Genomic DNA, 115,343 nt, shown 5'->3' on the forward strand with positions numbered 1-115,343 from the left:
ATTCTTCTTTTAGTGATAAGGGTACAACCCTTAATCAAACTTTTGGGAGAAAACTCCGAAGTACAATAGGAACGCTTGCCCCATATTATTTCGTTATAACAAAACATGAATTGTCAAATTAAACTACTTTAATTAGCTATTATTTTAATTTTTATTTACCCGATAAGTGATTTTCCTATTGGAAATTACATTTCTAACCAAAACTGTTAAAATCGCTGCAGTAGATATTTCTGATGATGGACATGATAACGAAGTATTGGATGCTATAACGCGATACTGAAATCCGGAATAATTTATGTCATTTTCATTTATAGTCAAAGTCCCTGTATCTGTTCCTGAATAGACCACTCCATTGTTAATATTAGAAAAACTCAATCCATTATCAGAGCTTACCTGCCATTGAAAAGTATCTGCATTATCCGCACTGACAGTGAAAACACCGGTATCGCCTGCAAAAATTGTAATATCGGAGGGCTGTGTATTAAAAGCAACGACACCTATAACATTCAGTAATCCTGGGTTAGAAATAATAGGTGGACAAGAGTTTGCAGATGTGGATGCCAGCAGCCTATATAATTGACCGTCCATACTTGTATCTGTGGAATTTAGTGTTAAATTAGATGAAGTAGCTCCTGAGTAAATACCGCCATCCATTATATTCAAGTATGTACTACCGTTATCCGTGCTTAGTTGCCATTGAAAAGTATCAGCATTGGAGGAACTCGCACTAAAGCTCGCCAGATCTCCATCACATACTGCCTCATCATTTGGCTGTGTCGTTATTGAAACCAGGCCATCAGAATTTATAGTTATAGTAGTTGCATCTGCAGGATCAGGAGTACAACCAGGCAATGGGGCAATATTCAATGAATAATCTCCTGGAGTGTCTATGTCCACACTTTTCAGATATACCCCCGATTTAGAGGTAGTACCATCCGGAAATGTCACCCCCGGACTTAAGGAGGTCCAATAGTACTCCGCAATGACCGAATCAAAATTGGCCTCTAAGGTCAATGTCTCATTAGACACACAACCACTAAAGTTTCCAGGATCCACAATACTAGTATCCAACTGACCGCTTGAGGAACCGCCCAAAAAATCGTAAGGTCCGGCAAAATCGGATAATGAAGAAGTAAAAGATGCGGAAGATCTTGTTTTAACCAATACAGAGCTAAATGGGGAATCGCACGCTGCACCTGGTCCAAATAAGGTTCTGGGATCAAACCCAATTCCTGTAAAATTGATTCCAATTTCCGCGAAAGCCTCTTGCTCATATTGTGTTGCAGGGGAAAGCCCTGTTGCATATGTACCCCATGGGGGGGCAGTGCTAGCAACTGTATTTACCCTACTAAAGGTATTGCCTGCAAAATTGATACTGGCATATCCATAGACAGATCCATTGGAAGCACCATCAAATGCCGTATAGTTAAAACCTCTATTTAATAGATAGTTCGTCCTTGAGACCCAAACACGTACCTCAATAGCAGATACACCACTTCCCGAAAAGGCAAACCCTACTACCACGTCACCTATTTGGGTTGTATTTCCCAGGGCATCAAACTGCCATGCTGTGTGTCCTTCGTTGACTCCCACATTTGTGAAATTGCCACCTGAAACCAATAAACGTCGGACATATAATTCAAAATCAATGAAACGGGCACCATTAGCTTTTAAAGTAGAAACTCCTAAATTAACCCATAAATCGTCTCCGGTATTGGTACCGTTCCTCCTCATATGTACGTAGGAATCCACAATATCTACATTTGATGTCAAGGAGGATTCTGAGATATTCCATTGTGTGGCAGGATTTTGAGCATTTTTAGAACCGCCACCAAAGGTTGTTTTGTCTTTATTGGAATTCCCTTCACTAATATAGTCATGCCCAAAACGTGCCGCATACCAAATATACCCATTGGGGGATGAAAAATTATTTATACTCATCCTTGTATCGAAGGGAGTATTAGATGATGAATTGATTATATTTTGGAAAATTGATAACTGACTTTGATCAATAACCCCCATTCCTGAAGCCCCTGTAAACCAATCATCAGTGTTTGCGTTTGTAGTCCCTGACATTAGATCAGCCTCCAAACCAAAATTCGCACCAACTCCTGGATTCTGTTGTGAGTTTCCAATAAAGGCCATTAAAATAAAAACACAAAGTATGATTATCCTAACCTTAAAAGCGATATAAAAGTTTCTATTGAGCATTATATTCCAAAAACCCAAATTTAAACGGAACAAACCAAGTAGACCTATAATTGTTGTGAAACACCAAAAAACTGTAGTTTACGCTAACTTTCGAAAGATTTATGTATAAAACCAACAAGTATTTTGATATTAAAATTTTGAAAAATAAAACTATTTTCAATATAAGTAACCCGCCTATTCCTTATTGACCCTATAAGTAATTCTTCGATTTGTAATTACAGTCCTCACCTTAACTGTCAACAATGCAGAAGATGAAAATGTAGGAGGGCAACTGGATCCTGATTTTGAAGCTATTATACGATATCTATAGCCATTTTTATCTGCACCCGCCGTCTTGACCGTTAAGGCAGTGGACTGAGTACCTGCATACTCTGTGCCGTTTGAAATGTTGTTGAAGACTGTTCCCCCATCCGTACTCACCTGCCATTGATAGGTATCTGCATTGGTTGCAGTTACCGTAAAAATGGCATTACCTCCGGTAAAAATAACTTGATCTGGTCCTATAGCAGCCGTTGAAGGGGTGTCTTGGGTAACTGTTATTGCCGTCCTTGCTCCACTGCGGCAATTGGTCGACGTATTCCTTGCCTCGGCATAAAAAGTACCAGGGCCACTGGGAGTATAAGTTGTATTGCCCAACAATAACAATGTTCCTCCACTAGGTGCATTGTACCAGTCCACTGTCTCGCCAAACCCTACCGATGCCGATACACTCGGTACGGCATCACCGGTACAATAAGACTCATTACCCCCACTTGTAGGTGCACTTACCACAGGACAGGCACAATTAGGTGCAGTCACTGGTAATTCATTTGTACAGCCATTGGCATCGGTTACCGTTACCACAATGTTGGTTCCGGATGGAACATCTGTGATGGTCCAAGTATTTCCCGAGGTATTCGTCACAGTACCAGCCGTACTGGTTACCGTTCCCGTACTAACTGTTACGCCCAATCTGTAAGTAGTAGGCGAAAATAGTCTAAAAACACAAGTAGGAGAAGTGCTTACAGAAATTGTAGGCCTTGGAAGAATAGTTAGTTCTACAGCGGTTCTAAAAAGACTTCTTCTATTGGAATCCGAATTATCTACGCTCTCTCCATAATATGTAACGTTACCCACCGTATTTAGGGTTGGGGAAACCGGAGAACCACCACTGCTAGCAGTATACCATACCACATGGGCCCCGGAGGGCGGGGTTGCAGAAGCGGTTAGGGTTTGTATAGGGTTTTGTTCGCATTCAGTAATGTCCCCATTACTGGTGGGAGGAGGAAGTGCTGATTCTACCTCATCAAAAGAGAACTCATAACTTCCATTTCCCTTACAGGAAGAAAACTCTCTAGTGCCCAGGAAAATTCTTTGGGAATTATTACAACTCTTATCTGTATCTATCTCTCCTCCATTATTGTAGATTATAGCGTCCGACGGTAAGTGTAAATCTGCATTACCCGCCCATGTAAGAATTCCATCACTTTGAACCGCGACCAACATTATATTAACAGTCAGTACCCCATTGTTTGGTAACGAAAGGGTGTCATCACCACCAGATTGATCACCAATTATTAATTTATCTATGGTATAGGAAGTAATATTCACATTCAAGGATACGGTATTACCGCTACCAATGGTTACCGTACCTACGTTACTGTTCTGTCCCGGATATGAGGTGGCATTGACCCAAGCAATACCATTATAAATCTGCCAGGTACTGGAACTGCCCCAGTTGCCAGAAGCCTTTGACCTATAATCTCCAGTAACCTGAGCCACAACAGGGATACTTAATAATAAAAATAACAATAGTAAAACCGATTGTTTTAAATTCTGGGTCAAAAACATGGGTTTAAATGTGAAATAATATTTGCTATTAACAACATCCTAATCTTATATAATTATTATGGCCAAACTAAAATTTTAGTTCTGCCGCAATCGATGAACCTAATGTCAAAGGGTGAAAATATTCAATAATTGAAGAATAGAGAACATTATGTTGTGAAGTACCATTAAACTGTGGTAAATATGTAGTTAAGGTAGAAATACTGGGTGAGGTTACCTAGATATTATTGGCAAAATGATGATACAACCTACCAAGAGTAATGCACTATAAAACCAAAATTGTGGGTTCCTTAATTATCGCAAACAAAAAAGCAGCTGTAAAAACAGCTGCTCTAAATATTTTCTACAGGAGTAAATCTATTCCAATATCAAGAATTCCGATCTACGGTTTAATTGATGTTCGGCCTTCGAACATTTTACTCCGTTTACACAGCGGTTTACCAATCGGGTTTCCCCAAAACCTTCGCCCTGCAATCTATCACTTGCAATTCCTTTTGAAACCATATAAGCTACCGTAGATTCCGCTCTTTTTTGTGATAACCACAAGTTATAGGCATCAACCCCTTGACTGTCGGTATGGGACGTAACCTTAAGTTTTAAACTTGGATACTTTTCCATGGCAGCAATTACCTTTTGAATTTCAATTTCAGCGTCTGGCCTAACATTATACCTGTCAAAATCGAAATAAATGGTACTTAGCTGTAATAATTTGGCTAAATCGTCCCCATAACCCGCTGTTACGGTATCCCTTTCCAAATAAAAATCAACTATCAAAGGCTTACTATCGGATATATTAAGATACTCTTCGGAAGGCACATATCCTTGCATAGTAGCCCTAACAAAATTACCTTTATTACAATCTATAGTAATACTGTAATTGCCATTAGAATCCGTTATTGCCGATGCCAATTCCTCATTATTTTCATCAATAACCTTCACCGTTGCCCCTACTAAGACCTCATTGGAAATTTTATCCCTTACGGTACCTGTAATTGGTTTAATACAATCGAATTCCAATTTTTTCGTCTCTACAAAACTATATATATCGTCCTCACCCACACCATTCTCCCGGTTCGAAGCAAAATAGCCGTTTCTGGTTTCTTCATTTATAATGAAGGTAAAATCATCCAACTCACTGTTTACAGGTTTTCCTACATTTAAAACGGTCCCTATATACTGACTGTTGGAAATTTTCGTAGCAAATATATCCAAGCCACCTAATCCGGGATGACCGTCGGAAGAAAAATAAAGTACATTTTCACTGGTAACGTAAGGAAAGGTTTCCCTTGCTTCCGTATTGATAATATTACCCAAATTTACTGGAGTCCCATAAGTACCATCACTATTAATGGCTACTTTAAAAATATCCGACTCTCCATAGGAACCCGGCATATCTGAGGCAAAATATAGTATTTTTTCGTCCGGGCTAAGTGTAGGGTGTGCAATGGAATAGGATTCGCTATTAAAGGGAAGTTCCTCAATATGGGTCCATACTCCTTTTTCTTTGACCGCCTTAAAGATTTTTAGGCGTACCACTCCCTTTTCATCTTTTACGGTTTTACCATCAAATAGATTATTCCTCGTAAAATAGAGGGTGTTGCCATCCTTACTAAAGACCGATGTAGATTCGTGATATCTGGTATTTATATCGTCCCCAAATTTCACCACCTTGTTTACAGAAACACTGTCGGCATTTATCTTGTACAGGTCCAAGAAATCTTTGGAATTCCAAGTATGTCTATATCGAGCCAAATTACCGGTATCCCTATCGGAAGAAAATATTAGTCCTTCCCCATAAAAGGAAGGGGCAAAATCTGAATATCTGGAATTGAAAGCAAATTTACCAATGTCATATCTCCCGGAATTTTTTTCTATTTCCGCCAAATAGTCCCTTTCGGCCATATAAAGATTGGCCCTAACATCTGCTGAAGTTATTTGGGAAAACTCCGCCATTACATCCTTGGACAGATCATATTCTCCCAAAGACCTCAAAGTCTGTGCATATCTAAAATAGTATTCAGGTCCAATTCCTTCCTTGTATTCACTTAGGAGTCTTTTGTAGATTTCTGATGCCTCTTTGTATTCAGCATTAAAATAATAAGAATTTCCCAGCTTCATTAACAGATCGGCAGACGTATATCCCTTGTCCAATACGCGTTTATAGATATCAATGGCCGGACTAAAGGAATAGTCGCTATATTTTTCATCTGCCTTATTTATCAGTCTATCCTGGGCAATAAGAGCATTACCAAGGACAGAAAATAATACTGTCAGCAAAAAAATTCTTTTTATCATTTTATTTTTTTTAAAAGAAACGCGGAGAAACCATTCTTCGGAACGATTTAACCAGTTCAAATCTTAAAAACACTTCAAAGGACCCGTCATTAAATTGTGTTCCTCCCAACTCTGTAGTTTCCCGGTCATATGCCAGACCAATCATAAACTGATCGCTAAGTTGGAAGCCCAGAAGACCGCTTAATGCCGCATCCCATCTATAAGCAGCACCAAAGCTAAACTTGTCATTGAACAAGAAACTGGCGGACAAATCTATTTGTAAGGGCGCCCCGCCCACTACTTTGGTCAAAACTGCAGGTTTAAACTTAAAATTATTATTAAGATCAAAGACATAACCAGTAATTAAATAAAAATTCATTCTCTCCTTGGAAAGGAACTGTACTGAATTGGCATCACGTTGGGAATTGTCAAAATATTCTGTTTCTACCATATTTGGAGCAGAGAGTCCTGCATAAAACTTATCCGTATGATAGTACACCCCTACTCCAAAATTTGGGGAAAACTTATTGTCGATGTTCTCACCTTGTATATTTTCAGAATCAAAATTGTTCAGTCCATTAAAATCCAGACTCAACATATTCCCCCCTACTTTTAATCCAAAGGATAATTTGGCATCCAAAGCAACATCAACGGTATAGGACAAAACGGCATCGAACTGGGTTTCCTGAACCACACCATCCCCAATATTGTCATTGATAATGGAAATACCGTACCCCAATCTACTATTCCTTATTGGTGAATGCAGGTTTAAGGTCTGTGTTTTAGGAGCGCCTTCCAATCCTACCCACTGGGAACGGTAGAGCGCCGCTACACTTAATTGCCCCCTAGACCCCGCATATGCCGGGTTTACACTCATAGTATTGTACATATACTGGGTATACTGTGCATCTTGCTGGGCATATAGTCCTGCAAAAAGGGAAAACAACATTAAAACGGTAACGAGGAGACTCTTTTTATATATCATCTACTATAAAATATTTTATTTACTCACATAAATATAACCACTATCTGTAATATTCTGCTGTTTATTTTCATATTGAAAAATATAATAATAAACTCCTGCGGGCAAATAATTGTTTCCAGTCACAGTAGATCTAGCCTTGGACCTACCGTCAAAAACATTATTCTGATTATTATACCCTTTTCCTTCATAGACAGAAACACCCCATCTATTGAAGATTTTCAAGGTATTGTTATTGGCGTTTCTAACCCCTCTAATAAATAGGAAGTCGTTTTTACCATCCGAATTAGGGGTCACGAGTTGATTTACTTCAATTTTTTCATCCTCATCCCCATCTTCTATAATCACTGTTACCGTAGAAGTATCGCAATTTTCAGCATTGGCAGCCTCACAGATCATATAGTCTATAGTGTAGGTACCATCGGCAGTTCCGGGGGCCACGCTAACACTGCCATCCTCGTTAATCTTTAGCACATCCGTTGGCGTAGAAGTAAGCACCACGTCTGTAGAAGCTACAGGATCTCCATTAAGGGTATCGTTATCAAGCACGTTACTGCCAGTGATTAAGCCTGTATTATTTGTATCTGTTGCATAGGCATCGTCTACCGCAACGATCACGTTGTCCATATCAGGACCTACCTGAACGGTTACCGTACCCGTATCACAATTTTCCGTATTGGCCGCTTCACAGATGGTATATTCTATAATGTAGGTGCCATCGGCAGTACCGGGGGCCACACTAACACTGCCATCCTCGTTTATGGTAAGTTCGTCCGTAGGCGTGGAAGTAAGCACTACGTCAGTGGCGGCTACCACTTCCCCGTTTATGGTGTCGTTGCCCAGCACGTTGCTGTCTGGTATCACGCCACTTACATCGGTATCCACGCTATAACTGTCGTCCACCGCATCGATTACATTGTCCATATCAGGACCTACCTGAACAGTGACAGTACCCGTATCGCAATTGTCCGTATTGGCCGCTTCACAAATGGTATATTCAATAGTGTAGGTGCCATCGGCAGTACCGGGGGCCACACTAACACTGCCATCCTCATTTATGGTAAGTTCGTCCGTTGGCGTAGAAGTAAGCACTACGTCCGTAGCGGCTACCACTTCCCCGTTTATGGTGTCGTTGCCCAACACGTTGCTATCTGGTATCACGCCACTTACATCGGTATCCACGCTATAGCTGTCATCCACCGCATCGATTACATTGTCCATATCGGGACCTACCTGAACAGTGACAGTACCCGTATCGCAATTTTCCGTATTGGCCGCTTCACAGATGGTATATTCAATAGTGTAGGTGCCATCGGCAGTACCGGGGGCCACACTAACACTGCCATCCTCGTTTATGGTAAGTTCGTCCGTTGGCGTAGAGGTAAGCACTACGTCCACAGCGGCTACCACCTCGCCGTTTATGGTGTCGTTGCCCAGCACGTTGCTGTCTGGTATCACACCACTTACATCGCTATCCACGCTATAACTGTCGTCCACCGCATCGATTACATTGTCCATATCTGGACCTACCTGAACCGTGACAGTGCCTGTATCGCAATTGTCCGTATTGGCCGCTTCACAGATGGTATATTCAATAGTGTAGGTGCCATCGGCAGTACCGGGGGCCACACTAACACTGCCATCCTCGTTGATGGTTAGTTCGTCCGTTGGCGTGGAAGTAATCACTACGTCCACAGCGGCTACCACCTCGCCGTTGATGGTGTCGTTGCCCAGCACGTTGCTGTCTGGTATAACTCCGCTTACACCGGTATCCACGCTATAACTGTCGTCCACTGCATCTATCACATTGTCCATATCAGGACCTACCTGAACCGTGACAGTGCCTGTATCGCAATTGTCCGTATTGGCCACTTCACAGATGGTATATTCAATAGTGTAGGTGCCATCGGCTGAACCGGGGGCCACGCTAACACTGCCATCCTCGTTTATGGTAAGTTCGTCCGTTGGCGTAGAAGTAAGCACTACGTCCACAGCGGCTACCACCTCGCCGTTTATGGTGTCGTTGCCCAGCACGTTGCTATCGGGTAAAACTCCGCTTACACCGGTATCCACGCTATAACTGTCGTCCACTGCATCTATTACATTGTCCATATCAGGACCTACCTGAATAGTTACCGTAGCTGTATCGCAATTGTCCGTATTGGCCAATTCACAGATGGTATATTCAATAGTGTAGGTACCATCGGCAGTACCAGGGGCCACACTAACACTGCCATCCTCGTTTATGGTTAGTTCGTCCGTTGGCGTAGAAGTAAGCACCACGTCCGCAGCGGCTACCACTTCCCCGTTTATGGTGTCGTTGCCCAGCACGTTGCTGTCTGGTATCACGCCACTTACATCGGTATCCACGCTATAACTGTCGTCTACCGCATCGATTACATTGTCCATATCAGGACCTACCTGAATGGTTACCGTGGCCGATGCACAAACACTTGGATCAGGAATAACGTTACATACCTGATAAATTATAGTAACAGTGGAGTTGGATTCGGATTCGACAGGAGTGTAAGTCAAAAAGCCTGTTTCTTCATCAAAAGTAACAGTTCCTAAGGCACTGCCACCTATCATTGATAAAGCTGTAATACCCAAATTGTCAGCGTGATTATTAGGCAAGTAATCATCATTCTCCAAAATATTGATCGCCACTTCTGTCATGGCAGGGGTTGACCCGGAGTCATCCCTCGCAGTTGCAACAAGTGGATCCGGATCAGTTCCATTTGGATTTCCGTCATTGTCACAATCAAGAACCTCCCAATCAACTGAAGGGGTCAACGTAACACTTTCTGGGTTATAATCACAGGGATCCAGAGGATCGGTCCCGTCTTCTTTCTCATCTTCATTGGTCACCCCGTCCCCGTCACAGTCAGTATCGTTCCATGTGTTGGAAGGAGCTACGGTCTGGTGGGCCAAAACAAAATCGCAGGGATCCAAGGGATCTGTACCATCTTCCTTCTCATCCTCATTGGTCACCCCATCCCCATCGCAGTCAGTATCGTTCCAAGTGTTGGAAGGAGCCACGGTCTGGTGGGCCAAAACAAAATCGCAGGAATCCAACGGATCTGTACCGTCTTCCTTCTCATCCTCATTGGTCACCCCATCCCCGTCACAATCAACTGTTAAATAATCGCCGCTCTGGGGCAAGGTAATACTCTCCACCTTATAATCACAAGGATCGGTAGGATCGGTCTCATCATTTACTTCTTGCCAATTGGTAACGCCATCTCCATCACAATCTCCATTTTTCCAAGAATAGGAGGGCAATATTGAAATGCTGGTATAAAGAAGATCACAGGAATCTAAAGGATCCGTACCGTCCGTTTTCTCATCCTCGTTGGTTACGCCATCACCGTCACAATCGGCATTTTTCCATTCTGTTGATGGAGTACAGTTTTGATGTGCCAGGACAAAATCGCAGGGATCCAAAGGATCTGTTCCGTCCTCCTTTTCCTTTTCATTGGTAACACCATCCCCGTCACAGTCTGCATTCTTCCATTCCGTGGACGGGCTACAGTTTTGATGTGCCAGGACAAAATCGCAGGGATCCAAGGGATCTGTACCGTCTTCTATCTCTTTTCCATTGGTTACGCCGTCGCCATCACAATCTGAAGGCAAATAACTACTGCACTGGGCTACAGTCACATGGTCTGGATCGTAATCACAGGGATCCAAAGGATCCGTACCATCTGACTTCTCATCCACATTGGTTACGCCATCACCGTCACAGTCCGCATTCTTCCATTCAGTGGACGGGCTACAGTTTTGATGTGCCAGGACAAAATCGCAGGTATCCAAGGGATCTGTACCATCCTCTTTTTCCTTTTCATTGGTTACGCCATCACCGTCACAGTCTGCATTCTTCCATTCCGTGGACGGGCTACAGTTTTGGTGTCCCAAAACAAAATCACATGGATCCAAAGGATCTGTTCCATCTATCTTCTCCTTGTTGTTGGTCACCCCATCACCATCACAATCCGCATTTTTCCAAGCAGTTGAAGGCGTACAATTCTGGTGCGCTAAAATAAAATCGCAGGAATTATTTGGATCCGTACCGTCCGCATTTTCTTTATCATTGGTCACACCATCCCCATCGGAATCCATTGATATAGCCGAAGATGAATCTAATATTGTTAAGGGTATAGCACTAATTTGAGTAACAGAGTTTGAAGAATATACTCCTGAATAATCTATATCAGTTCTAGATAAATCAAGACTCCGTATAGAAAAAAGATCCCAAAATTCATTCGAAGAATTCTGCTTTATATTTGATTTGTCGTTAACATTTACTTCATGTAATATTTTTTCCCCATGATTATACACATAGGTATTCCCATAGGAGGATGCACTTCCAAAAACAAAAATAACAGCGATAAGTGAAAAATAATGAGCTAAAATGCTCCTATATTTCACAAAAGTAATATTCTCCATAAATGATAGTTTTATATCAACTGATCACCATGGCACAATAGGTAAAAAATAAATGTAAGAAGTTGGGGCCAACTCCAATATTACATGCAAGATATATCTAAAAAATCAATAGTCATAAGGTTTTCAAGCCATAAATCATATAAAATCTGCCAATAACCGTATTACTCGACAAAGTGTTAAATAATCACAAAAACGACCTTGGACAAATTCAGTAAATCGCGTAAAAATCGTTAGTAAATTAGTATTTTATTGTAGGTTTTTTCGTTGTAATAAAGTAAGCAAAAGATGTATTTTATTGCAATATCAAACGAATATTTTATAATTAATGACTAAAATTATCCTGCTTTAAAACCGGAAAAAAAGTTTACTTAAATTTTGGATCCTCCCAAAAAATCTAAATAACAATTTACCAACCACAAAAAGTATAAGACACCGAAGGCAAACCTAAACAAACCTCAAAAGAAAAATCCCAATAAGTCGACCAGAACCTAAGAAATAATATAATACCCCAATCAAATCTGAAATATCCACCAATTAATATTTCTTTACAGTATTTACCGGCATATGCTGGTTGAAAAAAATTAATTTGACTTATTTTTGCCGAAATCAAATAATCAATGAGTTTTAGGGAACAAATTGAAAGAAGAAGGACTTTCGGTATCATATCACATCCCGATGCGGGAAAAACAACACTAACAGAAAAACTACTGCTTTTCGGGGGTGCCATTCAGGAAGCGGGAGCCGTGAAAAACAATAAGATAAAGAAAACTGCTACCAGTGACTTTATGGAGATTGAAAAACAAAGGGGTATTTCTGTAGCCACCTCTGTTCTTGCCTTTCTATACAAAGACAAAAAAATAAATATACTGGATACCCCTGGTCACAAGGATTTTGCGGAAGATACCTTTAGAACCCTTACTGCTGTGGATAGCGTAATTGTTGTTATTGATGTTGCAAAAGGTGTAGAGGAGCAAACTGAAAAATTGGTAGAAGTTTGTAGAATGCGCAACATCCCGATGATCGTATTCATCAACAAATTGGATCGGGAAGGGAAGGATGCCTTCGATTTATTGGATGAAGTTGAACAGAAATTGGGCCTTTCCGTAACTCCTTTAAGTTTCCCCATTGGCATGGGATATGATTTTAAAGGAATCTACAATATTTACGAAAAAAACATTAATCTTTTTAGCGGGGACAGTAAAAAGAATATTGAAGACACCATTGCTTTCGACGATATAAATAACCCTCAACTTGAAAAAATCATCGGAACCAAAGCATCTGCGGAACTTAGGGACAATTTAGAATTGGTGAACGGGGTATACCCCCCGTTTGACAAGGAAAGTTACCTAAAGGGGACACAGCAACCCGTATTTTTTGGTTCAGCCCTGAACAATTTTGGGGTAAGGGAACTGTTGGACTGCTTTATAGATATTGCTCCCTCGCCGAGGGCCAAAATGGCCGAAGAGCGCTTGGTACAAGCGAATGAAAAAGAATTAACCGGTTTTGTATTTAAGATACATGCCAATATGGACCCCAAGCATAGGGATCGTCTTGCATTCATAAAAATAGTTTCCGGTACTTTTGAAAGAAACAAACCCTATTTGCACGTACGACAAAACAAAAATTTAAAATTCTCCAGTCCCAATGCATTTTTCGCCGAGAAAAAAGAAATTGTGGATATTTCCTATCCAGGGGATATTGTGGGACTGCATGATACCGGAAATTTCAAAATTGGAGACACTTTAACAGAGGGTGAAATACTACATTACAAAGGTATACCAAGTTTTTCACCGGAACATTTTAGATATATCAACAATGCCGATCCCATGAAGGCCAAACAGCTTAATAAGGGAATTGATCAATTGATGGATGAAGGGGTTGCCCAGTTATTTACCCTGGAAATGAATAACAGAAAAGTTATAGGTACGGTGGGCGCGCTACAGTTTGAAGTAATACAATACCGTTTGGAGCATGAATATGGTGCAAAATGTACTTATGAAAATTTCCCTGTTTACAAAGCCTGTTGGGTAGATCCAAAAGACAAGAACAGCGAGGAGTTCAAGGAATTTAAGCGCGTAAAGCAGAAGTTTTTGGCCAAGGACAAGAGAAAACAACTAGTCTTTCTTGCTGATTCCCAATTTTCATTGCAAATGACACAGCAAAAATATCCCAATGTAAAACTTCATTTTACTTCCGAATTCGACTAAATGAAAACTCCATACCCATAAAACTAAAAAACCTTCTGTATTCACAGAAGGTTTTTTAGTTATTAAGCCTCACCCGTTGGACCAAAATTTAATGGAATTGGCGGCTGCTCATAATCCTTTATGGTACCATGGGCCTTTTCAAAGCGATTAACATTATCGCCTAGCGCCTTTAAGAATTTCTTGGCATGCTGTGGGGTAAGTACAATTCTACTTTTAACCTTTGCCTTGGGAGCCCCGGGCATCATACTAATGAAATCCACTACAAACTCTGAAACCGAATGATTGATAATAGCTAAATTGGAATATATTCCCTCAGCTGTTTTCTCATCCAATTCTATATTGATCTGTTTTTGGTTTTGATCTTTATCACTCATTATAAAAAATGATTATCTATTACTATTTAACTAAACGGCAATGTACAAAGAACAATTTAATTGCCGATTGTCCAAAAAAAAACCTCGGTGCATAACACCGAGGTTCCAATTATTTAGAATTTCAATTCCTCTTTTCGGGCCATGATTTCATCGTATTCCTCCTTGGAGCCTACAATGATATTTTCATAATCCCTCATTCCCGTACCTGCTGGTATTTTATGACCAACAATTACGTTTTCTTTCAATCCTTCCAGAGTATCTACCTTACCGCTTACCGCAGCCTCGTTAAGTACTTTGGTCGTCTCTTGGAAAGAAGCGGCCGAGATAAATGATTTCGTCTGCAAGGAAGCACGTGTAATTCCTTGTAGGATAGGTGTAGCAGTTGCTGCCACAGCATCCCTTGCCGTAACCAAATTCTTATCATTACGTTTAAGAATCGAGTTTTCATCCCTTAATTCACGAGCACTTACAATCTGACCTGGTTTTAGGTTTTCGGAATCACCAGCATCCTCTACCACTTTCTGTCCAAAAATCTCATCGTTCTCCTGGATGAAATCATCCTTGTGAACCAATTGATTTTCTAAGAAAATAGTGTCTCCCGGATCCTCAATACGAACCTTACGCATCATTTGACGAACTACTACCTCAAAGTGCTTATCATTGATCTTCACCCCTTGTAAACGATATACTTCCTGAACTTCGTTCACCAAGTATTGTTGTACAGCTGAAGGTCCTTTGATTGCCAAGATATCCTCAGGAGTGATCGACCCATCGGACAATGGCATTCCGGCACGTACGTAATCATTTTCTTGAACAAGAATTTGATTCGACAATTTCACCAAGTATTTCTTAACCTCACCCAATTTGGATTCGATGATAATCTCACGGTTACCTCTCTTTATCTTACCAAAGGAAACAACACCATCAATCTCGGAAACAACAGCAGGGTTAGATGGGTTACGAGCTTCGAACAATTCGGTAACTCTTGGAAGACCACCCGTAATATCCCCAGCCTTAGCTGATTTACGTGGTATCTTGACCAAAATTTTACCTTCATTGATCTTATCTCCATCGTCAACCATAATGTGCGATCCAACCGGAAGGTTGTAAGAACGCAACACTTCATCCTTATTGTTCTTGATCAATAGGGTAGGTATCAATTTCTTGTTCCTAGATTCCGAAATTACTTTTTCTTGGAATCCTGTTTGCTCATCAATCTCTACTTGGTAAGTTATACCCTGTTCTATATTCTCATATGCGATCTGCCCAGGGAATTCCGAAACAATAACTCCGTTGTATGGATCCCAAGAACAAATAACCTGACCTTTCTCGATTTTTTCACCATTCTTAATGAACAAGTTAGAACCGTAAGGAATGTTATTGGTACTTAACGTTATTCCAGATTTAGCATCTACAACCTTAATCTCAGATGTCCTGGAAATTACAATATCAGATTTTTTACCTTCTCCGTCTTGACTGGAAACTGTCCTTAAATCTTCAATTTCTGCAATTCCACCAAATCTGGCTTCCAATTTATTTTCCTCGGAAATGTTACCTGCAATACCTCCCACGTGGAAAGTACGCAACGTTAACTGTGTTCCTGGTTCACCGATAGACTGTGCTGCTACTACACCTACAGCCTCACCTCGTTGTACCATTTTATTGGTAGACAGGTTACGTCCATAACATTTACCACAGATCCCTTTCTGGGCCTCACATGTCAAGGCAGAACGAACCTCTACTTTTTCAACTGGGGATGCCTCAATCTTCTTAACATCGGATTCCATTATTTCCTGACCTGCCCTTAAAAGCAATTCTTCAGAAATAGGATCATAAACATCGTGTAATGAAACCCTTCCAAGGATACGTTCCCCTAAAGTTTCAACAATCTCTTCATTTTTCTTAAGAGCCTCAACTTGAACCCCTCTTAGTGTTTCACAATCCTCAATATTGATAATTACATCTTGTGAAACATCCACCAAACGACGTGTTAGATAACCCGCATCCGCCGTTTTCAACGCCGTATCCGCAAGACCCTTACGTGCACCGTGGGTAGATATAAAGTATTCAAGAATGGATAGACCCTCTTTAAAGTTGGACAAAATGGGGTTTTCAATAATTTCCCCACCTCCAGCAGTAGATTTCTTTGGTTTCGCCATTAATCCACGCATACCGGTCAACTGGCGAATCTGCTCCTTGGAGCCCCTTGCACCAGAATCCAACATCATATACACAGAGTTAAATCCTTGCTGATCTTCACGAATACGTTTCATAGCCAATTCTGTCAACATTGCATTGGTCGATGTCCATACGTCAATTACCTGATTGTAACGTTCGTTATTGGTAATAAGACCCATGTTATAGTTGGCCATAATACCATCTACCTGTGTATTGGCATCCGCAATCATTTCATGCTTCTCTGGCGGAATAATAATATCTCCCAAACTAAAGGACAATCCACCTTTAAAAGCGAATTCATAACCCATAGTTTTTATTTTATCCAAGAACTCCGCGGTTGTAGGAACATCGGTAACACTTAAGATATTACCAATAATATCCCTAAGCGACTTTTTGTTCAATACCTCGTTAATGTATCCTGCCTGTTCTGGTACTACCATGTTAAACAATACCCTACCAACTGTAGTTGGAATGATCTGATTAACCAGTTCACCAGCCTCATTAAAATCTTTGGCACGTACCTTAATACCCGCGTTAAGATCTAATTTCCCTTCATTAAAGGCAATAACCACCTCTTCATAGGAATAGAAAGTCAACCCTTCTCCTTTTACTGCTACTTCTGGAGTAGACTTTCTTTCTTTGGTCATATAATACAGACCCAAGACCATATCCTGTGATGGTACGGTAATAGGTGAACCGTTTGCAGGGTTCAAAATATTATGTGATGCCAACATTAAAAGTTGTGCCTCCAAAATAGCCTCAGGTCCCAAAGGCAAGTGAACTGCCATTTGATCCCCATCAAAATCCGCGTTGAATGCAGTACATACCAATGGATGCAAACGTATAGCCTTACCTTCAATAAGCTTTGGCTGGAATGCTTGAATACCCAATCTGTGCAATGTAGGAGCACGGTTCAATAATACAGGATGTCCTTTTAAAACATTTTCAAGAATATCCCAAACTACAGGCTCTTTCTTATCTATGATCTTCTTGGCAGATTTCACCGTTTTTACAATACCTCTTTCAATCAATTTACGGATTACAAAAGGCTTGTATAGTTCAGCCGCCATATCTTTTGGCAAACCACATTCAAACAACTGCATTTCAGGTCCAACGACGATTACCGAACGGGCGGAATAATCCACACGTTTACCCAAAAGGTTTTGACGGAATCGACCTTGCTTACCTTTCAATGAATCTGAAAGTGACTTCAACGGTCTATTTGATTCGGTTTTAACTGCAGATGCCTTACGTGTGTTATCAAATAAAGAATCCACTGCCTCCTGAAGCATACGTTTCTCATTTCTAAGAATTACCTCTGGAGCCTTAATTTCGACCAATCTCTTAAGACGGTTGTTTCTTATAATAACCCTTCTGTAAAGATCGTTCAAATCCGAAGTAGCAAAACGACCACCATCCAATGGCACTAAAGGACGTAATTCCGGTGGAATAACTGGAATTACCTTCATGATCATCCAATCAGGCCTGTTCTCCCTATTTTCTTGTGATTCCCTCAAGGCCTCAACTACTTGAAGTCTTTTTAGGGCCTCTGTCTTACGTTGTTTGGAAGTTTCGGTATTGGCCTTATGCCTTAATTCATAAGACAATTGGCTCAAGTCTATTCTTGCCAAAAGATCAATAAGACATTCCGCACCCATTTTAGCGATAAACTTGTTTGGGTCAGTATCTTCCAAATATTGATTCTCTTGTGGAATGGACTCCAATATATTCAAATACTCCTCTTCGCTCAAGAAATCCATTTTTTGGATTTCCTCACCGTCGGGTCCCTTGGCAATACCTGGCTGAATTACTACATAACGCTCGTAGTAAATAATCATATCCAATTTCTTGGAAGGCAAACCTAATAGGTAACCAATCTTATTGGGCAAGGAACGGAAATACCAGATATGGGCAACAGGAACAACCAAATTAATGTGTCCTACCCTATCTCTACGTACCTTTTTCTCTGTTACCTCTACCCCACAACGATCACAAACAATACCGCGGTAACGAATTCTTTTATATTTTCCACAGGCACATTCATAATCCTTTACAGGACCAAAAATACGCTCACAGAATAGACCGTCCCGCTCAGGCTTGTGCGTTCTATAGTTAATAGTTTCAGGTTTCAAAACCTCACCTCTTGACTCTGCCAAAATAGCTTCTGGAGATGCCAAACCGATTGAAATTTTATCGAACCTTTTAATGGTATTATTATCTTTTAGTCTAGCCATAACTATATTCTGATACTAATTTAATTCTTGTTTTTAGGAATAGTGTTCAAAACCAATCCTTGTTATTCTTCCAATCTAATATCCAAACCTAATCCCTTAAGTTCGTGCATTAATACATTGAAAGATTCTGGCAAACCAGGTTCTGGCATGGTCTCTCCTTTTACGATCGCCTCGTATGTCTTGGCCCTACCTATTACATCATCCGATTTAACGGTCAATATTTCACGAAGTGTAGCAGAGGCACCATATGCTTCCAGCGCCCAAACTTCCATCTCTCCAAAACGCTGTCCACCAAATTGTGCTTTACCACCCAATGGCTGCTGCGTAATAAGTGAGTATGGTCCAATTGAACGAGCATGCATCTTATCGTCTACCATATGTCCTAGTTTCAACATATAGATAACTCCAACAGTCGCAGGCTGATCAAAACGCTGACCTGTACCACCATCATGAAGATAGGTATGTCCAAATCTAGGAATTCCAGCTTCATCGGTATAGGCATTGATTTCATCCAAGGTAGCACCATCAAAAATTGGGGTCGCATATTTCTTCCCTAATTTTAATCCGGCCCATCCTAAAACAGTTTCATAAATCTGTCCAATGTTCATACGCGAAGGTACCCCTAGCGGATTCAATACGATATCCACAGGTGTTCCATCCTCTAGGAACGGCATGTCCTCATGACGTACGATTCTGGAAACAATACCTTTGTTTCCGTGACGACCCGCCATTTTATCACCAACCTTAAGTTTACGTTTTTTAGCAATATAAACTTTGGCCAATTTCATAATACCGGCAGGCAATTCATCTCCTACAGAAATAGTGAACTTGTCCCTTCTAAGGTTACCCTGAAGGTCGTTCAACTTTATCTTATAGTTATGCAAAAGATCCGTTACCATGGTATTGCTTTCCTTATCCGTAGTCCAACTTCCACCAACCAAATGGGCAAAATCGTCAACGGCGTTCAACATTTTCATGGTATACTTCTTCCCTTTTGGCAACACTTCTTCCCCAAGGTCGTTCAATACCCCTTGAGAAGTTTTGCCGTTGACCAATGTAAATAGCTTTTCGACCAATACATCTTTCAACTGTTGGAATTTTACTTCGTATTCCAACTCCAATTTGGAAAGCTCTTCCTTGTCCTCGGAACGCTTACGCTTATCCTTTACAGATCTTGAGAACAATTTCTTATCTATAACAACCCCTCTAAGAGATGGGGATGCCTTTAAGGAAGCATCTTTTACGTCACCAGCTTTGTCACCAAAAATAGCGCGTAACAATTTTTCTTCCGGAGTAGGATCGGACTCACCTTTTGGAGTAATCTTACCTATCAAAATATCTCCAGGCTTAACTTCCGCTCCAATACGGATCATACCGTATTCATCCAAATCCTTTGTAGCTTCTTCAGAAACGTTAGGAATATCATTGGTCAACTCTTCAGCTCCCAATTTGGTATCCCTTACCTCCAAAGCGTACTCATCAACGTGGATAGACGTAAAGATATCCTCACGTACTACTTTTTCAGAAATTACGATCGCATCCTCAAAGTTATAACCTTTCCATGGCATAAAGGCCACGACCAAGTTTCTACCCAAGGCCAATTCGCCACTTTCTGTTGCATAACCTTCACAAAGTACCTGTCCTTTTTTAACCTTGTAACCTTTTTTAACAATTGGCTTAAGGTTAATACTTGTTCCTTGGTTTGTTTTTCTAAACTTCACCAATTCATAAGTTTTGGAATCCTCTTCGAAACTTACCAATCTTTGCTCTTCGGTACGGTCGTACTTAATAGTGATTTTTTGGGAATCAACATATTCTATAACGCCATCTCCTTCTGCATTGATCAACACCCTTGAATCAGACGCTACTTGACGCTCCAAACCTGTACCTACGATAGGTGACTCCGGCTTCAATAATGGAACTGCCTGACGCATCATGTTAGATCCCATCAAGGCCCTGTTGGCATCATCATGTTCCAAAAATGGAATCAAAGATGCCGAAATAGACGCTATTTGGTTAGGCGCAACATCAGTATACTGGATTTCGGCAGGATCCACTACGGGGAAATCCCCTTCTTCCCTTGCAATTACCTTCTCTGCAGTTATAGTACCTTTTTCATCCATAGGAATGTTTGCCTGGGCAATTTTCATTCCTTCTTCCTCTTCTGCACTTAGATAAGTAAAGTCATTAATGTTTACTGTACCATTATCCACCTTGCGATATGGTGTTTCCAAGAAGCCCATTGGGTTAACCTTGGCAAATACCGAAAGTGAAGATATCAATCCAATGTTCGGTCCTTCAGGAGTTTCAATAGGACAAAGTCTACCGTAGTGCGTATAGTGAACGTCACGTACTTCAAACCCTGCTCTTTCTCTGGAAAGTCCACCTGGCCCTAATGCCGATAATCTTCTTTTGTGCGTAATCTCGGCCAATGGATTGGTTTGATCCATAAACTGTGATAACTGGTTGGTACCAAAGAAAGAGTTGATTACCGAGGACAAGGTCTTGGCATTGATCAAATCTATAGGGGTAAACACCTCATTATCACGTACGTTCATACGCTCACGAATTGTTCTGGCCATACGTGCCAGACCAACACCAAATTGCTGGGACAATTGTTCACCTACAGTCCTTACCCTACGGTTGGAAAGGTGATCAATATCATCGATCTCAGCTTTGGAGTTGATCAACTCGATCAAATATTTTATAATGGTAATGATATCTTCCTTGGTCAAGACCTGCTTGTCCATTCCAATATCCAATCCCAATTTTTTGTTCATTCTATAACGTCCAACCTCTCCAAGGTTATAACGTTGATCGGAAAAGAACAATTTATCTATAATACCACGTGCTGTTTCCTCATCGGGTGGCTCAGCATTACGCAATTGACGATAGATATGTTCAACAGCCTCTTTTTCAGAGTTCGTTGGATCCTTTTGAAGGGTGTTATGGATAATGGCATAATCGCTTTGTGCATTATTCTCTTTGTGCAAAAGAATAGTCTTCACATCAGCTTCCAAAATCTCATTTATGTGATCTTTTTCCAAAATAGTATCACGGTCCAGGATAATCTCATTTCTTTCAATAGATACTACTTCGCCAGTATCCTCATCCACAAAATCCTCATGCCATGTATTCAATACTCTGGCCGCCAATTTACGGCCCAATACTTTTTTCAAGCCGGCATTGGAAACCTTAACCTCTTCAGAAAGGTCGAATATCTCCAAAATATCCTTATCCCTTTCAAAACCAATAGCTCTGAACAGGGTAGTAACCGGTAATTTTTTCTTTCTATCAATATAGGCGTACATAACACCATTGATATCTGTTGCAAATTCTATCCAGGAACCTTTAAAAGGAATAACCCTGGCAGAATATAATTTAGTTCCGTTAGCATGGAAGGATTGGCCAAAGAAAACCCCAGGAGAACGGTGTAATTGGGAAACAACAACACGTTCCGCTCCATTGATAACAAAGGTACCACTAGGCGTCATGTAAGGAATAGTTCCTAAGTACACATCTTGTACAATGGTCTCGAAATCCTCATGCTCGGGATCCGTACAATATAATTTTAATCTTGCTTTTAATGGAACACTATAAGTAAGTCCACGCTCTATACATTCTTGAATGGAATATCTCGGTGGATCAATGAAATAATCTAAAAATTCTAATACGAACTGGTTCCTTGTGTCTGTAATTGGAAAGTTTTCCATGAAGGTGTTGTACAACCCTTCATTGCCCCTTTCGTCAGATTTAGTTTCAAGTTGGAAAAAATCCTGAAATGATTTAATCTGAATGTCCAAGAAATCCGGATAATTCGGCGTGTTCTTAGCGGATGCGAAACTTATTCTTTCAGTCTGATTTGTGAACATCTATGGACAAAATTTTGATCGTGAATACTATAATTGGGTAGTGTATGCCACTATACACGGTATGTATAAAAAGGCTTAGGTCTAGCCACAAAAAGCGGAAAGACCTAAACCAAAATATTAATGGTTGTTGTTACTATTATTTAAGCTCAACTTCCGCTCCTGCTTCTTCCAAAGATTTTTTAATTCCTTCAGCCTCGTCTTTAGAAACACCTTCCTTAACGGCTTTTGGTGCGCTATCAACGATGTCCTTAGCATCTTTCAATCCTAAACCAGTTAATTCCTTAACCAATTTAACTACTGCTAATTTAGAAGCACCAGCTGCTTTCAATATAACGTCGAATTCAGTTTGAGCTTCAGCAGCCTCACCACCTTCAGCAGCACCGCCACCAGCAGCAACAGCAACTGCAGCAGCTGCAGGCTCTATACCGTACTCTTCTTTTAATATATTAGCCAACTCATTTACTTCTTTTACTGTAAGGTTAACCAATTGTTCTGCGAAATCTTTTAAATCTGCCATTTTTCTATCGTTTAATAAAATTTTAAAATATAATTGTTTTTAGTGCGTACGTATTATCTTTCTGATAATGTCTTAAGGATTCCAGCAAGTTTACCACCGCCAGATTTAAGTCCAGAAATAACATTTTTAGCTGGGGATTGTAACAATCCAATAATTTCTCCAACCATTTCTTCTTTAGACTTAATGCTTTCTAAAGCATCCAATTGATCATCACCAACATAAATTGCTTCAGCAATATATGCTCCCTTCAACAAAGGCTTGTTAGACTTTTTTCTAAAAGTCTTGATCAGCTTTGCAGGTGCATTTCCGGTATCCGAAAACATTAAAGAGGTATTCCCCTTCAACACTGATGGAAGTTCACCGAAATCCTTATCCGAAGCCTCCATTGCTTTTGCAAGCAAGGTATTCTTAACTACAGCAAGTTTTATATCAGCCTTGTAACAAGCCCTTCTTAAAGCTGAAGTACTTTCAGCATTTAATCCGGAAATATCGGCTAAATATATAGTGGAGCTATCCCCTAACTGCGCAGTTAAATCTTGTATAACATTTAATTTCTCTTCTCTTGTCATAATAAAAATTTTTAACTACCAGTTAAACTGCTTTTGGATCCAATGCAACACTAGGACTCATGGTACTGGACATATATATAGTTTTTACATATACTCCCTTGGCTGCAGTTGGCTTTAATTTTACCAATGTATCCAACAGTTCGTTGGCATTATCCGCAATTTTATCAGCTGAGAAAGAAACTTTCCCAATTGCAGCATGCACAATTCCTGTTTTATCCACTTTAAAATCGATCTTACCGGCTTTTACCTCAGCTACTGCTTTGGCAACATCCATTGTAACCGTACCTGTTTTTGGGTTCGGCATAAGACCTCTTGGTCCCAAGACCCTACCTAAAGGACCTAACTTACCCATAACACTTGGCATTGTGATAATTACATCAACATCGGTCCAACCGTTTTTAATTTTATCCAAATATTCGTCCAATCCTACGAAATCAGCTCCAGCTTCTTTAGCCTCAGCTTCTTTGTCCGGTGTTACCAAAGCCAAAACCTTAACATCTTTACCGGTACCGTGTGGAAGTGTAACTACACCACGAACCATTTGATTGGCTTTTCTTGGGTCAACGCCCAAACGTACCGCCAATTCAACAGATGCATCGAATTTTGTATTGGTTATTTCTTTTACTAAAGCAGATGCCTCTTCAACAGAATAGAGTTTATTCTTATCTATTTTGCTGTGGGCTTCCTTTTGCTTCTTTGTTAATTTTGCCATTCTAAATTGCTTTTAAGATTTTAAAAAGGTCTGTTGCCTGCAACTTTTAAACCCATAGATCTTGCTGTACCTGCAACCATACTCATTGCCGATTCTACCGTAAAGGCATTAAGATCTACCATTTTGTCTTCAGCGATCAACTTGATCTGGTCCCAAGATACACTTGCAACCTTGTTTCTGTTAGGCTCGCCAGATCCTTTTTTAATCTTAGCCGCTTCCATTAATTGAACTGCCGCCGGCGGTGTCTTTACAACGAAGTCGAACGACTTGTCTTTATAAACCGTGATCGCAACTGGCAATACTTTGCCTGGCTTATCCTGCGTACGAGCATTGAATTGCTTGCAGAACTCCATAATGTTGACCCCGGCAGCACCTAAAGCGGGTCCAACCGGTGGCGACGGATTCGCTGCACCTCCCCTAACTTGTAGTTTAACTACTTTACTTACTTCTTTTGCCATTGTTTAAAATTAAATTTAAAGAGTGCTAATTTGGAAGCAACACTTCTTTTATCTATGTAACAGTTCTTATTAAACTTTTTCTACTTGCATATAACTGAGTTCCAATGGTGTTTTTCTTCCAAAAATTTTCACCATTACCTCCAGCTTGCGCTTTTCTTCGTTAATTTTTTCCACGGTTCCGTTAAAACCATTGAAAGGACCATCAATAACCTTTACCGTCTCACCAAACACAAATGGTATGGCAACACTATCGGTCTTAACTGCCAATTCATCTACTTTCCCAAGCATTCTATTCACTTCGGATTTCCTCAAGGGAACAGGATCCCCACCTTTGGTTTCACCCAAAAATCCAATCACATTGGTAATAGAACGGATAATATGGATCATTTCACCTCCAAGGTTGGCTTTGATCATAATATATCCAGGAAAATAAACACGTTCCTTATTAATCTTTTTACCGTTCCTTATTTGCACCACTTTTTCAGTAGGAACAAGAACTTCTTCCAAATAGTCCTCAAAACCAAGCCTAGCAACTTCCGTTTCTATATAGCCTTTAATTTTGTTTTCCTGACCACTTACAGCTCTTACAACATACCATTTCTTATCCAATACTTCTGACATACAGTGCTTCTTAATTGATTATGTTATTGAAATACAGTTGTATCAATTTACTAAACAAACTATCAACACCCCAAGTCGCAAGCGCAAAAATTATAGAAAACACCGCCACGATTACCATCAAGTTGGAAGACTCCGCCCTAGTAGGTAAAGTAACGTTATTCCTAAGTTCGTCTATAGATTCTTTTATATATGTAATCATGCTGCGAAATATTTATTTTCTTAACTATAAAACAAGGTCTTAAAAAAATACTGACGACATCATCCCAATCAGAAAAGAACCCATTCTATTTTGCACGGGCGGAGAGGCTCGAACTCCCGACACCTGGTTTTGGAGACCAGTGCTCTACCAACTGAGCTACACCCGTTTATATTTACATTGAAAGGTATCCCGCTTTAGCAAGACACCCTCAATGTAAACTATACTATACTAAAATATTAGTCTAATATCTTGGTAACCTGACCTGCACCAACTGTTCTACCACCTTCACGGATAGCAAAACGCAAACCTTCGCTAAGTGCAATTGGAGACAATAAGTCAACAATAATAGTAAGGTTATCTCCAGGCATAACCATCTCAACTCCACTTGGAAGATTGATAGTACCGGTAACATCTGTAGTTCTTACATAGAACTGAGGACGGTAGTTATTATGGAATGGAGTGTGACGTCCACCTTCTTCTTTTTTAAGGATATAAACCTCAGCTTCAAATTTAGCGTGTGGCTTAACAGAACCTGGCTTACAGATTACCATTCCTCTTTTTATTTGAGATTTTTCAATACCTCTCAAAAGGATACCAACGTTATCTCCAGCTTCACCTCTATCCAATATCTTACGGAACATTTCAACCCCAGTAATAGTAGAGTTCAATTTCTCAGCACCCATACCGATGATCTCAACAGGATCTCCTGTATTTGCAACTCCAGTCTCGATACGACCAGTAGCAACAGTACCACGACCTGTAATAGTAAATACATCTTCAACAGGCATCAAGAAAGGCTTATCAACATCCCTTGTTGGCAATTCGATCCAGCTATCAACAGCTTCCATCAATTCCATTACAGTATCAACCCATTTTTGCTCACCGTTAAGTGCACCTAAAGCCGATCCAGAAATAACAGGTCCATTGTCACCATCATACTCGTAGAAAGAAAGCAATTCCCTTACTTCCATTTCAACCAATTCCAAAAGCTCCTCATCATCAACCATGTCCACTTTATTCAAGAAAACAACGATTCTTGGAATACCAACCTGACGACCTAATAGGATGTGCTCGCGAGTTTGTGGCATAGGACCATCAGTAGCAGCAACAACCAATATAGCACCATCCATTTGGGCAGCACCAGTAACCATGTTCTTTACGTAATCCGCGTGACCTGGACAATCTACGTGAGCATAGTGACGGTTCGCGGTAGAATATTCTACGTGTGAAGTATTAATAGTAATACCTCTTTCCTTTTCTTCAGGAGCGTTATCGATAGAATCGAAACTTCTCATTTCAGAAAGTCCTGCGTTTGCCAATACTGTAGTAATCGCAGCAGTCAATGTAGTTTTACCGTGATCCACGTGTCCAATAGTACCTATATTTAAATGCGGTTTGGAACGATCAAATGTTGCCTTTGCCATGTTTGTTAATTTTAATTCTTAGTTTATATTAGTGTACAAATAATGCCTTAATTGAGCCAATGATGAGATTTGAACTCATGACCTCTTCCTTACCAAGGAAACGCTCTACCCCTGAGCTACACCGGCATCTTTAATTTTAACCATTGGGCCAGGCCCAATTTAAAACTATAACCCTATACCCAAAGTTTAAGAGCGTTGACGAAGTTTACCCTCGGCGTCGCTCAGGACAGGATAATTAAATCTAGTCCATTTAATTTTAATTGCGCAAAGCCCCATCAAAGGAGCTTTTGCTTTTAAAATCTAGAGCGGGAGACCGGGTTCGAACCGGCGACATTCAGCTTGGAAGGCTGACGCTCTACCAACTGAGCTACTCCCGCTTTTATAATTTTTAGGCAAACCTAAAAATTAATTTCATCATTTCAAAAAAAACTTTCTGTATTTTCATACAAAGACCTTTAAAGGCCTTTTGTGGGGAGAGCAGGATTCGAACCTGCGAAGACGTAGTCAGCAGATTTACAGTCTGCCCTCGTTGGCCGCTTGAGTATCTCCCCAAACCATATTTTAAAGAACCTAAGAAAATATTAATTTTCTTTTTTTTGAGCCGATAGAGGGACTCCCCTCGACTACGCTCGGGATAAACTTCTCGTCCCGGACGCTTTTCAACCCTCTTTCAAAATTTCAAACAAAAATAATACTATTTCTGTTTTTTTTGAGCCGATAGAGGGACTCGAACCCACGACCTGCTGATTACAAATCAGCTGCTCTAGCCAGCTGAGCTACATCGGCTTTTGTTACTTTTTTCTTCAAAAAAAAGTCCGCTATTTCTAACGGACTGCAAATGTAGATATTTATTTATTTAATCAAAACATTTTTTGATAATTTTTTTACGCATTTAATCTTATTTTTTCTTTTCGCTTAACCAACTTCCTTTCCAAGGAACTACACGCTGTGTCCACAGCCTCTTCAAAGGACTTGCATTGCTTTTTCACTACAAACTTATCTTTAGGAACCAACACCTTGATTTCCACAATTTTATTCTCCTTAGCACTTGTATTTTCAACCTTAAGATATACATCAGAACTAATTACCTTGTCATAAAACAATTCCATTTTATTCAATCTTGCCTGAATAAAATCAATAAGCTTTCCGTCTGCAGTGAAATTCACCGATTGTGCATTTACTTTCATAAATTGAAGTTTTAAAAGAATTAAACAATAAAATCTAAGACAGTACTATTTCTTACTTCTAGGATGAGCGGAGAAATGTACCTTCTTTAATTCCGCAATACTATTATGGGTATAAACCTGGGTCGATGCCAAACTGGAATGCCCCAATAATTCCTTTACAGAATTTAAATCCGCACCCTTATTTAGCAAATGTGTGGCAAAAGTATGTCTTAAAATATGCGGACTCTTTTTTACCTTGGCCGACACCAAACTAAAATACTTATTTATAATTCTATAAACAAGCGTTTCGTACATTTTATTGCCTTTGTCCGTGAGAAAAATATATGCTTCATCCTGGATTACACTTAATGTACTACGTTCCAGATTATATTCCAAAAACAATACCTTGGTGGCCCCCAAAAGAGGAATGATCCGTTCCTTATTGCGCTTCCCCAATACCTTTATAGTCATAGCCTGATAATCTACATCCTTGACCTTTAGGCCAATCAGTTCGGCACGTCTTATGCCGGTAGTATAAAGCAATTCGATAATTAACTTGTTGCGCTTACCTTCAAAATTATTCTCGAAAGGAATTTGGGAAAGAACATCTTCCATCTCCGTTTCGGAAAATGGTATCTCTATCTTCTTCGAAGTTTTGAGTGCTTTATGTTTTGATAAGGGGTTAATGGTCAAAATTCCAACTCCTAACAGAAATTTATAATAAGCCTTTAGGGATGCGATTTTTCTGTTTACAGACCTGTTGGAAACTCCAGATTCCACAAGTGATACTATCCAGCTCCTAATCAAGTTATAGGACACCTGGGCAATATCCTCAAGATTAAACTGCTGCCTACAAAAATTTTCAAATTCAACTATGTCGTTATGATATGCTTTTGTGGTATGCGGAGAATAGTTCTTCTCCAATGACAAATACGAGATAAATGATTCTATGGACATATCCCAAAGTTACAAAAGATAACCCCCGATAAGAATAGGGCACAAAAAAAAAGTCCCACAATAAGTGGAACTTTTTAAACTATTATAAATTCAAGTGGATCTAGATTTCCTCCTTATCCCTTAGACCTTGAATATATTGAGCTTTCTGAATCTTCGCTCTGTTCTCTACAGATGGCTTAGTAAACTGCTGACGTTTTCTCAACTGTCGCATTGTACCTGTCTTGTCGAACTTACGCTTGAAACGCTTTAAAGCTCTATCGATGTTTTCTCCTTCTTTTATTGGTATTATTAACATGGGCAATAACCTCCTCTCTTTTGTGATTAAGGCTGCAAATATATACCTTAAAAATGAATTACAAATATTTATTTTAAAATTTTTCTGGCAATCACCACTTTCTGTATCTCGGTAGTCCCTTCCCCAATAGTACACAACTTGGAATCCCTATAGAATTTTTCCACAGGAAAATCCTTGGTAAATCCATATCCACCGTGTATTTGGACCGCCTCATTAGCCACTTTTACACATACTTCCGAGGCATACATTTTGGCCATAGCCCCCAATTTGGTAACATTGCGCCCTTCATTTTTAAGGAAAGCCGCTTTGTGCAAAAGCAATTCCGATGCTTCAATTTCAGTGGCCATGTCGGCAAGTTTAAAGGAAATACCTTGAAATTGGCTAATCGGCTTTCCAAACTGCACCCTCTCCTTAGAATATTTCAAGGCAGCTTCATAAGCGCCTTTGGATATTCCCAAGGACAAAGCTCCAATGGATATTCTTCCCCCGTCCAAAATCTTCATGGACTGCACAAATCCTTCCCCTACTCCACCTAATCTATTAGAGTCCGGAATTTTACAATTATCAAATACCAATTCGGCCGTTTCGCTGGCCCGCATTCCCAATTTGTTTTCTTTCTTTCCACTGCTAAAACCTGGCGTCCCCTTTTCCACTACAAAGGCGGTCATGCCATGACTATCCCCTTTCTCCCCCGTTCTTACCACCACCACAGCAATGTCCCCACTCTTACCATGGGTAATAAAATTCTTGGCACCATTCAATATCCAGGAATCACCTTCCTTGACAGCAGTAGTACTCATCCCTGCGGCATCGGAACCCGTATTGTGTTCTGTAAGGCCCCAGGCACCGATCCATTCTGCCGTAGCCAATTTTGGTATCCATTTCTTCTTTTGAACCTCGTTCCCAAAACTAAGGATATGATTGGTGCACAATGAGTTGTGCGCTGCTACCGACAAACCGATGGAAGGATCCACTTTGGAAATCTCTTCAATTATAGCCACATATTCATGATAACCCAAGCCGGAACCACCCAGTTCAACGGGAACCAAAACCCCCATAAAACCCATTTCCCCTGCTTTCTTAAAAACCTCAATAGGAAAGGTTTGGGCCTCATCCCATTCCATGACGTAGGGCCTAATATATTGTTCAGCAAACTCCTTGGCAGAGGCAGCCACCAATTGTTGAGTTTCAGAGTAATCAAAACTCATTGTTGAGGGGGTATCGATAACCATTATTAGCAATTTTTTTATAATTGCAAATATAACTTAATTATATCTAATTTTTCTGAAGGGAAATCTTCGATTTCTATTAATTCATCAAATGAAGCTATACCACCGTTCGCTTCCCTGAAAGCTACAATACGCGCTGCCACGTCATATTTTATATAAACCAGTTTTGATAAATCCCTTGAAGATGCTTGGTTAATGTTGATTTTGGATATAGCCGGACTTTCCAAAACCCTATAGTCTTTTAGAACTCTTGCAACCACTTCGGGCTCCAGACCATATACGTGGCTTAATTGCTCCTCCACCAAAAAACCTCCCAAATGGTCCCTAAATTTCACAATGCGCTGGGACAGCTTTTCCCCAATTCCGTTCACGGACCTTAATTCTTCTGCGGTAGCACTATTAAGATCCTTGACCTTACCAGGTTTAATAGCATTGTCAACTGACACTATTTCCGATCTCATTGAAGAGCGGGACCCAGCGCCACCTAACGTCTCCTTACTTCCCTTTTGAGTCCATTCGGGAAACTTAAAATAGGGCCGCAAACTTTCCAATAGGGAATCGGATATCAATGTTACTTTTTGAAATTCCTTGGCGGAATTAACGAACTGCTCCTTAGCTCTAAAAACATGTAGCCTATCTATTTCCTCTGTAGACATCCCCAAAATATAACCCTTGTAATCTGTTATAAAATTGGGATTAAATGGAAAGACCGAGATCGAATCCCTCTTTTGGTTACGACTTCTCAATTCATCAATTTTGGTTTGGTATTCCTCGTCGACCGTTAGGGAATTGGCCTTTTCAGATAGAGGATAGGATTTAACAACAAAATATACTGCCTGGAAAATAACTATGAGAAGCAACAAAAAGAAAATCCCGCTTCGCTCCTGTTTATTGAACTTAAAGTGGGATTTAAACGATTTTCTGTTCACGACTCAAACTTTATGTCTTAAAAGCACTTTTAATTATCACAGAATATGATCCAAAGACCATTACTACTTATTGCAAAAAAGGCATAGCTACAAAAGCGGCTACATTCAAAATATTGCCCTAACCCAAATCTAGGATGGCCATAAGCTAAATATAATAAAATAAGCCCGTATTACTTAACTGTATTTAAAAGAAAATCCCACCAAATTCCAGCGTATGGAATCCAAGGTGGGATTAATGTTTATTCTCCTAAATCTTTAGTTATGCCTTTCCCTTTTTTTTGTAAAGTAAATTGGCCTTAAGTTTTACCAAATAGTCATCAAGATCTCTTTTCACCTCACCGGACATCAGGTAAAGTCCAATAATATTCGGGAAGGACATGGCCAGGATCATCATATCCGAAAAATCCAATACTGCTCCCAAACTCACAGATGCACCTACCACTACAAAAACTAGGAATAACATCTTATATACAAATTCTACTTTTTTACTTTTCCCAAAAAGATAGGTCCAAGCCCGCATACCGTAATAGGACCAGGAAATCATGGTTGAAAATGCAAACAAGAACACTGCCAAGGCCAAAACATATGGAAACCATGAAAGCACACTTCCAAAGGCATCAGATGTTAATTGGGCACCTGCCATCCCCTCAACTTCGTGCATTCCTGTAAATATTAAAACCAAAGCGGTCAAAGTACATACCACGACGGTATCTATAAATGGCTCCATAAGGGCTACAAAACCTTCTGACGGTGGATGATTTGTCTTCGCCGTACTATGCGCAATTGCAGCAGAACCAACTCCGGCTTCATTGGAGAATGCGGCCCGCTGAAAACCAACGATCAAAACCCCTATAACACCGCCTTTAAGTGCACTTGGACTAAAAGCCCCATCCACTATGGCCGCAAATGCAGGGCCTATATTTTCTATGTTGATGATGATTACCGTTAAGGCGGCCAGAATATAAATAGAAGCCATAATAGGTACTACCCTCCCGGTTACATTGGCTATACTATTAATTCCACCAATTATTACCACCCCGACAAGTATTGCCGTAATTATTCCAAACCAAAATCCATTGCCCTGTAAGGCCGGGAATTGACCGGAAAGCTGTTCAAAAGATTGATTGGCCTGAAACATATTTCCGCCTCCAAAAGAAGCCCCCACTGCCAATACCGCAAAAAGACCGGCAAGCGCCTTTCCCAGACCTTTTAAATTCCTTTTCTCCAGTCCATAGCGCAGATAGTTCATTGGACCTCCAAAAACACGGCCATCAGGAAGTATATTACGGTATTTAACCCCTAATGTACACTCCACAAATTTGGAAGACATTCCCAACAGACCACAAACAATCATCCAGAATGTTGCACCGGCACCTCCCAAGGAAACGGCCACCCCTACCCCTGCAATATTCCCTAGTCCCACCGTACCGGAAACGGCTGTTGCCAAGGCTTGAAAATGGGTTACTTGTCCCGGGGCATCCGGATCGTCATATTTACCTTTGGCCAAATCTATTGAATGTCTAAATCCCCTAAAATTGATAAAGCCCATTCTCAACGTAAAGAAAATAGCTCCGATTACCAACCAAATTACTATAAATGGTATTGCCTTTTGTTGTGGATCTCCATTGGGATGGGTTATAATAACAGGCTCATCATATTTAACCTCTGCCAAAAAATGGGCTCCTTGCTCAATTACGTGCTCCGAGTTCTCGGAATTGTATATAACCCCTCCTTCCTTGGCCAAATATTTTAATTGGCCGTTGACAGGCGACGTTATTGTTTCGGTGGTTCCATTACTTTTAGAAATAATCGCAATATCATCCCCTTTTTTCACCATTTGTCCTTCAGGCTTCAACCACTCCTTTAGAATAAACTTATCCTGGGTTTCAGGGGACCAACCTGGAATTCCAATGCGTTTCACATCCGCATACACTACTGGATCATAAATCCCAATGGCAGCGAAAGGATCCCAAAAAAGAACGGATCCCAAAGCACTTACGGCGGGTGTCATAACTCCATTAAAAAATTCGGTAATTGCCTCGCTAGGTACTTTGTACTCCTTGGTAATCTTCAACCCTTTTGCATCGGTAATAGTAACTGTATAGGGAAGGCCTTCTACAAGTTTAGTTGCTTGATTGGCGGTCAATGGGGTATTTTGATTACTCCATTTATATTGATAGGGTGGAGTACCACCTTCAACCTCCAACTTTACAACACCATCATTGATATTGTTCGAAGGATTGTAAATAGACTCCTTTACAATAAGTTCTTGGGAAAATAAAACAAACGAAAACAGTAAAAAAATGGAAGATATATATTTCTTCATATGTAGCTTGAAAAGTTTAATTTTGTTGGTTTAGCTTCTAATATTCCGGCAATATCCTAAAAATAATGCTTGGAATCAAATATAATTTTTTATCCACTCAATCAATGTGGAACATCTCATTTAATTTTTTTATTTGTTCCGGCCTGCCCAATACTATTACTTTCCCCTGCGGCTGTAATTTTAGATCGGCCTCTGGGTTAATTATATAATTGCCATTCGGTTCAATATACCCAATTATAGTGCAGCCTGTCTTCCTTCTCAAATCCAGATCGCGCAAAGAATGGTTGTCTATCTTGGTCATAAAGCTTTCTATGGTAACCTCTTCCAAATTGGTAGTATTCTCCCCTTCTGTTGAAAGTTTGTCCATAAAGGTAATAAGGTCGGGTATAACTACTAAGGACGCCATGTGATCCCCTCCTATCTTATCGGGCATAATCACCTTGTCCGCCCCTGCTAGTTTTAATTTTTTTTGGGACGTTATTTGGGAAGCCCTACTTATTATGAACAGGTTATTGTTCAATTGTCTGGCCGAGAGCACCACAAATAGGTTGGCAGCATCATCGGGCATTGCCGTAATTAGGTATTGCGCCCTATCTATTCCGGCTTCTATGAGGGTATCATCTTCATTGGCATCACCTTCAACGAACAAGATCTCTTCTTCAAACTTTTCTATGACTTCCCTATCTTTTTCAATGACCACAAAAGGCCGGTTATAAGCCTTAAGTCTTTCCGCTGCCTGATTTCCATTTCGGCCAAAACCGCAAATAATGACATGGCTGCTTAAACTACTGATTTTGTTTTTCACCTTTTTTTTCTTTAGAAGTTGAAGCGCATTACGACTCAGGATATATTCTGTTATTACCGAAATTGCGAACGCAAATATAAATACACTTGTAACAATTAAAACAACTGTAAATATTTTTGCCTCGGCATCCAACGGACGTACCTCAGAAAAACCAACGGTGGTTACCGTTATAATGGTCATATAAAAGGCATCTATCCAAGTATAGTCAGATAAGAACCTATATCCAAATACCCCGAACAACAAGACCATGACCAATAAAGCCAGAGCCAAATACATTCGGGAGCGAAAAAGTCTTATCATACTTAAAGATCAAAAACAGAGGTTCTTTTGGTATAGAGCAAGTCCTTAATCCTTAACCAAAAAGCCATAAACAAATAAAGGGCAAAACCAAAGCCCAAGGTAACGAAAGTAAGATATATAAAGGATGTACGAACTACTCTTGTACGTATGCCCAACCGCTCAGCTATCCGCCTACAAACCTCAAATCCTCTTTTCTGAAAGTAATAAAGTACCGTATAGAAAATGTTCATGCCTTAAAATTAGGGTTTTCTATTCAATAATTGATGGCCCACAGCACATTGCAAACATTTATTTTTTGTACAATATTCATTGTACAACTGTATTACTGCCTGACTTTCTTTGGCTGAGGGAAATAGTAAATTAAGCGACTTAAACTTAGAAATAACCGTATTGCTTTCTGGTGCTATAGCGGAAATGATATTTATTATCTCCTCTGGCACATCCCTTCCCATATGTTTTGCATAACTTAATTTTATGGGAAGAACTGTATTGACAATCAATAAATCTACAAACTTCCTGGTAAGTATCTTGACATGATTCTTGGAGACTTTTCCAAAAGTATAATGATTGTTCCAATATTCACTGGCAGAAACTGTAAAAACCAAATAAAGTTCCTCTACACTTTTGGCATTGACAACCTTACTGAAGAGGTTTTGGTGCAATACATACAAATTGGCCAATTGGGAAAGTCTGATTGTTGGGAAATTAGATGGGCGCAGTTTAAAAAACTCCGGTTTTTGATGTGGTGTTTCCAAGAAATGGAACTTGGCCTTTAGAAAGGCAAATTCCTTTTTTAAGCTATTATAGTAATGATCGCCGGTATCATCATTATCCAAGAATCCTGCAAAGCCGTAGAACAAACTTTCCATTTGAAGTTTACTGCCCTGTATTTTACGTACCACTGGGTAAGGCAGTCGATTAGCAATTTCATAAAAGGACTCGCCATTTATTTTAAGTCCAAAATTTTTGAAAAGCAATACAAAAAACACGCGCTCCCAATCGTTGTTGGAAGCTTTTAACAGTTGGGCCACCAAATCTGTTTTCCTCTCCAAACGCTCAAAATAGAGTACCTCCAACCAATTCTGTAAAACAAAATCAGAAGTGCCACCAATCTCATTTCCACAATTTATAAATGAGCGCTCTTTGCGGTAGAACAATTTTTGGTACTCCTGTAAAAGACTGAAGGAAATATACTCTCTGAGCACTAAAGTGGGAATAACCGTATTATCGCTCCTGAAGACGTCACAATCGTCCTCCCAAACCACATGAAGGATTACATTTTGGTAATTGGGATCTATTTCGTGATTGTGGGCGTACCAATCGGAAGATTTTATATGCATCTCCACCGTACCGGCCCACAATTGTTCATCTATTTGAATCTTGGCATTAAAAAAGTCGGGACCGGACAAAAGATTATGGGATCCTACATCCAATATTTGAATGACTTCATTTTTGGAGCCTTTTAAATTCCCCAATTGAAGTTTTTTATACTTCCAAATAAAATGCAAAAGATCTTCCCGCATAATCCAAAGTAAGGAAAAAACCAATACTCCACAAGGTTAAATGAAAGCAAGATACTTTATGCCAAGAAGCCCTTTAGACCTTAATTTTGACAAGGCCGGCCCTCAAGTATGTTATTCCGCTATTTCACCTTCCCAGTTCATAAACCCGCCTACTAAATTGTAAGCATTTTCAAAGCCCAACTTGTTCATGATGGCACATGCCTGACCACTGCGTTGCCCAGACCTACAATAGACATAGTAGTTTTTAGTTTTGTCCAACTTTTCCAGTTCGGCAACGAACTCTTGCCCTAAATAAATATCTATATTGGTCGCGTTTGGGATATACCCTTCCTCAACCTCTTCTGGAGTCCTAACATCCAACAAGAAGGCGTTCTCGTCGTTTTCAAATTGTTCACTCCACTCCTCTTGTGATAAATCTGCCATTTGTGTTATTCTTTAATCCCCAAAAATAATGTTTTTAAAAAAAATCATCCAACATTTAAAGCACAAATATAAAAGGGAGCCATTTGCCAAAATAAAGCAAACCAATTTTGCCTATTTGAACATGCATCATACTATTTAACAAATTTTTATCACCAACAATGTTGGAGAACTTAATTTAATCCATACATTTGTATATACAATTGTTGTAATGACATGAATGTAGAAAAAATTATTAAAACCGATAAACAAATCCCTATTACAAGTAGGACCATTATTCATTTAAGCCTTGTTGAAAGCAAGATAAATGAGATGATGACTGCGGCGCTAAAACCCCATGGAGTTTCATTGCAGCAGTTTAACGTACTAAGGATACTAAGAGGCCAAAAAGGCAAACCCGCCAATCTTTCTACCTTAAATGAAAGAATGGTGACCAAGATGAGCAATACCACTAGATTGGTAGACAAGTTGATCCTTAAGGGATATGTAGAACGCATGGTATGCCCAAGTAACCGTAGGAAAGTTGAAATAAACATAACCCCTACAGGTGAAAGTGCATTGTCCCTAATGGATTTGGCAATGAAAGAGTCCGAGGAAAAATTGTTGGAGAATTTTTCCCCAGACGATTTATCGTCCTTAAATAAATTACTGGATAAATTTTAAACGCAATTAAAACAAGTACAAATAATTATTAAATTCAAAACATGAATTCTTATATAGAAAATTTAAATTGGCGCTATGCCACCAAAAAGTTCGACGCTTCCAAAAAAGTGTCCAAAAAAGATTTAGAAAATTTATTGGAAGCTACGGCCTTGAGCGCATCCTCCTACGGATTGCAACCTTATGAAATACTGGTTGTGGAAGATGCTGCCCTGAGAAATAAATTACAGCCCGCAGCTTGGGGACAATCCCAAATAACAGAAGCCTCCCACTTAATAGTACTGGCCAACCAGTCCACTTTTGGTGAAGAATTGGTAGATGATTACTTAAACAATGTAAGTGAAACACGGGGTATTCCGTCCAATGATCTTCAAGGGTACTCAGATTTTATGAAGTCAAAATTAATGCCGTTATCGGAATCGGCCAAGGCCACTTGGACAGCTAGACAGACTTATATTGCATTGGGGAATTTACTGTCAGCAGCTGCCGATCTAAAAATAGATACCTGCCCTATGGAGGGTTTTGATAGTGCCCAATTTAACGAAATGCTCGGACTATCTAAAAGAGGGCTTAACGCAGCAGTCCTTGTAGCTGTAGGTTATAGATCCATAGAGGATAAAACACAGCATTATAAAAAAGTGCGAAAAGCGAAAGAAAATTTAATTACACATTTATAAACAGAAACTTTAACAAACATTATCTTAAAATTAAAATTATGAAAAAAAGCGCATTGAGTTTAGTATTGGCCGTATTTACAGGTTTAACCGCCATGGCATCCACTCCAGTGGACAACGAAGTAAAAGAAGTAAAAATATCAGAAAGTACGGTTACTTGGAAAGGATACAAAGTTACAGGGTCCCATCATGGAACAATTGCCCTAAAGGAAGGCTCCTTAATTTTTGACGGAGATAAACTAACTGGAGGAGAATTTGTTGTAGATATGCCTACCTTGGTTTCAAACGACTTGCAAGGGGAATACAAAGGAAAATTGGAAAATCACTTGAAATCCGATGATTTTTTCGGAGTTGAGGCACATCCTACCTCCAAATTGGTCTTTACCTCTGTAAAAGCCACAGGCAAAAATTCCTATGAAGTTACTGGAGACCTTACCGTAAAAGGAAAAACCAACCCAGTAACTTTTGACATCTCTATCTATGGAAACAAGGCTACGGCCACTATGAAGGTAGACCGGTCTTTATATGACGTAAAATACAACTCAGGTAGTTTCTTTGCGAATTTAGGGGATAAAACCATATATGACGAGTTTGATCTTGTAGTAGATTTGGTATTCTAAACCATCACAAATATTAATGTTTAAAACCTCACAATTGTGGGGTTTTTTATTTTTTACGTAACACAGGTTTGTATATATAAAATTCCTTCTTATATTTGGCCTGCAATGAAAAACATGGTATCAAATACTTGGTGGTGGAGCAACTTACGAAAAACATCGTGAGCAAAGCATCATTGTAGTATAACTATATAAAAGGCTTGTCATCACGACAAGCCTTTTTTTCGTTTATCATAGAAATCAAAGAACCAATTGGCAGAGAGTAGCAATTAAAAGAATTATCATGAAATACCAGTTAGTATCACATCACAAAAAAATACTTGCAGACACCATCACCCCTGTGAGTGTTTATTTAAAAATTAGAGATCGTTTCCCCAATAGTATTCTGCTGGAAAGTAGTGACTACCATGCCAATGATAATAGTTTTTCCTATATATGCTGCAACCCCATCGCTTCCATAAAAGTAGAAAACGAGACGGTCACCAAGCAGTACCCGGACGGGTCCATTGAGAAAACTAGTATCGGCCCACAAACGGACATCCCTGGTATTTTACATGATTTTAGCCAAAGATTTGAATCCCAGAACAACAACTTTAAATTTATAAACAATGGTTTGTTCGGATATATGGCCTATGATGCAGTGAGGTATTTTGAAGACATAGACATTTCCAAAAAGGAAAACAGCATATCCATTCCGGACATCTACTATGCCGTTTATCAAAATATAGTGGCCATAAACCATTTTAAAAACGAGGCCTATATTTTTGCGCACTGCTTTGAATCCGAGAATAATATTGGGGAAATAGAACAAATTCTCAGCGCCAAAAACTTTGCCTCCTATAATTTCTCCAAAGAGGGAAATCCAATATCCAATCTAAAGGACGAGGACTATAAAGAGCATGTAGAATTGGCGAAAAAACATTGTAATAGAGGCGATGTTTTCCAATTGGTATTATCCAGAAGGTTCTCCCAAGAATTTAAGGGCGATGAATTTAACGTATATAGGGCCCTAAGATCTATAAACCCATCCCCGTATTTGTTCTATTTTGATTATGGGGATTTCAAAATTTTTGGAAGTTCTCCCGAAGCCCAATTAATAGTAAAGGATGGCAAAGCGGAAATTCACCCCATTGCAGGAACCTTTAAAAGAACGGGGAATGATGAACAGGATGCTGAATTGGCCAAAAAATTAAAAATAGATGACAAGGAGAACAGCGAACACGTTATGTTGGTGGACCTTGCAAGAAACGACTTGAGTCGCAACGGTACCATGGTAAGAGTGGAAAATTACAGGGAGGTACAATTCTTTTCACATGTAATACATTTGGTCTCCAAGGTAACCGGACTAAAGAAAAAAGACATCCCTACTATGAAAGTTGTCGCCGACACCTTTCCTGCAGGCACCTTAAGTGGCGCTCCAAAACACATGGCCATGCAACTTATTGAGAAATACGAAAAAACCAGTAGGGGCTATTACGGCGGGGCCATAGGGTTTATGGATTTCAACGGAAACTTTAACCATGCCATTATGATCAGAACCTTTTTAAGTAAAAATCATCAATTGCATTACCAGGCGGGAGCCGGTTTGGTGGCCGCTTCAAATCCTGATAACGAACTTCAGGAAACTTACAATAAATTGGGAGCCCTTACCAAAGCCCTGGAAATCGCAGAAACTATATAATAACACCAATTAATTTGCCTCGTCCTTTACTTATCGCGGCAGATGGACAGATCAATATAAATGTTCAAAAGAGAACATCAATAGTATGAAAGAGAATACAGATAAAAAAACAAACACCAAATCCTTGGGCAAAGAAGAAGGAAAGTCCATATTGGTAATTGACAATTACGATAGTTTTACCTACAACCTTGTCCATTATTTGGAGGATCTGGATTGCACCGTAACCGTCAAAAGAAATGATCAAATAAGTTTGGAAGAAATAGAGGCTTATGACAAGATTGTTCTTTCTCCAGGTCCAGGAATCCCTGAAGAAGCAGGTCTTCTCAAAGAAATTATAGCCATGTACGCACCTTCAAAAAGTATTTTTGGAGTATGTCTGGGGCAACAGGCCATTGCGGAGGTATTTGGAGGATCATTGGTCAATATAGACCAGGTCTACCACGGAATAGCTACCAAAATAAATATTGTAAAAGATGATATTCTTTTTGAGGGCTTACCTCAAGAAATTGAGGTGGGTCGTTATCACTCTTGGGTAGTAGACCCAGTACTTCCAGAAGTATTGGAAGCTACCTCCTTTGATGAGAATGGACAGGTCATGTCACTGCGCCACAAAGTCTTTGATGTAAGTGCAGTACAGTTTCATCCCGAATCGGTCTTGACTCCTCATGGCAAGAAAATTTTGGAGAACTGGGTGACCTCCCCTAACCGCTAATAAGGTGGGGAACTAATAAAATGCTGATAGACAAAGAATAATTATAACCAAAAAAACCCTTGTATTGTAAGAGGGTTTGAGAGAGAGAGACTTATGAAAGATATTTTAAACAAACTGATCAATCACGATGTACTTCCAAAAGAGGATGCAAAACAGGTTTTGGTCAATATTGCCAAAGGAGATTACAACACAAGTCAGATTGCCGCCTTTTTAACAGTATATATGATGCGCAGCGTTACTATAGAAGAATTGGAAGGTTTTAGGGATGCCCTGTTGGAGCTTTGTTTGGCGGTAGACCTATCACAATACAACCCCATAGATCTATGTGGTACAGGTGGTGACGGCAAGGACACCTTCAACATCTCTACTTTGGCCAGTTTTGTTACAGCAGGGGCAGATGTTAAGGTAACAAAACACGGCAACTATGGCGTATCCTCAAAATGTGGCAGCAGTAATGTTATGGAATTCTTGGGCATTAAATTCAGTAATGAGGTTGGATTTCTTGAAAAATGTATAGACGAAGCAGGTATTTGTGTGCTACATGCCCCGTTATTTCACCCAGCCATGAAAAATGTGGCTCCTATTCGTAGGGAATTGGGCGTAAAAACTTTTTTTAATATGTTGGGCCCAATGGTGAACCCAGCCTTCCCCAAGAACCAAATGGTAGGAGTTTTTAATTTGGAACTGGCAAGAATGTACGGTTATCTGTACCAGAAGACCGATAAGAACTTTACCGTATTGCATGCCTTGGATGGTTACGATGAAATTTCCTTGACAGGAAATACCAAAACCATTACCAACAAATCCGAGGGGATGTTAAAGCCATCGGATTTTGGTGTTGAAGCCATCTCCGCATCGGAAATAGTGGGTGGAGATAGTATTGAAGAATCCGCACAGGTTTTTCTAAATGTTTTACAAGGGAAAGGTACTACGCCACAAAATAATGTGGTTTGTGCCAATGCGGGTATTGCCATTGCAACAGTTAAAGGGATTAGTCCAAGGGAAGGCTTTGAAGAAGCCAAGGAATCCCTTCTTAGCGGAAGAGGGCTTGCAGCATTAAAAAAATTACAGGCCTTAAGTCAATTATAATCGGCTATACCCAAGCCAACTTTATAGTATCATGAATATACTGGATAAAATAGTTTTGGATAAACGAAAGGAAGTGGATTTAAAAAAATCCATTATCCCGGTTTCCCAGTTGGAAGCTTCCGTATTGTTTCACAGACCCACCGTTTCCTTGGCCAATGCCCTTAGAAGTAGTAATAGTGGAATAATTGCGGAACACAAACGAAGGTCTCCTTCCAAGTCGGTCATAAATCAAAACAATAGTGTCGCCGATGTAGCTGTAGGTTATGAAAAAGCCGGTGCCTGTGGCATGTCGGTCCTAACGGATGGGAAATATTTTGGCGGATCTTTGGACGACCTTTTGTTGGCCAGGGCATCCGTGCAAATGCCTCTGCTTCGCAAGGAATTTATCATTGACGAATACCAATTATTGGAGGCTAAGGCCTATGGGGCAGATGTAATATTATTAATTGCAGCCATATTGACCCGGGCTGAAATTAAGGCTTTATCCGAATTTGCAAAACAATTGTACTTGGATGTACTATTGGAGGTCCATGACGAGGAAGAATTACAGAAATCCATTATGCCCAGTTTGGACATGTTGGGGGTAAACAATAGAAATTTAAAGACTTTTGAAGTAAGCCTAGATACCAGTAAGACTTTATCCAAATTAATTCCGGATGATTTTGTGAAGGTTTCCGAGAGTGGCATAAGTTCTATAGAGGCAATACAAGAGTTAAAACCTTACGGCTATCAAGGCTTCCTTATTGGGGAGAATTTTATGAAAACCGATAATCCCGGACTAAGCGCCCTTCAATTTATTAAATCGATTAAATAAAACAATAGCCATGAAACTGAAAGTGTGTGGAATGAAATTGAATACCTTGGAGGTGGCCACCCTTGATCCAGATTATCTTGGTTTTATATTCTGGGAACCCTCCAAAAGGTATTTTGATGGTAATATTCCCAAATTGCCCGCCTCCATTAAAAAAGTAGGTGTTTTTGTGGACGCTCCCCTTGAAGAAATTAGGAAAAAAGTAAAGGAATACAGTTTACAGGCAGTCCAATTACATGGAAAGGAAAGTCCGGAATTCTGTAGCGACCTAAAAAAATCAACTAGTGATCGTTCAAAAGCTTTAGAGGAAAATAGTCTAGAGATAATCAAAGTCTTCTCCATTAAAGATGATTTTGATTTTAGCAATTTGGCTCCCTATGAAAATGTTTGTGACTTTTTTCTTTTTGACACCAAGGGCAAATTACCTGGAGGCAACGGATTTACCTTCAGTTGGGAAGTGCTAAAAAATTATCCCTCCTCTAAACCCTATTTTCTGAGTGGTGGCATTGGATTGGACGAGATTGAAAAAATAATGGAATTTCAACAAAGACCGGAATCGAAATATTGCCACGCCATTGATGTCAATAGTAAATTTGAATTGGAACCAGGATTAAAGAATATTGATAAATTAAAAGAATTTAAAAAAGTAGTGAGAATTGAGTAGTGATAAACCAATACTCAATACTTTATACTCTGTACTAAATACTAGATTACATAACCATGAATTACAACGTAGACGAAAAGGGATATTACGGAGAATTTGGAGGAGCTTTTATTCCCGAAATGCTTTATCCCAATGTTGAAAACCTTAGACAGCAGTACCTAAAAATAATGGCAGAACCATCCTTTAAAAAGGAATTTGATCAATTATTGAAGGATTATGTTGGTAGACCTTCACCCCTATATTTTGCAAAACGTTTGTCGGAGAAGTACAACACCAAGGTATATTTAAAGCGTGAAGATCTGAATCATACCGGTGCGCATAAGGTAAACAATACCATTGGACAGATCCTTATGGCCAAACGTTTGGGCAAGACCAGGATCATTGCCGAAACGGGTGCCGGTCAACATGGGGTAGCCACTGCCACGGTATGTGCCCTTATGGGAATGGAGTGCATTGTGTACATGGGAGAAATAGATATTGCCAGACAGGCTCCAAATGTTGCCCGTATGAAAATGCTAGGAGCAGAAGTAAGGCCTGCACTGTCCGGAAGTAGAACCTTAAAGGATGCTACCAATGAAGCTATAAGGGATTGGATCAATAATCCTGTGGATACCCATTATATTATTGGCTCTGCCATTGGGCCCCACCCTTACCCTGATATGGTGACCCGATTTCAGTCTATTATTTCCGAAGAAATAAAATGGCAATTAAAAGAAAAAGAAGGTAGGGAAAATCCAGATTACGTTGTAGCCTGTATAGGTGGTGGCAGTAATGCTGCCGGTACCTTCTATCATTTTCTGCACGAAGAGGAAGTAGGCATCATAGCCGTGGAAGCAGCAGGCCTGGGCGTGGATAGCGGAGAAAGTGCCGCAACCTCCGTGCTGGGAAAAATGGGAATAATACATGGCTGCAAAACCTTATTGATGCAAACTACCGATGGACAGATCACGGAACCCTACTCCATTTCTGCGGGACTTGATTATCCAGGGGTTGGCCCAATGCACGCGCATTTATACCAAACGGGCAGGGCAGAATTCATTGCCGTTACGGACGATGAGGCTATGCAGGCGGGAATGGTATTATCCAAATTGGAAGGGATTATTCCGGCCATTGAGTCCTCCCATGCATTTGCAATTCTGGAAACCAGGAAATTCCGACCAGAGGATGTGGTGGTCTTTAATCTCTCAGGACGTGGCGATAAGGATTTGGACACCTACATAAAATATTTTAAGCTGTAAGCTATATATACATTAGCACCCTGGTGGGAATGCAAATAATAAAATTAGAATGAACAGAATACATCAAAAATTACAGGAAGACAAAAAAATATTGTCCATTTATTTTACCGCGGGCTACCCAACTTTAAACGACACGGTAAAAATTATTCAAGATCTTGAAAAAAATGGTGTGGATATGATCGAGATTGGGTTGCCTTTCAGTGATCCATTGGCAGACGGGCCTACCATACAGGCCAGTTCTACCCAAGCCTTGAAGAATGGAATGACCACATCGCTGTTATTTCAGCAGTTGAAAGATATCCGTAAATCGGTTTCCATACCCTTGATACTAATGGGATATTTCAATCCCGTTCTACAATTTGGGGTAGAGGAATTTTGTAAGAAATGTCAGGAAACAGGGATAGACGGACTTATTTTGCCCGATCTGCCATTGGACGTATACCAAGAAGACTATGAAGCCATATTTAAAAAATATGGACTTGTAAATGTTTTCTTGATAACCCCACAAACCAGTGATGCCCGTATCCTTCAAATTGATAAGGCCTCTGACGGATTTATCTATATGGTAAGTTCCGCAAGCGTTACCGGCTCCCAAGATGGTTTCGGAAATAATCAAGAAAGCTACTTTGAGAGAATCGCGGATATGAAATTAAAGAACCCACAGGTGGTTGGCTTTGGGATAAGCAATTCCGAAACCTTTCTGCAAGCTACCAAACAGGCGAAAGGAGCTATTATTGGATCGGCATTTATTAAATTTCTGACACAAAACGGTGTTGGCAAAATTGGGGACTTCGTAAAGGGAATTAGAAAATAAACAAGAGCAATGGAGATTATCAATAATTGGAAAATAGTACTACTATTATGTCTTACCCTTGGTCTGGCACCTTATTTTCCGGAACCCCATATTCTGGGTAAGGTAAAATGGATATTGGGCGGTGCTACGGGAATGAAACCCATGGACTGGTTCGATGTTCTTCTCCACGGATTTCCGTTTGTTCTTCTTATAAGGTTACTGCTCATAAAAGTTCTTAAAAAGTAAGTACTACAGCATTTACGCTGCGTTTTTGGATTCCTGCCTAGGCAGGAATGACATGTAAAAACTAAAAGTACCAACGTTGAAAGAAATTGCAGAGCTTTTGCGCCCATTACTTTAATACTCCTCACGCATTGCTAATTCAGCACCAAAAAACAATGGATTCCTGCCTACGCAGGAATGACAGACTATTTAAACTAAAAATGAATGGGAACAAATCATCCACTAAAGTCTCACAACCAATTAAACGGGAAATTTATTCGGCGAACTTAATTAGATTCCTGCCTGCGCAGGAATGACATTCTAATAAAACTAATTGCTCCTTTAAAACAATTCCACGGATTGAAAAGGGCAAACTTCCTTAATTTATTTTTTTTCAAAGGATAATAAAACCGCTATAAACCATCCAATCATTTTCACGTTGTCATTCCTGCGTAGACAGGAATCCACCGAACTGAAATAGTGTATATTGAAATATGCATTATCTTAATTGGATAATTTGAAAAGTTACCTCCTATTATGAATACAAGGAAAGTCGATCAGGCTTTACCATTACACCTCTTTTAATCTTAGACCTATTACTAAAACAAAGATTTGCTTAATTGGATGATTCTGGCACTTATTGTCATTCCTGCGTAGGCAGGATTCCAATAGACTTGTATACCCTTTTTCCAATTCTTTATTGTTTACTAAAAACGACCTATGAATCGAAATTGGAAACTTCCCTCGATTTCAGCTATACTCCAATAACTACATGATCAGATATTAGAATGCCTTTATTAACACGTTGTCATTCCTGCGCAGGCAGGAATCCATTTTAGCCGTTATTCGGCGTGAACTCAAAAAAGATTTTTTGTGTTTAACAATATTTTCCATGTATTTAGTACCCTGTTATGGTAATGATTGTTCAGTATGTCAATCCTGCGTAGGCATTATCACAATCTACTTTTTGTCTTATTCAAACAATAGTAAATCAACTTAAAATAAAATAATTGCGGTATTATTGTCATTCCTGCGTAGGCAGGAATCCACCGAACTGAAATCGTGTATATTGAAATATGCATTATCTTAATTGGATAACTTGAAAAGTAGGCATTAAAATTACCAGTCGAAATCCTATCATAGGGGGTACAATATGCACAAAACAATTCATCAATATTACGTCTATATTCTAACCAACAAAAAGAATGGCACCCTATATATCGGAATGACCTACGATTTACAGCGAAGAATTTATGAGCATAAGAACAAATTAATTGACGGTTTCACCAAAAAGTACAATTTGGTTAGACTGGTTTATTTTGAAAATCATCAATTTGTTGAAGACGCCATAAGAAGGGAGAAAAATCTTAAAAAGTGGAAACGCGACTGGAAAATCAACCTAATTTCAAAAGATAATCCCCAATGGCAAGACCTTGCATCCAATTGGTACGATCAATAATGGATTCCTGCCTACGCAGGAATGACAGACTATTTAAACTAAAAATGAATGGGAACAAATCATCCACTAAAGTCTCACAACCAATTAAACGGGAAATTTATTCGGCGAACTTAATTAGATTCCTGCCTGCGCAGGAATGACATGCCGACTGAACGCAACAGCAAAAGGGTATAAATTCTCAGAAAAAGGTAATTAAACACTGAAAATATAGGATTGACCCATATACCTAATGACCACTGCCTGCACAGAAATTACACATGGCAAAGACGGGTCTAAAGCTGTTATTTTTTACTTTTTTGCCCCGCGAAATAATTAACTGCCGATAGGATGAATATCCAAATTTAACATCTACCTTTAGTATAGCAAACCATTGATTATCCGCTCCTTGAATACCTTAAAAAAGTAGTTGCCCCCTGAATAAGATGAATATCTAAATTGTCATTAATATAAATGTCATGAAAACAATTCGCTTACTTCTTGCATTACTACTTGTCAGTTCCGTTTTGGTGGGACAGACTAAAGAATTTTCCAAGGATTATTTTTTACAGAAGAGTAAAAAACAAAAAACTGCCGCTTGGATTTTACTAGGTGGAGGAACGGCAATGGCTGCTGGAGGATTCGCTATATTTGATCCCAGCTGGGATAGTGGATCCGATAGTACCACGGACATAGCAGGCGTTATCGGCACGGTCGGATTTTTTACCAGTTTAGCCAGTATTCCCTATTTCATAAGTGCCGGCAAAAATAAGAAGACAGCCATGTCCATTACATTTGACTATAAGCCTATTTATTTATCCGGAGACAACTTGGTTTCAACAAAAGCGCATCCAACGCTTACCTTAAGAATTAAACTTTGAGCCTTAACATTCCCTAACAAAGGTTTAATAAGGCATTAACGGTATTTCAGGGATAGTTTTATTAAGTTGGGTATGAACCTTAAAACTTAATAAGAATGGGAATTATAAATGATAAGAGAAAGTTTAAAAGAAAAGTAGAACAATCAAATCCCACCAATCCTACCGGGAATACCAATGTCGACACAAATGAATTCGACATTGAAAAAGACACTATAAAGGATCAACAGAACAAGCATTAATATATAGCTGAGTAGTTCCATGAACTAAAACATGTTGGAATACTCTTAGAAAAATTCTTTATACTGTAAAACCCTGAAATCGATTGTGTTGAATTCAGGGTTTTCGTCTTTCATCCTTTTGTACTTCTCCAAGCTTCCAACGGCCCTGTTGGCCGCTCCGGAAGGTGCGGTCAGGGACACTGTTTTAATAATTCTCTCCTTTTTGATCCTTGACTTTACTATAGTTTTGGACGAAGTTTCCAAATTGGCACACGGAAGAACGAATTGATGTACACGGGGTACCTCATTGGAAACCGGTTCCAGGCTTATTCCATGTTCCTTGAGATATTTTCTGAAAAAATACTCTGGACCATTTTTACTATTTCCCCCTGTAAACAGCAAGGTATCCACTTTGGGGTATCGTTTAATATAACCCAACATATCCCTCAATAAAATGTTTTCCATCCCCAAGTCCGAAGCATCGATCTTGGAACGTTCTGCACTTTGTACTATATCGCAAATCCCTACTTTTCGCTCTTTAAGAAAATCCATGCGCTGCCTAATGGCTTTTTCTGTAGTTTCAAAATCTAAATTGAGCTCAAAAATTCGATCTAAAATGGGCCACAATTGGCCATCCCGACTGCCGTAACAAAAATTTACATCCCCCTCCTTTAAATCACCAAAGGTAAATCTGGGAGGTGGCAGGGTCCCAACGATGAGCTTGGTGGCATCCTGAAATAAAAAGGGTTCGTAGGGATGTGTATGCAAGAACATATTGTAAGTATTCATGAATATAAATGGCTTTGCGCCTACAAAGGTAAACAGACAAAACAAAAAGTTGCAGGGATAGGCCCAACAATCGGCAAATTCCCTGCAACTACAATATTAATTAAGCTTTGCTATTTATTTTAATACCACGACCAAATCCTCGGAATTCACTAGGGAACCTCCATTAAGTTGTACCCTATCAACAATACCCTCTTCCGTGGCAGTAACCGTTGTTTCCATTTTCATGGCTTCTATAACAAATAAGGGCTGGTTCTTTTTCACTTCCTGGTTTTTCTTCACCAAAACACTGGACAACAACCCCTGCAATGGGGCACCTATCTGCTTAGGATCGGAAGTATCCGCCTTAACATTTTCAACCTTGTCCACTTTAACGGATTTATCCTTTATGATTACATTTCGCAATTGTCCGTTTACCTTAAAGTATATGCTAACGTTACCAGCTTCATCCGGCTCGCCCTTGAGCATAAGGGAAACAAGTATGTTTTTACCCCTGTCCAACTCCACAATAATCTCTTCCCCAATTTCCATCCCATAAAAGAAATTCTTGGTCGGGATATTAACCACATTGCCGTATTTTACATGATGATTATAGGCGTCCGTGAAAACTTTTGGGTATAATTTATAGGAAAGGAAATCGGTTATAAGTAGCTCACGCCCCATTCCTGAACTGAATTTTCTTTTGAAGGCATTAAATTCCTTATCAAAATCTATAGGTTCCAAATGTGCATTGGGTCTATCCGTAAACGGTTTTTCATCCTTCAGAACAATTTTCTGAAGCTTAGCAGGGAAACCTCCAACGGGTTGTCCCAATTCCCCCTTAAAGAACCCGATTACAGATTGGGGAAATGAAATACTGTCCCCTCTTTCCAGAACATCCTCCGCCGTAAGTCCGTTACTGATCATATATTGTGCCATGTCCCCTACTACTTTGGAACTAGGGGTTACTTTTACAATATCGCCAAACAGTTTATTTACTTCACTATACATCTTGGTAACCTCGGGAAATTTATCCTCCAATCCCAAAGCTATGGCCTGCCCTTTAAGGTTGGAATACTGTCCGCCAGGTATTTCATGACTGTATACCTCTCCAGTACCCGACTTTAATCCAGACTCAAAGGTATAATAGTAGCTACGGACCGTTTCCCAATAATTGGAATATTCGGCCAATTTTTCAGTATTCAAATTATTCTGGCGTTCGTTAAAACGCAACATCTCTACCACCGAATTAAAGTTGGGCTGGGAAGTAAGCCCGGACAATCCGCCCAAGGCAACATCCACCACATCCACCCCGGCCTCTATAGCCTTTAGGTACATTGCCGATTGGGTAGAGGAGGTATCGTGGGTATGTAGATGTATAGGGATATTAATTTCCGATTTTAAGGCGGAAATCAACTCATAAGCGGCATAAGGCTTTAACAATCCTGCCATATCCTTAACTCCCAAAATATGTGCCCCCGCATTTTCAATATCCTTGGCCAATTGCACATAATATTTAAGGTCGTACTTTGTTTTGGAAGGATCCAAAATATCCCCTGTATAACAAATGGAGCCTTCGGCCAGACCCCCGGTTTTGGTACGTACATACTCAATACATGGGGCAAGGGATTTCATCCAGTTGAGCGAATCAAATATTCGAAAAACATCTACTCCGGACTTATATGATTCCTCTACAAACCGCTCTATCAAATTATCGGGGTAAGCAGTATAACCCACACCATTGGAGCCCCTTATCAACATCTGTAACAATACATTGGGCATGGCCTTACGCAATAGTTCCAAACGCTCCCAAGGATTTTCCTGTAAAAATCTAAGGCAGACATCAAATGTGGCACCTCCCCAGACTTCCATACTAAAAATTTCCGGGTGGTTCTTGGCATAACCCTCGGCCACTTTCAACATATCCACTGTTCGCATACGCGTGGCCAACAAACTTTGATGGGCATCGCGCATGGTAGTATCCGTAAAATGAACCTTTTTTTCATTCTTAAGCCACTGTGCAAATTGTTCCGGTCCCAATTCCGTTAGTAGGTCCTTTGTACCCTTTGGGTAACCTTCGAACTTAGCGAAAGAAGGTACTTTTGGTTTGGAAAAAACATGATCCTTATCCAACTTCTTCACATCAGGATTCCCGTTAACAATAATTTCTCCCAGAAACTCGACCAATTTATTGGCACGGTTCCTTGGTTCCACAAACTTGAAGAGTTCCGGTTCGTTCTTAATAAAATTTACGGTGACCTTGCCTTCCCTAAAGGTAGGATGCTTTAGAATGTTGTCCAGGAAGGCCATGTTGGTCTTGACACCACGGATACGAAATTCTGCCAGCGCCCTCCGCATTTTTCTACAGGATCCGTCCAAAGTTCTACTGATAGCAGATACCTTGACCAGCATGGAATCGAAAAATGGCGATATGGCCACCCCCTGATAAATACTACCGGCATCCAGCCTAATCCCCAAACCGGAGGCACTTCTGTAAGTGGTAACTACACCATAATCAGGTTTGAAATCGTTGCCCGGATCCTCGGTGGTTATCCTACATTGCAGCGCATAGCCCGTAACTATCACAGAAGCTTGATCTTGGATCTTAATTTGTTTATCAGATAGTTTATACCCTCCAGCTATAAAGAGTTGTGCCTTGACCAGGTCGATATTGGTGATCATTTCGGTCACCGTATGCTCTACCTGGATCCTTGGGTTTACTTCAATAAAATAAATACTACCATCATCATCTACCAAAAATTCTACCGTTCCTATATTATTATAGTCTACGGCCCTACAAATATCTATGGCGTACTTATATAGGTTATCCTTAGTTTCCTGAGGCAGGCCAATGGAAGGAGCAAACTCTATAACCTTCTGGTAACGGCGTTGTACAGAACAATCACGTTCATACAAGTGTACTATATTGCCATGGGTATCTGCTACGATCTGAATTTCTATATGCTTGGGGTTTTCCACAAATTTTTCCAGGAAAACCGTATCATCACCAAAAGCATTAAGGGATTCCCTTTTTGCTTCCGGAAAACCTTTTTTAAGTTCATCCTCGGTACGGATCACCCTCATTCCACGTCCGCCACCACCTGAAGCAGCTTTTAACATTAAGGGATAACCTATCTCTTTAGCTTCGGTTAGAGCGATATCTATATCGGTCAAATCCTTATCACTACTTCTTATGATTGGTATATTATTGGCAACAGCAACATCCTTGGCAGTTATCTTATCCCCCAAAGCCTTTAGGACCGATACCTTTGGGCCAACGAAAATAATACCGTTGTCATCACATTTTTGGGCGAATTTGGCATTCTCGGACAGGAAACCATATCCGGGGTGTATGGCATCCACATTATTGTCCTTAGCAACCTTGATAAGGGCGTCCATATCCAAATAGGGCTTTAAGGGCTCATTGTCCTCCCCTATCTGATAACTTTCATCGGCCTTATAACGATGTAGGGAATAACGGTCTTCGTAAGTATATACCCCTACCGTCTTAATTCCTATTTCTACACATGCCCTAAATATACGTATGGCAATCTCGCCCCTATTTGCTACTAATACCTTTTTTATTTTCAACCTATTACGTTTTTAGAATTACTCAATATTTAACATAATTTCACAATTCTACAAACTTAGCATATTAGGGTTAGGTCGCCAATATGTTAAAAGTAAATCTTTTAGGAAATTTGTTACAAATCCAAATTATGGGTCCATTGTGTTTCTATTTGAAACTTGCCAATAAGATATTAATATTTTAACTTTAAAAAAGATAAAAACTAGACAAAATGGGAAAAGGTGATAAAAAATCTAAAAGAGGAAAAATTATTAACGGTACCTACGGAACAAGGCGTAAACGAAAAATTAAAAAAAGACCTACTATAGAAGAAAAAATAAGTCCGGGCAAGAAAAAATAAGGGTGATTTTTATAGAAACTTAGTCCACAACAAAATTCAAGACAACAACCCCCTCTTCGGAGATACTTAGGCCATAGGTATAAAATCCATTTTCCAATGGTGTTTCACCTACAAAATCTATAGGCTGAAAAACGTAATTCTCTTCACCTACCGTTATATTAATATAGGCATAGGAATAAGCTGTTTCATATTCCAGATATCCGGAATATTCTTCAGGTCCAATATTTTCATGGATCATTTCGTCACTACCCACCTGCACGGTATCGAATGTAACACTGCTTTCATTTTTAATCCTGATGTTCACTCCATCCAGATTGTCATCCCTATCCGAACAACCAATAAACACAGTAGCAATCAAAAATAATAAAGCGAATTGTTTCATATCAATCTCAATTAAGTAGTAGGACTTATTTGAAAATAACGCTTTTTTTTTGGAAATATTCTATCGGATGAACACTGGTTGATTTTCCTTTAGGGTATGTTCCTTACTGTATAGATAGCCATCCCCGTTAAACCCCTTAACATCCTCTAAGGTTTTGGCGTCCGTATCCAAAATATAACGCACCATAGTTCCCCTAGCTTTTTTGGCGAAAAAACTTATAATCTTTAAATTATCATTCTTCCAGTCCTTGAATATTGGAGTAATTACAGGTACTTTAAGCTGCTTTTCGTCTACGGCATTAAAATATTCATTGCTTGCCAGATTAAGAAAAAGTTCCTTGTCCTGCAATTCCGAATTTAGATAATCGGTAATCTGCTTTTTCCAAAATTCGTATAAATTCTTTTTGCGTCCTATCTTTAATTGTGTCCCCATTTCCAAGCGATAGGGCTGCATTAGATCCAAAGGCTTTAAAACACCGTACAAGCCGGACAATATTCTTAGTTTCTCCTGAAGGCTTTCCAATTTATCCGCTGCAAGGGTATAGGCATCCAGACCCTGGTAAACATCACCGTTAAAAGCATAAATCGCCGGCCTGGCATTTTCCGCTGTAAAGGGAACCGAGAACTGCTGGTTCCTTTCCCAATTCAATTCTGCAAGATTGGCCGAAATGCCCATTAATTCGGATAAGGCCTTGGGCTTTTTCTTGGCCAGAACCTTGTTCAGCTGTTCGGCCTCCTTTAAAAAATAGGGTTGCGAGAATTCCTTGGTGGGCAATTTACTTTCAAAATCCAAAGATTTTGCAGGTGATATTACTATTTTCATACTTGTTGGGATCTTTTTAAAGAATTAGACCAAAAATAATGGCTGAACATTAAATTACCTAAGCCTTTAAAATCTTGTTATCAATATCGGTATAAACGAAACCTATTCTGCTTGACTATGCTTGGCGTATTGCTTCCATTTTTCAATGCAATTGGCCATGTCCTCTGGAACCTCGGAGTCGAACCTCATAAATTCACCTGAAACGGGATGTACAAACCCCAAGGTCTTTGCATGCAGAGCCTGTCTAGGTAAAATTTTAAAGGCGTTATCTACAAATTGCTTATATTTTGTAAAAGTGGTCCCCTTTAAAACTTTTTCCCCACCATACCGCTCATCGTTGAACAAGGTATGGCCAATATGCCTTAAATGAACCCTTATCTGATGCGTTCTACCCGTTTCCAGGGTACAGGAAAGTAGTGTTACATATCCAAAGCGTTCAAGAACCTTGTAGTGGGTAACCGCTTCCTTGCCTTGCTCCCCGTCCGGAAAAACATGCATCTGCAATCTGTTTTTAGGATTGCGGCCAATGTGCCCCTCAATGGTTCCCTCCTCTTCTTCCACATTGCCCCAGACCAATGCTATATATTCGCGTTCGCTGGACTTTTCAAAAAACTGCTTGGCCAGATGCGTCATTGCAGCTTCCGTTTTTGCCACTACCAAGAGGCCCGAGGTATCCTTATCAATTCTATGTACCAGTCCCGGACGTTCATCACTGTTCTTAGGCAAATTGTCAAAATGATAGATCAGGGCGTTGATCAAGGTACCTGAATAATTTCCATGCCCGGGATGGACCACCATCCCGGCTGGTTTGTTCACGACCAAAAGAACATCATCCTCATAGACAATATCCAAAGGTATATTCTCTGGTGTAAGTAAATTTTCATGGGGTGGATGCGCAAACATGACCCGGATATGGTCACCTGCCTTTACCTTGTAATTTTGTTTTACCGCTGCCCCGTTTACCCAGACATTTCCATCCCTGGCGGCCTGCTGGATTTTATTTCGTGTTGCGTTTTCAATGAAATTCATTAAAAACTTATCTATCCTTAAAGGATCCTGACCTTTGGAAGCCTTAAAACTATGATGCTCAAAAAGTTCCTCCTCATTTAATTCAAAATCATCCTGTACTTCCATAATTATTCGGACTCTGCCTTTACTTCTGCTCTTGAGGTAATATTACCGTTGCCGCATATCAACTCTATCTTTGAGGTTTTTGGCAGCTTGTCACCTGGGACAATATATTTTCCTTTATACTTAATATTGTAGACCATATCCTTTCCCAATTCGTCCACATAGGTAACCCTTTCTACCTCCAAGCCCACTGCCTTTAGCATAGAGCTCGCATTTCTTTGGGTAACTTGGATAATATTGGGTATGGTGACTTTTTTATATCCGGATGGATTAACGGTAATGTAAATTTTCCTGTTCTCCTTAACCTTGCTACCGGCCCGCGGAGTTTGGTCTATAATGGAAAACCGAGGATATGTTGGATTGTAGTTGGCGGAATCCAACACTTCATATCTAAGCTGTGATTGATCAATAATCGACCTCATTTCCGTCACCGACAATTTTGATAGATCGGGAACCTCCACAAACTTACCGTGATTGGTAGTGGCCTTTAAATACTGCATTGCACCAACTACCAACAAAACAGAAACCACTAATGCCAGCACCAACTGAATCAAAAAAGATTTACTCGTTAAAAAATTAAAAAAATTTCGCATAGTACATTTTCTTGTGCCACAAAGATAGAAAACCGGACGCTTTTTCTTTACTTTGAATGCATGTTATTTGATTATTGCTTTTAGCTGTCAGATAGCTTTAAAATAAGCCTGATTAATTATGGCTATTTTACAGCTCAATTGCAGGCAATAACTCTTATTACTTGGTATTGGCATTTTAAAAAAATTATTTCTATCGAATGAAAAAAAATATTGCGATTATAATGGGCGGCTACTCCAGCGAGTACAAGATTTCCTTAATTAGTGGAGGTGTAGTATGCGATTATTTGGACAAGGAAAAATTCAACGCCTACAGAATACATATTTTCAAGAACAAATGGGTCTATGTTGACGCTGATCAAAAGGAATACCCTGTGAACAGGCATGATTTTACCGTTAACCTAGCCGCCGAAACTATAAAATTCGATTGCGTATTCAATGCAATTCACGGTTCACCCGGGGAGGATGGACTAATGCAGGCCTATTTTGAACTGATCGGGATCCCGCAAACTGCCTGCGATTACTACCAAGCCTCTTTGACGTTCAACAAACGTGACCTGCTGAGTGTTCTGAAGCCATATGGCATAAAATCGGCACCTTCATATTATATTAATTTGGGGGACCCAATTGACGAAGATGGGATAATAGCAAAAGTAGGATTGCCCTGTTTTGTAAAGGCCAATAAGGCCGGAAGCAGTTTTGGCATTTCCAAAGTCTACAAAAAGGAAGAATTACCCAAGGCCATTGAAAATGCCTTTAAGGAGGACAATGAAATACTTATAGAATCTTTTTTAAACGGAACCGAGGTTTCGGTAGGGGTTATCAAATACAAAGGAGAGACCAAGGTGTTGCCGATTACTGAAATTGTATCGGAAAACGATTTTTTTGATTATGAGGCCAAATACGAAGGTAAATCCCAAGAAATAACACCGGCAAGAATAACTAAGGAACAGGAACGAAAAGTGAACCAAATAGCACAAAAAGCCTATGAAGTGTTAAAAATGAAGGGTTTTTCAAGAAGTGAATTCATTTTTGTAAATGATGAACCTTTTATGCTGGAAATGAATACTACACCTGGCCTTACTACAGAAAGTATTTTGCCCCAGCAAGCAAAAATAGCTGGTATTTCCCTTTCTGAACTATTTGAAAGTGCCATTTGGGAAGCTTTGGAAGAAAAGAATTAATTTTAATACCATACCCGCTTACCATATAATGGGTATTTTAGTTAACTATTAGTTTCCGGCTACTTGTTAAGCCTATGGAGATTGACAACTTTAATTTTGAAAAATGAAGAAAAGACGTGCTATTTTTCCAGGTTCTTTTGACCCTTTAACCTTAGGCCATTATGATATTATTAAAAGGGGAATAACCCTTTTTGATGAACTAATCATTGCCATAGGGGTAAATACCGATAAAAAATACATGTTCACTCTCGAGGAGCGCAAAAGATTTATTTCCGATGCATTTAAGGATGAACCACAAATAACCGTTTTAACCTATCAGGGACTAACGGTTGACTTTTGCAAAAAAGTTAATGCAGGCTTTATACTAAGAGGCCTTAGAAATCCAGGGGATTTTGAATTTGAAAAGGCAATAGCCCATACCAACCGTAAGCTTTCCGAAATAGAAACCGTTTTCCTGCTGACCTCTTCCGGCAAATCCTACATTAGTTCCTCCATTGTTAGGGATGTCATTAGAAACGGAGGTGACTACTCCGGCTTGGTACCTGATTCGGTTAGGACTAAATAAAATAAACCCTTGCCATTATCCTCCAAGAAACCAAGGGCAAATATGGCAAAATCATATAATTTCCTCTGTCAGAGGACTAGATATTTATGGTTTCTACAGTCTTAAATACAATCAAAAATGACTTGAAATTTCTTCATATTACCGTTACACAACTAATTTTGTCCAATTCACAACAATCTATTCGCTGTATTAAATAATCGGACTACTATTGTAGGAAAATGCGACAGATGATTATGAATACCCCCATCGTAACAAACCAATTCCTGATAAAACAGTTGCCAAAATCAACTGCCTTTATCAATAAGGAATTTAAGGTTGTACTCGCGTCGGATAAGTGGGCCGAAGATTTTGGTTTCCAAGGCAAGGACTATATAGGAAAAACTATTTATGAACTGTTCGGTAATGCTAGCACGAAATGGTCCAACAATTTGTTGGCATGTTTTGATGGGAAATTTCCAGAGTCGGAAATCGAGACCTATCAGGATAATGGCAATAAAGAAAAGTGGTTCGAATGGACAAATACACCTTGGTATGATGAACAGGAAAACATTATTGGGGCAATTGTACAGACTGAAGATGTTACGGATAGAATAAAAAACGAATTAAGAATAGAGAAACTGGAATTCCTACAAAAGGAAACCGGGGAGCATGGTAAAATAGGTAATTGGGAATACCAAAAATCAAAAGATAGGTTTACATGCTGTGAAATGATAAGACGCATTTTCGAGGTCGATAATGATTTTGAAATCAATATAGACAACTCTGTAAATTTCTATAAGACCGGTTACAGCAGAAACACCATATCTATGGCAATTTATTCTGCGAACCAGAAAAAAACTCCTTGGAACGAAAAATTGCAGATCATTACCGCCAAGGGCAATGAAAAGTGGGTGAATGTTTCCGGAAAGCCATTATATAAAAACGGCGAATACGAGGGACTCATTGGGATTGTCCAGGACATTACGGATTTTGTTCAGAAAGAACAAAAGACCAAAGACAATGAACATTTATTAAAAACACTTATAAACAACCTACCCTTACAGATTTATATAAAGGACACCCAATCCAAAAAATTGCTGGCAAATAAATCCGAACTGCAATTTCTTGGAATTGAAAATGAGTGCGATATTATTGGTAAGGATGATTTTGACCTGTACGACAGGGCAACGGCCCAAAAATTCAGGGAAGAGGACATTGAAGTGATGATTTCACAAATTCCCATGTTGAACAAGGAATTGACCCGAACCAACCCCGATGGCACCGTTATTACCTTTCTAACTTCCAAAATTCCATTAATTGGAGAAAATGGAGAAGTAACCGGACTTGTAGGAATCAGCATGGACATTTCTGAACAAAAGCAAAAACAGAAAGAACTTAAAAGCCTAATATCCGTAACCTCCTCACAAAATAAGAAACTAATTAATTTTGCACATATTGTATCGCACAATTTAAGGTCCCATTCTGCCAATTTTGCCATGCTATTGGATTTCTTGGGCCACGAGGAAGATGAAATGGAAAGACATAAAATTATGGAGATGCTAACGGACTCTTCCAAACACCTTATGGAAACACTTCATAATTTAAATGATATTGTCGCCATTAATACCGAGTCTAACATAATAAAGAAAGAAGTAAACTTCAATAAAAAATTAAACGCTGTACTTAAACAGGTTAACACACAACTTAACAAGGCCAAAGCCACTGTAATAAGCGAGGTATCGGATGATGTTAATATAAACGTAGTACCCGCTTACCTGAAGAATATTTTGATAAATATCATAACCAATGCCCTGAAATATAAAAAACCAGATGTTGACCCCATAATAAAGTTAAGCGTTAATTATGTTCAAAATTACACAGTTATAAGTATTGAAGACAACGGTATTGGGTTGGATCTAAAAAAATACGGGTCCAAGTTATTTGGAATGTACAAAACCTTCCATGGCAATTCGGACGCAAAAGGTCTTGGACTGTACATTACCAAAAATCAAATTGAAGCTATGCACGGTAAAATAAGCGCTACGAGCCAAGTAGGTATTGGAAGCACTTTTAATTTATATTTTAATGACAAAAATTAATTCAATATTCATTGTCGATGATGACACCATAACGATCTACGGAATTAAAAAAATATTAACTTCTGTTGCCACCTGCGAGGAGATTTTTGAATTCAAAAATGGACAAATGGCAATTGATCGTATAAAGAAAATGATTATCGAAAAATCGGAACTACCCGATTTAATTTTTTTGGACATCAACATGCCAATAATGGATGGCTGGGAATTTTTGGAAGAGTTCATAAAATTACCCGTAAACAAAAAGGTCAACATTAATATTGTTACCTCTTCCATTGACCAATTTGACATGGACAAGGCCGAAAATTTCATGTCATTGACACACCACACCATTATTTATAATAGCAAACCTATTAGAAGGGCGGACATAGAAAAAATTACCGCAGCCATTGCCGTTTAATACCCAAGTTTTAGCTAACTTTGAATTCTTGAAGATTATTTTGGACCTCTTTTGATAAAGAGCATTATCCATTAATTACCTAGTTTTTCAATTGACCTTCAAAGTCTTTTTTTTTGAGTTTTAAACAAATTATAACGTAGCATGAAACTTCTGGTAAGACTATTTTTACTGCTTTGTCTTATTTCTTGCGAGACCAAAAAAGAAAGAAAAATTGAAAACATTAAAACTGTTTTTGAGCGCAGTAACGGAGAGGAAACCGCCACGTACCTGCAAATCATAGACTTCTATATTCAACTCGCCAAGGAGTTTCCCGAAATAAACATACAGATCATTGGCAATACTGATAGTGGCAACCCCTTACATGTTGTAACTTACAACCCAGACGCCGATTTTAATTTTCAAAAAATAGGCCGTGATAAGAGTATCCTATTTATAAATAATGGCATACATCCGGGAGAAAGCGATGGTATAGATGCAACAATGCTATTATTTAGGGATTTGGCACTAAAAAATATGGAAGCCCCCGAAAATACAGTGGTGGTCACCATTCCGGTCTACAATGTTGGTGGTGCCTTAAATAGAAATTCTACTTCTAGGGTAAATCAAAATGGCCCAAAATCCTATGGTTTTAGGGGCAATGCAAAAAATTACGACCTTAATCGCGATTTTATAAAAGTAGATTCAAAAAACGCACACACTTTTGCCAAAATTTTTCACTTAATAAAACCGGATATCTTTATTGACAACCATGTGAGTAATGGGGCCGACTATCAATATACCCTTACCCACCTATTTACGCAGCACAATAAACTGGGAGGGGAATTGGGCAGCTACCTTCAGGAAGAGATGGTTCCTGCACTTGAAAATTCGCTTAAGGAATCGGATTGGGACATTACGCCCTATGTAAATGTTTTTAACCAAGTACCCGAAAAAGGTTTTTCCCAATTTATGGATTATCCCAGATATTCTACAGGCTATACCACTCTTTGGAACACCTTGGGCCTTATGGTAGAAACCCATATGCTTAAACCATATAAACAAAGGGTAGAGGGCGTCTATGCGTTAATGACTAAAATCTTGGAAATTTCTGAGAAGGATTACAAGAAAATTAAAAATTTAAGGGAGAATGCTTTTGAGGTATACCTAGAGAAACAAAACTACCCCTTGCAATGGGCCATCGATACCACCAAAAGTACCACCCTGGAATTCAAGGGTTATGAAGCCGATGAATTTAACAGCGAAATAACTGGTTTCCCAAGGTTAAAATATGACAGAAATAGACCTTTTGTAAAAGAAGTTGAGTATCAAAACTTCTATAAACCTGTTCACGAGGTGGAAATTCCAAAGGCATATATTATAAAGAAAGGATGGGACAAAATAATAGATTTACTATCGGTAAACCAAATAAGCTTTAAGACCTTAAAGGAAGATACCTCCATAGCGGTTGAGTCATATAAAATAGATAGCTACAGTACTGCTGAAAATTCATTTGAAGGGCACTACCCACATTACAACACCAAAGTGCTTCGCAGCAATCAAAAAGTTAATTTTACGGCTGGGGACATCTTGGTCCCAACCAATCAGAAAGGTTTGCGCTATTTGTTGGAGACCTTGGAACCAGAGGCCACGGACTCTTTCTTTAATTGGAATTTCTTTGATGCAATTTTACAACAAAAGGAAGGTTTTTCCCCTTATGTTTTCGAAGACCTTGCCTTGGAGATCCTTAAAGAGAACCAAGAAATGAAAAACCAATTCAATTTAAAAAAGGAAACAGACAGTACTTTTGCCGGCGACTGGTACGCCCAACTGGATTGGATCTACAAAAAGTCCAAATACTATGAAGAGGAACATATGCAATATCCAGTTTATAGAATTTTAAAAGAATAATCCTTTAATCTTCAAACAGAATTCTAATATTGGCATAAGAATTATCCAAGGCTTTTTTTATTTTATCGGGGCCTTTCCATTTTACCTTTACAATTCCCTCAGAGGCTTCGCCCACTAAATTTCCTTTGTAATTGGTCTTCATGGCAAACCAATGTACCTCCTTTAATTTATAATTCCCATTCCTCTTAAAAAGGTGATAGGTTGTCCTTAGAAAATTCTCAATTTTCAACCCCTTTACCCCTGTCTCCTCTTCCACTTCGCGCAATGCACATTCCTCAATGGTCTCTCCTTTGTCCAATTTCCCTTTTGGAAGGTCCCATTTATCGTTACGGTAAATAAAAAGTACTTTCCCCTCCTTGTTGGTTACCACTCCGCCGGCAGCCACGACCAAAGGTATTTTTTTAGAAAATTTCTTTAATATTTCCTCATTGTTGGGGTGATAAATAAAAGCTTCATTAAGTTTTTTGCTGGCCAAGGAGTCTATTGCCTCATTAATAGCGGACCCGTTCAACAAAAAATATTTATTATTTGCCGTATCTGATAATTTATTTGTTAAAATCAGAGGTGACTCATTAACAAAAACTTTATACATTTGCGTCATGGTTTTAGACAAAGACACCGCCAAAAAAACTGCAGAGCTTCTGCTGCAAATTAATGCAATTAAGTTGAAACCTGAAAATCCTTTTACATGGGCTTCAGGGTGGAAATCTCCAATTTATTGCGATAATAGGATAATCCTCTCGTATCCAAGCATTAGGAATTATGTACGGGAACAAATGGCAAAACAGGTAGAAAGCCTGTACGGGAAGCCGGATGTGATAGCAGGAGTGGCCACAGGGGCCATTGGGATCGGGATGCTGGTAGCCGAGTATTTGGGACTACCATTTATATATGTACGGCCCGAAGCCAAATCCCACGGTCGTCAAAACCAAATAGAAGGTCGTTTGGAGGCCAATCAGAGTGTAGTTGTTATTGAAGACCTTATCAGCACCGGAAAAAGTAGTCTAAATGCCGTGGACGCTTTAAAAAGCAATGGTGCACATGTAAAGGGAATGCTGGCCATTTTTACCTATGGATTTGATGTGGCCAATGAAAACTTTAAGAAATACGGCTTGGATTTACATACCTTGAGCAACTACGATTATTTAATTCAACAAGCCTCGGACACCAATTATATTAAAGAGAATCAATTAAAAACTTTACTAGAGTGGAAAAGCAGCCCCTCTACCTGGCAATCTTAAATTATGTATTTAGAAACTCCCAAGAAAAAAGTCAATAAAAGCAGTAAAGAAGTTTTTGATTTTCTGAACGATGTGAAGAATTTTGAAACTTTAATGCCCGAAAACATTAGTAAGTTTGAGCTTATTAATGAAAATAGATTTTTGTTTGCGCTTAAAGGAATGCCTGAAATTGTATTGCAAAAAAAACAGCAGACACCTCATTCGCAATTGATTTTGGGTGCAGCAAGTGATAAATTACCCTTTACCCTGACTGCCGATATTGCTTCAATAAATGAGCAAGAATGTGAGGTTACCCTAAGTTTTGAAGGGGAATTCAATGCTATGATGGCCATGATGATAAAATCGCCGATCAATAATTTTATAGGTACACTTTCCGAGAATCTTTCCAAAATATAACATTAATCACCTTTTTTGGATCCAATGCTCAATACAGCAACTGCACCTCTTTTAGGCTGAATTCCTTCATTATATCGTCCTCCATTAAAATCTTAAGTTTTCCTGCACTGGAAACACCCTTTATAAATCCCATAAACATCTCATCGTTCTGATTTTTAAAGGTAGACGGCTTATCCTTTCTAAAAAGTGCCGTCTCGTAACGTTTAAAAAGCTCTTCCTTGTCCAATTTTCCCTTCTCGGCCAACAAGCTTTTTAAATTTACAACAATGTTCAATAGCAGTTCGTCAAGATCCATTGTTCTTCCCAAAAGCAGCTTTAGGGAGGACACATTGGGAAGGTTATTGAAGGTTAATTGATTTACATTTAATCCAATTCCGACTATGGACGCCTGAATATGTTGTCCGGACAAAATATTTTCGATGAGAATTCCACAAATTTTGGAATGTCCTGACATAATGTCGTTAGGCCATTTAATCTTTAAATCAGGAACATGAAGTTGGGTTAGAGTGTTATAAATTGCCAGTGAAACATAAATATTCAAAAGAAACTGTTCGGAGACCGGACTCTCTAAAGATTTCACTAAAACACTAAAGGTCAAGTTCTTACCTGGCTCCGAAATCCAATTTGTCCCCATTTGCCCACGCCCCTTTAGTTGAGTATGGGCCATCACAGCCGTAAAATCCTCGATCTCATTATGGAACAACAAATCTTTTAAATAGGCGTTTGTTGAGTCCGTGGCACTAAGTTTGATTAATTGCATTTACAATCTTATGATTATTATATAATGTATTGTTAAAAACAATAGTTAAAAAAACAAAAAAATAATAACTTTGTAAAAATTTAAAATTTTTGAATGCAGAAAAGGAAAAGCAGCGCAGATGAGTTAATTGCCTTAATTTTAAGTGGAATAGAAGAGGTTAAAGGAAATGATATAAATTTACTTGATCTTAGAGATATAGAGAATACTGTTTGTGACTACTTTATTATTTGTAATGGTACTTCCAACACACATGTAAATGCCATAGTAGGCTCCATCCAAAAAACTGTCAGTAAAGCAATTCAAGACAAGCCTTGGCATGTAGAAGGTTCTGATAATGCGGAATGGGTATTAATGGACTACGTAAACGTAGTAGTACATGTATTTCAAAAACAAGTCAGAGAATATTATGATATAGAAGGACTTTGGGGAGACGCCAAAGTAACCTCAGTTGAAAGTAGCTTCAATCAGTAAAAAAAAATAATGGCAAAAGAAAATAATACAGGTCCCAAAAAACCCAAATTCAATACTTGGTGGATATATGGCGTAATAGCAATATTATTAATTGGTTTTCAATTTTTCGGCAGCGGAAACTTCGCGAATACCAAAAAAGCCAGTACCTCTGAGCTTCAGGAGTATTTGAGAAATGGGGATATCAGAAAAATATTGGTCATAACCAATACAAGACAGGCAAAAATATTCCTCACCGAAGAGGCCTTAAAAAAGGAGGTTCACAAGGATGTATCCGATCAGCCCTTTTCCCTGACAGCCACTGCTACGCCACAGTATGTAGTGAACTACGGGGATCAGCAGAACTTTGAAAATGAGATCAATGACATTAAAAAGGAGAATAATTTAGACACGGAACTTACGTACGATCAAGAATCGAATGTACTTACCGAACTCCTTTTAACCCTATTGCCATTTGTGCTTATCATAGGTATTTGGATCTATCTAATGCGCCGCATGTCCGGTGGAGCCGGTGGTGGAGCTGGTGGTCAGATTTTCAATATTGGAAAGTCCAAAGCCAAATTATTTGACGAAAAAACAGATACAAGAACCTCGTTCAAGGATGTTGCCGGATTGGAAGGCGCCAAGGAAGAAGTAGAGGAGATTGTGGAATTCTTGAGAAATCCTGACAAATACACCTCTTTAGGGGGTAAAATTCCTAAAGGAGCTCTATTGGTAGGACCTCCAGGAACCGGTAAAACCTTATTGGCCAAAGCTGTTGCAGGGGAAGCAAAGGTTCCTTTCTTTTCGCTTTCCGGTTCAGATTTCGTGGAAATGTTCGTAGGGGTAGGAGCCTCTAGGGTAAGAGACTTATTTAAACAAGCCAAAGACAAATCGCCAGCAATTATTTTTATTGATGAGATAGATGCCATTGGTAGGGCCAGGGGCAAGAACAATTTTACAGGTTCCAATGACGAAAGGGAAAATACCTTGAACCAGTTATTGACCGAAATGGATGGTTTTGGTACCAATACCAACGTTATTGTTTTAGCGGCGACCAACCGTGCCGATGTTTTGGACAAGGCATTAATGAGAGCAGGCCGATTTGACAGACAGATCTATGTGGACCTTCCGGACATTAGGGAGAGGAAAGAAATTTTTGAAGTGCACCTAAGACCTATAAAAACAGCGGAGACTTTGGATTTGGATTTCCTTGCCAAACAAACTCCCGGTTTTTCAGGGGCCGATATCGCCAATGTCTGTAATGAGGCGGCATTGATTGCAGCACGTAAAGAGAAAAAAGCGGTCTCCAAACAAGACTTCTTGGATGCCGTAGACAGAATTGTTGGAGGGCTTGAGAAAAAGAACAAAATAATTACCCCGGGGGAAAAAGAAACCATTGCATATCACGAAGCCGGGCATGCAACGGTAAGTTGGATGTTGGAACACGCAGCGCCCCTGGTAAAAGTAACTATAGTACCCAGAGGGCAATCCTTAGGCGCCGCATGGTATCTGCCCGAAGAACGCTTAATTGTTCGCCCGGAACAAATGAAAGATGAAATGTGTGCCACCTTGGGCGGTAGGGCTGCCGAAAAAGTTATCTTTAATAAGATATCAACAGGCGCTCTTAGCGATTTGGAAAAGGTTACCAAGCAAGCCAGGGCTATGGTCACTATATATGGATTAAATGATGAGATTGGGAATTTAACCTATTACGATTCCTCAGGTCAAAATGAATATGGCTTTTCCAAACCCTATAGTGAACAGACTGCGCAGACCATAGACAAGGAAATTTCCAAGCTTATTGAAGAGCAGTATAAAAGAGCAGTTGAATTATTGTCCAACAACAAAGATAAACTTACTGAATTAGCAGAGCGTTTATTGGAAAAAGAAGTTATATTTAAGGACGATTTGGAAAAGATTTTCGGCAAGCGTCCTTTTGAAAGGGATAAGAGAATGGAAGCCGAAGAAGCTGCAGAAAAGGTGGAAAAAGCCAATGAAGCGGCAGAAAAGGTGGAAAAAGCGAACAAGGATCTTCCAAAATCGGAAACGGAAAAATAAAACACTAAATAATTCGTTGCACTTAAACACTAGGTATCAAAGAAGCGTTTTAGATATTAATGGGATTATTCGATAAACTTTTCGGGGGAGGAAAAAGAAAGGTTTCCAAGGAAACTGTGGAAACGAGGGGCCAACATATGCCCGACTTAAATATTCCTGTGGACGAAAAGTTTACCATTAATTTTAAACATAATGGAGGCAAGTTCCTGTATTGTGATTCCATTAATGAGGTGTTCAGCAATTTGGACAATATTATCATTGAAAATAAATGGCAGGACCAAACCTTTTTTTCAATGGACAAAAGATTGGAGGAAAAGTTTTCCAAACAGGAAATTAATTTCACCAACCTCCCCAATAAAAGCGAAATATTTTTCACCACTTGCGAGCATTTAATTGCTCAAAATGGTTCCATTTTGGTGTGCTCCAACCAATTGAAAGAAAGAAAACTTCACGAATTACCTTCAAATGTTATTGTTTTTGCCACAACTAGCCAGATGGTCGAATCTATTGGTGAGGGATTAAAGACAATTAAGAAGAAGTATAAAAATGTAATTCCGGCCAATATTACCACCATTAAACATTTCCAGCCCACGGCTGAAAATTCAGACGATTTCTTAACTTACGGAAGTAGTTCTAAAAATCTTTATCTTTTACTTCTGGAAGACTTATAACATGAGAGAAATTTTAAGGCGCTTACTTACAGGTGCGGTCTATGTAATTCTGCTACTATCCGCCGTATTCCTAAGCTCCGATGCCTTTGATTTTTTATTTATGACCTTTGGACTCGCTTGTCTTTACGAGTACAAACGAATGATAAAACTTCCGGGTTACCATATTTTTATAGCTTATTTGGCACTTTGGTGGGCATTTATTTATCTTATCAATGATAAGATTCTTGTCAATATTTTGATGTTCATTACAATATCGATTAATTTTATACTGTTGTACTACCTCTTTTCAGGAAAGGAAAAACTGTTCAACAATTTGCAAAAGTTTATTATTGGCTTATTTTATATAGGGGGAGGCTGTATTTTCCTTACTATGATACCTTATAAGGACAATGAATTTGCAAAATTTCTGATTATGGGGGTATTTATCCTTATTTGGGTAAACGACACTTTTGCCTATTTGGTAGGAAAAAGTATTGGCCGCAATAAATTGTTCCCATCAATCTCCCCAAAAAAAACGATAGAGGGAGCAATTGGAGGTTTTGTTTTTGCCTTGGCGGCGTCATATTTTTTATCAAAATATGAGACCAATATTTCTTTGGGACAATGGTTGATCCTAGCAACTGTGATAGTATTCACAGGAAGCTTGGGCGATCTTATAGAATCTAAATTTAAAAGGGCTGCTGGGGTCAAGGACAGTGGAGCTATTTTACCGGGACATGGCGGCATGTTGGACCGATTGGACAGTTTGGTTTTTGCCGCACCTTTTGCATATTTAACTTTAATTATATTCTCACATGTTTCATAAAGAAGGACAAAAAATTATTATAACAACCTTTATTATAGTTTGTTCCATTATAATATTGGCCAATTATTTTATAGATATAGCTTGGTTGAAATTTGGACTTCAAATAATTTCCTTGATCATCCTTGTTTTAATTCTACAGTTTTTTAGAAACCCCAAAAGGAACGTTTCCAAGAATTTTGATGAAATATTGGCGCCTGTAGATGGCAAGGTGGTTGCTATTGAAGAAGTGGAGGAAACCGAATATTTCAAGGCAAAACGGATCCAAGTATCCATTTTTATGTCCCCTATAAATGTGCACGTAACAAGATACCCGGCAAGTGGACTTGTTAAATTTTCAAAATACCATGCGGGAAAATATCTGGTGGCCTGGCATCCCAAATCCAGCGAAGAGAATGAAAGGACTACCATTGTTATAAACACTCCCAAGTTTGGGGATATCCTCTACCGCCAAATTGCCGGTGCCCTGGCACGTCGTATAGTCAATTACGCGGAAGTGGGAGAAAGCGTTCAACAAGGGGAGGATGCAGGATTTATTAAATTTGGCTCTAGAGTAGATTTGTTCTTACCTTTGGATAGTGCAATTACCGTAAAATTGCACCAAAAGGTGACCGGGGCAAAAACATGCATTGCAACTACAAGGGTTAAAAAAGAAAATGAAGACTGATAAACTAAATAAGGATTTTATAGCGGCGGTCGATTTCGTTAATGACTACACAGACCCGTTGCCTGCCGATCTTTTATTAAAACTATATGCCTATTTTAAAATTGCCAACCGCAATTTTAGTCATCCGGGAAGCAGGACTCCCTTAATAAATGCGTTTAAGGCCAATGCCCTGATCCAAGCAAAAAATGTAAGTATTGAAGAAGCTATGGAGCGTTATATAGAATTGGTGGACAAAGAAGTAAGGAATACCAAAAAATAAAGTACAAATCGTCTAGCCGTTACTTTTTAAAATTTACTTATATAATTTGGATTGGGAGACCCAACCAAAAACGGATAAAATTCCAACTTTCTTTTTTCAACAAATGCATTTCCCCATAAATTAGATTCCACAAAGTCTTTAAGCAGCCATTCCCAATTGGGTTTCCTTATTTTCAAAATAGCTAAAATATATACCTGCAAAAATCGTGATTAAAAAATAGCCCCCTATCCAAATATTGGCCATGGGAAGATAAGCGTTTAGGCCAAACCAATCGCCGAAATAAACTAACCATAAAATTCCCGCCACCCCTCTGATAACTTCAATCCCCACAGCATATTTTTTCCGATCCATCAGCGTAGTATATCCATAGATTCCGATAAAAATAAAGGCACTAAATATAAGTAGTCCCTCAAAACCAATTTCAGTGTAGTTATAGAACATAAACATCATTAGCCCCAAACTTGTTAGCATTTGAAAAATGGCATACAGTTTCAGCCGATTGGTGGCGCTGGTTGCATATCTTTTAAAATTGTAAACATCCCCTATAACGGCAATGGGATACTTTTCCTTAACATCATTGGGCCTCCAGCCTGTAGGCATAAACCATATACGCAATTTGTCCCGTAAGCTCTTGGTGCGCCATGCATCTTGCACTATCCTCCACAAATGCTGAAAATTGATAATTATAGGATTCCAGGTCCCCGCGGGCTTCAATACTCCAAATTGAGGCGGAACCTCATCCATCTCCTCCTGAAACGTACCAAACATACGGTCCCAGACACACAAAATCTGTCCTAGGTTCTTATCAATGTATTCCGGGTTAATGGCGTGGTGCACCCTATGTTGGGAAGGGGTGACCAATACATATTCCAACCAACCCATTTTACCGATATGCCTGGTATGGTACCAGAACTGTGCAAACAAATGTATGGGAGCCAAAATAGCTATAACCATTTGTGGTACGCCCAAAACCGCTGCTGGGATAAGGAACAGGGAAAAATAACCCACCAGGTTGCTAATGGGTTGCCTAAGGGCACAGGCAAGATTAAACTCTTCACTGCTATGGTGAATTACATGTTGATTCCAAAAAATATTTATTTTATGGCTTAATCTATGGTTCCAGTAACCGGCAAAGTCCAGTACAACAAAAGCAATAGTCCATACCAACCAAGTGGCCTTAATTTCGGTTATGGCCAAATGCTCCAACAAAAAAGGATAGGAAACTACGATCACTGCCAGGCCCAAGGTATCCTTGATTATATTGGTCAACCCTGAACTTATACTGGAAACGGTATCCATAACCTTATGCATTTGTTTTTTTACAAAATAGCCATAGGTTATTTCTATTGTCAAAAGGATTACAAAAAACGGGATGGCATATAAAAGCGCCGTTGCGTAGGTCTCCATAAGGCAAGGTAAATTCTGAAGTCTCTAACAAATATAGTGAAAATCGTTATTTTTTTATTGCCTCTTTTTTTGATATAAGATCCAAGCCCTTATTGTCAAGTTCGTGAACAAAAAAAGCCACTCATTACACAACAACTATTTTCTACTTATAAAAACCTAGGTGGCATTTGGCCAAAGGCTTTGTTTACAATTTAAATAAAGTATAAATTAGTTGCATATACCTTATATTGGCCATTACATGAATTTAAGACATTCCATAGTTACCAGATTTGCACTTTTCTTCACAGGCCTAATCATTTTCTCCATTCTTTTATCCGGGTATTTGGTCTTTAGAAAAGCCTCGCAAGTAATTATGGCACATTCGAAGGAACGTATTATGCACGGTTCAGAATTGGCCGAACAATCTTTTTATGCCCTATTGAACGAAGTAACCAATGACATAGCCGTTATTGCATTAAGTCCCACCATACAGCAGCATATATTCTATCCTTCTGAAAAAACCACCGAAGAAATAGACCAACTGTTCCGTATAATTCTCGAAAACAAGGAGACCTATTTTCAAATCCGACTGCTCGATGCTGATGAGGACGGTAAAGAAATTATTCGTTTCGACAAATTGGATGGCCAAGTACTTAAGTCGACCGATCTACAGCAAAAAGGAGACCGCGAATATTTTAAAGAGGCCATTCAAGTAAATAAGGGGGAACATTATTTTTCCAATATCAATTTAAATGAGGAATACGGGGTCATCAGTACTCCCTTGACCCCTACCCTACGTGTCGCCAGCCCCATTTTTGACAATGAGAACAAAAAAGTTGGTATCTTGATCATCAATATAAACCTAAATCCCCTATATCTCAATCTTGATCAAATTGCTGGCAACGACAGTAAGTTTTATTTAATAGATTCAGAGGGCCAGTATCTATATTCCCATAACAGGGCCCAACAGTTTGGCCAACAGACCCAAAAATTTCAGAACTTTTATTCACAATTCAATATTGACAGTAGTTCCGAAGAACTTCTAAAAGATGGTTTCCATCAGCTTACGGGGCACAATGAGGCTAGTTATTTAAGTTATTTTAAAGAGTTGCCCTATTTCGACGGAAAACGAAAAATCTATCTGATTTCGAATATGGAGCAAAATATTTTGCTTAAAAATGCCCTTACCGTACGTGCAGAGAGTATTCAGACATTGCTATGGGTATGCCTATGTTCAATACTATTGTCATGGTTCTTTACCAATTTATTTTCAAAAAAAATCACGAAAATCACCAAGGCCATTAGCAACTATGACCAAGGAATCCCCGATGAACATACACTCCCCACCAACAGAAAGGACGAAATCGGGATCCTGGCCAATACCTTTTCCAAAATGAAGGTCAAAATAGATCAAAATGTGCTTCAATTGAATACCGCCCTGGAAAAGGAACAAATGGCCAGAAAACAAAGGGATGAATTTTTACAAAATATGAGCCATGAAATGCGGACCCCCCTCAACGCTATTTTAGGCCTCACAAAACTTTTGTACAAAAATGCTCCGGAGCCACAATTACCTATTATTGCCGCACTGGAAAGAAGCTCCAATAGTTTGGCCGGCCTAGTATACGACGTTCTGGATCACCAAAAATTAGTCGAGGGCAAGCTGCATATCCAATTGGAACCGACCAATATTGCAGAACTTCTAAAGGATATCCACTCTACCTATTTATACGAAGCAGTTCAAAAAGGTCTTACCTTCAACTTAAGTATAGACGAGAAGCTTAAATCTGGCCTATTTCAGACAGATGCCTTACGACTGACACAGATAGTAACAAATCTAGTCGTAAATGCCTTAAAATACACTAAAAAGGGCACTATAAGCCTATCTGCCACTATCGACGGCCCTGGGAATCAAATGTTACATATAAAGGTCAGTGATACCGGTGTAGGCGTACTCCCCAAAAACCTGAATAGGATAAACGACCGTTTTTTTATGGAAAAAAATGATCTGTCCGGAAGGTATGGCAGTTATGGTCTAGGCCTATCCATTGTTAAACAGTTGACAACACTATTTGGGGGTACTTTGAAGGCTTCTTCACAAAAAGGCAAAGGTTCGGAATTTTTGATCAGCATCCCCACCATTTCCATATCGTCCCAAAAATCGGCAAAACCTGTTCCAACTTCAAAGTTACCTCATCCTCAACTGTCCGGAAATTACAATATCCTGCACATTGAAGACGATGCATCAACCACCGAATTGATAAAGCATATTTTAAAATCCGACAATATCACCTTACAGCAGACCAAGTCTATGGACGAGGCTTTGAAAAGTATCACTGAAGATGCACCAGATTTGATCATAAGTGATTTAATGCTGGATAATGAAAAAATAAACTCTAGACTGGAGCAATGGATCAAAGCCAAAAAAATAAATTGTCCACTTGTTATTATTTCAGCCTTGGATGCTACGGAAGCCAACACCCCGTACAATGAATATTTTCAAAAACCCTTCCAAATAGACCAATTGAAAGATACGGTCTATAAAATTTTAGGCAGCAATGAATTTAAGGCTCCGGATTTTTCTAATGTCTATAACAATTATGACCATGACATCCCTAAAATAAACAAGGTCCTTAAATTACTGGAGAAAGAATTTGAAAACTACCTTAAGGAAATAAACAAAATTGGCGAAAGTAAGGATCAAGTCAAATGGGAAGCCATAATCCACAAATTAATAGCCCATATCAACAATCTTAAATTAACCGATCTTAAAGAGGTAATCCCGGATAAAATATCTGCCATAAATGTGGATGTTCTAAATAATATAAATAATGTTTTTGCCTATTATTTGTGCTGTATTAGAGCAGAAAGACATCTTAATTTAAAAGTTGGATCTTTCTAAGTAATTCCGGGGCATAGCGCTGACTTACTGGCACATGGTCTTTGTTAATTTCCACAGCACCGGTATGTATCACGTCTATCATATTAAGATTAATGATGTAAGAGCGATGCACTCGTTCAAAAAAATCGGGAAGTTTAGGTTCTAGATCTTTGAGGGCCATTAGCGTCAATATTTTCTTGTTCCTAAAAACGATGGCTATGTAATTCGCCTCCGATTTAAAATAGGCCACTTCCTTTAATTTTATTTTTACCAGTTTCCCCCCTTCCTTAATAAACAATCTGCCATCCTTTTCCGGAGCTTTTTTACTGGCGGAAATAAATTCCTTCGCCTTTAAAAAACCCTTATAAAATCGTGGAAAGTCGATAGGTTTTGCCAAAAAATCAACAACTTTGGGATAATTATAGGAATCCAAGGCAAAATCCTTGTTGGAGGTAACCATGATAACGGCAGAGTTGGGATTGAGGTCCAAAATATCCCTGCCCGTAATGTCCGGTAAATTATAGTCCAAAAAAATTAGATCAAAGGATGAATTATTGATAAGGTTAATAGATTCAAAACCAGATACCGTAGTGGTTACACTGTCTATTTCATTGATCTTACTACAAAAGTGCTCAAGTAAGTCACAAATCAACGGATCATCATCAACAATTAAACACTTCATGATCTTATCCAATAAATTACCATTTTCATAAAGCAATATAGTCATTTCGTATAAAAAATAATTTTCCCGCCATCTAAAATTCTACTATTGTTGGTAACAAAACCAACAAACATGAACTCTAAAAGACTTTTATTGCCCATACTTTCCATTTTCTTTTTTGGATTGATGGGCTGTAAGGAGCAATCCAAACCTTCCAAAAATATGGCGGATAATCTGATGGCCATGGCCGATGAACCGCGGGGAAAGGACAACGTGGCCTACCAATGGGCCTATATGGCCTTGGAAGGAACTGCTTTGGACACAGATCGCTTTAAACCGAGACCTACGATAACATCCAGATATCTTGGTCTAATATTTACTGCCATGTTTGATGCTTGGACACGCTTTGATGAAAAGGCACAACCCTTATACCTAAAAAATGTAGAGCGTTTTCCCGAAAACAAACGAACCTTAAAAAACAAGGAAATAGCGGTGAGCTATGCGGCATATAGGGCATTAAAGGAGTATTATTATTCCGACAGCACCATGTTTAAGGAAAAAATGATTGCCTTGGGCCTTGATCCGGATAACCAATCAACGGATGCCAATACTCCAGAAGGAGTTGGAAACCTTTCAGCTGCCATGGTGATAAATGCCCGTAAAAACGATGGTTCCAACCAGTACGGGGAAGTTGAAGGTTCCAATGGCCAACCCTATTTTGATTACACCAATTATTCACCTGTAAATGACATTGATAAAAATATTGACCTCAACAGATGGCAACCAAAGTATTTCATCGATGAAGACGGAAATAAATATAATCCAGGTTGCCTAACTCCATATTGGCAAGAGGTAAAACCTTTATTATTGGAGACTGCGGATCAATTTAGACCGGGTCCACCCCCTATGGTGGGTTCTGAACAATTGGCATTGGAAGTTAAGGAAGTAATTGACCTACAGGCCAATTTAACTCCAGAAAATAAGGCCTTGGTAGAGTTTATGCGAGATGGACCCAAATCTGTACAACAGGCAGGACATTGGTTAAAATTTGCACAAGACGTATCTGTACGGGACAACAACAACTTGGACGAAGATATTAAGATGTATTTCTTGGTAGAATCCGTGGCCATGGATGCCTTTATCTCCTGTTGGGATTCCAAAATGTATTATGATTATACCCGCCCATATGCCTTGGTGCACGACTACTATCAAGACCAGGTAATTAAGGCTTGGGGAGGTCCCGATAAAGGTATGGTTGAAATGAAAGGAAAAGATTGGAGGCCTTACTCCCCTGACGCTTTTCTTTGTCCACCTTTCCCAAGCTACGTTTCGGGCCATAGCACCATCAGCGGTGGATGCGCAGAGGCATTGCGATTATTTACCGGGGACGACCATTTTGGTGTAGAAGTTGAACTGGTACCAGGAGCGCTTACAGAGCCCAATAATCTTGACGATCCGGTTATCATAAAATTTCCAACCTTTACAGAAACAGCCGAAATGGCAGGAATATCCAGAGTAATGGGCGGATATCATATACAGGCAGATAATGTTGCCGGATTGGAATTGGGCAGGCAGGTAGCAAGGTACCATTACAAGAAATACTTAGAACTTATAGGTGAAAATGGCAAAGAGGCTACTAAGTAAATTAGTAATATCTCCCTTTAAAATTTCCACTTCCCCTTGGTAAGGAAATACAATATCTATCTTAAAAAATAAACACAATACAAAAAAACTGCAATAAATGGTTCGTTTATCCCAAAATGGTAGAATACTTGGTATAAGCATAGGCATAATATACATTTGGTTTGGATTGCTAAAATTTTTCCCTGGACTTAGTCCGGCGGATATGCTGGCCAAACAAACCATTGCATTATTGACCTTTGATTTTATTCCGGAAAATGTTGGCATACTATTACTGGCAATCATTGAGGTCGCCATTGGATTGTGCCTAATTTTCAAAATTCAACTCAAAAAAGTTATTGTTACAGCAGTGACACATCTTGTCCTAACTTTTATTCCGGTTGTATTTTTTCCTGAAATCTCCTTTTCCGAAGCACCATTTTCCCTGACCTTGGTAGGGCAGTACATAATCAAAAATATTGTAATCATCAGCGCCTTACTTATGATTTATCAACGGCCATATAGCACAGTTTCTTAAACCGGGATTCCAAGAATATTTGAGCTATTCGAAACTCCTGCAATTCCCGGACTTGTGTTATCATATTCCGGGACTAGGGATCTAAATAAATATCCCCTTATTTACTAAAGCCAATCCTAAACTAGACTTTAGGTTTAATTAAACATACCTGAAATAGAATATCAAACTATGAAAACAAAACGTATACACTTTATATTGGGCATATCCATGCTGGTACTTACTTGTAATCCAATAACCTTAAACGCCCAGGGATGTGTGGCCATTAGGCACTTTTCCTCTTGTGTAGGTAACAGCCTGGAAAACAACCTTCTGGGCAAGGGAGATCTTCAAGTTGGCATGAATTATAGATATTTTAAATCATTTCGACATTTTAGGGGGACGGAGGAAGAGCCCGATCGAGTAGCCAATAATTCAGAAGTAATCAATCATTCCCATGCGTGGGACTTTTTCCTTACCTATGGCATTTCGGACCGTTTCTACACCAGTATAACCATCCCTACGGTAATCAATGCCAGGTCTTCCCTTTATGAACATGGTAGGGAAGAAAGAAACAGTACTTATTCCAGAGGCCTGGCAGATATAAGGGCCGGGATTGGCTATTGGTTGTTGGACCCAGTTGAAAATCCAGAAGGAAACATCGCCGTTGGTTTGGGCATAAAACTACCAACTGGAAATTACAACGCCACCGATATATTTTATAACGTAGGTCCGGAGGGGAGTCCTGAAGTACGACCTGTGGACCAATCCATTCAACCCGGGGACGGTGGGTTTGGACTTACCCTTGATTTTCAATTCTACCAAAAAGTGGCGACCGGTCTATTTGCATACGGCGGTGGCTTTTACCTTTTGAACCCTAGGGAAACCAATGGTATTAGAACTTTTAGGGAAACCCTTAGCCCAATTTTGGAGAATGAAGCTATTATGGCGGTACCAGACCAATATTCAGTTCGCACAGGGCTTAGCTATAGCCTATCCGATGTTATTTCGGCTTCTATGGGCGCCAGATTTGATGCCGTACCTGTAAAAGATATAATAGGAGGTAATGAAGGCTTTCGTAGGCCAGGTAATGTACTCTCTTTAGAACCCGGTATAGCATATATACATCAGAATTTCACATTAAATCTAAATGTCCCTCTGGCCTTAAGACGGGATAGACCTCAAAGTGTTACGGATAGGCAAACAGAAATAAGCACTGGAACTCCTAGAAATGGTGATGCAGCTTTCGCAGATTATTTAATAAATTTCGGCATCTCCTACCGTTTTCCAAAACACAAGGCTATGGATATAGACCCTTCGATTAAGGACACCTTTAATTAAATAGTGGCTACCAATCTATTGGTCTGTAATCTTTAAGAAACTTACCGCACCAATGTTTGCCCGAGTTAATACCATCGATCAACGGGTCCAATACCCTTGCTGCACCATCAACAATGTCCAAAGGAGGTTGAAAATCATGAATTTCTTCCTTCTTTTTGGACAATTCTACGGGATCCTCGTCCGTTACCCAACCGGTATCCACAGCGTTCATATAAACGCCATCTTTAGCAAAGTCCAGGGCAGAGGTATGTGTCATCATATTTAGGGCTGCCTTGGCCATATTGGTATGGGGATGACGATCTTCCTTGTAAAACCTATGAAATTTTCCTTCCATGGCCGAGACGTTGATAATATGTTTTTTTCCGGTATTCTCCTGCCTCATAAGTTTTGACAATCGGTTACAGAGCACAAAGGGGGCAATGGCGTTCACCAATTGAACTTCTATCATTTCCGGGGTCTCTATCTCCCCCAATTTAAGTCGCCAGCTATTGGTTTTCCTTAAATCTACTTGCTGTAGGTCAGCATCCAATTCGCCCTCCGGAAAAACTTCCTTGGCAGAAAGGGAGCTATCAAAGCTGTAGGGAATCTGGGATAGTTTTGCAGACGCCCTAATGCCAATACCAGGTTCCGTTGCATGCCAATTAACGGGCAGTGCATTATTTTGGGTACTCGCAGTGCCCTTGGTAAGGCTATTTAGTTCTTGCAAACAAAAATCATGATCAGACAATACCTCCTGGGCCCTTGGCGGCAACTCACCGAAGGCTACCTCTTCATTTTTCATAAGGTGCTGGTAAAAGCCCGCTGGCCTTCTTACCGTTTGAGCAGCATTATTGATAAGAATATCCAATCGCTCGTATTGTTGTTCTATAAAATTGCAGAAGATTTCAACGCTCGGGATATGTCTTAAATCCAGGCCATGTATTTTTAGTCTATGTCCCCATTCATGAAAATCCTCTTCTTTGGAGAAACGCAGTGCAGAATCTACCGGAAACCTAGTGGTGGCCACCACGGTGGCTCCTGCCCTTAACAATATTAGGGTAATATGATATCCTATTTTTAGCCTAGACCCTGTAACTATGGCTACCTGCCCACTAAGATCGGCCGTCTGAAATCGCTTTGCGTAATTAAAGTCGCCACAATCAGGGCACATGGCATCATAAAAATGATGTAGCTTGGTATATACGGTTTTACATACATAGCAATTCCTTGGGGATTCCAATTCCAGCTCTTCCAAAGTTTCCCTGACTGGAGCAGCCAATAATTTGGGAGCTACAAATACGACAGCTTCCCTGGCGCTTCTGATCCCGGTTTCCCTACGCGCGTGCTTATCACGCTCAATCATCTTGCGTTTGGCAGCCTTGGCTGCGTCCTTTTTACGCTGTTTAAATTCATTTTTGGCCGGTCTGGACAACTGGCCCGCAGCCTTCAGCAAGGCCACCCGTTTATCTTCCGGAAGTTCAAAAACCTTATGTCCGCTACCTACCAACTTATTAAGTAGAAAAATACACTGATCGATCTCTTCCGGACTTATTGCCTCCACTACATTCTCTTGCTTGTCCACCAGATTATTACTGCCCATTTTCCAAATATTTTCTGAAAATTAAAAACGTGCAAATGTAAGGTTTAAATTAGATTGCACAAACAGAAGTATTTAGCACAATCTCAAGGGTAGAACTTAACCCCTAGGAGTATATAAATTTTTATACACAGCTTTCTTATCTCCATTAATTTATGTGATTCCCTTCCCAATAATCATAAATACGGAGTAAAGAAAATTCTGTGCGGAATTAATTAAATGGCCCCACCATGATATGGGCCCTATGCGTACCTGGATCCATTAGCCATGGCATTCCAGGGGCGTGTGGCTTATCCGGTAAGCCTGTAGATTCTGTGGTTGCAAAAGGCGTATAGATAACGTATCTAAATTTTCCGTTTTGCAACTCCCCTGTTGTTACATCATAATCCTCTGATTTTCCATAATACACATACATCATGCTGGGTTCCTTGGGCATTTTTATTTTACCAGATGCCACTTCCTTGGCACGGATTTTCTCACGCTCCTCCCCTGAAAGGTCTTTCGCAGAGAGTTCCCTACCACGGGCCATGAAGGGTTCAAGCCTTTTGGAATAACATGCCACATTGATCCCGTCCTTGCTGGGATTATCGCCTATACAGACCAAATTATTGGTTCCCTTTCTTAAAACTACCAATTCTCCCGAGCTATTATAACCATAAACCATAGCGCCATCCTTTTTTTCTTCAGGAGCGGGCAAAACAGCTGTTTTGATTTGGATTTCGTTGGGAGGAATCTCCGTTTTAATTTCTTGCGCCATTAAAGGACAAACTGCAAATAGCAACATAACTAGAATTAGTTGTTTCATGTGTAAATATTTTATATTCCGATTAATTATTGAAAATGAGCACCTAATACGATTTATGAATAACCAAATTGGATTTTATTCAATTTCCTTAAAGATAAAAAATATAGCCATAACCTATTTGACAAATGATGGAATAATTAACTTCAAATATCCTTCTTAATTCTTGAATGGATAATCTAAATTTACGTGCTTAACTAAAATCCTATCGAACAATGACGGTATACGAATTTCTAGACAAACTCAGAAAGACTCCTGAAGAGATAAGCTTTGGGGATACCATAGGAATTATTGACACCTATTATAATTTTTCACCTTCAAAATTCACTAATGGCGAAGTGATTAATGAGGCCGGACAAAATTCAGGTTCCTGTAAGGTCTTTTCTTTTGCACAACATCACAAGTTGGGCAAGGAGGAAACCTTGGCCTGCTTTGGTTCATACTACCGAAAAGATGTCCTTGAAAATCCAAAGGGTACGGACCACCTAAACATTCGCAATTTTATGATCAGTGGTTGGGAGGGTATTTCCTTCGAGAATGAGGCCCTTAGCATAAAGTGAGGCCAAGCAATACCTTGTTCGGCTCCTTCATGCCCAATTATAGGGCAACGAAGAACGACCAATTACTTTATCAAGGATGCCGATGCTTTATCCAAAAATAGGACGGTTTCCGGGTGGGTCCTGAGAATGGAAGCCGGACAGCTGGTACTTATATCCCCGTACAGGCTATTATAAACGGCCTGGGACTTTCGTTCGTCGGGCACCACACAACTAATGGCCTCACAGTTCATTATGGCGGTAATGGTCAGGGTAACGGCTTCCTTGGGTACGTCGTCAAAGCTTGGAAACCAGCCCTCACCAAGCTGTTGATTTCTGCAGGCCTCATCCAACTCCACCACCTTCACCAATTTGGGATCTTGAAAATCGGCAACTGCGGGGTCATTAAAGGCTATATGTCCATTTTCTCCTATCCCGATGCAAGCAATATCTATAGGGTGCGCTTGCAATGCCTCTTCATAGTTTTTGATTTCCAATTGCAAATTTGCTGCATCGCCATTTAGGAAATATATCTTTTTAGGTGCTACTTTATTCAAAATACGTTCTTTGAGATACTTTCTAAAACTCGCAGGATGGGATTCGGAAATACCTTTGTATTCATCCAGGTGAAATACGGTTATTTTTCCCCAATCAATTTCTTTGGTCTGCAAGGCCTCCAAAAATGAAAACTGTGATGCACCCGTAGCCAAGATTAGATTTGCCCCGCCCTTTTTAACAATTGCATCATTCAATTTCCTTGTAACATAATCAGCTGCCGCTGCTCCCATTTCCTTTGACTGTCCATAAATCTCTATTGACAAATTTTCAATTTGAAACGACTTTTCCATTATTTAATTTTATATAAATTCTGTTATAGCGAACCATGTGGTCAGCAGTGAAAATAGGATTACCGCAACTAGACCAAGATTAAGCTTGGCGCTGGCCTTGTTATTCCCCATTAATTTCTGTTTGTTGATCAAAATAAACATAGGTACTGCCACTGCAGGAAGAATACAGGCCTGAAAAGCCTGGGAGAAAACCATAAGTGCAGGAGGTCTTTCCTCCAAAAAGACTGTTCCAAAGGCAAATACCATAGCGCCAATTATTAGCACTCTGGAAGACTTGGAGTGAATATTTCTTGGAGTTCCCCTATAATCGGCCAGTAACCAAGGAGCTATAAGCACGATAGGAAAAATAGTGGAGAGCCCGGCCCCCGTAATCCCAATAATCAGTACAAAAGCCGCCAATTTACCTCCCAATGGTTCAAATAGGGATATCATTTCTACCGTATCGTCCAACTTCATTCCGGAAATATGTAGGGTTCCTGCGGCAACGGCCATGATTATACCGCTGAGGAAGAGCATCATAAAAGCCGATACAAAGGCATCTGTCTTCTCCTTTTTTAAATCATTGATGCCCCATCCTTTTTCGGCCACCACAGTACTTCTCATTACAAAAACAGCTGCAGAACAGGTGGTGCCTGTAATGGCCGCAATTAAGCCCAACGCACCGGGAGTATCGGGAATACTGGGAACCATACCAGATAGAATATCCATCATATCCGGGCGGACCATAATGAAGACTACCATAAAGGAAAGTCCCATCAAAATAACCAGAACGGTCAAAACTTTTTCAAACGCCTTATAACGTCCGAACCATAAAAAAAATGTGAGTATGGCTACGAAAAACAGAATGATCCATCCTCTTTGGATAATAGCCCCGTTTAACGCCAAGCGTACCCCTTCCTGCACCAAGTCGGCCACGATACCCATTACGCCCATAAGAGCCAATAATTCCCCTATGATCAATACCAAAATGATATATAGCGAAAGTATCCAGCCCCATTTAAACTCCTGTTTAAAATTAAACAGCGCAGTCCTGCCCGTCACCAAGGTTACTTTGCCATAGGCCACCATTAAAACATAAGTAAAAATACAGGAAAGCACTACGGCCCAAAAAAGACTCATGCCAAATTCCGCACCCGTCTTGGCCATTGTGGTTACACTGCCCGTCCCTATGTTATAGCCAATAAGAAATAGCCCTGGACCTACGGCGCTAAGTCCCAATAGTATTTTTTTGATTAATGATTTATTGCCCATATACTGCTTTTATAGATTTAATTTTTAACCAAGTACCATAACATTCAACACCATAGGAGTTAACAGGGTACTAATCTTTGGAATATACCAACTGCCCTGACACAAATGTCTTGTGAATTACCACCTCATTATCCTCCAACTTAAAGAGAATCAGGTCGGCCCGTTTCCCCTGTCCTATTTCACCAATTTCACTGAGGGAAAACATTTTTGCGGGATTGGTGCTTGCCATTTGTATGGCATCATTAAGAGTACATTGGGTAAAATCCATAATCACGCCCACACATGCACTTATTGGTGAAGCTGCCCCGGCAAGAACATTTTCCTTTGGTAATTTTACCACATTGGGGGTCAGCAATAAGGTACGCTCTCCACGGGTATACTCTCCAGGGGGAAGTCCTGCTAGATCTAGGGCATCGGAGACTAAAATAGTCTTATTTGGGCCTTTTACCTTATAGAAACTTCGTACCTCTTCCTTGGTCAAATGGAATCCGTCCGCAATTAGACTGGGAGTAATACGATCGTCGGCCAATTGTGGCCAGATAGGGTTATGGTGCCTATTGATCTCGTTGGCACAACCATTGCCCAAGTGGGTAGCCATTTTTGCACCGGCATCTATAGCTCGTTCTATATCCTCTGCACTACCATTGTGATGTCCCAGTGCCACTATAATTCCATTAGCAACGCAATTACGTATAAAAGGAATGGCCCCGTCCAATTCGGGGGCTACGGTAATCAGTTTTATGCCATTATTGGCTGCCTTCTGCAGCTCCTGAAATTCCTCCCAATCCGGATTTTTAATGTATTTCTCCAAATGCGCGCCTCGAAAACCGGGAAGCGGTGAAATATACGGACCTTCCAAATGGAATCCTGGAATGGATTTTCCTATTTCCGGATCTTTTTGTGCCTCGGCCAGAATTGCAAAATTCGTTTTCATCCTATTGAAATCGCTGGTAATAATGGTCGGGAAATAAGTGGTTACCCCGGCCTTCCACAAAGCTTTTGTAGCTTTCCTTATGCCTTCCACCGTAAGATCGGGACCGGAAAAATCAACTCCCATATAGCCATTGATCTGGACATCTATTAAACCGGGGGCTACATATATTTTTGATTCCTTGTCGCCTTTCGACAATCTGTTTATTCCCGAAATTTTACCTTTTGTAGTGGATATGGAGACCCATCCCTCATCGGAGTACAAAATGCCCTCCATTCCGCTTGTATCAATAGACTGTGATATTCCCATGTTGTAAAAAAAGAATAGTGCTAAAACTGATGTATATTTAAATATCATAACAATTTGTTGAATTTATAGTTATCAGACCCTTGTCAATGTTATTGGAAACTAACTTCCCGATTCAATTTTACGAATCTTAATATTCCTAAACCAGGCATCGTCCTTATGGTTTTGAAGAACAATATGCCCCTTCCTTTTTTCCAAAAATCCCGGATAGTCCACAAATTTGCTTTTTTGAAAAAGGGAATCCAAATGCGGGGAAGCAAATTCATAGGCGACTACCTTTTTCCCGTTAAGCCAATGCTCTACACTCTCATCATTGACAACAATTGGACTCGAGTTGAACATCCCGGCCGGCCTGACATCCGTATTGTTGGCCGCAATCATATCATATAGACTCCCAGTGTATTGGGATGGTTTTAGTTTTCCCGCATAAAGGGTATCCGAATCATCAAGCAATTGGTATTCAAATCCCAGCGCCGAATATTGCGAACCGAACTTTTGGGACAATTCTTCGGACACGTTGTACTTGAGGCCTGTGTTGCCCGCTTTTAATATTTTCCATTCAAAATACAATTCGTAATTGTCAAAGGTGTCCACCGTCATTAGATCGCCCCCTTCCATGGGCTGACCGTCCGGCATGGAAGGCACCTCTCCGCTATTCAGTTTTCGTATGGTACCGTCCTCAATTTTCCATAGTTCGGTCTGAACATCCTTTCTACCCAAACCGCGCCAACCCTTAAACGATTCGCCATCAAAAAGCAATTCCCAGCCCTGCTCTTTCTCCAAATCGGTTAGGCTGTTGTACAATTGTTCAGAAACCTTTATTGGTTCCTGATTCTTTTGCGTTTTGTTTCTGCAACCCATAAATACTAATCCCATGGCTAAGGCCATTATCCAGAAACTGTGTAGGGTTTGCTTTTTACTCCCCCTCATTATGATATAACGGATTCCCAATTACCTGAAACTATAGATTTTTGAACTGCTTCCAACACTGCAATACCGTGAATAATACTCTCGTGGCTGCGTGGTTCCTTTCCTGTGCTGAACATGTTTACCATATCCACATAATTTTTATCCGGATCAACGGTCACTGCCCTGGACTTTAATTCAACCACTCCTTCATCTGTCTCCACAAAGGTCTGCCAGCCGTACTTTTTGGTCGTAATGATCAAGGTGGCCATCTTTCCATTTTCAAAAATTAAACTGGCAGTACTGTTCAAGTTCTCCTTGTCGTTCTTATTGAATCTAGCCGAAACAATTTTTTCATCAAAAAGATAGATCAGAGGTTCTACCATATGCACTCCATAAAAGAAAAAGCCTCCATATATGGAATTGATATCGGCCTTACCGTAACAAGTAACTTGATTTATGTCCTTTAGTTCAGCCAATTGCTTCCTCATATCCTCCGTGGCATAACTGTGGGCAATTGAACTGTAGGAAGTTACCGGAGTACCGACCGCCCTAGCCATTTCAAGGAATATTTTTGAAGCCTGACTGCTATAGCAAAATGGTTTGTCTATAAAGGTGGGTATTCCGGCCTTTACAAACGGGAGCGCCGCATCCAAGTGAAGATCGCCATGCCGATGATCAACAATCAATGCATCTATCTTGCCCATCATTTCCAAGGGATCTTTTACAATATTGGGAATGCCTCCTTCGGTCTTGGCCTGTTGGGCAAATTCCTCTTTTTCACCCCACACATATTTGACCTCCCATCCCGGAAATTTTTTATCCAAATTGAACATTTTACCAAAACCTCTGGTATGTGAATTCTCGGCACCAATGATACCAATAATCTTATTTTTCACCACCGGCGGTTTTCCTAATTTTAGCTGGGAAAACAAAGGTGACGGTAAGGACAGGGCCAAGGTTGAAAATGCTGCCCCTTTTCCTATTTTTTCTAAAAATGATCTTCTATTTGCCATATATTATTATTACAATTTCATTTCCCAACCGTTTTCATAAGTTCGACCCCATAATTTTTGGGCATCGCTATCCTTCAAAATGTGACCATTAGTGGGATCTATATCCAAAGACCTCCCCGTGCGCTGAGCAATATTCCCCAATTGCACCAATAAGGTGCTTTTATGACCCGAGTCTATATCAGCATTAAGGCTTGCACCATCGTGGATAGCACTGAACATATTCTGTATGTGCAAGGCATCCAAGAGTTCTGCCGGGTTGGAATTGTTTCTGGGATCTATTTCTTGGGTATTCTTAACTTCTTTGATCAATTCACCCTCCAAATCGAAAATGCTATAGCTATTACCTCCAGGGATTAGCATACTGCCATTTTCCCCATAGAACATAACGCCAACCGAACTTCCTTCTATAGACTTACCATTACAGCTCCTACCTTCCCAGGACATGGACAATCCTTCTGCAAAATCCAAATTGATTACCTGTGTATCCGGTGTCTCCCAATCGTCCTGATACCTATATCTGCCTCCGTTTGAGCTTACCTTAACTGGATAGTCCACCTGCATGCCCCAACGCAATAAGTCGATCATATGGGTGCCATTATTTAGGGCCTCGCCTGTACCCCAATGCCATAACCAATGCCAATTGTAATGCACAATATTGTCCTTATACTTCATTCTGGGCGCCGGACCTTGCCAAAGGTCCCAGTCCAGCCAATTGGGCACCTCTACTTCCTTCCCTATCCCTATGGATTTGCGGTTGTTGGTATACCATCCTTTACCAAAATACACCTTGCCAATGGCACCTGATTGCAAAGCCTTAATCCCTTCAACCACATTGGGCCAAGAGCGACGCTGGTTCCCCATCTGTATTACCTTTCCATATTTTTGTGCGGCCTGCACCAAAATTTCCCCTTCATTGGGGTTGTGGCTACATGGTTTTTCTACATATACATGTTTTCCCGCTTCCATGGCCAAGAGTGATGCAGGTGCATGCCAATGATCTGGCGCTGCAATCACCATGGCGTCCACATCCTTGCTTTCCAAGGATTTTCTGAAATCCGTAAAGGTTTTTGGCTTCCTGTCCTGTCTACCCTTTACAGAATCCAAACATTTTAGGATGGCCCTACTGTCCACATCACAAACATGGATTACCTCAGCGTTCTTTTGACTAGCAAAATTTTGTGCCAAGGCATTCCCTCTACTATTGACCCCCATCATAGATACATTGATCCGATCGTTGGCACCTAGAATACGGCCATAACTTTTGGCACTAAATTGTGGCAGGATTCCAGCGGTAGCTATAAAGGCCGAACTGGCCGCTGTTTTTTTAATAAAACTTCTTCTTGAACTTGAATTTGAATTTGATTTCATGCTATCCAGGTTTGATCGTTAATAATTTTGTTTGTCTTCTATGTCTTTAAAATTGAGCTAGTAAAGGCCGGAAAACTCCTTCCCTAGGACATTGATCTCTTCGTTGGAAATTTCTCCAGAGCACACCAGTGTCCTGAAGGCAAAACGAACCGACTCCCCTTTTTTCAAACGCAAGTCCATAGTTTCCTTTCCTTCCGAAAACACATTCTGACCCAATGGGTTTACGGCAAAAAGTCCATAGCCCCTTGCGTGCCAATAGGCCGGATATCCCGGATTCTTTTCATGGTCCAGAATCACGACGGCAACATTCTCCTCCTTATACTTTCCAAAGAGCTTCATCCATTTGGCCCGGGTTCCCCAAACATCTTCACCTTTCATACCTTCACTGCTCAAGTAATCCCCAGAAACCATGTCATTATTTATTACCTTAATAGTCTCAGGATTTCCATGTGCATCGGTTAATGTTAAAGGGTCATCGGATGGCAGCTCCAGTTCGCGACTAACCCTAATGGCAAACATTCCCTCTTTGGTATCCTTGAACAAAATATCCTCTTGGGCCGTTAAGGTGCTTATCCAATCTATAATCCTCACCCTCCCCTTGTCCATAAAATGAAACTCAATGTCTTCCTTTATCTGTGTACGTCCCTGAGCTTCCCAATTGGTTTGGACCCGTATTGTTCCTTGGGAATCATTGGCATCGGCCTCAACAACCTCTTGATGCCTGATAACGCCACTAAATGGCTTGCGATCTTCAGGGGTAGCCTCGGAATGCCCCCAATAATCAATACCGTTAACATCGCCATAATTCATCCACATTCCTATGTGATGTGGATGATCCGCGCGCTCTCCGGCTACTTTCTTCAATGGATATTTACGTGTAATCTCCGTACCTTCCGAAGTCACTATGGGCCATAAGCAGGGCTTCATTATATTATCGGGGTAGATGTAGGAAGTAAATAATTCATCCCCGAAGTAGACATCCACTTTTTGTTCCGATACTTTATTTTCTATCCTAATGCCAGGCTTTACCATATCCTGCGAAGGACTTACATCGTTCTTTTTGGACTTGCCATTGCCACAGGAACCAAAAAAAGCCAACAACACTAAATATCCAAGTACTCTTACTCCCATAATAATTGTTTCTAGTTTAAAGAAAGCCCTTAGACAATTGCCAATTTATAGCAATTGCGTAAGACCTTTATTGAAAATTAATATAATAATCTACATTCTCCTTGATAATGATATCCAAAGGCACAAACTGAATAGCAGAGGGCAACTTTTTGTAAACAAAATAATCGAAAAGCGCCTTTACAGCGGTTACCCCTTGAAATACCGGTCTTTGGGAAATGATATAATCGATATTTCCATTTTTCAACTCGGACACATTTCCAGGAACAATATCAAAGCCCACCACCTTTATGTCCAGCTCGTGCAAGGCGTGATGCCTAGAAATTAAATGCGCCCTGGAATTGGTAACGAATACTCCCCTCGTTCCCGGGTTTTTAATATAATAGGTTGTAAGTTCCCTGTTTACTTCAGTCTCCACCGTTGTGGGTATTGTAATAGAATTTATACTTCTTTTCTTCCGGGATCCATGCTCCTTAAAATAATCCCGAAAGCCATTTTCCACAAGAGCTGTGTGGGCACTATTCTCGAATCCCTTAACCATGTTTACTATAAGAATGTCATCTGAAGGATCCAGAAGAGAATTCAATAATTTCCCGGCAATATAACCGCTTCCCCTTAAGTCAGGTCCAATATAACTGAGACTTTTCTTGTTTTTGATGTTGGCATCTATAAACACATAAGGAATATCCCTTTCTTCCAACTTCGATATGAATTCTAGACTTTCCTTTTCAAATAAGGGCGCCAAGATTACGCCACTAGGATTCTTCCCAAGGATGGCATCTGCACTTTTAACAAAACTGGATTCGTTGAACAAACTGTACTCATAGGTATGAAGTTCCATGCCAAAATCCTTATAAACCTCCACTCCCTGGTCCACCCCTATTTTCGGTAGTGTCCAATAACTTTGGGAACTGGTTGCTTCAGGAAACAGGCTGCAAACCGTGAACTGACTTCCCAAAGCCAATGTTCTTGCCAGAAGATTGGGGTTAAAATCCAATTTCTCTATAGCCTCTTCCACTTTTTTCCTTTTGGCAGGTGACACCTTCCCCCTATTGTGCAAAACCCTGTCAATGGTCCCTATGGAAACATTGGCATAGTTTGCCAAATCCTGAATGGTGGTCTTTTTATTTTTTGCCATCGAAAATCAACTTTTATAATTATATGACTTTTAATGATTTGAAAAAGTGTGTAGGCACACAAATATAAAAATTATTGGGACATAGACGTCATTTTATGGAAATATTACAGCACATTTTATGTGTAAATAAATAAAAATGTGTAAGCACACACTTTTTCAGTTGAACCATTAATCTCTGGTCAGGAATTTCAACTCTATGACTTAAACACCATAGGCATGAGTTCAATTATTTTTAATTGTTAATGATTTGTCTAGATGATGTTGTCCGGTAGAGAGCAATCGAGACCGATTTAAAGATGTAATTTTTTGCAACCTCTCGACTGCGCTCGAGGAAACAGAAAAACAAGCTATAATTATTTAATAATCAAGTATTTGAATTTAAACTATAGTCAAAATTAATGTGCAAAAAAAGGTGCCCTATATCCTACCCTACAATGACTTTCTAATGGCGATAAACAAAAAAATGAACAATGAGTAGATCATAAAAAAAGGAATTATGTAATCTGCCCATCCCAAAACCAGCATCACACTGATTATCAATAGCTGAAACCCAAGCCCAAAGGTAGATACGGCCGTCATAAGCCAATTGGGCAGATGCCTGCCGTTGGCAGCCTCACCATCCAACTTATAAATAATTTGATCAAAACTGCCATAAAGAATCCGGTACCACCAAAAAAGGACATTCACATTACGCTGATGCTCCCCAACCATTGCCACTGGCGTGCCGGATTCAAAAATTCGACTTGTAACATCGCCATGAAACTTATTTCTCAAGATTACGTAATAATAATTGTATAGGGTACCCTGAAGCTGCAGGCCCAGAAATGCCAACACGGCAAATCCAAAGTCCACATTGGTAATATGCCAGAGTACTACAAATATTAGGATATTCAGAACAAAATCCGACAGGGAATCAAAATACCTCCCAGTATAGGAGGGCGTATCTTTGATCCTTGCCAACTCCCCATCGGCAGCATCCAAGATAGATTTTAGAATAAAAAAGAAGGCTGCATACCAATAGTAGCCATAATACATGCAAACCACCGCTATAACACCTGAACAAAGAAATCCAAACGTAACTTGCACAGGCGTAACAGTCGTTTCTTTTAGTCCGTTCGCAATAACCCTGGCTATTGATCTACCATAGTCGGATAGGTCCAAAAATTTATGGTCTTCCGGTAATTTAGACATTCCCAGCTTTTTTTATGGAGCATTTTTAATGACTTAGCTACCTAAATTTTAAAACAGCACACTTATTTATCCTTACTAAATATACGACTAAATAAGGCGGGAATTATTTAGGCTTCCAAAAAACAACGGGATAGCATTAAATATTTTGACAGAACATTGGAAGTTTCATATAAAAAAATGGCAGCAACAAAAAGGATGCTAGCGCTATCTACCCTTCCAAAATCTCAATTTGCCTAATAATGTCCTTTTCTGTTATTGGATATGGGATTCCTTCAACAATGGACTTATAAACATCATCGAACAAATTGATATAAGAGGATTTTACCGATTCTATTTCCTCGGTATGCTTTTCACCGTTCTCAGCAATGGTAGTGAGCACACCATATTTATTGGCATCCTCTATTCCAAACAAAGCATTTCCGGGACTCATTCCCGCCAACAGTTGCTGCTCTTGAATATCCGTTCGCTGTTTCACAAAGGTCCCCTTGGTTCCATTAAGAACAAAAGCGGCTTGCGGCTGCACCACCAACATGCTCATAGTCAAAAACACCTGTACCCCCTTGGGATACAGCAAATGAATATGTACATAATCATCCACTTGGGTTTTAGGCCTAAACTGCCCAGTGTACTTTTTCCATTCCAATGGGAATCCAAAAAGGGCTATGGCCATATCCAATAAATGTGGGGCCAGATCATACATAAGGCCACTACCCGGTACTGGGGTTTCCTTGGCTATTTTGGGACCTATGTGATAACGATATCTATCATAACGCATATGGGCCTCTACCATGGCCCCCAATTTACCGGAATCCAACACCTTCTTTACCGCCAGAAAGTCACTATCATACCTTCTATTTTGATAAGGCAGGATACAACGATCCTGCCTTTTTGCCTCGGCAAAAAGTTCCTTGGCCTCTGCACTGTTAACACAAAAAGGCTTCTCCACCAAAACATGCTTTTTGGCTAGGAGCGCCTTTAGCGCAAATTCGAAATGCGTAAAATTGGGCGTATTTACCACTACCAGATCAATGTCCTCATCAGCTATAAGCTGATCAACGGTGTCGTAACTTTTTATCTTGGGATAAGTCTTACTGGCTATTTTTTTGGTCCTCTCAACCACTGCTGTCAAATGGTATCCGGGATGCTCATTCAAAAACGGGGCATGAAACAAGCTGCCCGACATTCCGAATGAAAGAATACCCGTCTTTAATATCTTTTTGGACATAATTTAAGTTACTTTCATTAAAAATTGGGTCATTTCCCTTTACCAAGAAACACAATGATCACAGTGGTTGCCGTTATTTTAAACTGGCCAGACTCTTCTCCAGGGTATCAATTTTAGCAATGGCATCCGCTTCCTTCTGCCGTTCCAAGTCAATTACCTGCGCAGGCGCATTGGCCACAAAACGCTCATTGGAAAGTTTCTTACGCACCGATACCAAAAAGCCTTTTATATATTCCAATTCCTCTTCCAACTTTTTAATTTCTGCTCCAATATCAATGGCCCCAACCATGGGTACAAAATATTCGTTGGACTTTACCCTAAAGGTCAAAGCCCCATCCACTGCACTGTCAACATAATCAATATCCGACACATTGGTGAGCTTGGCTATAACCACATCCCAATCCTTGGAAATATCCCCGTCGTTTAAGACCGCCAATTGAAGGGCATCTTTCATAGGGATATTCTTTTCCTTTCTAATGGTACGTATTCCCGCAATTACGTCTGCAGCAAAATTAAAACCTTCGATTAGATTCTCATTTACAGGCTGTACGTTTGGCCATTTTGCAATGACCAATGCCTCTTCCGGGGTACGTTCGGCGATGTGCTGCCAAACTTCCTCCGTAAGAAATGGCATAAACGGGTGGAGTAGTTTTAAGTTCTCTTCAAAGATATGGATCACTGCATCAAAGGTAATTTTATCTATGGGCTGCTGGTATGCTGGTTTAATTATTTCCAATAACCAAGAACTATAATCGTCCCAAACCAATTTATAGATGGCCATTAAGGCATCCGAGATCCGATACTTGCTAAAATGATCCTCTATCTCTTCAAGTGTTTTATTGAATTTTGAAGTATACCATTCAATACCCAACTTGGAAGCCTCTGGTTGTGGCAGATCTGCCACTTCCCAGCCTTTTACCAAGCGGAAACCGTTCCAAATCTTATTGGCAAAGTTTTTCCCCTGTTGGCACAAGGCCTCGTCGAACATTAGGTCGTTACCGGCAGCGGAACTCAACAAAAGTCCAACACGAACACCGTCCGCCCCGTAATCTTCAATCAGTTGCAGCGCATCCGGGGAATTTCCGAGCGACTTTGACATTTTACGTCTTTGCTTATCGCGCACCAATCCCGTAAGATATACGTTCTCGAAAGGCCTTTCATTGCGGTATTCATAGCCTGAAATAATCATTCTGGCTACCCAAAAGAATAAAATATCCGGCCCGGTTACCAAATCATTGGTAGGATAGTAGTACTCTATTTCCTTATTATTGGGTTCCAAAATCCCGTTAAAGACACTTATCGGCCAGATCCAAGAAGAAAACCATGTGTCCAGGGCATCTGCGTCCTGTTTTAAGTCATCCAATGTTAAACCGGAATTCCCAGATTTTTTCCTGGCCATATCCAACGCCTCTTCTTTGGTTTCTGCCACCACAAAATCGTCCTGTCCATCTCCAAAATAATAGGCCGGGATTTGTTGTCCCCACCACAATTGTCGAGAAATATTCCAATCGCGAATGTTTTCCATCCAATGGCGATAGGTATTTTCGAATTTTTTGGGGAACAACTTAATATCTTCGTCTTCCAAAACCGACTTTATAGCAGGTTTGGCCAGATCTTCCATACTAAGAAACCACTGATCGGACAATCTTGGCTCAATAACTGCCTTGGTTCTCTCCGAAGTGCCAATTTTATTAATGTGCTGTTCGGTCTTTACCAAATACCCTTTTTCCTCCAATTCTTTTGAAATAGCCTTCCTGACCTCAAAACGGTCCCTACCTTCATAATGCAATCCAAAACTATTTAAACTGGCATCTTCATTAAAGATATCTATAGTCTCCAGATTGTGTTTCTCCCCCAGGGCCTTGTCATTGACATCGTGTGCGGGGGTCACTTTAAGGCAACCTGTTCCAAACTCAACATCAACATATTCATCCTCAATTATGGGGATTACCCTGTTGCATATGGGTACTATAGCCTTTTTACCTCTTAGATGGGCATAACGCTCATCGGCGGGGTTAATACAGATGGCCGTATCCCCTAAAATGGTTTCCGGTCTGGTGGTGGCAATGGTAACGGTTTCATCCGAACCCTCTATTTTATAGGCCAAATAGTATAACAGGCCCTGTCTTTCCTCGTAGATCACTTCTTCGTCGGACAAGGTGGTTTTTGCCTCAGGATCCCAGTTTACCATACGGTAACCCCTATATATCAAACCTTTATTGTAGAGGTCTACAAAGACTTTTATAACGGAGGCGGACATATTGTCATCCATAGTGAACTTGGTACGCTCCCAATCGCAGGAACAGCCCAATTTCTTTAACTGTTCCAGGATTACCCCACCGTATTCATGGGTCCAATCCCAGGCATGCTTCAAAAATTCTTCCCGGGTTATATCCTTTTTATCTATCCCTTGTTCCTTTAGTTTGGCAACCACTTTGGCCTCCGTAGCTATGGAGGCGTGATCGGTGCCAGGCACCCAACAGGCATTTTTCCCCATTAAACGGGCCCTACGGATCAAAACATCCTGTATGGTATTGTTCAACATATGCCCCATATGCAAAACTCCGGTAACATTTGGCGGAGGTATGACTATGGTATATGGCTCCCTATCATCTGGTGTGGAATGAAAATAATTATGTTTGGTCCAATAGTCGTACCATTGGCCCTCTACCCTGTGAGGCTCATATTTTGAAGGAATTTCCATTATTTGGAACAGTTTTTGCTTACCCTAAACGGGCGATTACTAAATGAGTGCAATATTAAGGTTAAACTTGAAGTAATTCTAAGGTTTTTGTCCATTTAGAAATACGAAACAAAAATAAGTAACGTTATTACATAACAAAAGAATTTTGGAGGTTCATTAAAAACATTTACTTTTGAAATTCACCAAAAACTAAAAATAATGAAAAAAATAGTACTAGTTCTATTTATTGGTCTCTTAGGATTTGGCCTAACCGCTCAAGAAAATGTAGCGAAAATTAGCTTCAAAACGGAAACCGTTGATTATGGTGAAATTGCTAAAGGCAGCGATGGCTTAAGAGTGTTTGAATTTACCAATACTGGGAATGCACCACTTGTTATAAGCAAAGTAAGCTCTAGCTGCGGATGTACAATCCCTAAAAAACCGGATGCACCTATATTACCAGGTAAAACTGGCGAAATTCAAGTAAAATATGATACTAACAGAGTTGGACCTATCGCAAAGGCGATAACTGTAATCTCCAACGCTGACACCCCAACGAAGGTGTTAAAAATAAAGGGAAAGGTATTACCGGCGGAAGGCAAATAAATACCACTCCCAAACACAAAAGCTTGTTAATTACCTAATTGGGGATTTAACAAGCTTTTTTTATTGGTGGGGTTTTCGGCTTACCTACCTGGACCCTGGGATAGATTCCTTAAAAATGCCTGGGCCTACCTTGGCCTATAACATCATCTATTTGAATACATCCTTAAGGACATAGGTAATCAACATATCCTTTTGGTAGCGTTCTATTAAAACCTTCACTCTTTTACCCTCCTTGTCATTCAGCATATGTAGGATTTGTTGAAGTTTATAGTGATGTACCTTTTTCCCGTTTACTGCCAGAATAACATCCCCTTCCTGCAAACCCGCTTCATGGCCAGGGCTTCCCGCACGTATGCCAGACACTATAATTTCCGGGACCATACTTAGCCTGGTCATATTCTCGAAGAGTATTTGCACATCCCCGAACGATTTGCCACTATCTGCCAACACCGCCCCATTTACATCTGCAATACTTTCGGAAATATAACGCATTCCATTATGCTGAATATCTATTCCGCTCAAATTAAAATCGAACGGTTTATTAAAAAGGGAATTTTTGCGCAAACTCAGGGTACTATTACCATAATTGAAAACCAGGGTAAATCTTTTTAGGACCTCTCCGCCCAAACTTCCATTTCTATCTCCGAAAGTTGTCATGGAATTAAAATACTGTAGATCAGGAAATGCGGTTTTGGCATCCTTTAATAAAAAGCCTGCTAATTTGATCCCATCTATTTTGGTCCTTTTTCCATAAATGCTTCCACTTAGTCCCTGTCCCAAAAAATCTACATAATTGTCCCGAGGAACCCCCAATCCCCTATCCAAATCCTCAAAAAGCCATAAAGCATCAGAACTACCCGAATCTATTAATAATTTAACAGGGATACTTTGCTTATTTTTCATTAATACATCACCCTGAACATAGGCTTTGTTTTGAATAATCTGCAAAGGCAGTTTTCGGGTCTTGGAGCTTTTTTTGGACCTGTAAAGATCAGGGTCATGAAGCTTCAAATATTTCGATGAATAATTTAACTCAACTATAAAATCCCTAAAGAGGTCATAACCAATGATTCCATGTACCGGTATACCCAGCCTAGGGGAAAGATTCAGTTCCTTGTCCATAACCACATAAAGCTGTTGATCCGTATTGACCACTTCTCCAATTCTAAATAAATTGGAGCTAGATATCAAAGCATTAATTGGCTCACCCTCACCAAGGCCTTTTATTACAATTTCCGAAACATTGTTAATTTGAATGGAATCTTTATCCGATAAATTAAAAAGAATAGGTTTATTTACCCCTGAATCCAAAATAAATGAAAGTTGTGCCCCGTTTACCTCTATTGGAATTATAATGAGATTGTTCACCAATTCAAACTTCACCTTTTGAAACTTTTCTCCAGACGGCAATTTGAAATTTTGAGATAACAGTAAAACGGGGCAGCACCAAATAAGGAAAACCATATGTCTTAAGAAAGCCATCCTATTTCCATTTTTAAGCAACCTACCCCTCTAATTTACGCACAAAACCCTTGACATCAGAATCATTTAACATATTAATATGGAATCAAATAAGGTCGTTTTATTGTTTTGTCCGTATTGATTTCTCATTTTTGCCTAAAATTAAATCCATATGCCATCAATTTCACGGAGAGGCAGGACAATGCCGGAATCTCCAATAAGAAAACTAGTACCTTTTGCTGAAGCTGCCATAAAAAGAGGAATCAAGATTATCCATTTAAATATAGGCCAGCCCGACATAAAAACACCAAAAGTTGCATTGGATGCCGTTAAAAACAATGCTCTGGAAGTCCTGGCTTATAGCAGAACAGAAGGTTCCGAATCTTACAGGGAAAAAATTGCCGGATATTACGCAAAGAATGACATTCATGTTCATGCAGACAATATTATAGTTACTACAGGTGGTTCGGAAGCATTGTCCTTTGCTTTGGGAAGTATAGCGGATAATGACGATGAAATTATTATCCCAGAGCCCTTTTATGCCAATTACAACGGATTTGCAAACGCCAGCGGAATAAAGGTAGTACCGGTTGTTTCCAGTATTGAAAATAATTTTGCACTACCTCCAATTGACGAATTTGAAAAACTAATTACACCCAGGACAAAGGCCATCCTTATTTGCAATCCAGGGAACCCAACAGGCTATTTATATACAAGGGAAGAAATTAAAAAACTTGCCTCTATAGTAAAAAAACACAACCTATTCCTAGTGGCCGATGAGGTATACCGTGAATTTATCTATGACGGCAGGGAGCATTATTCCATTCTTCAGGAAAAAGGCCTTGAAGAACACGCTATTATAGTTGACTCTGTTTCCAAAAGATACAGCATGTGCGGGGCGCGAATTGGGTATTTGGTCTCCAAAAATAAAGAAGTTATGCAAACCGCCCTAAAATTTGCCCAGGCCCGACTTTCCCCGCCCACCTATGCGCAAATTGCCAGTGAAGCTGCCTTGGAAACCCCACAGTCTTACTTTGATGATGTAAAAAAGGAATACGAGGAACGCAGAAACATACTTATCTCAGAATTAAACAAACTCGAGGGTGTTGTAGTGGCCCAGCCACAGGGTGCCTTTTATTGTATTGCACAACTGCCCATTGACAACGCGGACACCTTTGCCCAGTGGCTATTGGAGGATTTCAATTTAAACGGGGAGACCGTAATGGTAGCACCTGCAGCGGGATTCTACGCAACTGAGGGCTTGGGTACAAACCAGATCAGAATTGCCTATGTATTGGAAAAGGAAGATCTAAAAAGAGCGGTTCACATTTTAAAGGAGGCCTTAAAGGTATATGCAAATTAATGGATATACGAAAAGACATATCCCTTAAAAAGTACAATACTTTTGGAATTGATGCCAAGGCCAAATTCTTTTGCGAAATAAATTCGATCGCAGACCTAAAAAAAGCACTTTCACTTCAGGGATATCCCACTTTATTTGTTCTCGGAGGGGGTAGCAATATGCTTATCACAAAAGATTTGGAAAATCTGGTACTGCATATAAACCTAAAGGGAATTGAGGTGCTTTCAGAAAATAAGGATGAGGCCATAATAAAAGTCAGTGCCGGTGAGAATTGGCACAATATGGTATTGTGGACTTTGGACCACGATTATGGCGGATTGGAGAACCTATCCCTCATACCAGGTAATACTGGTACCGCCCCAATTCAGAACATAGGCGCCTATGGTGTAGAACTTAAGGACACCTTTGTAAGTTGCGATGCCATGGAAATTGCCACCCAGGAACTAAAAACCTTTACCAAGGAAGAGTGCCAGTTTGGCTATCGCGATTCCTATTTCAAAAATGAAGGGCTAGGAAAATACATCATCACTTCGGTAAGTTTTAAATTGACCAAAAGAAATCATAAACTAAATGTAGATTATGGTGCCATTGTTTCCGAATTACATAATAGCGGCATTACCAATCCCAGCATTAAGGATGTGTCCAATGCCGTAATTTCCATTAGAAAAAGTAAGTTGCCAGACCCTAAGGAATTGGGCAATAGTGGAAGTTTCTTTAAAAACCCGGTAGTAGATAAGCAGCAATTTGATAACTTCACCAAGATGAACCCAAATGCGCCCTTTTATAAGGTTGCTGAAAATGAATTCAAGATTCCGGCCGGTTGGTTAATAGAGCAATGTGGCTATAAGGGAAAGCGGTTTGGCGATGCCGGAGTACACAAAAACCAGGCCTTGGTGTTGGTCAATTACGGTGATGCCTCAGGGGCTGAAATCATTGACCTGGCAGAAAACATTATAGACAGTGTGTTGAAAAGGTTCGGAATTGTGATCAGCCCGGAAGTCAATATCATAAAATAACCCCCGACATAAGATGCCAGGGGCTATACCAAACCAAACTAACCAAAAATTAAATGCACAGTTACCAGCTGTCCATTTATCCAATTAAAACGCTAAGCATAACAATCAATTTTATAATTTAGCGTTTGTGTATATACGAGGAGAATTAAGGAATTGGATGATTGCCAAGCAACTTTTTTTTGAGAACACACTATTTATATGAGCATATTACTGGAAAATCATATTGTTGAGCTTCTTCAAGAGCGAAATGACAAGGCCATTTCCCTCCTTTATGAACACTATGGGGACACCTTATACGGGGTAGCCTACAAGGTAGTGCGTGATGAGGAATTGGCTCAGGATGTTGTACAGGAAAGCTTTATCAAAATTTGGAAGAAATCGGATTCCTACGACCCCACAAAAGCTAAATTGTTCACTTGGTTATTCAGGATTACACGCAATACAGCCATAGACAAATTAAGAAGTGCGAACAACAAATCCGACAAGGAAATCCAAATGGACGTTTCGGACGTATATAAACTAGGAACTGAAGGTATAATCCCTGACTTGATGGACGTTCAGGATAATTTGGATAAAATAGATTCAAAATATCAAATTGTATTGGACGCCTTATTTTTTCAAGGAATGACCCAGCAGGAGGCAAGCGAAGAATTGGACATACCACTAGGTACCATCAAGTCTAGATTAAAGATTGGACTTAGGGAATTAAAGAAGATTTATGGTTCAACTATAGTTCTTGCCTGTTTACTAAGTTTATTTATGAATTAAAGCACAACCTTGTTAAGACTAAGACCCAACTATTAAGCTGACGTTACAGCATAGCCGACCAAATTGTGCTACAAATAATAAAGCCATGAAAGAAAAGATTAGAATATTTTTAGAAACAGACCTACTAGAAAAATATCTATTGGGCACCACCTCCCAAGAGGAAGCATTCCAGGTAGAAAGATATATTGCCATGTATCCCGAAGTTAGGAACACCTATATTGAGCTTCAGGAAAACCTTGAGATATTTGCCAAGTTACATGCCATTAAAACTCCGGAAGGCCTTAAGGAAAGAATCCAAACTAGGATAAAAAAGGAAAATTCCGGACGATCAAAATTCTTTAGGTATGCCATTGCAGCCAGTTTTGCCGCCCTGCTGTTTGCAGGAGCATCCTATTTCTTTTGGAACCAAAACCAAAGCTTGCAAGAGGAAAATGTTATTGTCAACAACAAGATCCAGAACTTGGAAGAGAATATGCGTTTACAGTTGGAGGATGTTAGAAATCAATTCATTGTCCTTAACAATCCGAAAACCAAGCGACTTACAGTTAAAGGCAATAATAAGGCCAAGGAACTTAAGGCCGTGGCCTATGTTAATCCTGTGAAAAAGCTTTCCTATATCAATGTGAGCAAATTGCCTAACCTACCGGAAAACCAATGCTACCAAATGTGGGCAGAGGTCAACGGACAAATGCTCAACTTAGGAGTAATACAGGAGGCCAGCAATAGTGAAAAATTAATGGCCCTGCCTTATGGCGAAAATGCCGTTGGATATATCACCATTGAACCAACAGGAGGCAATTCCAAGCCTACCATAGAGAATATAGTGGCCAATATCTCTTATTAATTTAAGGACTTAAAGTAATCCCAATCCTTATTGGGAAGCTTATAAATTTCATATCTTTGCATTAAATAATGCAGGGATATGAAATTATTATTTTTAACAATAGGTCTACTAGCACTTGCTTTTGCAGGTATTGCAATAAAAATATGGTCCAAAAAGGATGGTAAATTTGCTGGAACATGTGCCAGTCAGAGTCCGTTTTTAAATAAGGACGGAGAAGCATGTGGCTACTGTGGAAAACTCCCAACAGAGCAGGACTGCAGAAAGGATTCCGTTACACAATAGAAATCTGCCTATTATCACCTTTTACATTATCTCATCTTGGACAAAACCGAAGAACCTCTTCCCGATCTTATTGAAAAAGCCAAATTAGGCAATCAAATAGCCTTCAGTGCATTATTAAATAGCTTTTGGAACGACGTCTACGGTTTCCAGTTGATCAGGACCAGAAATGAGAACGATGCCGAAGACATTACCATTCAGACATTTTCTAAAGCTTTTGACAAGATACACACCTTTAATGAGGACTACGAATTTAAGACATGGCTGATAGCCATTTCCAAAAATTTGCACATAGACCTCATCCGTAAAAGCAAAAGAAACGTCCTAAAAGGCAATCCGGAAAGTAGCAGCGAAGCCATTAAGAAGGTTTTGGATGATGCCCCTTCCCCAGAGGACAGTTTAATTACCGAACAAAATCTTGCCGCTTTGTTAGAGTATATAAAAAGGCTAAAACCACATTACCAAGAAGTAATAAACCTAAGATATTTTCAGGAACTGCCCTACGCTGAAATTGCCGAAAAACTTGGGGAACCTGTCAATAATGTGAAGGTTAAATTACTAAGGGCGAAAAGGCTACTTGCCGAAATAATTAAAAATAATAATTAGAACCGATAGTTCTACTCCCTATTTAACGGAAACAAAGTTCCATTGAACGAAAGAACCAGGACGTTGGATACCGGGCAATAGATGTTCAACATTGGATGTTGTAAAAGAACCTTCACATGCACGCAGTTACAGCTGCCCTTCTTCAAATTAACTTTCACTCCCAATCTATTGTCCCCTGCTCCAGGTCCAATAATATTTATTGTCCTCCACATACTTTATAAATAACCCGTTAAATTCTCGCTGGCACCAGACAGATATTGGCATACCCATACTTTGCAGTCATTTGGTATTTTAACTATCGCCCATTTCGTATATTTGCACAAAATCGTTGTATGAGTATTGAAACTATAGACAGTGTCATCCCTCCAAAAGGCAAACCCAAATGGTTACGCGTAAAACTTCCGACGGGCAAAAAATACACCCAATTAAGGGGATTGGTGGATAAATACAACCTCCACACCATATGCACTTCGGGCAGTTGTCCAAATATGGGCGAATGTTGGGGAGAAGGTACTGCCACTTTTATGATTTTAGGAAATGTTTGCACCCGTTCCTGTGGATTTTGTGGTGTAAAAACGGGGCGACCTGAAGATGTAGATTGGGCAGAGCCGGAAAAAGTAGCAAGATCCATTAAAATAATGGACATTAAACATGCTGTTATTACTTCGGTGGATCGTGACGACCTAAAGGATATGGGTTCTATAATATGGGCAGAAACAGTGAAGGCCATACGAAGAATGAACCCCACTACCACCCTGGAGACATTGATTCCAGATTTTCAAGGTATACATACCCATTTGGATCGAATCCTTGCGGTTGGGCCTGAAGTAATATCCCACAATATGGAAACCGTAAAACGTTTAACAAGGGAGGTTCGCATACAGGCAAAATACGAGAGAAGTCTTGGAGTCCTTTCCTATTTAAAAGAAAACGGCGCCAACCGTACCAAGTCGGGAATAATGTTGGGGCTGGGTGAAATGGAGGAAGAAGTTATCCAAACCATGGAAGACCTTAGGGCGGCCAATGTAGATGTTGTCACTATTGGCCAATATCTGCAGCCTTCCAAAAAACATTTACCGGTAAAGGAGTTTATTTTACCGGACCAGTTCAAGAAATATGAAGAAATAGGTCTAAAATTAGGCTTTAGGCATGTAGAAAGCGGGGCTTTGGTCCGCTCATCGTACAAGGCACACAAACATATAAAGTAAGTACCCCTTACACCCCCTTATCTAGTATATCAATCCGTAATTATGCGGATAAATTGGCTTGACCCTTTTTATGAAACAAATTAATATTGGTATAAACGGCTTTGGCAGAATTGGCCGTACCTTATTTAGACTTTTAAGCGAACAAGCTCATCTAAGAGTGGTAGCCATTAACGATTTGGCAGATGCGCCTACATTATCCCATTTATTAAAATACGATAGTATCCACGGGGTATTCCAAAAAGAAGTATCCCACAGCGGCAATCACATCATCGTAGAAAATAATAAGGTTGCCCTATTAAATCACAATTCGCCCAAAGACATCCCTTGGTCCGATCATAAGGTTGATATTGTTGTTGAGGCCAGCGGGAAGTTCAAGGACAGGGCCATCTTGGAGTACCACTTAAAAAATGGGGCAAAAAAGGTTATACTTAGTGTACCTCCAACCGAAGATGACATAAAGATGGTGGTATTTGGAATAAACCATGAAACCCTTGTCCAAACAGATGACATTATTTCCAACGCCTCCTGTACCACGAACAATGCCGCACCTATGATCAAGGTAATTCAGGATCTTTGCGGTATAGAGCAGGCCTATATAACCACCATCCATTCTTACACTACAGATCAAAGTCTGCACGACCAACCGCATAAAGACCTTAGGAGGGCCAGGGCGGCCTCACAATCTATTGTCCCTACCACAACCGGAGCGGCCAAGGCATTGACCAGAATATTCCCAGAACTCTCCAATGTTATTGGAGGTTGCGGCATAAGAGTTCCTGTACCCAATGGATCTTTGACCGACATCACTTTTAACGTAAAAAGGCAAACTTCCATAGAGGAAATTAATGATGCTTTCCTAGAAATATCCCAAAAAGAACTTAAAAACATTCTATATTACACAAAAGACCCCATAGTTTCTATTGATATAAACAATACTTACTATTCTTGTACGTTTGATTCTCTGATGACTTCTGTAATCGGCAAAATGGTCAAAATTATAGGCTGGTATGATAACGAAACCGGATACAGCAGCAGAATTGTAGATTTAATTAATTATATTACAAGTAAACGATACGTTTGAGACCTAGATTCTTACATATAACTTTGAACAGAAAACTGTGGCTCCTAACGGTCCTCTTGTTTTTTTGCTATAGCCATACCTATACCCAGGAAAACACTGCTGCCGGGAATGATATAGAATATCATTTTGACAAAGCCAGGGAATTTGGCAATAAGAACAAAATGGAACCCGCCCTTGAAGAGCTGAATACCGCAATGGAGATCGCCTTTAAGAACAATGACCAAAAGGCCCTGATAGATACCTATCACAAATTCGCCATTTTATATTTGCGCCTGCAAAAGGATGATAGCGCGGAATATTATGCTGACAGATCAAAATCCCTTTTAAAGGATATTTCCTACCCTTATGGCGAAGCTACGCATAAATATATAGATGCCATTATTTCCTATAGGGACGGTAAAAATTTCTTGGCCATCTCTATGCTGAACGAGGCTAAACAGATCAACAACGACAGAAATTTACTGAACAATATTCTATTTGTAGAGGGAATTATTTTCTTAAACCTGGAAAAATACGAAAGTGCTACTAAAAATTTCAATGCCCTTGCGGTAAATACGGACATTTACGAAAAGGACTACCTGGCCGCCAAGGCAAATATAAAATTGGCGGAGATCAACAACAAGACCGAAAATTACGAGGAGAGTATTAAGAATGCGCAGAGTGCCTTAAAATTGGCCAAGGCGAACAATTTCTATTTAGAAGTATTGGAGGCCAATAGGCTACTTACACGGACCAATGAAAAACTTGGGCTTTTTGAATCTGCCCTGGCCTATAATAGAAATATAGTGAACATCAAGGACTCTATATTTACCCTAGAGAAAAGCTTGGCGGAAACCAAAACGGCAGATAACATCCAAACCAAATTTATGAAGGATGAAATTGGCCGACAGGAAGCCAAGATAGAAGAACTTAACCAATCCAAAAATAGAACGGAAATAACGGCAATTTTAACCGCTGCCTTTTTAATAGTAATTTCCATATTGGCCATTTCACTTTACCGTAACAACCAAATAAAGCTAAAGACAAACGACCTATTACATACCAAAAACAATGAACTACAGGCTGCACGGGATGCTGCAGTAATGGCCATGGAGGCCAAAACCAATTTCCTATCCACGGTAAGCCACGAATTGCGGACACCACTTTATGCGGTGACCGGCCTAACACATTTACTGCTGGAGGAGAACCCCAGTGAAAACCAGAAGGAACACCTAAAATCGTTGAAATTTTCTGGTGACTACCTATTGAACTTCATTAATGACATTCTTCAGATCAACAAAATTGACGCCGATAAGCTGGAGGCCCTGCAAATAGATTTCAATCTTAAAAAGATACTTTCCGAAGTAATCAATTCCCTGCATCAAAGCGCTAAGGCCAACAAAACAAAAATTGAACTGGAATTTGATGAGAATATACCGTCACACCTATTGGGAGATCCACTTAAACTTTCCCAAATTTTTATAAACCTTATCGGCAACGGTATAAAATTCACCAAGGGAGGACAAGTAACGGTTATAGCCAAGCTTGCCAAAAAAGTAGAGGAGAATCTGACCATTTATTTTGAAGTAAAGGATAATGGTATTGGTATTGATAAAGAGAGACAGCTTACAATTTTTGACAGCTTTGAACAAGGCTCTATCCAAATTAATAGGGAATATGGAGGTACCGGCCTGGGACTGACCATTGTAAAAAGCCTGCTGGGCCTATTTGGCAGTAAAATTGGACTAAAGAGTGAAATAGGCAAAGGAAGTTCCTTTTTCTTTGAGTTGGATCTAAAAAGCAAGGACGATCTTATTGATGATATTCCGTTCGAGATTACCGAGGTGGAATACGATTTTAAAGGACTACATATATTGATTGTGGAGGACAACAAAATCAATCAAGTGATTACCAAGAAAATGCTGAACAAGAAGGAAATAACCTGTGATATTGCCAACAATGGTTTGGAAGCGGTGGCCATGGTGAGAAAAACGGATTACGATTGTATCCTTATGGACATCCATATGCCAGGAATTAGTGGTGAAGAGGCTACCATAGAAATCAGAAAGTTCAATAGATTGGTGCCAATCATAGCGCTTACGGCAATTTCCTTGGATGACAGTTTGGAAAGTTTTTATGCCGCTGGTTGTAACGACGTGGTTACGAAACCTTTTAAACCGGAGGTATTTTATCAAAAAATAGGAGAGAACATCTTTGATGTGAAAAAAAAAATTGAGGCCTAAGTAGCAGTAAGGCTTTCACCCAACAAATTCAATAGTACCTCTTCTCCCCCGTTCATGAATTTATGCCCTACCCCTATATAATAAAAATTTTCGCCCTTGCCCGCCAACCTTACATAGTCTTTTTCGGTCGTAAGGACCACCTCCCTGTTATTGAATAAGGCAATTTCCTTATCTGTAAAAAAATGGTGGTCAGGGTATGCCAAATGTTCAAACACAATTCCTTGAGCACTAAGGAAACTTACCAGCTGCTTTGGATCTGCTATCCCGGTCACTAAGGTCACCTTTTTATTTTTAAGTTCGGCCAAGTCCATCTCCTTGGAGTTGCCTTTTAAGGTTGTTTGATACTCCAAATAGCTAAAGATAACTTGCTGACCAGGATCAGGGTTCAATTTTTTCAGGATTCTATGCTGTTCGGCCACGCTCAATTTTGATGGGCACTTGGTAACAACAATAATATTGGCCCTCCTTGCTTCCCGTTTGCTATCCCTTAAATTCCCGCTAGGCAAATACCAATCATCTACGTATAAATTGGAATGGGAAGTTAAAAGCACATATTGGTCACATCTTACTTTTCTGTGTTGAAAGGCATCATCCAACAAAATTATATCGGGACCTATGGTTTCCTCCAATATGGAAATACCGTGCTGCCTGTCCGCATCCACTGCGACATGGGCATTGGGGAATTTTTTATAGATCTGATAGGGTTCATCCCCCAGATCCTCAACCCCTATAGCAGGTTTGGCCAACAAAAAGCCTTTAGATTTTCTACCATATCCCCTACTTAAAACAGCTATTCTGCCCCGATCTTTTACATTGGCAACCAAAAACTCTATCATAGGGGTTTTACCGGTACCCCCTACACTAAGATTCCCTACACAAATGGTCCTGGTCTTATAGGCTTTGGAGGACAATAGCCCTACGTCATAAAGATAATTGCGCAGATATACCACCAGGGCATATATCAGTGAAACGGGAAAGCCTAATTTTCTTAGTAGCTGCATTAGAACGAAAATATAATATTTTATCTTTGGAAGACCATAAATTTTAAAAATGATCATAAAACAAGTTATAGATACCCTAGAGGAGTTGGCACCACTATATTATGCCGAAGATTTTGACAATGTAGGACTTTTGGTGGGGAATGCAAATAATGAGCTAAGCGGTATCCTAGTAACACTGGACACTTTGGAAAATGTAGTAGAGGAAGCCATAGCAAAAAATTGCAATCTAATAGTTAGTTTCCACCCTATTATTTTTGGAGGGTTAAAGAAAATAACCGGCTCCAACTACGTACAAAGGGTAGTAATAAAGGCCATTAAACACGATATAGCCATATACAGTATGCACACTGCCCTGGACAACAGCAATAAAGGGGTCAATGCCAAAATCTGTGAGGTCTTGGGACTGCAAAACCCAAGAATTCTAATCCCGAAGGCGGGCACCATTAGAAAATTAACCACCTATGTTCCCAAAGAGAACGCCCATGCCCTTAAAACAGCTCTATTCCATGCCGGAGCCGGGAATATTGGCAATTATAGCAACTGTAGTTTTACGGTGGATGGTACAGGGAGCTACCAGGCCAATGCGGGGGCCAATCCCTATATAGGAAAAATTGGGGAAACACATTACGAGGACGAATCCCAGATAAGCATAACCTATGGCAGGGCAAATGAACAAAAAATTTTAAAAGCCCTTTTTAAGAACCACCCCTATGAAGAGGTAGCCTACGAACTACAAACCTTGGAAAATAAAAACCAAAATATTGGCATGGGCATGGTAGGAAATCTGGAAAAATCGATGGGGGAAGACGAATTTTTTGAATTTTTGAAGGAAAAAATGAATGTATCCTGCATAAGGCACTCAGATTTTCTCGGAAAAAAAATAAAGAAAGTTGCTCTTTTAGGAGGCAGCGGTTCCTTTGCCATATCGGCTGCAATAGCCGCCAATGCTGATGTTTTCGTAACATCGGATCTAAAATACCATCAATTCTATGAGGCAGAAGGCAAAATACTTTTGGCAGATATTGGGCACTATGAAACAGAGCAGTTTACAAAAAATCTCTTAGTTGATTATCTTACGAAAAAAATTCCTAATTTTGCAGTCTCTTTATCGGAGAGCAAAACAAATCCCATCAAGTATTTTTAAATATGGCAACAAAGACAGAAACAACAGTAGAAGAAAAGTTAAGAGCACTATATGATTTGCAATTAATTGATTCTAGAGTTGATGAGATAAGAAATGTTAGAGGAGAACTTCCTCTAGAAGTAGAAGATTTGGAAGACGAGGTACTTGGCCTTAAAACAAGAATGGATAAGCTTAAAACCGATGTTGAAACTATTAACTACGAGATAGGCGCCAAGAAAAATCTTATTGATGAAGCCAAAGTCTTGATCAAAAAATATGCGGAACAGCAAAAGAACGTCCGCAATAGCAGGGAATTTAATTCATTGACCAAAGAAGTAGAATTTCAGGAACTTGAAATTCAATTGGCCGATAAGAATATAAAAGAGTTCAAAGCCCAAATAGAGCAGAAAAAAGAAGTTATAGCCACTACCAAAGAACGATTGACCGAAAGGGAATTGCACCTTAAGCACAAGAAAAGCGAATTGAACGCTATTTTGGCCGAAACGGAGAAGGAGGAAAAAGCCCTTTTGAAAAAATCGGAAGAGTACCAATCCCAAATTGAGGAGCGCTTGGTAAAGGCTTACAATAGAATCCGAAATAATGTAAAAAACGGTTTGGCTGTAGTTCCTATTGAAAGAGGTGCTTCAGGAGGATCTTTCTTTACCATTCCACCGCAAGTTCAGGTTGAAATTGCTTCACGCAAAAAAATCATTAGCGATGAACACAGTGGTAGAATTTTGGTAGACCCAGTTTTGGCCGAAGAGGAACAAGAAAAAATGCAAAAGCTATTTTCTAAATTATAGAAAAGTAACCAAGAAAAAATAAAAGCCATCTTTTTAAGATGGCTTTTATTTTTTCTATACTTCGTGTTTTTCTTTTCCGCTCAATAGACTTAGGATCTTTTGATCCACCGCCTCACTGTCCCAAATCTCATCAATATTGGGAATTTGCATTATCTGTTTCATTATTTCTTCCTGTGCATCCCCATTGGCCAAAGCTTCAACATAGGGCTTATTGGAAAATGTAACCCGCGAATAGGCAGGGATCCATTTGTCAGGGTATTTTTGGGCAAAACGCTTTTCAATCTTTTTCTGTAATATAAAATTGGGGTCGGCAGTCATACTGCTCATTTCTACAAAATTCCGGTAACTAAGCTCTGCTATAGCATCGGCATTGGGTTTACGCTCTGTTTGATAGGTACTAAAAATTTGCTCCCAATCGTCCCCATATTTTGAAATTATCTTATTTAGGGCATAAATATCCTCAAAGCCAGCATTCATTCCCTGTCCATAAAATGGCACAATAGCATGGGCGGAATCGCCTACCAAAGCCACTTTATCCCAATAGGTCCAAGGGTAGCACTTTATGGTCACCAAAGCGCTGGTGGGATTATTGAAAAAATCCGTAGTCAGGTCCTCTATAACCGGAGTAACATCCGGGAAGTAGGTGTTAAAGAAGCGTTTGGCCTCCTCCTTGGTATTTATCTTCTCAAAGGAAACCTCCCCTTCAAAGGGCAGGAACAGGGTACAGGTAAAACTACCATCCATGTTGGGCATGGCTATAAACATAAACTTCCCCCTTGGCCAGATATGAAAGGAATGCTTATCCAATTTATGGGTGCCATCCTCATTGGCCGGTATGGTGAGCTCCTTGTAACCAACATCTATAAATTCCTGAACGTAATTAAATCTACTTCTACGTTGCATTTTGTGCCTAACTCGGGAAAAAGCACCATCGCAGCCAAAAACAATATCGTACAGATATTCCTTCCACTTTCCTTTCTCCGTTGCGCCAGTATATATTTTTCCCTCTGGAAGGTTTACATCCCACACCTTTTCCTCAAAACGAAAAACTACCCCTGCCTCTTCGGCAAGATCGATCATTCTCCGATTCAATATACCTCGAGAAATAGACCAGATAGCTTCTCCTTCCTTTCCATATTTTTGGTAATACTCTGGCTGCCCCTCAACATGAATGGCACGTTGGTCCAAAGGAATGGCAATTTTCTTTACTTCTTTTTCAATACCTACCTCCCTTAAAGCCGTCCAACCCCTATTGCTCATCGCCAAATTGATGGATCTTCCGGAAAACTCAACATTGCGGATATCGGGTCTCCGATCATAAACCGTTATCTGGTGGCCTAACTTCCGAAGGTAAATTGCCAATAGGGAACCCACCAGTCCAGAACCGATAATAGCAATGTTTTTAGGAGTTTGTTTCATATTGATTTAAATAGGGAAAAGTATATGTTAAAGTAATAAATGTAATAAAATAAAGTAACTTGTATAATAACGGGCAATAACATCACATAATGCCTAGATGTAGTGACGCCATTTATAATTTGACAAAAAAATACCTCTTTTTTTTATAATTTTCTATCCAGAACATCCAAACGCTAGGTTTATCTCGTATATATAACACATACCGCTTAGGCGTCCATATATAAAAAGTCCTTCACATTAAGATTGTGAAGGACTTTTCCTTTTATTTAAGATGTGAATTATTAATTAAAACAAACAACCTGCAAGCGGGTTATTCCATAATTCCGTCCACAATACCATAGGTTACGGACTCCTCTGCGTTCATCCAATAATCCCTATCAAAATCCTTCATCACCTTCTCAAAATCCTGACCACAGTTTTCCGCCAATATTTTGGCACTAAGTTCACGGGTCTTGATAATTTCCTTGGCCTGAATCTCAATATTCGAGGCCTGTCCCCTGGCACCACCACTGGGCTGATGTATCATCACTTGGGCATGGGGCTGAATAAAACGTCTACCTTTTGCTCCTACCGACAATAAAATGGATCCCATAGATGCTGCCAAACCGGAGCATATGGTAGATACTGGACTCTTTAAGGATTTAATGGTATCGTAGATGGCAAAACCAGAAGTAACATAACCTCCAGGGCTATTTATGTACAATTGAATTTCTTTGTTGTTTTGCATATCCAAATACAACAAACGATCGATCACATGCTTAGCGGTATCATCATCTACCATTCCCCATAGAAATACTTTTCTTTCGCCCAGCAATTTTTCGTCTATTGCCTCTTGTATCTTTCCTTTTTTTGAACTCATTTTTTGATTTCTTATTAAGTTTCAAAAATAATGAATTTATTGGGAATTATAGCAGCTAAATTATTTGATAGCTTATTCCGTTTAATTGGAACAAAACCTAAGTCAATATATTCCCAAACAATTATTCCAAAGCATCTAATGGCCAATAATTGAAGAACGGGGGCATAGTTGGTAAAACAAAACCACAACCTTCCATTTTTTTAAGCTGTACCTATAATGTATTTAAGCAACATTAAGAATTTTAACAAAAACCTATTATCTTTGGTAAAAACCAAACATGAAAAAATCAGTACTAGTAGTTTTTTGCTTCACGCTTATCCTAACCGCTTGTAAAACGGATAAAAAAACAGAAGTGGCCGCGCCAAAAATGGAACTTTCCATATTGGACAAGGTAGCCAATGCACATGGCTTCAATCAATTCCGAAATGTAAAGGAAATTGCCTTCACCTTCAATGTAGACCGCGCAGACAGCCATTCTGAGCGAAGCTGGGTATGGAACACAATAACCAACGACATTACATCCATCAACAAAGGAGATACCATTTCCTACAACCGTAACTCAATGGACAGTACGGCCACTAAATTAAACGGTGGATTTATTAACGATAAATATTGGTTAATGGCCCCTTTTAATCTGGCCTGGGACAAAAACAATATCACTTACGACCATAAAAGTGACGTGCCCGCCCCTATCAGCAAGAATCCAATGCAGAAACTGACCATTGTCTATGGAAATGAAGGTGGCTACACTCCCGGTGATGCCTATGATTTTTATTTTGGCAACGATTATATGATAAAGGAATGGGTATTTAGAAGGTCCAATCAGCCAGAGCCATCCCTGATCACTACTTGGGAAAATTATGCGGATATCAACGGCTTAAAAATTGCCGAGATGCATCAGAATGAAGACGGTAGTTTTAAGTTGTACTTTACCAATATTAAAGTCACTTCAAAAAACCCATAAAACTTGGTCAGCCAACTATTTCCTTCTCCTATGTAGCCCTAAAGTAGCGGCAAGTACCAAAATAGTGCAGAACAATAGAATTACAAAGGTATACTTGAGGGAAAAACTCTCGGCTACAAACCCCAGAACTACCGGACCAATTAAGAAACCGGAATAGCCAGTACCAGCTATAAAGGATACCCCTTGGGAAGAATCCACTCCCTTGACCGTTCCCCCTATCCTAAACAGCTCAGGAACAATTACCGAAAAGCCAAGTCCTATCAATGCGAAACCTAGAATGGCCATATAGGTATAGGTGGTAAGGACAAAAACAAAACCTACAATGGCGATAGATGCCCCCAAGGCCACTATTTTAATAGGGCCGATAGCGGCACTAATGCTATCTCCCAGGAACCTTCCCAAGGTCATCATTACGGAAAATGCCAAAAAACCGGTGCCTATCAATGTTTCCGGGGCCATACTTATTTCTTGTAGAAACAGTCCGCTCCAATCCACGATAGCTCCTTCGCCCCCCATTACCACAAAGGAAATAATCCCAAGAACCAAGAGTGGTTTAAATAGTTTTAGACTAAAAGGCTCCTTTTCAACCGGGGCGGCTACAATATGACTATAGTGTTTATGGAATATAAAGTTTACTATCAACACCAAAATAACGGCATAGAGCATATGCAATGCCGGATTATTGATGGTAAATATCAGAAAACTGCCTAGACCGGCAATTACACCACCCAAGCTAAAAAAGCCATGGGAGGCCGACATAAAATTTTGCCGGTCTTCCTTTTCAATTTCTGTGACCAAGGTATTCATGGCAATATCGGTAAAACCATTGCCGGCCCCCAATAAAAAAAGCCCCCCCATTAAAGAATAATAATTGGGTGCCAGTAAAGGAAACAAAGCTGCCACGCTACTGAAAATTATTCCATACCATGTAGCCTTACCTACCCCTAGTCTATTAATGATTTTGGCAGCCACCGGAAAGACTAAAAAAACGCCCAGAGACAGGAAAAATAGTGCAATTCCCAAATCGGCCTTATTGATGTCCAATTTTTCCTTGACCGAAGGGATATAAATGGCCCAAGTACCGAACAAAATATTAATACTGGCAAATACCCACGAAGGTGCAAAATATCTAGGGTTGGAAAGAATAAGACGAAGTGACTTCATAAAGGGTTTTGGCAGTTATAGCGAATTTAGGTTTGAGGCCGGAAATTTAGCAATTAAAAAGAAAAACATTAGGGATTGCGAATGGCAAACCTAGCCCTTTGCCAGGATGCCGGATTTAAGAATTTGACCAAAGTTGTACATATCGGCAAAGGAACAATAAAAAGGTGCAGGTGCCAGCCGAATTACGTTGGGTTCGCGCCAATCTGTAATAACGCCATTATCCATTAGATAATTGAACAAATCCTTCCCCTGCCCGTGCAAAAACACGGAAAGTTGACAGCCCCTGTCCTTTGGGGTAATAATTTCGAAAGACCCTTCGGTCTCCTTGTCTATTTCCTGGAGAATAAACTCCAAATAAGCCACAATGAGATTTCTTTTGGAAATCAGGGCCTCCATACCCACTTCATTGAACATTTCCAAAGAGGCCAGATAAGGAGCAAGGGAAAGTACTGGAGGATTGCTTACCTGCCATGCATCCGCATTTTCCATAGGTTCAAACTCTGGTTTCATTAAAAACCTGGTCTCTTTTTTTGTTCCCCACCAGCCTTCAAATCTTGGAATCTCGTTGTTATTCAGATATTTCTCGTGAACAAAAATCCCGGAAGCATTCCCAGGACCACTGTTCATATATTTATAACTGCACCAAGCTGCAAAGTCGACCCCCCAATCGTGCAGTTTTAATTCCACATTACCTACCCCATGCGCCAAATCCCATCCTACGAATGCTCCTTGTGCCTTGGCCGCCTTGGTTATGGCTTCCATATTAAAGACCTGACCATTGTAGTAATTAACGCCACCTATGAGCACCAAGGCCAGTTCTTTTCCAACTTCATTAATTTTATCGATAACATCTTGGGTATGCCAAAAATTTTCGCCCGGCCTTTTCTTCACTTCCACAATAGCGGTATTGGTATCGAAACCATGAAATTCAACCTGGCTGTTCAACATATATTGATCGGAAGGAAATGCTTTTTCCTCGCAAATAATCTTAAATCTCTTTTCGGTAGGCCTATAAAAAGACACCATCAGCATGTGAAGGTTTACGGTCAAGGTATTCATAACGGAAACTTCCGGCGTCTTGGCTCCTACTACTTTTGCCAAGGGTGCTGCCAACCGCTCATGATAATCCCACCAAGGTTTTTCAGCATGGAAATGACCTTCCACCGCCAGGTCCTTCCAATCCTTCATTATGTCATCCACAAACTTTTGGGTGCGTTTAGGCTGTAATCCCAGGGAATTTCCGGTGAAATAAATAACATCCTTGCCCTTTACTTTAGGAAAATGGAATTCGTCACGGTATTCCCTAAGGGGATCCACCGCATCCAATTGTTGGGCAAAAACTAACGAATTTTTAAATTCCATATCCTAAATTTTATGTAAAAATACAATTTACGGCCAGAAGTGGTAAATGGCCCATCTATAATTTCATCAGTCAACCTTTACCCTCATTTCCAAAATATGCTT

The 115,343-nt window shown here is 39.8% G+C and carries 102 protein-coding genes and 5 tRNA genes (1 of these 107 only partly in view); 47 read left to right on the forward strand and 60 right to left on the reverse strand.

Annotated elements, in window-relative coordinates; genetic code table 11:
- Positions 1-144 precede the first annotated feature (144 nt).
- From U735_RS0116135 to U735_RS0116155, 5 genes are all read right to left on the reverse strand, one after another.
- A complete protein-coding gene (locus tag U735_RS0116135) occupies positions 145-2,211 on the reverse strand; it encodes an immunoglobulin domain-containing family protein (protein WP_031444818.1) in 2,067 nt (688 codons plus the stop codon).
- A 174-nt stretch (positions 2,212-2,385) separates the two neighbouring features.
- Positions 2,386-4,035 (reverse strand): immunoglobulin domain-containing protein, encoded by a 1,650-nt coding sequence (locus tag U735_RS0116140; RefSeq protein ID WP_146032780.1) that lies wholly within the window; start codon positions 4,033-4,035, stop codon positions 2,386-2,388.
- Between the two features lie 360 nt (positions 4,036-4,395).
- Complete coding sequence (locus U735_RS0116145) at positions 4,396-6,333, reverse strand: OmpA family protein (protein WP_031444820.1); 1,938 nt, start codon at positions 6,331-6,333, stop codon at positions 4,396-4,398.
- A 10-nt stretch (positions 6,334-6,343) separates the two neighbouring features.
- Positions 6,344-7,297, reverse strand: a complete 954-nt coding sequence (locus tag U735_RS0116150) for a PorP/SprF family type IX secretion system membrane protein (protein WP_031444821.1) — start codon at positions 7,295-7,297, stop codon at positions 6,344-6,346.
- 15 nt (positions 7,298-7,312) lie between these two features.
- A complete protein-coding gene (locus U735_RS0116155; protein WP_031444822.1) occupies positions 7,313-11,740 on the reverse strand; it encodes a T9SS type B sorting domain-containing protein in 4,428 nt (1,475 codons plus the stop codon).
- A 617-nt stretch (positions 11,741-12,357) separates the two neighbouring features.
- On the opposite strand from U735_RS0116155, the gene U735_RS0116160 reads away from it, so the two are divergent.
- Positions 12,358-13,947 (forward strand): peptide chain release factor 3, encoded by a 1,590-nt coding sequence (locus tag U735_RS0116160; protein WP_031444823.1) that lies wholly within the window; start codon positions 12,358-12,360, stop codon positions 13,945-13,947.
- A 62-nt stretch (positions 13,948-14,009) separates the two neighbouring features.
- Here U735_RS0116160 and U735_RS0116165 read toward each other — a convergent pair whose 3' ends face one another.
- The 25 genes from U735_RS0116165 to U735_RS0116285 all read right to left on the reverse strand — a co-directional run bounded on the left by U735_RS0116165 (position 14,010) and on the right by U735_RS0116285 (position 37,058).
- Complete coding sequence (locus tag U735_RS0116165; RefSeq protein ID WP_031444824.1) at positions 14,010-14,321, reverse strand: DUF3467 domain-containing protein; 312 nt, start codon at positions 14,319-14,321, stop codon at positions 14,010-14,012.
- Positions 14,322-14,434: 113 nt separating this feature from the next.
- Positions 14,435-18,733: a DNA-directed RNA polymerase subunit beta' gene (gene rpoC, locus U735_RS0116170; RefSeq protein ID WP_031444825.1), complete on the reverse strand. Its 4,299-nt coding sequence runs from the start codon at positions 18,731-18,733 to the stop codon at positions 14,435-14,437.
- A 62-nt stretch (positions 18,734-18,795) separates the two neighbouring features.
- Positions 18,796-22,605, reverse strand: coding sequence for a DNA-directed RNA polymerase subunit beta (gene rpoB, locus U735_RS0116175; protein WP_031444826.1), 3,810 nt, complete (start codon positions 22,603-22,605; stop codon positions 18,796-18,798).
- Between the two features lie 136 nt (positions 22,606-22,741).
- A complete protein-coding gene (rplL, locus tag U735_RS0116180; protein ID WP_031444827.1) occupies positions 22,742-23,122 on the reverse strand; it encodes a 50S ribosomal protein L7/L12 in 381 nt (126 codons plus the stop codon).
- A gap of 53 nt (positions 23,123-23,175) precedes the next feature.
- The gene (rplJ, locus tag U735_RS0116185) at positions 23,176-23,691 is read right to left on the reverse strand and encodes a 50S ribosomal protein L10 (RefSeq protein WP_031444828.1); all 516 of its coding nucleotides are present in this window, start codon (positions 23,689-23,691) and stop codon (positions 23,176-23,178) included.
- Between the two features lie 22 nt (positions 23,692-23,713).
- Complete coding sequence (gene rplA, locus U735_RS0116190) at positions 23,714-24,403, reverse strand: 50S ribosomal protein L1 (RefSeq protein WP_031444829.1); 690 nt, start codon at positions 24,401-24,403, stop codon at positions 23,714-23,716.
- A gap of 20 nt (positions 24,404-24,423) precedes the next feature.
- Positions 24,424-24,861, reverse strand: a complete 438-nt coding sequence (rplK, locus tag U735_RS0116195; RefSeq protein WP_031444830.1) for a 50S ribosomal protein L11 — start codon at positions 24,859-24,861, stop codon at positions 24,424-24,426.
- Positions 24,862-24,930: 69 nt separating this feature from the next.
- Entirely contained in the window at positions 24,931-25,482 is a 552-nt protein-coding gene (nusG, locus tag U735_RS0116200) for a transcription termination/antitermination protein NusG (protein WP_031444831.1), read from the reverse strand.
- Between the two features lie 10 nt (positions 25,483-25,492).
- On the reverse strand, positions 25,493-25,681 hold the full coding sequence (secE, locus tag U735_RS0116205; protein ID WP_031444832.1) for a preprotein translocase subunit SecE: 189 nt from the start codon (positions 25,679-25,681) through the stop codon (positions 25,493-25,495).
- A gap of 93 nt (positions 25,682-25,774) precedes the next feature.
- Positions 25,775-25,847: transfer RNA gene (locus U735_RS0116210), tRNA-Trp, on the reverse strand.
- 70 nt (positions 25,848-25,917) lie between these two features.
- Positions 25,918-27,105: an elongation factor Tu gene (tuf, locus tag U735_RS0116215; RefSeq protein WP_031444833.1), complete on the reverse strand. Its 1,188-nt coding sequence runs from the start codon at positions 27,103-27,105 to the stop codon at positions 25,918-25,920.
- A gap of 54 nt (positions 27,106-27,159) precedes the next feature.
- Positions 27,160-27,231, reverse strand: a tRNA-Thr gene (locus U735_RS0116220).
- 178 nt (positions 27,232-27,409) lie between these two features.
- A tRNA-Gly gene (locus U735_RS0116225) sits at positions 27,410-27,482 on the reverse strand.
- Positions 27,483-27,574: 92 nt separating this feature from the next.
- Positions 27,575-27,656 (reverse strand) — tRNA-Tyr (locus tag U735_RS0116230).
- Positions 27,657-27,817: 161 nt separating this feature from the next.
- Positions 27,818-27,891: transfer RNA gene (locus U735_RS0116235), tRNA-Thr, on the reverse strand.
- A gap of 98 nt (positions 27,892-27,989) precedes the next feature.
- Positions 27,990-28,292 (reverse strand): ribosome hibernation-promoting factor, HPF/YfiA family, encoded by a 303-nt coding sequence (gene hpf / locus U735_RS0116240; RefSeq protein ID WP_031444834.1) that lies wholly within the window; start codon positions 28,290-28,292, stop codon positions 27,990-27,992.
- A gap of 45 nt (positions 28,293-28,337) precedes the next feature.
- Positions 28,338-29,228 (reverse strand): tyrosine-type recombinase/integrase, encoded by an 891-nt coding sequence (locus tag U735_RS0116245; protein ID WP_031444835.1) that lies wholly within the window; start codon positions 29,226-29,228, stop codon positions 28,338-28,340.
- 100 nt (positions 29,229-29,328) lie between these two features.
- Positions 29,329-29,523: a 30S ribosomal protein S21 gene (gene rpsU / locus U735_RS0116250; RefSeq protein WP_031444836.1), complete on the reverse strand. Its 195-nt coding sequence runs from the start codon at positions 29,521-29,523 to the stop codon at positions 29,329-29,331.
- A 68-nt stretch (positions 29,524-29,591) separates the two neighbouring features.
- Positions 29,592-30,731 (reverse strand): acyl-CoA dehydrogenase family protein, encoded by a 1,140-nt coding sequence (locus U735_RS0116255; RefSeq protein WP_031444837.1) that lies wholly within the window; start codon positions 30,729-30,731, stop codon positions 29,592-29,594.
- Positions 30,732-30,769: 38 nt separating this feature from the next.
- Positions 30,770-31,681: a ComEA family DNA-binding protein gene (locus U735_RS0116260; protein WP_031444838.1), complete on the reverse strand. Its 912-nt coding sequence runs from the start codon at positions 31,679-31,681 to the stop codon at positions 30,770-30,772.
- 259 nt (positions 31,682-31,940) lie between these two features.
- The gene (locus U735_RS0116265) at positions 31,941-34,007 is read right to left on the reverse strand and encodes an amino acid carrier protein (protein ID WP_031444839.1); all 2,067 of its coding nucleotides are present in this window, start codon (positions 34,005-34,007) and stop codon (positions 31,941-31,943) included.
- A 97-nt stretch (positions 34,008-34,104) separates the two neighbouring features.
- Positions 34,105-35,112 (reverse strand): potassium channel family protein, encoded by a 1,008-nt coding sequence (locus U735_RS0116270; protein WP_031444840.1) that lies wholly within the window; start codon positions 35,110-35,112, stop codon positions 34,105-34,107.
- Positions 35,113-35,114: 2 nt separating this feature from the next.
- Positions 35,115-35,342 (reverse strand): PspC domain-containing protein, encoded by a 228-nt coding sequence (locus U735_RS0116275; protein ID WP_031444841.1) that lies wholly within the window; start codon positions 35,340-35,342, stop codon positions 35,115-35,117.
- Between the two features lie 9 nt (positions 35,343-35,351).
- Complete coding sequence (locus U735_RS0116280; protein WP_031444842.1) at positions 35,352-36,635, reverse strand: DUF2851 family protein; 1,284 nt, start codon at positions 36,633-36,635, stop codon at positions 35,352-35,354.
- 111 nt (positions 36,636-36,746) lie between these two features.
- Positions 36,747-37,058: a rhodanese-like domain-containing protein gene (locus U735_RS0116285; protein ID WP_031444843.1), complete on the reverse strand. Its 312-nt coding sequence runs from the start codon at positions 37,056-37,058 to the stop codon at positions 36,747-36,749.
- A gap of 213 nt (positions 37,059-37,271) precedes the next feature.
- On the opposite strand from U735_RS0116285, the gene U735_RS0116295 reads away from it, so the two are divergent.
- The 14 genes from U735_RS0116295 to U735_RS25785 all read left to right on the forward strand — a co-directional run bounded on the left by U735_RS0116295 (position 37,272) and on the right by U735_RS25785 (position 48,771).
- Positions 37,272-37,718: a MarR family winged helix-turn-helix transcriptional regulator gene (locus U735_RS0116295; RefSeq protein WP_031444844.1), complete on the forward strand. Its 447-nt coding sequence runs from the start codon at positions 37,272-37,274 to the stop codon at positions 37,716-37,718.
- A gap of 41 nt (positions 37,719-37,759) precedes the next feature.
- The gene (locus tag U735_RS0116300) at positions 37,760-38,392 is read left to right on the forward strand and encodes an NAD(P)H-dependent oxidoreductase (protein WP_031444845.1); all 633 of its coding nucleotides are present in this window, start codon (positions 37,760-37,762) and stop codon (positions 38,390-38,392) included.
- Between the two features lie 38 nt (positions 38,393-38,430).
- Positions 38,431-39,009: a YceI family protein gene (locus tag U735_RS0116305; protein WP_031444846.1), complete on the forward strand. Its 579-nt coding sequence runs from the start codon at positions 38,431-38,433 to the stop codon at positions 39,007-39,009.
- Between the two features lie 280 nt (positions 39,010-39,289).
- Complete coding sequence (locus U735_RS0116310; protein ID WP_031444847.1) at positions 39,290-40,687, forward strand: anthranilate synthase component I family protein; 1,398 nt, start codon at positions 39,290-39,292, stop codon at positions 40,685-40,687.
- An 85-nt stretch (positions 40,688-40,772) separates the two neighbouring features.
- Positions 40,773-41,399 (forward strand): anthranilate synthase component II, encoded by a 627-nt coding sequence (locus tag U735_RS0116315; RefSeq protein ID WP_051892188.1) that lies wholly within the window; start codon positions 40,773-40,775, stop codon positions 41,397-41,399.
- Between the two features lie 93 nt (positions 41,400-41,492).
- Positions 41,493-42,488 carry an anthranilate phosphoribosyltransferase gene (gene trpD, locus U735_RS0116320; protein ID WP_031444849.1) on the forward strand — a complete coding sequence of 332 codons (996 nt, stop codon included), beginning with the start codon at positions 41,493-41,495 and terminating at the stop codon, positions 42,486-42,488.
- Positions 42,489-42,519: 31 nt separating this feature from the next.
- Positions 42,520-43,302 (forward strand): indole-3-glycerol phosphate synthase TrpC, encoded by a 783-nt coding sequence (gene trpC, locus U735_RS0116325; RefSeq protein ID WP_031444850.1) that lies wholly within the window; start codon positions 42,520-42,522, stop codon positions 43,300-43,302.
- Positions 43,303-43,312: 10 nt separating this feature from the next.
- Complete coding sequence (locus U735_RS0116330) at positions 43,313-43,963, forward strand: phosphoribosylanthranilate isomerase (RefSeq protein WP_031444851.1); 651 nt, start codon at positions 43,313-43,315, stop codon at positions 43,961-43,963.
- A 56-nt stretch (positions 43,964-44,019) separates the two neighbouring features.
- The gene (gene trpB / locus U735_RS0116335) at positions 44,020-45,201 is read left to right on the forward strand and encodes a tryptophan synthase subunit beta (protein ID WP_031444852.1); all 1,182 of its coding nucleotides are present in this window, start codon (positions 44,020-44,022) and stop codon (positions 45,199-45,201) included.
- A gap of 49 nt (positions 45,202-45,250) precedes the next feature.
- Positions 45,251-46,015: a tryptophan synthase subunit alpha gene (gene trpA, locus U735_RS0116340; protein ID WP_031444853.1), complete on the forward strand. Its 765-nt coding sequence runs from the start codon at positions 45,251-45,253 to the stop codon at positions 46,013-46,015.
- A 9-nt stretch (positions 46,016-46,024) separates the two neighbouring features.
- Positions 46,025-46,240, forward strand: a complete 216-nt coding sequence (locus tag U735_RS0116345) for a hypothetical protein (RefSeq protein ID WP_031444854.1) — start codon at positions 46,025-46,027, stop codon at positions 46,238-46,240.
- 1,129 nt (positions 46,241-47,369) lie between these two features.
- Positions 47,370-47,675, forward strand: a complete 306-nt coding sequence (locus tag U735_RS0116350; protein ID WP_031444855.1) for a GIY-YIG nuclease family protein — start codon at positions 47,370-47,372, stop codon at positions 47,673-47,675.
- Between the two features lie 455 nt (positions 47,676-48,130).
- Complete coding sequence (locus U735_RS0116355) at positions 48,131-48,532, forward strand: hypothetical protein (RefSeq protein ID WP_031444856.1); 402 nt, start codon at positions 48,131-48,133, stop codon at positions 48,530-48,532.
- 95 nt (positions 48,533-48,627) lie between these two features.
- Entirely contained in the window at positions 48,628-48,771 is a 144-nt protein-coding gene (locus U735_RS25785) for a hypothetical protein (RefSeq protein WP_180994009.1), read from the forward strand.
- Positions 48,772-48,816: 45 nt separating this feature from the next.
- Here U735_RS25785 and U735_RS0116365 read toward each other — a convergent pair whose 3' ends face one another.
- Both U735_RS0116365 and U735_RS0116370 read right to left on the reverse strand, forming a co-directional pair.
- The gene (locus U735_RS0116365; protein WP_031444857.1) at positions 48,817-49,524 is read right to left on the reverse strand and encodes a uracil-DNA glycosylase family protein; all 708 of its coding nucleotides are present in this window, start codon (positions 49,522-49,524) and stop codon (positions 48,817-48,819) included.
- Positions 49,525-49,653: 129 nt separating this feature from the next.
- Positions 49,654-53,106 carry a pyruvate carboxylase gene (locus U735_RS0116370; RefSeq protein WP_031444858.1) on the reverse strand — a complete coding sequence of 1,151 codons (3,453 nt, stop codon included), beginning with the start codon at positions 53,104-53,106 and terminating at the stop codon, positions 49,654-49,656.
- Between the two features lie 209 nt (positions 53,107-53,315).
- Here U735_RS0116370 and U735_RS25355 point away from each other — a divergent pair, with 209 nt between their 5' ends.
- The gene (locus tag U735_RS25355) at positions 53,316-53,444 is read left to right on the forward strand and encodes a 30S ribosomal protein THX (protein ID WP_069858977.1); all 129 of its coding nucleotides are present in this window, start codon (positions 53,316-53,318) and stop codon (positions 53,442-53,444) included.
- A gap of 19 nt (positions 53,445-53,463) precedes the next feature.
- Here the strand turns inward: U735_RS25355 and U735_RS0116380 are convergent, their stop codons facing one another.
- The 4 genes from U735_RS0116380 to U735_RS0116395 form a co-directional block, all read right to left on the reverse strand.
- Complete coding sequence (locus tag U735_RS0116380) at positions 53,464-53,826, reverse strand: hypothetical protein (RefSeq protein WP_031444859.1); 363 nt, start codon at positions 53,824-53,826, stop codon at positions 53,464-53,466.
- Positions 53,827-53,886: 60 nt separating this feature from the next.
- Positions 53,887-54,648: a peroxide stress protein YaaA gene (gene yaaA / locus U735_RS0116385; RefSeq protein WP_031444860.1), complete on the reverse strand. Its 762-nt coding sequence runs from the start codon at positions 54,646-54,648 to the stop codon at positions 53,887-53,889.
- A gap of 102 nt (positions 54,649-54,750) precedes the next feature.
- Positions 54,751-55,782, reverse strand: a complete 1,032-nt coding sequence (locus U735_RS0116390; protein ID WP_031444861.1) for an RluA family pseudouridine synthase — start codon at positions 55,780-55,782, stop codon at positions 54,751-54,753.
- Positions 55,783-55,784: 2 nt separating this feature from the next.
- Positions 55,785-56,372, reverse strand: a complete 588-nt coding sequence (locus U735_RS0116395; RefSeq protein ID WP_031444862.1) for a PASTA domain-containing protein — start codon at positions 56,370-56,372, stop codon at positions 55,785-55,787.
- 197 nt (positions 56,373-56,569) lie between these two features.
- On the opposite strand from U735_RS0116395, the gene U735_RS0116400 reads away from it, so the two are divergent.
- The 5 genes from U735_RS0116400 to U735_RS0116420 all read left to right on the forward strand — a co-directional run bounded on the left by U735_RS0116400 (position 56,570) and on the right by U735_RS0116420 (position 62,480).
- Positions 56,570-57,553, forward strand: a complete 984-nt coding sequence (locus U735_RS0116400; protein ID WP_031444863.1) for a D-alanine--D-alanine ligase — start codon at positions 56,570-56,572, stop codon at positions 57,551-57,553.
- Between the two features lie 103 nt (positions 57,554-57,656).
- The gene (gene coaD / locus U735_RS0116405; protein ID WP_031444864.1) at positions 57,657-58,118 is read left to right on the forward strand and encodes a pantetheine-phosphate adenylyltransferase; all 462 of its coding nucleotides are present in this window, start codon (positions 57,657-57,659) and stop codon (positions 58,116-58,118) included.
- A 227-nt stretch (positions 58,119-58,345) separates the two neighbouring features.
- Positions 58,346-60,196, forward strand: coding sequence for a PAS domain-containing sensor histidine kinase (locus tag U735_RS25060; protein ID WP_083260652.1), 1,851 nt, complete (start codon positions 58,346-58,348; stop codon positions 60,194-60,196).
- Complete coding sequence (locus U735_RS0116415; RefSeq protein ID WP_031444866.1) at positions 60,183-60,593, forward strand: response regulator transcription factor; 411 nt, start codon at positions 60,183-60,185, stop codon at positions 60,591-60,593. The genes U735_RS25060 and U735_RS0116415 overlap by 14 nt, the downstream gene beginning before the upstream one ends.
- Before the next feature lie 141 nt (positions 60,594-60,734).
- Positions 60,735-62,480 carry a M14 family metallopeptidase gene (locus U735_RS0116420; RefSeq protein WP_031444867.1) on the forward strand — a complete coding sequence of 582 codons (1,746 nt, stop codon included), beginning with the start codon at positions 60,735-60,737 and terminating at the stop codon, positions 62,478-62,480.
- 4 nt (positions 62,481-62,484) lie between these two features.
- On the opposite strand, the gene U735_RS0116425 is transcribed toward U735_RS0116420, so the two are convergent.
- Entirely contained in the window at positions 62,485-63,072 is a 588-nt protein-coding gene (locus U735_RS0116425) for an NUDIX hydrolase (protein WP_031444868.1), read from the reverse strand.
- A 7-nt stretch (positions 63,073-63,079) separates the two neighbouring features.
- On the opposite strand from U735_RS0116425, the gene pyrE reads away from it, so the two are divergent.
- Together pyrE and U735_RS0116435 are read left to right on the forward strand one after the other, a co-directional pair.
- Complete coding sequence (gene pyrE / locus U735_RS0116430) at positions 63,080-63,721, forward strand: orotate phosphoribosyltransferase (RefSeq protein ID WP_031444869.1); 642 nt, start codon at positions 63,080-63,082, stop codon at positions 63,719-63,721.
- 3 nt (positions 63,722-63,724) lie between these two features.
- Complete coding sequence (locus tag U735_RS0116435; protein ID WP_031444870.1) at positions 63,725-64,117, forward strand: hypothetical protein; 393 nt, start codon at positions 63,725-63,727, stop codon at positions 64,115-64,117.
- Positions 64,118-64,145: 28 nt separating this feature from the next.
- Here the strand turns inward: U735_RS0116435 and U735_RS0116440 are convergent, their stop codons facing one another.
- A complete protein-coding gene (locus U735_RS0116440) occupies positions 64,146-64,877 on the reverse strand; it encodes a biotin--[acetyl-CoA-carboxylase] ligase (protein ID WP_031444871.1) in 732 nt (243 codons plus the stop codon).
- 93 nt (positions 64,878-64,970) lie between these two features.
- Here U735_RS0116440 and rsfS point away from each other — a divergent pair, with 93 nt between their 5' ends.
- From rsfS to U735_RS0116470, 6 genes are read left to right on the forward strand one after another with little or no spacing between them, the layout of a single operon-like run.
- Positions 64,971-65,348, forward strand: coding sequence for a ribosome silencing factor (gene rsfS / locus U735_RS0116445; protein WP_031444872.1), 378 nt, complete (start codon positions 64,971-64,973; stop codon positions 65,346-65,348).
- A gap of 9 nt (positions 65,349-65,357) precedes the next feature.
- Entirely contained in the window at positions 65,358-67,385 is a 2,028-nt protein-coding gene (gene ftsH / locus U735_RS0116450) for an ATP-dependent zinc metalloprotease FtsH (RefSeq protein WP_031444873.1), read from the forward strand.
- A gap of 59 nt (positions 67,386-67,444) precedes the next feature.
- Positions 67,445-68,056, forward strand: a complete 612-nt coding sequence (locus U735_RS0116455; protein ID WP_031444874.1) for an LUD domain-containing protein — start codon at positions 67,445-67,447, stop codon at positions 68,054-68,056.
- 1 nt (position 68,057) lies between these two features.
- Positions 68,058-68,861 carry a phosphatidate cytidylyltransferase gene (locus tag U735_RS0116460; RefSeq protein ID WP_031444875.1) on the forward strand — a complete coding sequence of 268 codons (804 nt, stop codon included), beginning with the start codon at positions 68,058-68,060 and terminating at the stop codon, positions 68,859-68,861.
- Positions 68,851-69,525, forward strand: coding sequence for a phosphatidylserine decarboxylase family protein (locus tag U735_RS0116465; RefSeq protein ID WP_031444876.1), 675 nt, complete (start codon positions 68,851-68,853; stop codon positions 69,523-69,525). Before U735_RS0116460 ends, U735_RS0116465 begins: the two co-directional genes overlap by 11 nt.
- Positions 69,515-69,784, forward strand: coding sequence for an acyl-CoA-binding protein (locus tag U735_RS0116470; protein ID WP_031444877.1), 270 nt, complete (start codon positions 69,515-69,517; stop codon positions 69,782-69,784). The genes U735_RS0116465 and U735_RS0116470 overlap by 11 nt, the downstream gene beginning before the upstream one ends.
- 138 nt (positions 69,785-69,922) lie before the next feature.
- On the opposite strand, the gene U735_RS0116480 is transcribed toward U735_RS0116470, so the two are convergent.
- Positions 69,923-71,191 carry a sterol desaturase family protein gene (locus U735_RS0116480; RefSeq protein ID WP_031444878.1) on the reverse strand — a complete coding sequence of 423 codons (1,269 nt, stop codon included), beginning with the start codon at positions 71,189-71,191 and terminating at the stop codon, positions 69,923-69,925.
- Positions 71,192-71,429: 238 nt separating this feature from the next.
- Between U735_RS0116480 and U735_RS0116485 the strand changes: the two genes are divergently transcribed.
- On the forward strand, positions 71,430-74,072 hold the full coding sequence (locus U735_RS0116485) for an ATP-binding protein (protein ID WP_031444879.1): 2,643 nt from the start codon (positions 71,430-71,432) through the stop codon (positions 74,070-74,072).
- Here U735_RS0116485 and U735_RS0116490 read toward each other — a convergent pair.
- Entirely contained in the window at positions 74,047-74,778 is a 732-nt protein-coding gene (locus U735_RS0116490; RefSeq protein WP_031444880.1) for a LytR/AlgR family response regulator transcription factor, read from the reverse strand. The two genes, U735_RS0116485 and U735_RS0116490, sit on opposite strands and share 26 nt — an antisense overlap.
- A gap of 66 nt (positions 74,779-74,844) precedes the next feature.
- Between U735_RS0116490 and U735_RS0116495 the strand changes: the two genes are divergently transcribed.
- From U735_RS0116495 to U735_RS0116505, 3 genes are all read left to right on the forward strand, one after another.
- Positions 74,845-76,356 (forward strand): vanadium-dependent haloperoxidase, encoded by a 1,512-nt coding sequence (locus tag U735_RS0116495; RefSeq protein ID WP_034248545.1) that lies wholly within the window; start codon positions 74,845-74,847, stop codon positions 76,354-76,356.
- Positions 76,357-76,453: 97 nt separating this feature from the next.
- Positions 76,454-76,870, forward strand: a complete 417-nt coding sequence (locus U735_RS0116500) for a hypothetical protein (RefSeq protein ID WP_031444882.1) — start codon at positions 76,454-76,456, stop codon at positions 76,868-76,870.
- A 168-nt stretch (positions 76,871-77,038) separates the two neighbouring features.
- Entirely contained in the window at positions 77,039-78,187 is a 1,149-nt protein-coding gene (locus U735_RS0116505) for a hypothetical protein (RefSeq protein ID WP_031444883.1), read from the forward strand.
- A gap of 7 nt (positions 78,188-78,194) precedes the next feature.
- Here the strand turns inward: U735_RS0116505 and U735_RS0116510 are convergent, their stop codons facing one another.
- Both U735_RS0116510 and U735_RS0116515 read right to left on the reverse strand, forming a co-directional pair.
- Positions 78,195-79,766, reverse strand: coding sequence for an SDR family oxidoreductase (locus U735_RS0116510; RefSeq protein ID WP_031444884.1), 1,572 nt, complete (start codon positions 79,764-79,766; stop codon positions 78,195-78,197).
- Positions 79,767-79,974: 208 nt separating this feature from the next.
- Positions 79,975-80,568 carry a hypothetical protein gene (locus U735_RS0116515; protein ID WP_031444885.1) on the reverse strand — a complete coding sequence of 198 codons (594 nt, stop codon included), beginning with the start codon at positions 80,566-80,568 and terminating at the stop codon, positions 79,975-79,977.
- Between the two features lie 212 nt (positions 80,569-80,780).
- On the opposite strand from U735_RS0116515, the gene U735_RS0116525 reads away from it, so the two are divergent.
- Complete coding sequence (locus U735_RS0116525; protein ID WP_031444886.1) at positions 80,781-81,125, forward strand: HopJ type III effector protein; 345 nt, start codon at positions 80,781-80,783, stop codon at positions 81,123-81,125.
- 62 nt (positions 81,126-81,187) lie between these two features.
- Here the strand turns inward: U735_RS0116525 and U735_RS0116530 are convergent, their stop codons facing one another.
- The 11 genes from U735_RS0116530 to U735_RS0116580 form a co-directional block, all read right to left on the reverse strand.
- Positions 81,188-81,949, reverse strand: a complete 762-nt coding sequence (locus U735_RS0116530) for a glucosamine-6-phosphate deaminase (protein ID WP_031444887.1) — start codon at positions 81,947-81,949, stop codon at positions 81,188-81,190.
- Positions 81,950-81,958: 9 nt separating this feature from the next.
- On the reverse strand, positions 81,959-83,200 hold the full coding sequence (locus U735_RS0116535; RefSeq protein ID WP_031444888.1) for an Nramp family divalent metal transporter: 1,242 nt from the start codon (positions 83,198-83,200) through the stop codon (positions 81,959-81,961).
- Positions 83,201-83,270: 70 nt separating this feature from the next.
- Positions 83,271-84,440, reverse strand: a complete 1,170-nt coding sequence (locus U735_RS0116540) for an N-acetylglucosamine-6-phosphate deacetylase (protein WP_034248546.1) — start codon at positions 84,438-84,440, stop codon at positions 83,271-83,273.
- A 99-nt stretch (positions 84,441-84,539) separates the two neighbouring features.
- Positions 84,540-85,313, reverse strand: coding sequence for a 3-keto-disaccharide hydrolase (locus U735_RS0116545; protein ID WP_180994010.1), 774 nt, complete (start codon positions 85,311-85,313; stop codon positions 84,540-84,542).
- 53 nt (positions 85,314-85,366) lie between these two features.
- Entirely contained in the window at positions 85,367-86,359 is a 993-nt protein-coding gene (locus tag U735_RS0116550) for a Gfo/Idh/MocA family protein (RefSeq protein WP_031444891.1), read from the reverse strand.
- Between the two features lie 9 nt (positions 86,360-86,368).
- Positions 86,369-87,727 (reverse strand): Gfo/Idh/MocA family protein, encoded by a 1,359-nt coding sequence (locus U735_RS0116555; protein WP_198036659.1) that lies wholly within the window; start codon positions 87,725-87,727, stop codon positions 86,369-86,371.
- Between the two features lie 57 nt (positions 87,728-87,784).
- The gene (locus U735_RS0116560; RefSeq protein ID WP_034248549.1) at positions 87,785-88,858 is read right to left on the reverse strand and encodes a DUF6807 domain-containing protein; all 1,074 of its coding nucleotides are present in this window, start codon (positions 88,856-88,858) and stop codon (positions 87,785-87,787) included.
- Between the two features lie 67 nt (positions 88,859-88,925).
- Positions 88,926-89,993: a substrate-binding domain-containing protein gene (locus U735_RS0116565; protein WP_031444894.1), complete on the reverse strand. Its 1,068-nt coding sequence runs from the start codon at positions 89,991-89,993 to the stop codon at positions 88,926-88,928.
- Between the two features lie 429 nt (positions 89,994-90,422).
- Positions 90,423-91,184 carry a CDP-alcohol phosphatidyltransferase family protein gene (locus tag U735_RS0116570; protein WP_031444895.1) on the reverse strand — a complete coding sequence of 254 codons (762 nt, stop codon included), beginning with the start codon at positions 91,182-91,184 and terminating at the stop codon, positions 90,423-90,425.
- Positions 91,185-91,392: 208 nt separating this feature from the next.
- Positions 91,393-92,409, reverse strand: coding sequence for a Gfo/Idh/MocA family oxidoreductase (locus U735_RS0116575; protein ID WP_031444896.1), 1,017 nt, complete (start codon positions 92,407-92,409; stop codon positions 91,393-91,395).
- Positions 92,410-92,482: 73 nt separating this feature from the next.
- The gene (locus U735_RS0116580; protein WP_031444897.1) at positions 92,483-95,113 is read right to left on the reverse strand and encodes a valine--tRNA ligase; all 2,631 of its coding nucleotides are present in this window, start codon (positions 95,111-95,113) and stop codon (positions 92,483-92,485) included.
- A gap of 198 nt (positions 95,114-95,311) precedes the next feature.
- On the opposite strand from U735_RS0116580, the gene U735_RS0116585 reads away from it, so the two are divergent.
- Positions 95,312-95,698, forward strand: a complete 387-nt coding sequence (locus U735_RS0116585) for a DUF1573 domain-containing protein (RefSeq protein WP_031444898.1) — start codon at positions 95,312-95,314, stop codon at positions 95,696-95,698.
- A gap of 147 nt (positions 95,699-95,845) precedes the next feature.
- Here the strand turns inward: U735_RS0116585 and U735_RS0116590 are convergent, their stop codons facing one another.
- On the reverse strand, positions 95,846-97,180 hold the full coding sequence (locus U735_RS0116590; RefSeq protein WP_031444899.1) for an aspartyl protease family protein: 1,335 nt from the start codon (positions 97,178-97,180) through the stop codon (positions 95,846-95,848).
- A gap of 151 nt (positions 97,181-97,331) precedes the next feature.
- Here U735_RS0116590 and U735_RS0116595 point away from each other — a divergent pair, with 151 nt between their 5' ends.
- The 9 genes from U735_RS0116595 to U735_RS0116635 all read left to right on the forward strand — a co-directional run bounded on the left by U735_RS0116595 (position 97,332) and on the right by U735_RS0116635 (position 106,546).
- Complete coding sequence (locus U735_RS0116595; RefSeq protein WP_031444900.1) at positions 97,332-98,522, forward strand: pyridoxal phosphate-dependent aminotransferase; 1,191 nt, start codon at positions 97,332-97,334, stop codon at positions 98,520-98,522.
- Positions 98,522-99,538, forward strand: coding sequence for a UDP-N-acetylmuramate dehydrogenase (murB, locus tag U735_RS0116600; RefSeq protein WP_031444901.1), 1,017 nt, complete (start codon positions 98,522-98,524; stop codon positions 99,536-99,538). The genes U735_RS0116595 and murB overlap by 1 nt, the downstream gene beginning before the upstream one ends.
- 198 nt (positions 99,539-99,736) lie before the next feature.
- Positions 99,737-100,306 carry an RNA polymerase sigma factor gene (locus U735_RS0116605; RefSeq protein WP_031444902.1) on the forward strand — a complete coding sequence of 190 codons (570 nt, stop codon included), beginning with the start codon at positions 99,737-99,739 and terminating at the stop codon, positions 100,304-100,306.
- 85 nt (positions 100,307-100,391) lie between these two features.
- Positions 100,392-101,150: an anti-sigma factor domain-containing protein gene (locus U735_RS0116610; protein WP_031444903.1), complete on the forward strand. Its 759-nt coding sequence runs from the start codon at positions 100,392-100,394 to the stop codon at positions 101,148-101,150.
- A 78-nt stretch (positions 101,151-101,228) separates the two neighbouring features.
- Complete coding sequence (locus tag U735_RS0116615; RefSeq protein ID WP_031444904.1) at positions 101,229-101,432, forward strand: hypothetical protein; 204 nt, start codon at positions 101,229-101,231, stop codon at positions 101,430-101,432.
- 36 nt (positions 101,433-101,468) lie between these two features.
- Positions 101,469-102,035: an RNA polymerase sigma factor gene (locus U735_RS0116620; protein ID WP_031444905.1), complete on the forward strand. Its 567-nt coding sequence runs from the start codon at positions 101,469-101,471 to the stop codon at positions 102,033-102,035.
- Between the two features lie 332 nt (positions 102,036-102,367).
- Positions 102,368-103,243, forward strand: a complete 876-nt coding sequence (gene lipA, locus U735_RS0116625) for a lipoyl synthase (RefSeq protein WP_031444906.1) — start codon at positions 102,368-102,370, stop codon at positions 103,241-103,243.
- Positions 103,244-103,313: 70 nt separating this feature from the next.
- A complete protein-coding gene (gene gap, locus U735_RS0116630; RefSeq protein WP_031444907.1) occupies positions 103,314-104,324 on the forward strand; it encodes a type I glyceraldehyde-3-phosphate dehydrogenase in 1,011 nt (336 codons plus the stop codon).
- Positions 104,325-104,347: 23 nt separating this feature from the next.
- Positions 104,348-106,546 carry a tetratricopeptide repeat-containing hybrid sensor histidine kinase/response regulator gene (locus U735_RS0116635; RefSeq protein WP_031444908.1) on the forward strand — a complete coding sequence of 733 codons (2,199 nt, stop codon included), beginning with the start codon at positions 104,348-104,350 and terminating at the stop codon, positions 106,544-106,546.
- On the opposite strand, the gene lpxK is transcribed toward U735_RS0116635, so the two are convergent.
- The gene (gene lpxK / locus U735_RS0116640) at positions 106,543-107,547 is read right to left on the reverse strand and encodes a tetraacyldisaccharide 4'-kinase (RefSeq protein WP_031444909.1); all 1,005 of its coding nucleotides are present in this window, start codon (positions 107,545-107,547) and stop codon (positions 106,543-106,545) included. The two genes, U735_RS0116635 and lpxK, sit on opposite strands and share 4 nt — an antisense overlap.
- A gap of 49 nt (positions 107,548-107,596) precedes the next feature.
- Here lpxK and U735_RS0116645 point away from each other — a divergent pair, with 49 nt between their 5' ends.
- The gene (locus tag U735_RS0116645; RefSeq protein WP_031444910.1) at positions 107,597-108,691 is read left to right on the forward strand and encodes a Nif3-like dinuclear metal center hexameric protein; all 1,095 of its coding nucleotides are present in this window, start codon (positions 107,597-107,599) and stop codon (positions 108,689-108,691) included.
- A 2-nt stretch (positions 108,692-108,693) separates the two neighbouring features.
- The gene (locus U735_RS0116650) at positions 108,694-109,473 is read left to right on the forward strand and encodes a zinc ribbon domain-containing protein (protein WP_031444911.1); all 780 of its coding nucleotides are present in this window, start codon (positions 108,694-108,696) and stop codon (positions 109,471-109,473) included.
- 54 nt (positions 109,474-109,527) lie between these two features.
- Here the strand turns inward: U735_RS0116650 and U735_RS0116655 are convergent, their stop codons facing one another.
- Complete coding sequence (locus U735_RS0116655; RefSeq protein WP_031444912.1) at positions 109,528-110,892, reverse strand: FAD-dependent oxidoreductase; 1,365 nt, start codon at positions 110,890-110,892, stop codon at positions 109,528-109,530.
- A gap of 310 nt (positions 110,893-111,202) precedes the next feature.
- Positions 111,203-111,751, reverse strand: coding sequence for a ClpP family protease (locus U735_RS0116660; RefSeq protein WP_031444913.1), 549 nt, complete (start codon positions 111,749-111,751; stop codon positions 111,203-111,205).
- 277 nt (positions 111,752-112,028) lie between these two features.
- Here U735_RS0116660 and U735_RS0116665 point away from each other — a divergent pair, with 277 nt between their 5' ends.
- A complete protein-coding gene (locus U735_RS0116665) occupies positions 112,029-112,715 on the forward strand; it encodes a hypothetical protein (RefSeq protein ID WP_031444914.1) in 687 nt (228 codons plus the stop codon).
- 15 nt (positions 112,716-112,730) lie between these two features.
- Here U735_RS0116665 and U735_RS0116670 read toward each other — a convergent pair whose 3' ends face one another.
- From U735_RS0116670 to U735_RS0116680, 3 genes are all read right to left on the reverse strand, one after another.
- On the reverse strand, positions 112,731-113,879 hold the full coding sequence (locus tag U735_RS0116670; RefSeq protein ID WP_031444915.1) for an MFS transporter: 1,149 nt from the start codon (positions 113,877-113,879) through the stop codon (positions 112,731-112,733).
- Positions 113,880-113,969: 90 nt separating this feature from the next.
- Positions 113,970-115,241, reverse strand: coding sequence for a kynureninase (gene kynU, locus U735_RS0116675; RefSeq protein ID WP_031444916.1), 1,272 nt, complete (start codon positions 115,239-115,241; stop codon positions 113,970-113,972).
- A gap of 66 nt (positions 115,242-115,307) precedes the next feature.
- Positions 115,308-115,343, reverse strand: partial view of a GNAT family N-acetyltransferase gene (locus tag U735_RS0116680; protein WP_031444917.1) — the end only. The gene runs 429 nt beyond the window's last position; 36 of the gene's 465 nt are visible here — the last part of the coding sequence; its start codon lies off the right edge, out of view; the stop codon is at positions 115,308-115,310.

This window comes from Arenibacter algicola, from assembly GCF_000733925.1.
GTDB lineage: Bacteria > Bacteroidota > Bacteroidia > Flavobacteriales > Flavobacteriaceae > Arenibacter > Arenibacter algicola.

Coding starts and splice junctions, on each gene's coding strand:
- U735_RS0116295 (WP_031444844.1), top strand. CDS start 37,272: ATGAATGTAGAAAAAATTATTAAAACCGATAAACAAATCCCTATTACA.
- U735_RS0116305 (WP_031444846.1), top strand. CDS start 38,431: ATGAAAAAAAGCGCATTGAGTTTAGTATTGGCCGTATTTACAGGTTTA.
- U735_RS0116270 (WP_031444840.1), bottom strand. CDS start 35,112: ATGATAAGACTTTTTCGCTCCCGAATGTATTTGGCTCTGGCTTTATTG.
- U735_RS0116465 (WP_031444876.1), top strand. CDS start 68,851: ATGTTTCATAAAGAAGGACAAAAAATTATTATAACAACCTTTATTATA.
- secE (WP_031444832.1), bottom strand. CDS start 25,681: ATGATTACATATATAAAAGAATCTATAGACGAACTTAGGAATAACGTT.
- yaaA (WP_031444860.1), bottom strand. CDS start 54,648: ATGAAAATAGTAATATCACCTGCAAAATCTTTGGATTTTGAAAGTAAA.
- U735_RS0116390 (WP_031444861.1), bottom strand. CDS start 55,782: ATGGAAGTACAGGATGATTTTGAATTAAATGAGGAGGAACTTTTTGAG.
- kynU (WP_031444916.1), bottom strand. CDS start 115,241: ATGGAATTTAAAAATTCGTTAGTTTTTGCCCAACAATTGGATGCGGTG.
- rpoC (WP_031444825.1), bottom strand. CDS start 18,733: ATGGCTAGACTAAAAGATAATAATACCATTAAAAGGTTCGATAAAATT.
- U735_RS0116525 (WP_031444886.1), top strand. CDS start 80,781: ATGACGGTATACGAATTTCTAGACAAACTCAGAAAGACTCCTGAAGAG.
- U735_RS0116435 (WP_031444870.1), top strand. CDS start 63,725: ATGTATTTAGAAACTCCCAAGAAAAAAGTCAATAAAAGCAGTAAAGAA.
- U735_RS0116265 (WP_031444839.1), bottom strand. CDS start 34,007: ATGAAGAAATATATATCTTCCATTTTTTTACTGTTTTCGTTTGTTTTA.
- rpsU (WP_031444836.1), bottom strand. CDS start 29,523: ATGTTAATAATACCAATAAAAGAAGGAGAAAACATCGATAGAGCTTTA.
- U735_RS0116470 (WP_031444877.1), top strand. CDS start 69,515: ATGAAGACTGATAAACTAAATAAGGATTTTATAGCGGCGGTCGATTTC.
- U735_RS0116590 (WP_031444899.1), bottom strand. CDS start 97,180: ATGGCTTTCTTAAGACATATGGTTTTCCTTATTTGGTGCTGCCCCGTT.
- U735_RS0116460 (WP_031444875.1), top strand. CDS start 68,058: ATGAGAGAAATTTTAAGGCGCTTACTTACAGGTGCGGTCTATGTAATT.
- trpD (WP_031444849.1), top strand. CDS start 41,493: ATGAAAGATATTTTAAACAAACTGATCAATCACGATGTACTTCCAAAA.
- U735_RS0116315 (WP_051892188.1), top strand. CDS start 40,773: ATGAAAGAGAATACAGATAAAAAAACAAACACCAAATCCTTGGGCAAA.
- U735_RS0116400 (WP_031444863.1), top strand. CDS start 56,570: ATGAAAAAAAATATTGCGATTATAATGGGCGGCTACTCCAGCGAGTAC.
- hpf (WP_031444834.1), bottom strand. CDS start 28,292: ATGAAAGTAAATGCACAATCGGTGAATTTCACTGCAGACGGAAAGCTT.
- U735_RS25355 (WP_069858977.1), top strand. CDS start 53,316: ATGGGAAAAGGTGATAAAAAATCTAAAAGAGGAAAAATTATTAACGGT.
- U735_RS0116345 (WP_031444854.1), top strand. CDS start 46,025: ATGGAGATTATCAATAATTGGAAAATAGTACTACTATTATGTCTTACC.
- U735_RS0116535 (WP_031444888.1), bottom strand. CDS start 83,200: ATGGGCAATAAATCATTAATCAAAAAAATACTATTGGGACTTAGCGCC.
- U735_RS0116500 (WP_031444882.1), top strand. CDS start 76,454: ATGGTTCGTTTATCCCAAAATGGTAGAATACTTGGTATAAGCATAGGC.
- U735_RS0116540 (WP_034248546.1), bottom strand. CDS start 84,440: ATGGGAATATCACAGTCTATTGATACAAGCGGAATGGAGGGCATTTTG.
- U735_RS0116610 (WP_031444903.1), top strand. CDS start 100,392: ATGAAAGAAAAGATTAGAATATTTTTAGAAACAGACCTACTAGAAAAA.
- U735_RS0116280 (WP_031444842.1), bottom strand. CDS start 36,635: ATGCGGGAAGATCTTTTGCATTTTATTTGGAAGTATAAAAAACTTCAA.
- U735_RS0116585 (WP_031444898.1), top strand. CDS start 95,312: ATGAAAAAAATAGTACTAGTTCTATTTATTGGTCTCTTAGGATTTGGC.
- U735_RS0116165 (WP_031444824.1), bottom strand. CDS start 14,321: ATGAGTGATAAAGATCAAAACCAAAAACAGATCAATATAGAATTGGAT.
- U735_RS0116615 (WP_031444904.1), top strand. CDS start 101,229: ATGAAATTATTATTTTTAACAATAGGTCTACTAGCACTTGCTTTTGCA.
- U735_RS0116560 (WP_034248549.1), bottom strand. CDS start 88,858: ATGGGAGTAAGAGTACTTGGATATTTAGTGTTGTTGGCTTTTTTTGGT.
- U735_RS0116285 (WP_031444843.1), bottom strand. CDS start 37,058: ATGGCAGATTTATCACAAGAGGAGTGGAGTGAACAATTTGAAAACGAC.
- U735_RS0116565 (WP_031444894.1), bottom strand. CDS start 89,993: ATGGCAAAAAATAAAAAGACCACCATTCAGGATTTGGCAAACTATGCC.
- U735_RS0116555 (WP_198036659.1), bottom strand. CDS start 87,727: ATGAAATCAAATTCAAATTCAAGTTCAAGAAGAAGTTTTATTAAAAAA.
- ftsH (WP_031444873.1), top strand. CDS start 65,358: ATGGCAAAAGAAAATAATACAGGTCCCAAAAAACCCAAATTCAATACT.
- tuf (WP_031444833.1), bottom strand. CDS start 27,105: ATGGCAAAGGCAACATTTGATCGTTCCAAACCGCATTTAAATATAGGT.
- rplK (WP_031444830.1), bottom strand. CDS start 24,861: ATGGCAAAAGAAGTAAGTAAAGTAGTTAAACTACAAGTTAGGGGAGGT.
- U735_RS0116655 (WP_031444912.1), bottom strand. CDS start 110,892: ATGAAACAAACTCCTAAAAACATTGCTATTATCGGTTCTGGACTGGTG.
- U735_RS0116665 (WP_031444914.1), top strand. CDS start 112,029: ATGAAAAAATCAGTACTAGTAGTTTTTTGCTTCACGCTTATCCTAACC.
- U735_RS0116480 (WP_031444878.1), bottom strand. CDS start 71,191: ATGGAGACCTACGCAACGGCGCTTTTATATGCCATCCCGTTTTTTGTA.
- U735_RS0116350 (WP_031444855.1), top strand. CDS start 47,370: ATGCACAAAACAATTCATCAATATTACGTCTATATTCTAACCAACAAA.
- U735_RS0116580 (WP_031444897.1), bottom strand. CDS start 95,113: ATGGAAATTCCTTCAAAATATGAGCCTCACAGGGTAGAGGGCCAATGG.
- U735_RS0116575 (WP_031444896.1), bottom strand. CDS start 92,409: ATGTCCAAAAAGATATTAAAGACGGGTATTCTTTCATTCGGAATGTCG.
- U735_RS0116330 (WP_031444851.1), top strand. CDS start 43,313: ATGAAACTGAAAGTGTGTGGAATGAAATTGAATACCTTGGAGGTGGCC.
- U735_RS0116505 (WP_031444883.1), top strand. CDS start 77,039: ATGAAAACAAAACGTATACACTTTATATTGGGCATATCCATGCTGGTA.
- U735_RS0116485 (WP_031444879.1), top strand. CDS start 71,430: ATGAATTTAAGACATTCCATAGTTACCAGATTTGCACTTTTCTTCACA.
- U735_RS25785 (WP_180994009.1), top strand. CDS start 48,628: ATGGGAATTATAAATGATAAGAGAAAGTTTAAAAGAAAAGTAGAACAA.
- U735_RS0116380 (WP_031444859.1), bottom strand. CDS start 53,826: ATGAAACAATTCGCTTTATTATTTTTGATTGCTACTGTGTTTATTGGT.
- pyrE (WP_031444869.1), top strand. CDS start 63,080: ATGGTTTTAGACAAAGACACCGCCAAAAAAACTGCAGAGCTTCTGCTG.
- U735_RS0116255 (WP_031444837.1), bottom strand. CDS start 30,731: ATGAGTTTTGATTACTCTGAAACTCAACAATTGGTGGCTGCCTCTGCC.
- murB (WP_031444901.1), top strand. CDS start 98,522: ATGGATATACGAAAAGACATATCCCTTAAAAAGTACAATACTTTTGGA.
- trpC (WP_031444850.1), top strand. CDS start 42,520: ATGAATATACTGGATAAAATAGTTTTGGATAAACGAAAGGAAGTGGAT.
- lpxK (WP_031444909.1), bottom strand. CDS start 107,547: ATGCAGCTACTAAGAAAATTAGGCTTTCCCGTTTCACTGATATATGCC.
- U735_RS0116595 (WP_031444900.1), top strand. CDS start 97,332: ATGCCATCAATTTCACGGAGAGGCAGGACAATGCCGGAATCTCCAATA.
- U735_RS0116145 (WP_031444820.1), bottom strand. CDS start 6,333: ATGATAAAAAGAATTTTTTTGCTGACAGTATTATTTTCTGTCCTTGGT.
- U735_RS0116300 (WP_031444845.1), top strand. CDS start 37,760: ATGAATTCTTATATAGAAAATTTAAATTGGCGCTATGCCACCAAAAAG.
- U735_RS0116550 (WP_031444891.1), bottom strand. CDS start 86,359: ATGGCAAATAGAAGATCATTTTTAGAAAAAATAGGAAAAGGGGCAGCA.
- U735_RS0116440 (WP_031444871.1), bottom strand. CDS start 64,877: ATGCAATTAATCAAACTTAGTGCCACGGACTCAACAAACGCCTATTTA.
- U735_RS0116155 (WP_031444822.1), bottom strand. CDS start 11,740: ATGGAGAATATTACTTTTGTGAAATATAGGAGCATTTTAGCTCATTAT.
- U735_RS0116245 (WP_031444835.1), bottom strand. CDS start 29,228: ATGTCCATAGAATCATTTATCTCGTATTTGTCATTGGAGAAGAACTAT.
- U735_RS0116670 (WP_031444915.1), bottom strand. CDS start 113,879: ATGAAGTCACTTCGTCTTATTCTTTCCAACCCTAGATATTTTGCACCT.
- U735_RS0116490 (WP_031444880.1), bottom strand. CDS start 74,778: ATGACTATATTGCTTTATGAAAATGGTAATTTATTGGATAAGATCATG.
- nusG (WP_031444831.1), bottom strand. CDS start 25,482: ATGTCAGAAGTATTGGATAAGAAATGGTATGTTGTAAGAGCTGTAAGT.
- U735_RS0116150 (WP_031444821.1), bottom strand. CDS start 7,297: ATGATATATAAAAAGAGTCTCCTCGTTACCGTTTTAATGTTGTTTTCC.
- U735_RS0116495 (WP_034248545.1), top strand. CDS start 74,845: ATGAACTCTAAAAGACTTTTATTGCCCATACTTTCCATTTTCTTTTTT.
- U735_RS0116645 (WP_031444910.1), top strand. CDS start 107,597: ATGATCATAAAACAAGTTATAGATACCCTAGAGGAGTTGGCACCACTA.
- trpA (WP_031444853.1), top strand. CDS start 45,251: ATGAACAGAATACATCAAAAATTACAGGAAGACAAAAAAATATTGTCC.
- rpoB (WP_031444826.1), bottom strand. CDS start 22,605: ATGTTCACAAATCAGACTGAAAGAATAAGTTTCGCATCCGCTAAGAAC.
- U735_RS0116660 (WP_031444913.1), bottom strand. CDS start 111,751: ATGAGTTCAAAAAAAGGAAAGATACAAGAGGCAATAGACGAAAAATTG.
- U735_RS0116605 (WP_031444902.1), top strand. CDS start 99,737: ATGAGCATATTACTGGAAAATCATATTGTTGAGCTTCTTCAAGAGCGA.
- U735_RS0116455 (WP_031444874.1), top strand. CDS start 67,445: ATGGGATTATTCGATAAACTTTTCGGGGGAGGAAAAAGAAAGGTTTCC.
- rplJ (WP_031444828.1), bottom strand. CDS start 23,691: ATGACAAGAGAAGAGAAATTAAATGTTATACAAGATTTAACTGCGCAG.
- U735_RS0116570 (WP_031444895.1), bottom strand. CDS start 91,184: ATGTCTAAATTACCGGAAGACCATAAATTTTTGGACCTATCCGACTAT.
- gap (WP_031444907.1), top strand. CDS start 103,314: ATGAAACAAATTAATATTGGTATAAACGGCTTTGGCAGAATTGGCCGT.
- lipA (WP_031444906.1), top strand. CDS start 102,368: ATGAGTATTGAAACTATAGACAGTGTCATCCCTCCAAAAGGCAAACCC.
- coaD (WP_031444864.1), top strand. CDS start 57,657: ATGAAGAAAAGACGTGCTATTTTTCCAGGTTCTTTTGACCCTTTAACC.
- U735_RS0116545 (WP_180994010.1), bottom strand. CDS start 85,313: ATGGGATTAGTATTTATGGGTTGCAGAAACAAAACGCAAAAGAATCAG.
- rplL (WP_031444827.1), bottom strand. CDS start 23,122: ATGGCAGATTTAAAAGATTTCGCAGAACAATTGGTTAACCTTACAGTA.
- U735_RS25060 (WP_083260652.1), top strand. CDS start 58,346: ATGATTATGAATACCCCCATCGTAACAAACCAATTCCTGATAAAACAG.
- U735_RS0116275 (WP_031444841.1), bottom strand. CDS start 35,342: ATGAACATTTTCTATACGGTACTTTATTACTTTCAGAAAAGAGGATTT.
- trpB (WP_031444852.1), top strand. CDS start 44,020: ATGAATTACAACGTAGACGAAAAGGGATATTACGGAGAATTTGGAGGA.
- U735_RS0116310 (WP_031444847.1), top strand. CDS start 39,290: ATGAAATACCAGTTAGTATCACATCACAAAAAAATACTTGCAGACACC.
- U735_RS0116515 (WP_031444885.1), bottom strand. CDS start 80,568: ATGAAACAACTAATTCTAGTTATGTTGCTATTTGCAGTTTGTCCTTTA.
- U735_RS0116650 (WP_031444911.1), top strand. CDS start 108,694: ATGGCAACAAAGACAGAAACAACAGTAGAAGAAAAGTTAAGAGCACTA.
- U735_RS0116365 (WP_031444857.1), bottom strand. CDS start 49,524: ATGTTCTTGCATACACATCCCTACGAACCCTTTTTATTTCAGGATGCC.
- U735_RS0116510 (WP_031444884.1), bottom strand. CDS start 79,766: ATGGGCAGTAATAATCTGGTGGACAAGCAAGAGAATGTAGTGGAGGCA.
- U735_RS0116425 (WP_031444868.1), bottom strand. CDS start 63,072: ATGTATAAAGTTTTTGTTAATGAGTCACCTCTGATTTTAACAAATAAA.
- rsfS (WP_031444872.1), top strand. CDS start 64,971: ATGCAGAAAAGGAAAAGCAGCGCAGATGAGTTAATTGCCTTAATTTTA.
- U735_RS0116395 (WP_031444862.1), bottom strand. CDS start 56,372: ATGCGAAATTTTTTTAATTTTTTAACGAGTAAATCTTTTTTGATTCAG.
- U735_RS0116530 (WP_031444887.1), bottom strand. CDS start 81,949: ATGGAAAAGTCGTTTCAAATTGAAAATTTGTCAATAGAGATTTATGGA.
- U735_RS0116160 (WP_031444823.1), top strand. CDS start 12,358: ATGAGTTTTAGGGAACAAATTGAAAGAAGAAGGACTTTCGGTATCATA.
- U735_RS0116135 (WP_031444818.1), bottom strand. CDS start 2,211: ATGCTCAATAGAAACTTTTATATCGCTTTTAAGGTTAGGATAATCATA.
- U735_RS0116415 (WP_031444866.1), top strand. CDS start 60,183: ATGACAAAAATTAATTCAATATTCATTGTCGATGATGACACCATAACG.
- U735_RS0116420 (WP_031444867.1), top strand. CDS start 60,735: ATGAAACTTCTGGTAAGACTATTTTTACTGCTTTGTCTTATTTCTTGC.
- rplA (WP_031444829.1), bottom strand. CDS start 24,403: ATGGCAAAATTAACAAAGAAGCAAAAGGAAGCCCACAGCAAAATAGAT.
- U735_RS0116355 (WP_031444856.1), top strand. CDS start 48,131: ATGAAAACAATTCGCTTACTTCTTGCATTACTACTTGTCAGTTCCGTT.